Raw genomic sequence first — 115,343 nt, 5'->3', positions numbered from 1 at the left:
AGCGCCGCCCGCAAGTTCGATATTGAAGCCTGGGTGCCCACACAAGACGCCTTCCGTGAACTGACATCAACATCGAACTGCACCACTTTTCAGGCGCGCCGCCTCGACATACGGCACCGCACTCAGGGCGCCGACGGCAAACCGGGCCGCACACAACCGGTAGCAACACTCAACGGCACACTCGCCACAACCCGCTGGATCGTCGCACTGCTAGAAACGCATCAGCAGGCCGACGGCTCGGTGATCGTGCCCGAAGCTCTCCGCCCCTACCTCGGAGGGATCGACGTGTTAACGCCCACGCAGGTACCCAGCGGTGAAGGGAAAACATCGTGACGCTGCAGGCAGCATCCGGAACCACCACTCAAACAGCCCTCGAACTTGTCGCTCTCGACATCGACGGAACCATGATTCTCGCCGATGAAACACCCAGCCCGGGCGTCGCCGACGTGCTCGCCGAATATCGGGCCGCGGGTGCCGAAGTTATGCTCGCAACCGGCCGCAGTTGGGTGGCAACACAGTGGGTGGTCGAAGAGTTTTCGCTCGACCCCGAATTCGTGGTGTGCTCGAACGGTGCCGTCACACTGCGCCGAAACGGTGATGGCTATGACCGGTGGCACGTAGAAACTTTTGACCCCACGACCGTTCTCGGGCTTTTGGGAGACAGGCTTCCGGATGCCCGATACATGGTCGAGCTCGCCAGTGGCCAGCGTCTCTTCACAGAAGCGCTCGACGACTGGACACTCGACCGAGGCCAAAAAGTTTCTTTCGACCAGCTCTCCCGCCAGCCGGTCTCGCGCGTGGTTGCGGTAGCACCCGGATACGACGAAGACGACTTTCACCAGATTGTTGAAGAAGCGGGGCTCAACGAGGTCTCGTACGCCATCGGATGGACCGCATGGCTCGACATCGCACCCAAGGGCGTCGATAAAGGCACCGCGCTCGAGCGCGTCTGCGCCGAACGAGGAACAGACCGCAACCGCGTATTCGTGGCCGGAGACGGACGCAATGACATTGGCATGTTCGAATGGGCGCTGCGCGGCGGAGGCACAGCCGTCGCCATGGGACAGGCTCCCGCCGAGGTCAAGCAGGCAGCGGCAGGAACAGTCACCGACACGGTAGAAGAGGGCGGCCTCGCCCGGGCACTACGCGCGCACCTCGAAAGCAACAACTAGGCGTGTTCTCAGCATCCGGCACCCCTTTTTGCAGGAGGTGTCCAGGCGCAACCGGCACAATTTTTAGTGACCGTGGTAAAAACCATGGGCAATGGTCGGCTAGACTCTTGCCCTGATCGTTCTGTTTTGCAGAACGAGGAGGGTTGTCCGAGCGGCCGAAGGATCTGGTCTTGAAAACCAGTGGGCAGCAATGTCCCGTGGGTTCGAATCCCACACCCTCCGCAGAATGAAAGGCAGCGAGTGAGCGCACCCTCTTCTCGACGCACTGTCGCCCGGCACTCCCGGGGAAACAGCCCCGGAGTGTGGGGTCGGATCATGCGACTCCTCGGGGTCGCGATGGCTGTTGTGCTCGTGAGCGGAGCCACCGTTGCTGCCTACGTGGCACACGATCTCTCTTCGGCCTTTGCCGAAGGTGCTGTGGCGCTCGATGGCCAAGACGACCTGCCGCCCGATATTGGTGCCTTTGAAGGCGGCGTCAACATCATGCTGATCGGAAGCGATGAGTGTGAAGAGGGTTACATCGAACTTTTCGGTGATCGCTGTGAAGACGACGATGGTGGGGCCCGCAACGACGTCAACATGCTCGTGCATATCTCTGACGAGCCGCGCAAAGTGACCGTGGTTACTTTTCCCCGCGACCTTATGGTGCCGATCCCCGAATGTACGGATGAAAACGGCGAAGCCACCTGGCCGCAAGAGCGCGCTCAAATCAACACGGCCCTCGAAACCGGCGGCATTAACTGTGTCGTCAACACCATCAGCGAACTCTCGGGCGAAGACATTCAGTTCGCCGCCAAACTCACCTGGCTGGGTGTGATTGAAATCACCAACGCCATCGGGGGAGTAGAAGTATGTGTTGCCAACGGCATCACCGACGAACACACCGAGCTCAACCTGACCGCGGGTACACACCAGCTGCAGGGTTGGGAAGCGCTGCAGTTTATGCGCACGCGCTACGGCGTGGGCGACGGCAGTGACCTTGGGCGAGTGAGCAACCAGCAGGTATATATGTCGGCCCTGGCCCGCAAAATGGTGAGCAAAGAAGTGCTCACCAACCCCGCAACACTGTTGAAACTCGCACGTACGACGCTCGAAAACGTGACACCCAGCCAGAGCCTCACCAACCCCATGACGCTCGCACAAATCGGCCTGGCTGTGAAAGACGTGCCGTTTAGCGACATGGTCTTCGTGCAGTATCCGGTGTTCGACGACCCCTATGACGAAAACCGTGTCGTGCCCGACTATGAGAGCGCCGAAGCACTGTGGAATGCTCTCAATGAAAACCAGTCACTCGAAGTGACCGGCAAGAGTGACAGCGTTATCGTGGCCGACGACGACGGCACTGTGCCCGAACCACCCGGCGACGGCCTCGAAATCGACGAGAGCGAAAGCCCCTCGCCCGCACCGAGCCCGAGCGACAAACCCGGCGTTGCCGTGCTGCCCGACACCATCAAGGGCACCAACGCCGACGAAGTCACCTGCTCGAACGGTGTTGGATTCTGGGAGTAAAACCCGCACCCATTGCCGATGGCGCGCGCGGCGAAACGCTGGTTCGCATCTACTCCGTTGAGCAGTTACCATAGGGGAACGCGTCCGTTTACGGATGTCGGGAGACGTCGCATAGTCAGGCCTAGTGCACCACCCTGCTAAGGTGGAGTCCCCTTTAAGGGGACCGAGGGTTCAAATCCCTCCGTCTCCGCCAGTATTTTCAAGGGCTGAAGTGTTTTTGGCGCTCAGCGAGTTGGTGGCTCTGGTGCCGGGCGACCGGTGAACGCGTCCATCGACGAATAGACGTTGAAAACGCGGTCGGCGACGAAGTCCCATGCGCGAGTCGGCAAAATACCGCGCAGCGCCATGGCGAGTTTGACGGTCCACGGGCGCAGCACGAACGGGGTTCCGCGGCGCATGCCGCGCCAGGCCGCTGCGGTCGCAGCATCCGGTTTCATAATCGGTGTAAACAGCGGGCCGCGTGCCCCTTCGAACATGCCAGTCGAAATATAACTGGGACAGAACGTAGTCACAGCGATGTGCCGATAGCCGTCGCGCCGCAGTTCGAGACGTAACGAGTCGCTCCAACCGATCATGGCCCACTTCGACGCCGCATAGACACTCATATTGGGGTTCGCGAGAGTGCCGGCCGCAGAAGCAATATTGAGAATGCGTTTCGCGCGGGCAGTGTCGGCCATCATGTCGGGCAAAAACTCGCGCGTCAACCACATTGCAGCCAACGTGTTCACACGCATCGTGGCCTCAATATCGCGTTCCGGATCGTGCTGCCAGAACGGCACGCCGCGCACAATCCCCGCATTGTTGATCACAATATCGGGCGCACCCACATCGGCACGCACCCGCTGCGCTGCCGTACGTATCTCGTCCAGCCGCGAAATATCCACACAGTATGCACGAACATCGACACCGGATGCCGACAACAGTGCCGCCGTATGATGCACGGCCGCCTCATCGACATCCCACAACACGACAGCCCTTGCACGAGCCGCTATCGCGCGCCGAGCATACAACTCACCCATTCCACGAGCCCCACCCGTAATGAGCACCACCGCGCCCGCAACCGGATTACCGCGTGTCTGTGCAGTCATGCGTCGATACTACGTGCTTGCGGACGAAAGCCGGAAGACGGAAGCCGAAAGCCGGATGCCGCTCGCCGAGCACACAAAAAGGCCGCAGCACACCGCTGTGACTCGGGTAGAGGCGGTGTGCTGCGGCCTGTAGGGGGTGCTGCACTTACACAGTGGGGGTCGCGGATGACCGAATGAGTGGGGGACTCATCGGCCGCGCTACTGTGTCACCCTTGTAAGGGCTTGCCTGGGGCCTGGCGCGTGCAGCGGGGGAGGCTTAGGCGACGACGTCGGCCGTGGCAACGCCGGGCTCTTCAGCCCAGGTGGCAAACGAACCGTCGGAGCGCTCGTTGTTGAGCACACTCATGGTCGCGGTAGCGGTGACAGGGCCGCTGTTGGCGGCGACTGCATCGAACGTGAGTCCGGCGCCAAAAGAGCTCGGCGAGTAGTAGAACGTGAAGCTCGTGGCCGGGCCAGGGTCTGACTGAAGCTCAAAAGACGAGCCAACGTTCGATACCGTGACCGGCTCACTGAATACGACAGTGACGGCAAGAATGCCCGCTGCGGGTGGGTTCACCCACGGAGCTGATTGGTAAGAGATCTGTGTTGAGAACTGAGCACGGTTACCGCCCTCTGCGGCGTGCAGAGTAATAAACCCTGCTTCGGCCGACGAGTCCCAGTAGTAGTTGGCGCCATCGTTCGGGGTGGGGCCGCCTTCTTCATCGCTCGCTGCTGCAAGAGGCATAGCAACGGATGCAGCAATAACGGGTGCAGCCCAGGCGACACCCTTGACGAAGGAACGACGGGTGGGCTCGAAAAATCGGGTGTTTTCAGTCATCAGTTGTTTCACTACTCAGTCAGTAAATAAGAGATCACGCCGCGGCGTGGGGGATTCTGGCGGCGCTCGGGTTGCGCGGCTCACTGGAACAGTAATCGAGTGATTACGGGCGAGTCTGAGAGTTTACTGAGTGTAAATGTCGCTGAAGTTGAATGAGAGTGACGCAATATGAGCGATTATCTCCCAAGTCGCGCCGCAACCCTGCCAACACGCGCATCTCAGTATTTATGAACATTCATTGAGCGACACGCTTCTGTCGTAATTAGCGCTACCGTCCCAACAAACTCGTCGATCAGCGCGCACAGTTTGACCTATTTTCGTGGTCGTAGTCGCACATTCGGTAGCGGCGGCGCAGGTAGCGGGGGTCGTTGCCCGGCCGGAAAATCACCAAACAACGGCGGTTTACCTGCGTCATCCGGATGCCGCGGCTCAAACCCCAGCTCGGCCTGATACCGCCGCCGATACTCAACCACTTCGTCGTGACTGCGGCCGATAAAGTTCCACCACATCACAATCTGTTCACCCAGCGGAACGCCCCCGAGCAGAATGATGCGCGCTCCCTCGGAGCCAGCCTGCAACTGCAGAGTGTCGGCGCCGGTAGGCGTATAGGCAAGGGAACGGTGGGGAGTGTGCGTGCTGTTTACACTTACGTCTCCGGTTTCGGCGAGCACCGCATATTCGCAATCCGGTCGAACCTCCAGAGACAGCTGTGCGTGCGGTTCGAAGACAATCTCGGCACCGATCAGATCCGGCGTACGGGTGTCGACCGGCGCCACGTGACCGAGCAGCTCGCCAATAAACACGCGAGCCACATAGCCGGGGCCCTCAATCGGGCCGGGAACATAGTGCACAAAATGGTTGTCGGTGAATCGCGTGGCATCCGGCAGCGCATACCAGAGCTGCACGCCATGCAGAGAAGTGGTGCGATCGGTGCTGATCTCGGAGTGCGTAATGCCACGCCCAGAAATCATGAGGTTGAGTTCTCCGGGCACAACCGTTGCCGCATGCCCGCCCGAATCGAGGTGATCGATCTCGCCCGTAAACAGCCACGACACGGTAGCCAACCCTGTGTGCGGATGCCGCGGAACCACCATGCCACCCGTGTTCGCTACGTCGTCGGGGCCATAGTGGTCAAGAAAACACCACGCGCCCACAAAAGAACGATCACGTGCGGGCAGTGTTCGATACACGGTCATTGCCCGAGGCCCGCCGAGAGGAACCTCGCGCGGCTCGATCAGCTCAACGCCCACGCACGGCTGCCCCGGTTCGAGAACAGTAAGGTGTGGATGCTGCTCGGGGTTCGTCACAGCCGTGCTCTTTCCCTTACTGCTCGCGGCGCGGACGCACCGGATGACCACTCAGAATAGATACTCGGTTGAACATGTTGATGGTCACGGCAACCCATTCGGCCGCAGCGAACGCTTCATCGCCCAGCACCTGGCGTGCACCACTCAGGTCGGCGCGGGCCTCTTCGCTCAGCGGCATGCGCGTTGCCGCCTCGGCCACGGCAAGCACAGCGCACATGCGCTCATCAAAAATCTCGGTCTCACGCCAGGCGGGCAGCAGGTCGAGCATCTGCTGCGTGACGCCAGCCTCACGCGCCTGCCGCGAATGCATATCGAGACAGTAAGCGCAGCCATTGATCTGCGACGCCCGCACATCAATCAGTTCGACCTCTGTGCGGCTGAGGCCGTGCTTTTCTGCCGCGGCCGAAACGGCGACCGAGTGTGCCTCGGCGCTCTTCCATGCCTCGGGAACAGCTTTATCGATAAACAAACGCATACGGTCTCCTTAGGTCACGGGTTCTTGTGGTCACAGCCGTTCAATAATCGTGGCGTTGGCCATCCCAGCGCCCTCGCACATGGTCTGCAAACCGTATCGGCCACCGGTGTCTTCCAAGTGGTTCACCATGGTGGCCAGCAGTCGCGTGCCCGACGACCCGAGGGCGTGCCCGAGCGCGATCGCCCCACCACGCGGGTTGAGTTTTGCTGCGTCGGCACCCGTCTCGTGCAGCCACGCCAGCGGAACCGACGCAAAGGCCTCATTCACCTCGAACACATCCATGTCGTTAATCGTCAGACCCGCACGGTCGAGCACCCGGGCGGTTGCCGGTATAGGCCCGGTGAGCATCATCATCGGGTCGTCGCCCACAACAGAAAACGACACAAAACGGGCGCGGGGCCGCAGCCCCCACTGTCGGGCACGCTCGGCCGACATGATGAGTGCCGCCGAAGCCCCATCGGTCAGCGGTGAAGAGTTACCGGGCGTGATCATCCACTCAATCTGCTCAAAGCGCTGCGCATACTCGTCGGTACGAAACGACGGCTGCAACTGCGCCAGGCCCTCGCGGGTTGTTTGCGGGCGCACAGTTTCGTCAACCGTGTGCGGTCGCTGGCCCGCGGCATCCGGAACATTTATCGGCACAATCTCTTGCCGAAATACCCCGGATGCTGCCGCCTCAGCCGCACGCTCATGTGACAGGGCCGCGAAGTCGTCGAGCTGTGCGCGGCTAAACTGCCACTTCGCAGCAATAAGTTCGGCCGATATTCCCTGGTGTACAAGCCCTTCGGGGTAGCGGTCGCGCATGCGCTGCCCCAGGTGATCACGCCCCATACTGGCGGTGCCTAGCGGAATGCGGCTCATCGATTCAACACCGCACGCAATAACCACATCGGCCATGCCCGCCATCACCGCCTGCGCAGCAAAAGCGGTTGCCTGCTGGCTCGACCCGCACTGGCGGTCAATAGTGACGCCGGGAACAGACTCGGGAAGCCCCGCGGCCAACAGGGCGCTGCGGGCAACGTTCCACGACTGATCAGCAACCTGCTGTACACAACCCGCCATGACGTCGTCAACATCGCCGCCGTCAACACCCGTGCGCTCGAGCAGCTGGCTGATCGTCGCCGCCAGCAGATCAACCGGATGCACCTCGGCCAGCGCACCACCCGGCTTACCTCGACCCGATGCCGTGCGTACAACATCAACAATGACTGCCTCGTGCATGCGCGCCCCTCTCATAGCTGCGGTGCCCGTTCACTTCGCGTGCTGACAGTCTAGGTGCGGCGTACGACACGGGCGTCAGAGAGGGCACGTAGCATGGCAGCACAGGCCCCGGCGCCAGCCCCGACCAACTCATAGGAGAGCACATGTCATCGGCACTCATCGACGTTTCTCGCGCACACGGCGTCGCAACGATCACCATCAACAACCCCGAGCGGCTCAACTCGGTCAACGGGCCCATGCTGCATGCCATGGCAGAGGCGGTGGAGCAGCGGCATCCGGAAGACCGCGTTATTGTTCTGCGCGGTGCCGGGCGCGGGTTTTGTTCCGGTGCTGATCTTGACCTTTCGTCGTGGGACGAAGCAGCCGGCACCGACACCCTGGAGGGCGGCAACCGTTTTGTCTCGGCGCTTGTCAGCTCGCCGCTGCCCTCAGTCGCTGCCGTGCATGGTCCGTGTGCAGGTTTGGGAATGTCGCTGGCATTAGCCGCCGATATGACGATCGCGGCCGAGAGCGCATTTTTTCAACTCGCGTTCACCCGCATTGGATTGATGCCGGATGCCGGAGCCACAGCGCTCGTTGCCGCTGCCGTGGGGCGTGCGCGTGCCCTACGCCTCGCCCTGCTGGCAGAAAGAATTGGTGCACGTGACGCCGCCGACATGGGACTCATCGCCGAGGCAGTGCCCGATAACGACTATGAAGCGCGCGTAGAAGCAGTCGTCACGCAGCTGCAGACCGGGCCCGCTGCAGCCTGGGCAGAAACAAAACACGCCGTCAATGCCGCAGCACTACCGCCCCTCGACGACGCCTTCGACCGGGAAGGGCGCGGGCAAATGCGACTATTGCACTCGCGCGATTTTGTTGAAGGCGTTACCGCTTTCGCCGAAAAACGTGCGCCGCAGTTTACTGATGCGCCACCGCAGTAGCACCAGATGCACACAGTGTGACAGATGGGCATTCAGCGCGACGCAGAACAGGTAATCTCGAAGGAGGGAGGTTGCCTGTGGGACGCAACGCAGACGCGATCAAAGAGGGTGTTGCCATAGCGACGTCGGCGGCGCGTCTGGTCGTCAAAAACCAGATCTTGGTGAACACCATCGCGCAGGGCGGCACGTTCGACAATGAACGGTACGCTGCCGACGCACGGGCAGCACTATTTGCCCTTGCCGAAGAACAAGACGACGCGGCAGAACTCACTCGACAGTTGCGCAAACGTGCACACGGCCGCCACTCCGACCCGATCGGAACCCACGACTACCGCGACCGCGACGTGCGCAACCTGCGCCGACGCGCAAAACAATACAGCGGCGTCGCCCAACGGTTGCGGGCCCTGACCGAAAACCACGAAGCTGTGAGCACACTCGTCGAAGAAGCCCGCGAAGCAGCCTGGGCCGACGTCGCCAACAATCTGCAACGCCGCCTGCACGTAGAAGGCATGCGCGCCGACCAAGACCCCGACTACGAAACCATGCGTGAAGCCCGCATGCAGGCCCTCAAACTCGTCGACCTGCAAGCCCTTGCGTCCGACCAGCGCGCCCGCCAAAAAAAGAATCCCGCAGCCAACGACTAGACACCGGATGCGACACGCCCGGCGCTGCGCGGTTTATCGTTCGGAATTCGCATCCACCCGGTTCCTGGGGTATTCTTATCGACGGCCCAGCTAATGGGCCGTGCGCCTCTAGCTCAATGGATAGAGCATCTGACTACGGATCAGAAGGTTGGGGGTTCGAGTCCCTCGAGGCGCGCTCTGTGTTGAGACAGACTCTGCGTGATGCAGCCAAAGGCCCCGATAACGTCGGGGCCTTTGTTGTTGGTGCCTTTGTTGTTGGTGCCGGGGCGTGCTTCGGGTCGACGCGATTTCCCGCCACCGGGCGCAACACGCCGTTACGTGTGCTGTTGTAGCGGCGTGTTGTGCCCGGTCGTGGTGGGGTCGTCGCCGGCGCCTTGCGCGGCCGGTCACGACATGCCGCATCCGGATGCTGCGACACGGCGTGTTGTGCCCGGCGGCGAACATCGTGCGCGCCCGCTCCCTCGAAAACGCGCACGATCCCGACTGCGAGTGCCATAAGCGCCCACCCCACATCACGAAGTGGCGGGTAGCCTGGTGGTGTGTCGGCATATGTGTCGGTGTTCGATTTGTTCTCCATCGGTGTAGGACCCTCAAGCTCTCACACCGTGGGGCCGCTTCGGGCATCACGTGATTTTGTGCAGCGGTTAGAAAGCGGCGGGCTTCTTTTGCAGGTCAGCCGTGTTTCTTGTGAGCTTTTTGGTTCTCTGGGTGCGACTGGCCTTGGCCATGGCACTCCGGATGCTGTGGTTGCGGGGCTGCGAGGGCTCGAACCCGAAACGTGTGATCCGGATGACGTGCGTCGGGCGTGGAGCGCGTGGCGGGATGGTGAAAAGTTGTGGCTGGGTGGCCAGCATCCGGTGCCTTTTGCCCGTGACGATATTTCGTTGGTGCCGCGAACACGGCTGCCCGGGCATCCGAACGCTATGACCCTGCAGGCATGGAACGCGAACGGTGAACCGGTAACCAGCGAAACATATTATTCGATCGGTGGCGGGTTTATTCGCCGCGACGGCGACGACCCGGTTGCGGCGACCAGCACACCACACCCGTACCCGTACCGCACGGCCGACGAACTGTTGGCCGTATGCGAAGAACACAATCTGACAATCGCCGAACTGGCGCGCAACAACGAGACAGCATGGCGCACACCCGAAGAGGTCGCCACCCGGCTCGACGCCATTTGGCAGGCGATGGCATCGTGCGTTGACACGGGCCTGCACACAGAAGGAACACTGCCCGGTGTATTGCAGGTGCGGCGGCGGGCAGCCAGCATCCGGATGCAACTCGACGACCGCGAATCGGGCGGCCACCGCGAACTACCCGGCGAATGGCTGGGTGCTTTTGCGCTCGCCGTCAATGAAGAAAATGCGGCCGGAGGTCGGGTAGTGACCGCACCGACCAACGGTGCTGCAGGAATCTTGCCGGCGGTGGCCATGTACTGGTGGCGGTTTATGGCCGACTCTGGCCTTGGCGCCGGAAACGCCGTCACACCGCAGGGCGAAGTGGTCGACAGCGCACTGTTGGGTTGGGAAGCCGAACAGTTGAACCTTGACGAGCAGCAGCGGGTAGAAGCGAATCGTCGTCGCGGTATTCGCCGATTCTTGTTGACCGCGGGCGCGCTCGGGTCGCTGTTTAAAGCCAATGCCTCCATTTCGGGCGCCGAGGGTGGGTGCCAGGCCGAGGTGGGTTCGGCCTGCGCGATGGCGGCGGGTGGGCTGACCGCGGTGATGGGCGGCACGAACCGGCAGATTGAGAACGCTGCCGAAATCGCGATGGAACACCATTTGGGGTTGACGTGTGACCCGATTGGTGGGCTTGTGCAGATTCCGTGTATTGAACGTAATGCGATCGCGGCGTCGACAGCGGTAACTGCGGCGCGACTTGCTCTGCGCGGCGACGGCGAACATTATGTGTCGCTCGACCAGGTTGTCGAAACGATGCGGCAGACGGGGCTCGACATGTCGACGAAATATAAAGAAACCAGTGAGGGCGGGCTGGCGGTCAACGTTATTGAATGTTGAGCGGCGCGTGGCGCTGCACGGCTCGTCGTTCGCTCCGATAGTTGCTGGTCAACACGCCGATGCCGAGAGGCGATGGTTCGCGCTCTCGGCATCGGCGTTGCTACGGCTGGGTGCCGAGCGTTTAGTTGTTGTTTGAGTTGTTTCCGGATGCCGCGGGCGGTGGCGGGGGCGTGGCGGCCCCTGTTGCCGAGCCTGCGCCGGTGCTTGCGCGGCGACGGGCAGGCTTTTCGGTCTGCTCTGCCGATGCGACGCCCGCCCCAAAACCGCGGCCAACGGCTTGGCCCTGGATGATTGCTGCCAGGTCGAGACCTGTTGCGGCGCCGACGCTGTCGAATACGGCACGCATGGCTTTGGCGTTGTCGGCTCCGACCACATTGGAGGCGCCTTCTTCGCCACTGCCTCCGATGATCGAGACGTTGCCGATGGCGCCGTATCCCTTGGCGAACTCCGACATGATCGACGGCAGCACTTCGAGCACACGCTGCGAGAGGAACGCTTCTTGGTTGGAGGCGATAGCTTTTGCTTCGGCTTCGACGGCGGCAGCGCGTGCTTCACCTTCTGCGCGGATGGCTTCGGCTTCGGCGTTGGCGCGCAGGCGGCGTGCTTCGGCTTCGGCTTCGGCAATGGCTCGCAGGGCAGCGGCTTCACCGGAGGCCTTCGACTGGGCAGCGGCTGCTTCACCGTCGGCCCGGGCGCGGTCGGCCTCAGCTTGCTGTTCGGCGATACGGGTGCGTGCTTCGGCCTGTTTTACCTGTTCGATAGCTGCAGCCTCGGCCGACTTCTCACGGGTAAATAGGTCGGCCTGGGCACGGGTTTCTGCCTCGTAGCGCTGTGCGTCGGCGACGCGCTTCACATCGGCGTCGAGCTGTGCCTGCTTGTTTTCTGCTTGCTGTTGCAGAACGCCTTGCTCAGCTTTGGCGCGGGCGAGGTGTTCTGCCTGCTCGGCTTCGGCACGGGCACGGCCAACTCCGGCGGCCGCGTTGGCCGTGTTGGTGTCGAGCGCGGTTTGCTCGACCAGGTTTGCTTCCTGGTTGGCGATAATTTTCTGGTTGATGGCGCGGTCGGCGTTGGTTTCAGAAATTTCTGCCGATTGGCGTTTTGCCTGAATTTCGGGGGCACCCAGCGACTGGATGTAGCCGACGTGGTCGATGATGCCCTTGATCTGGAACGAGTCGAGAATCAGACCCTGGTCGGCCAGTTCGCTCGAGACGTCGGCGGCGATCTGGTCGGAGAACTTCTTACGCTCACGCATAAGCTCAACCACTGAAAGGGTGGCGACGATACCGCGTAGGGCACCTTCGAGCTGTTCGGTGGTGAACTGTTCGATCGCTTTATCCTGTGAAGCAAAACGCTCGGCAGCGCGCCGCACATACAGCGGGTCGGAGCCGATCTTCACGATCGCGACGCCATCAACGGTCAGGGTCACGCTGTCGAGCGACTGTGCTTCTGCGTTGAGTGACACCTGCCGTGAACGCAGCGAGATGATCTCGTGACGCTGCGTAATGGGGTTGACGAGCGATTTACCGTTGACGATGACGGTAACGGGCGACTCAGTAATCTCAGAGGTGGTTTCGGGCGTGCCGTCGGCACCCACCGAGATGACAGCGCGTTGGATCTTTTGTTTGCGGCCCGAGATAACCAGGGCCTCGTCGGCGCGCGCGACCTTGATCCAGCTGCGGGCAAACAGCAGCAGAATGAGGCCGATGATGACAACAGCAACGATGCCGATACCGACAAGTATGAGGATGCCGCCGATCGCAGCGATCTCCATGAGTACCTTCTTTCCGGCCCCGATCGGAGCGCTCGTGGTGAACTATGCCAGATGCGTCACGGCGTGGCATCCGCCTGTGGATGGATTTTTGCCGCGGTTCGCAGTTTACGGGTCAGAGTTAACAGTGTTCGCTGCTCGTCGGCGGTGAGTTTCGACATTCGCTGCGCGATTGTCGCCGCGTGCACAGCGGCGATAGCTCGAAAAGAGTGAACGCCTTCGGGGGTTGCCGTCACCAGCGATCCTCTGCCGTCTTCAGGGTCCGGATGCTTCGTGACCAGGCCGCGCGTCACCATGCGGTCAACAAGCCGCGAAACACTCGGCTGACTAATCAGCATGTTCGCGGTAACGTCACGCAGTCGTGCCGTTGCTTGCGGTGCACGCACCACCGTGAGCAGAACATCGTATTCGGCGAGACTCAGGTCAGCGTCGTCGAAGTCTGTCGCTTTCATGGCAACAAAAAGCTCGTGCTGCGCACGAAAAAGACTCTCCCAGGCTTGAACAGCCAGTTGCCGGTCGCTCATAGCATTCAGCGTAGCGCGAGGCTGTGACAACGCTTCGGGCACCGAGTCATGAGGGGTCACAGTAGTTGGGTGGCGTGCGGCAAAAGTGAGGGCCGGTCGGAGAGGCTTCCGACCGGCCCTTGTCCCTTGCACCAAGAGTGTCCTGCAATCACATGCGGTGGATGCCACAGCAAACATTCACCGTGCTCACACTGTATAACGGCGAGGTAACGAATGCAACAGTCAGGTAACGGAGTGTCGCTTCGAGGGCGCGGTGACGGCACTCGCGGACCTGGCTCGTCTTGCTGAAAACAGGAAATTTGCCGTAAACAGCATGATTGAGGCGAAATCGTCCGGCATTCGGCAATTATGAAGTTTTCGGCAACTCCGGGCGGGCGCACCACGCGGCAGGCAGTGCGCAGGGTAACCGGGGGCGAGAACGGCTCGTCCATCACCGCCACCGGCCGCGGTGCACGATGTCGTCGAGTGGGCGGCGCGCTCGCCGCGAGGGTGATCCGCCGGGGGTAGCATCCGGTGCCGCATGACCGATGGTGATGGCGCCGACGGGCTGGTAGTTGTCGGGCACGTTAAAGGTTTCGCGAAAGGTGCTGAGTTGTTCGATGGGAATACCGAAGAAGCATGCTCCGAGGCCTTCGTCGACGGCGGTTTGCAGAATGTGTAGTGCAGCCATCCCTGCGTCAACGTGCCAGTAGGGTACTCCCCAGCGGGGTTCTTCTTCGGCCGACCATCCTTTATCGGCTTCGGCGTAGCGGCGCACATATGCGTTCTTTGACGACATCGGCACGATAACTACCGGCGCCGTCTGCATGCCAACCAGCCACGAACTCGGTGACGACGAACGATCCGGGGGAGTGGTCGACGCCCAAAATCGAGCGACAGATTCGGCATCGTCGAGCACGAGAAAAGCCCAGCCCTGCGTAAACCCGGCATTGGGTGCGCGCACCGCATTGCGCAGCATCCGGTCGACAGAATCCCGAGACACAGCCTGGTTGGTATACGAGCGAACCATGCGGCGGCGGTCAACGACCTGTTGAAAGAGCATGGCTTCATGCTCGCTCATTTCGCGAGAAAGGCCCACTGTTGCGGCATCCGGCGGCAAAGAAGATTCCGGATGCTACACCCAGCCAATCTCCTGCCAGAATAGAAAGCCCGCGCATGACGCGCGTGAGCGATCTGAGGAGTCACCCGTGCAGTTCATCTCAACCCGTGGCGGCATGCAGCCCCTTCCCTACTGCGACACACTGCTGGAAGGTCTGGCGACCGACGGGGGACTCGCGGTGCCGGAGCAGCTGCCGCAGGTGAGCGCCGAGGTGCTCGAATCGTGGCGCGAGCTCACCTACCCACAACTGGCTACCGAAGTGCTCGGTCTGTACGCCACCGACATCGCCCGCGATGACTTAGAGCGCATGTGTCAGGCTGCTTACTCCAACGAGAACTTTCCCACCGAAGGTGTGGTGCCGTTGCGGCCGATCGACGGCGGGCTCACCCTGGTGGGGCTGTCAGAAGGACCCACCCTGGCGTTCAAAGACATGGCAATGCAGTTTCTTGGCCAGGTCCTCGAATACGCATTAGCCCAACGCGGCAGTGTGCTCAACGTGCTCGGTGCCACATCGGGCGACACCGGCTCGGCCGCCGAATACGCACTGCGCGGTAAAGACCGCATCTCGGTGTTTATGCTCTCGCCGCAAGGCCGTATGAGTGCCTTCCAGCGGGCGCAGATGTATTCACTCACCGACGACAACGTGTTTAATATCGCCGTCGACGGGGTGTTCGACGACTGCCAGACGCTGGTAAAAAACCTTGCAGGCGACCTCGACTTTAAAAAGACGCACCATCTGGGCGCCGTCAACTCGATCAACCTTGCCCGCATCACTGCACAGAGCGTGTACTACTTTTGGGCATGGCTGCGCGCCACTGACGCCGTCGACACCGCGAGCCGCGCCGGTTTCGAAGTATCGTTCACCGTGCCGTCAGGAAACTTCGGCAACATTCTCTCGGGCTACTTCGCCAAGAACATGGGGCTGCCGGTGCGGCGCCTCGTGCTCGCAGCCAACGAGAACAACGTGCTTGACGAATTCTTTCGCACGGGCATCTATCGTCCGCGAGCAGCAGAACAGACGCTTGCTACATCAAGCCCATCGATGGACATCTCGAAAGCCTCCAACCTCGAACGCTTCATCTACGACCTGGTCGACCGCGACCCGGCACGTGTCGTGCAGGCCTGGCGTGATCTCGACGAACAGGGCTACTTCGATTTCTCGAGCCAGCAGTCACGCTTTGCCGACGAGTTTGGAATCGTCAGTGGCACATCCACACACGCCGACCGACTCGCCACCATCCAGGCCGTGTACGAAGCATCCGGTGAAATTATTGACCCTCACACTGCGGATGGCGTGACCGTTGCCCGCCACCATGTGGAGTCGGGCGTGCCCATGCTCGTTCTCGAAACCGCGAAGCCGGAAAAGTTCCAAGAAACAATCACCGAAGCCATCGGCGTCACCGTTTCGCTGAGCGAAGAACTGCAGGCCATGCTGGAAGCGCCCCAGCACGTTGTTGACATGAACAACGACGAACAGGCCCTGCGCGGCTTTATCGAACAGCACGCGGCAACGCTCTAACACGCACGTCGCCTACGCAGGAAGCCGTAGGCGACCGCGCAACAATCAGCCTGTTAGTGCGGCGCGTGGTATTCGTCTTCGCCACGCTTCCAGTACCCCTTCACGGTGGCCTTGGCGGTGTCGACACCCCAGCGGGCAAGCAGTGCTCGGCCGGGTTTGACCACCTGCTGTTCTGCGGCAATAAAGCAGAAGGGGTCGTTGCTGAGCCTGTCGGTTTCGGCGAGGGAGTCAAGAAAACTGCACACGGCCGAACCTGCTGGGTTCTCACCCCGGTGCAGCCATTCGACCGCAACGGGGGCGTCGATATCGACGTGGTCGGCAGCAGACGCTACTTCGATGGCGATGCGCGCGGGAGTGGCATCCGGAATCATCGCGGCAAAGCGACGGATGGCAGGAATCGCCGTTTCATCCCCCACGAGTAGCCAGGCATCGGGCGTGCCCGAGACAACAGCCGAGCCACGCGGACCGCCGACGCCGATGGCCGACCCAATAGCAGCGCTTGCCGCCCACGTCGATGCGACACCGGCACCTGAGTGCAGAGCGAACTCGACGTCTAGCCAGTCGTCGCCCCACGCCAGTGGTGTGTATTCGCGGCTGGGAAACGCGCGGAGTTCTTCGGTATCGAGGGCGCGCATATCGGCCTCGGTGGTTCCGGACGCCGGAAAAAATAGCCTCATGTGGTCGTCGGCGCCGAGCGAAGAAAACCCGGCAAGATCGGCTCCCTGCAGGCGAATGCGCACATAGTCGGGTGCAAGTAATTCGCGTGCCGCAAGCGTGACGATACGGAACGTGAGGTCGAGGGGAACACGGTCGAGGGTGAAAGAAGATTTCGCATTCGGCATAAAGTAAGGCTAACCTATCTTCCGTGAGGATAGGTGAGCCTAACCTCATGAGTTTCGGTCTCGCCGATGCTCGTCTCCCCTTGATAATCACATCTAGACAGGAGTCTCTCCATGTCCGTCCCCAAGCTCTTCACCGCCACCGGTGTTGGACTCGCTGCGCTACTCGCACTCACCGGCTGTGGCAGCGCACAAGCCCAACCCGAAGAGACAGCACAACCCGCTGCCACGACCGTCACGGTAGAAGACAACAACGGCACGCACGAGATCGTTACGCCGCCCACCTCGGTTGTTGCCACCGACAACCGCACGTTTCAAACGCTCGACGACTGGGGAATCGAACTGAGCGCAGGGGCCGTGTCACTCATGCCCGAATCGGTGTCGTACAAGACCAACGACTCGATTATCGATCTCGGCTCGCACCGCGAACCCGACCTCGAATCGGTTGTTGCCGTGCAGCCCGATCTCATCATTAACGGACAACGCTTCGCCCAGCACCATGAGGCACTGGCCTCGCTCGTGCCCGACGCCACGATTCTCGAACTCGACCCGCGCGACGGCGAACCCTTCGACGCCGAGTTGAAGCGGCAGGTCACCGTACTGGGCGAAGTCTTCGGTAAACAAACCGAAGCACAAAAACTCGTCGACGACTTTGATGCCGCGGTAGAACGGGCACGCGCAGCGTACAACGGCACTGACCCCGTCATGGCGGTGATCACTTCTGGTGGCGAGATCGGTTACGTCGCACCCACCACCGGACGCACGCTCGGACCCATCTTCGACATTCTCGGCCTCCAGCCATCACTAGAGATCGACAATGCGTCAGAAGACCACCAGGGCGACGACATCTCGGTCGAAGCGATCGCCAAATCGAACCCCGCCTGGATTCTTGTGATGGACCGCGACGCCGTATTCGCCGCCGAAGACCCCAGTTATCAGCAGGCAGCCACCATCCTCGAAGACACCGAAGCACTGGCGCCGGTAACAGCGGTGAGCAAGGGCCAAATCATCTACATGCCCACCGAAACCTACCTCAACGAGGGGATCCAGACCTACACGAAGTTCCTCAACGACTTCGCTGAGGCGCTGGAAAACTCTAAGGCTCTCGAAAACGACGCCCAGTAGTATTACCCCCGGCATGCCCGGCGGCACCACACTCCTGCGCGCCGCCGGGCACCGGCATCCGGAACCCCCACACTATGTCGACACTTACGCATTCCACTGCCCTCGACGCGACAGCACGCACGCGCGGGCGGCTCTTTGACCCCGCGCTCATCATCGGCATTGTTGTTGTCGGTGCACTGCTGGTGGCGAGCCTTTTTACGGGCGTTTACGACATTTTTGGCGGCGAACATGGCAGTGAAATGTTCGCCATCACGCGTATACCGCGCACGATCGCTCTCGTGCTGTCGGGCGCGGCGATGGCCATGTGCGGGCTCATCATGCAGCTGCTCACCCAAAACCGGTTTGTAGAACCAACCACGACGGGCACCACCGAATGGGCGGGATTAGGGCTGCTGACCATCATGGTCATCGCCCCCAACGCACCCATACCCGTGCGCATGGCAGTCGCTGTTGGCGCCGCATTTATCGGCACCATGGTGTTTTTCTTGTTTTTGCGCCGCGTATCACTGCGCTCTTCGCTCATTGTGCCGATCGTAGGAATAATGCTCGGGGCCGTGGTGAGCTCGGTATCCACATTCTTCGCCCTGCAAACCAACACACTGCAGAGCCTGGGCATATGGTTCGCCGGCAGTTTTACTTCGGTGCTGCGCGGCCACTACGAAATGCTGTGGATAGTGGCGATCGTAGGCGTCGCCGTATTTATCGCCGCCGACCGTTTTACCGTGGCGGGCCTGGGCGAATCGATGGCCACCAGCGTGGGAGTCAACTACAACCGCGTTGTACTTTTTGGCACGATACTTATCGCTGTAGCCACCGGAGTCGTCACAGTGGTGGTCGGCAACCTACCATTCCTCGGACTCATCGTGCCCAACGTCGTATCGATGGTGCGTGGCGATGACCTGCGCAGCAACCTGCCCTGGGTGTGCCTGCTCGGCATCGGTATTGTCACAGTGTGTGACCTGATTGGCCGCATCATCATCATGCCGTTCGAGGTTCCTGTCTCACTCATTCTTGGAGTGGTCGGAGCCATCGTGTTCATCCTTCTTCTGCTAAGGCAGCGCCGCCGTGGTTAACGTTCTCGATACGTCCAGCATCCGGATGCCGCGCAGCAGCGAGCGCTCGGCAGCCCCCTTGCCCTCCGCGCGGGCCCGTCGCCGCTACTTCATTGTTCTCGGCATTCTGGGTGTGCTCGCGGCCGGTTTCACCTTTGGTCTTCTCGCCTACGGCAACCCGATGCCTGTCGGCACCGATGGGTTCTGGCGCATCGCTGAACTGCGCGTCACGAGCGTTATCGTCATGCTGATCGTCGCCGTATGTCAGGCCGTGGCCACCGTGAGCTTCCAAACCGTATCGAACAACCGCATCATCACGCCGTCGATCATGGGTTTTGAGTCGCTGTACACGGCCGTGCACACCGCATCCGTGTATTTCTTGGGCGCGGCAGGTGTTGTGGCACTTACCGGCAGGGCAAACTTTATTCTCACGATCGCGATCATGGTGGGCCTAGCCATGGCGCTCTACGGCTGGTTGCTCACCGGCCGCTACGGCAATCTGCAAATAATGCTGCTCGTCGGCATCATTATCGGCGGAGGCCTCGGCGCCGTGTCAACGTTTATGCAGCGACTGCTCACGCCCAGTGAATTCGATGTGCTCACTGCGCGCCTGTTCGGCAGCGTCTCCAACGCCGAGCCCGAAACAATCCCCATCGCAATCGCACTGTGCTTGGCCGCCAGCACACTGCTCTGGGCACGCGCTCGCCGCCTCAACGTGATGTCACTGGGTGAAGAAACCGCTCGCTCACTCGGAGTGGATCACCGTCGCGAACTGCTTACCGTACTGTTTCTTGTTGCCGTGCTCATGGCCACCTCGACAGCGCTGGTAGGGCCCATGACCTTCCTCGGTTTTCTTGTTGCCACTCTCGCCTACCAGTTTGCCGACAGCTTTGATCACCGCCTCATTTTGCCCATGGCGGTACTGACCGCCTATGTCATTTTGTCGGGCGCATATTTTTTGATGAAGCACGTCTTCTACGCGCAGGGAGTGGTGTCGATCATTATCGAGTTCGTAGGTGGCATTACTTTCCTCATCGTCATTCTTAGAAAGGGCCGACTGTGATCACCCTCGACGGTGTGCGCCGTAACTACAGCAACGAGGTGGCCATTGGGCCGCTTGACCTCACAATCCCTGCCGGAGGAGTCACCGCGCTTATTGGCCCGAACGGTGCCGGTAAGTCGACGCTGTTGACGATGATCGGCAGGCTCATGGGAATGGATTCTGGCGCTATCGCTATTGCCGGAAACGACGTAGCCCGCACGCCCTCCAAACACTTGGCCCGCATTGTGTCGATCCTGCGGCAGGAAAACCACTTCATCACCCGGCTCACGGTGCGACAACTGGTGGGCTTCGGTCGTTTTCCATACTCAAAAGGGCGCTTGACGGTCGACGACGAAAAGATCATCAGCCAGGCCATCGACTTCCTTCACCTGCAAGACCTCGAGGGCCGCTACCTCGACGAGCTCTCCGGTGGGCAGCGACAGCGCGCCTACGTTGCCATGGTGCTCGCACAAGACACCGAATATGTGCTGCTCGACGAACCCCTCAACAACCTCGATATGCGTCACGGCGTTCAAATGATGCAGCATCTGCGTCGCGCGGCCGAAGAACTGGGCCGCACGATCGTGATTGTGCTGCACGATATCAATTTTGCTGCCCGCTACGCCGACCGCATCTGCGCCATGAAAAACGGCGCGATCGTCGAGTTCGGTACGCCTCAAGAAATCATGCAAGACGACGTACTCACCCGCGTGTTCGACACTCCCGTGCAGGTGATCGACGGCCCACACGGACCGCTCGCTGTCTACTACTGAGTGCTGTCTGCCACCGGCACATACATCACCACGTGCAGGTCAACGGCGTCGCTGGGTACGAGGCGGTGGTGCTCAAAAACGCACAGTCCAGCATCCGGATGCTGAAAGTGGCGTCGTCGTGACGTAAAGCGTTCGATCGTGTGTTCGGCCCACTGCTCACGAAAGTCGGCGCTTTCTTTCAGCAGTCGGTCAACAATCGCACGGTGGCGGGGTGACGTGAGGCGTACACCCGATTCGATGCGGAACTCCGAGAGAAAACTGCGGCTATCGCGCTGCCAGTCAGGGAGGAGTCGGCGCAGCTCGGGGTCGGTGTAGATGAGCCACAGCAGGTTGCGATCGGTCGACGACAGTGACGCGATGGGTGGATACAGCCACTGGTAGGCTGCGTTCCATCCGGCAATACTCCAGTCTGTCGCCACAATAAACGCGGGAAAAGTCAGCTGATCAATCAGGTGCTGCAAATGATCGGGAGCGGAATCGTGTTCGATCTCGACGGGGGCCGGTTGCGGTTCGGCGAGGGCGAGAACGTAGTCGGTTTCGGCTGCGGTCAACTGCAAGACCCGTGCGACCGAGGTGAGCACCTGCCGGGAGGCGTTGATGTCGCGCCCCTGTTCCAGCCACGTGTACCAGCTGGCGCTCACACCGGCGAGCGTCGCAACTTCTTCACGACTCAGCCCAGTGGTGCTGCGGCGTTTATTGGCCGGGAGGCCCAGGGGAGTGCGCGCGAGCACCCGCCGCCGCGACGATAAAAAATCGCCCAGCTGTTCACGTTCAGGAGTGCGCGGGCGGATCATGTTTCGATAGTACTCCCACTACTAGTAGTAGCGGAATCTTGTGCTGTGCCAAGAACAGGGCAAGATAAGGAAGCATGGCAGTCCTTCGTTCTCGCACCATCACCCACGGCCGTAATATGGCGGGCGCCCGTGCGCTGCTTCGTGCAGCGGGGGTTCCCGGCGCCGACATTGGCCGTAAGCCCATTATCGCGGTGTCGAACTCGTTCACTGAGTTCGTGCCGGGCCACACCCACCTTGCCCCCGTCGGACGCATTGTGAGCGATGCTATTACGGCAGCCGGTGGAGTGCCGCGCGAGTTCAACACGATCGCTGTCGATGATGGCATCGCGATGGGTCACAGCGGAATGCTCTACTCGCTACCCTCGCGCGACATCATTGCCGACTCGGTCGAATACATGGTCAACGCGCACTGTGCCGACGCTCTCGTGTGCATCTCGAACTGCGACAAAATCACGCCCGGCATGCTCTTGGCAGCCCTGCGGTTGAACATCCCGACTGTTTTCGTTTCGGGCGGACCCATGGAGTCGGGTCGGGCAACACTGGTCGACGGCACCGTGCGCACACTCGACCTGGTCGACGCCATTTCGGAGGCCGTCAATGAAAACGTCTCCGATGCCGACATTCTGCGCATTGAAGAATCCGCGTGTCCCACGTGCGGTTCATGCTCGGGCATGTTCACCGCCAACTCGATGAACTGTCTCACCGAGGCGATTGGCCTCTCGCTGCCCGGCAACGGATCGGTGCTGGCAACGCACACTGCCCGCCGTGCCCTGTATGAAAAGGCCGGCGAGCTGGTCGTTGACATTACGCGTCGCTACTACGACGAAGACGACGAAACCGTGCTGCCGCGCAACATTGCCACACCCGCCGCTTTCGAAAACGCCATGGCGCTCGACATCGCCATGGGCGGCTCAACCAACACGATCCTGCACCTGTTGGCTGCCGCACACGAGGCAGGCGTGGATTTTGGGCTCGAAGAAATCAACGAGGTTTCGCGTCGCGTACCCTGCCTGGCCAAGGTTGCCCCCAACATTGCTGGCGACCGCACGTACTACATGGAAGACGTGCACCGTGCCGGAGGTATTCCGGCGCTGCTGGGCGAACTGCGTCGCGGTGGAATGCTCGACGAAAACGTGCACACGGTGCACGCCCAAACCCTCGGCGAATGGCTCGACGAGTGGGACATCCGGGGTGGTAAGGCGACACCAGAAGCCGAAGACCTCTGGTATGCCGCGCCGGGTGGTGTGCGCTCATCGAGTGCGTTCTCGCAGTCGGAGCGCTGGGCTGCGCTCGACAAAGACTCCGAGGGCGGTTGCATCCGGTCGGTGGAACACGCCTACTCGGCCGATGGTGGCCTTGCCGTGCTGCGCGGAAACATTGCCGTCGACGGTGCCGTCGTAAAAACGGCCGGCGTCGATGAATCGATCTGGACCTTCTCGGGTCCCGCCGTCGTCTGCGAGTCGCAAGACGAAGCAGTCGAGAAAATTCTTAACAAGAAGGTCGCCGAGGGTGACGTTGTTGTCATCCGCTACGAGGGCCCCCGTGGTGGCCCCGGTATGCAAGAGATGCTGTACCCGACGTCGTTCTTGAAGGGCCGCGGGTTGGGTAAGGCGTGCGCTCTTATCACCGATGGCCGTTTCTCGGGTGGTACGTCGGGGCTGTCGATCGGACACATTTCGCCCGAGGCCGCAGCCGGTGGTCTCATTGCGCTCGTGGAAGATGGCGACATCATTTCTATCGATATTCCTTCACGGTCGATCTCGCTCGATGTCGATGACGCCGAGCTTGAGCGCCGTCGCACAGAACTCGAAGCCAATGGCGGGTACCGCCCGCGCAACCGCGAGCGCGAGGTAACGGCGGCGCTGCGGGCCTATGCCCACTTTGCGCAGTCGGCCGATAAGGGCGCGGTGCGCCTGGTGCCCGAACTGTAGTCGCAGACGTTTGCTGTACGACCGGCGCTGCTGAGGATTCTCAGTGGCGCCGGTGGTCTTGTGGGGCAAGCCGCGCACCGCGACGCTCCTGCCGCGGACCACTGAGTCTGAGCAGCCGAATAACACGCTGCCGGTGCCCGGCCCACGGTGCCAGAAGCTCGCGCATGCCGTCGTCATCTGTGCGACAACCGGTGAGTGCATAACCAATTTCATGCGCCAGGTGGTAGTCGCCAAAGCTCACCGCGTCGGCGTCTCCGTGTGCTCGGATGCGGGTTTCTGCCGCCGTCCATACGCCGACGCCGACCGTGCCCCGCAGGATGCGCTCGGCTTCGTGGCCGCCGTCTGCTGCGCGCAGTGCTTCGGCTATGCGCGTGCCGCGGGCCATCACGCGCATGATGGTGCGTGACTGTGGTGGTTCGACTCCGGCGCGGTGCCACTCCCACGAAGGCACGCTGCGCCACTGGGCTACCCCCGGCGGCGCAAACAGTGGTCGTGGGGTGGGCCCGGGCGCAGGGCTTCCGTAGCGCGACACCACATAGCGCCATGCACGATACGCCTGCAGCGTCGTCACCTTTTGTTCGAGAATGGCTGCCACCAGGGGCTCCAGTGGTTCGCTCACCGACGATAACCGCAAACCGGGGTTCTTGTGTGCGGCGGCGGCGACAACCGGATGCTGGCGAGCAGCAAACCCCTCGTCGTTGTCGCCGGCCCCGCACAGGTCGGGTACCGCATCCAGCGCCTGCTCGATGTCCTCGGTGGCCGTACCTGGCGCGGCCCACGCGTCGACGATAATCTCATCGTCTTGCGTGCGCAACGCGAGGGTAACGGCACCATTGTCTGTGGCCAGCGCGCGCCATACGGTGCCGCCGTCGATCACCATGACCGGGTCAAACAGGCCGCGGCGGTGGATAGCAAGGGTGTCGGTGAGGTGAACATACCGACCCGGGCGATAGTGCATGCAGACATGCTGCTCGGTTCGGGTCATGGCTCCGATACTAGATCGCACCGCTGACGTCGCAGCACCGGACACCGCGCCGCTAGTTTAGAAGCGGTCGGGCGACGGGGTGCCGTGGCCGTACCGAATAACGACATCGGCGTGGCGGTCAAAACGGTACCCGACGCCGCGCACCGTGCGAACGATTTCGTCGTAACGGCCCAGCTTGGCGCGCAGGCGACGCACATGCACGTCGATGGTGCGCTCATTGGGCACCTCGGTGTCGGAGGTCTGCCACAGGGCTTCCACGAGCTCCGAACGCTCGATCGTGCGGCCCTCGCGCAGCACCAGGTACTGCAAAAGTTCAAACTCTTTGTAGGTGAGCGCAGCCGATTCGGCGTCGATCACAACGCGCTTGCGCGAAATATCTACGACAACACCGGCTTCGTCGGTGGCATCCGGTTCTGTTGTGGCCTTCGACCGGGCAACGGCACCGGGCTCGTGCAGTGCAAGACGCACAACGTCGATGTCGCGGCCGCCCGTGCCGTGCGGGGCAAGAGCAACGGTTGCGTGAGACTCGGCACCGGGTGCCAGCTCGGCCAGCGTGCGGCGCAGGGCCTCGACCAGCGTCGGAAGGCTCACACCTGCCTCGGCTGCCTTATGTTCGTCGAGCCCCACATACAGCGCGAAACCGCGCGGTGCACGCGTTGTCGACACATCCGCAGGGACTGCCGGGTTTGCTGCTGGGGCGCTGGGTGCGTCAGAAATCTGCTGAATAGGTGCGGGAGTGATAACTCGCTCCGGAGTGCGGGGTGATACAGACGGGCGAAGAGCGGTGAGGTGACGAGCCGGGCGGGGGCGGGTAAGCAGGGCGGTGTTCGACATGATGATGATCCTTGACGGTTGCGAGCCGGATGCGGCTCAAAAAGCGTGTTGTTGTTGCCTCGCAGAGCGAGGGGTGTGGCTCGAACAGAGGAGCCGGGGCTGGCATACAGCCGGGGTGTTCACACGAGCGTGTGAAGCCAACGAGAACGGGGCTAACTATTAGCGACACATTCGACAACACATGCCAACGTTGTCGGCCATCATCATGCCGACAGTCCCGTTCGCCTCCAGGGCGGACAAAGAACGTTCGTTGGTAGTCATGTGGCTGATTATGTCGAATAATCACGGGTGATGTCAAAAGATGACGAATTGTGTCGTTTTCGTCGTAGCGTGGAGTCATGAGTGAAACGGATGAAAACGCAGAGTTTGTTGTCACGAACAACACCGAACAATCGCGTTATGAGCTGCATCGCGGCACCACCCTCACGGGCGTGGCCGACTATCGTGACGACGGCACAACAGTGGCAATAACCCGGGTCTTCACTGTTCCCACCTTTCGTAAGCAGGGCATGGCGGCCCGCGTCATGGACGGCGCGGTCGCCGATATCACAGCGCGCGGAGGCCGCAACGTAGACGCCGTGTGCTGGTATGCAGCCGAGTGGTTTGAGAAGCATCCGGAACACAGCGGTCTTTTACGACAGCGCTGAGGAAGGTTCCATCATGACGATGACCATGCAAGAGCAGATAGCCCACGATCTGGGCGTGCACCCTCACATCCACCCCGAAGACGAGGTCGCACACCGCGTGGCATTTTTGAGCGACTATCTCAAAAAAACAGGCGCACGCGGTTATGTGCTGGGAATTTCGGGCGGACAAGACTCGACACTGGCCGGCAAACTAGCCCAGCTTGCGGTCGAAAAATGCCGGGCCGAAGGGCATGACGCCACGTTTTTGGCCGTCACACTGCCCTACCGGGTGCAGGGCGACGCCGACGACGCACAGGCAGCCGTCGACTTTATTGCTGCTGATCAGGCCGTTGACGTCAATATTGCCGCCGCTGTCGACGTGATCGACAGCGATATGGCCGCTGCCATCGACGAACAGCTCAGCGACTTTAATCGCGGCAATATTAAAGCCCGTATGCGAATGGTCGTGCAGTTTGCGCTGGGCGCTCACCGCGGCTTCCTTGTGGTCGGTAGTGACCACGCCGCCGAAGCAGTAACGGGGTTCTTTACGAAATTTGGTGACGGCGCAGCCGACATCATGCCGCTTTCTGGGCTCACCAAACGGCAAGGACGCTCACTGCTCGAACACCTCGGTGCGCCCGAACAGTTGATCACCAAGGTGCCCACCGCCGATCTGCTCGACGACGAACCCGGCCGTGCCGATGAAGACGAACTGGGCGTCAGCTACCAGCACATCGACGACTACCTCGAAGGTCACGAAGTGCCCGATGAGGTCGCCGCAGCAATCGAAGCAAAATACCGCACGAGCGCCCACAAGCGGCACCTGCCGGTGACACCGGGTGACATTTGGTGGCGCTAGCGGATGCCTAGCTGAGCCCGGCCAGGGCCATAACCTTCACCAAGTCGCCGACCAGCTGTGCCGGTGCGGTACGCCCATCGTCAATAACGATGAGCGAATCGACACCGGCCTTGCGATGAGCAAGCAGAGCATGCGCCGCGTCATCCGGGGTGCCCGAAACCGTGACGGCAGAAACCGTTGCGTCATCGACGAGGTCGCTCGCATCGCGCCCGGAAAGCAGGCGTTCCCGCCACTGGTGCGCGAGGGTTTGATCGAGCCCCGCGTATTCGGTAATGGCCGAGGCTCCATGCATACCCAAAAACCGTGCTGTGTGCCCACGCAGGCTTTCGCGCGCGGCAGCGGGGTCGGCATCCACACGAAACGACGCATAGGCGGTGATGTGTGCCGGGGCATACTGCTGGCGCACCCAGCGTACGTAACCGGGCGATGACAGCACCGACAGCATGAGCCCATCGGCTTCATCCGCGCCTAGTTGCAGTGCCCGGGGGCCTTTTACTCCCCACACAATAGGAATATCGCGTGCCGGTGTGGCATCAAGCTGGGCATCCAGCAGCAGCCCCGCAACCTCTTCTGCTACGCGTTCGCCCGCCAAGAGGCGCCGTAGTGCCTGCGAATATTCCTGCAGCAGAGCGATAGGGCGCCGAAAAGGAATCCCCAAGCGCCCCGACATCCACCCCTCGTTGCTGGCGCCCAAGCCCACAATGCTGCGGCCCTGCGCGATTTCATCAAGGGCATGTGCTTCCATTGCAGCGAGGGCCACGTGCCGGGTCCACGGATTTATAACGCCCAGACCCACCGATACGGATGAGGTCGCGGCAGCAATGGCTCCGGCAACGGCAAAGGCACCGCGCTCCAGATAGTCTTCGCTCACCCATACCTCGGCGAGCCCTTCGCCCTCGGCAATGCGTGCCAGTTCGACCGCGTCGGCGGCGCTGCGGCGGCCCGACGGCGCAACACCGATTTTCATGCGGCACCAATCGCGTTAAACAGCTCGGGCAGCGAAGCGGCAATGACCGGCACCTCGGGCAGGCGTGCGGCCGTTGTAGGCACATCTTTCAGCCCCGTCGATGTGCCGATGAGTACTACCTTCTCGTCGGCGGCGATATCTTTTCGCGCCAACAGCTCGGGCAAGACCGCGGCAGTAATTGTCGAGGATGCCTCTAAGAAAACACCATCGCGCGAAGCTAGCGCCTGCTGAGCCTGCATCGTCTGTTCATCAGACGCCGTCGCCGCGGTGCCTCCGGTGGCGGTAAGCGCGTTCCATCCCTGCCACGTTGCCATCGGAGTCGCGATAGAGAATGCCACCGAAGACCCTGCAGCAACTGAGTCGGAGGGGCGATAGCCTTCGCGCACAGCCTTGCCATAGGGGCCAAAGGGCTCAGCAGCAATGAGGCGGGGAGTTTTCGTAGTGAGTCCGAGAGTGACCAGTTCCGAAAAACCACGCTGCAAACCCGCAATGGCATCGCCATAAGCGACCGGGGCGACAATAGCATCCGGTACATCACCCAGTTGGGCATGCAGTTCGTAAGCCATGGTCTTGTAGCCCTCGCACCCGAAAGGATTCGAACCCGAGGGTGGCGTGACAAAGCCCGACATAGGGGCCCAGCCATAGTCGTCGACCAGCTGGCGCATGAGAACCCAGCGGTCGGTGGGCTCGTGAACAGCAATAACTTCGGCCCCATAGCTCTGCATAAGTGTCGTCATCGCCAGCGGTGCCGACGCGAGAGTAAGCACAACACACCGGATGCCTGCGCGTGCCGCATAGGCTGCCACTGCAGCGCCGTGGTTGCCGGTGCTCGATACAACGACCGTGTCGCGTCCTTCTTGCACGGCCTTCGTTACGGCGACCGCTGCTAGACGGTCTTTATACGACCATGTGGGGTTGCGTGACTCGTCTTTGACATACAGGGCGCTCATGCCCAACTGTTCACCGAGTCCGGTGAGAGGAATCGTGGGGGTGGCTCCCTCGCCCAGTGAAACCACCGGGCCGTCATTGACCGGTAGGAGCGGCCGATAGCGGAAGAGTCCCGGATCATTCGTTGTTTCCAGCCCCCGAACTCGGTCGAGGTCGTAGGCAGGAACAGGGTAGACGTGCCCACCATCATCGGTAATTGCAGGAATGTAAGCCTGTGACTCTTCGACGCGCTCACCAGAGATGGGGTGAACGAGGTAACCCAGATAGGCGCTCATGCTGCCACCACCGTCAGGTCGCGGCCGCGATCCGACAACAGTCGAATGCCGTTCTCGGTCACCACCAGGGTGTCTTCAACCATCATTCCGCCCCAGCCCAGTTCGTAATAGGGGGTTTCGAAACAGAACGTCATCCCGGCCTCAAGCGGTGTGGGGCTGTCGGGCCGGATGATGGGTGACTCATACACTTCGAGGCCGATACCGTGGCCGCAGTGCTGACGTCGATAGGGCCGGGGGCCGCCGGATGCCTCGACAACATCGACCGCACGGGTAAAGAGGTCCTGCGCGAGCACGCCGGGGCGCGCCATATCGAACTGGGCCTGCTCTGCCACCAGAATCGCTTCGTAAAAAGACTTCTGCTTGGCCGAGGGCTCGCCGATGACAGCCGTGCGGCCGAGGTCACTCCAATAGCCCTCATACATTCCGCCCACGTCAAAACGCAGCAGGTCTCCGGGTTGCAGCGCCCGATTGGTGGCGTAGGCGTCGGCTAGTGCGGATCGTGGGCCGGATGTCACGACGACAAACCGTGGCTCGGTGTCGGCCGTGACCATCGCGCTGGTAACAACACGGGCGATCTCGGCCTCCGTGACGCCGACGCCCGCGGCCGCAATTCCTGCGAGAATGGCCGACTCAACAATGCGGGCCGACTGTTCGAGCAGCGCCACTTCGCCCGGCAGCTTGATGGCACGTACTCCGGCAAGCCAGTCGCTGGCGTCAACGAACTGCACCAGCGGAAGCAGCTCGGCAAGCTGATGACGCAGCGGCATCGGGCACGCTCGCTCGTCGATGCCGATGCGGCCGTGCTGCAGCTGCAGTCTGGTGACTGCTGCAGCGAGAGCCTGGGCATAGTCAGCGTGCTCGTCGACGAGCTGTGAGGCGCGAGCGCTGCCATTGTCGGACTCAAAGTAGAAGCGCCCGTATGCCAGGTAGTCGTCGGGGTTTAACCCTGCATCAAAGCCCGGGGCACTGTCGGCTACGGGGCCAATCACGAGAAGTTCGTCAGCGCTGACCAGAGCGGCGAGAGGAGAAATGCCGTGCACCGTCGCCGACACACTGCGGTACCCGGTGGCGTAGTCGAAGTTGGCTGCACTCAGCGTCAGCACGCTGTCAAAAGGCGCCTGCTCTAGCTGGCTGCGGAGTCGGTCTTGGCGGGCAGAAATGAGGTGGGGATCAATGAGGCGGGCGCTCATGAGTGTGCTCCTTCGGTCTCGCGACGGTAGGGGGTCATGACGTTTTCGGCGAAGTCGGCCATGTGGTCGAGGGTTTCTTCTACGGTGTTGCAGGCAAAAAGCAGCCCCGACATAGTGGTTACACCGGCTTCGGCATAGGCGTGGATACGGTCGATCATCTGCGCGGGCGTGCCAACCAGGTTGCGGGCTGCCCAGTCGTCGTTGCGCTGGTCTTTTAGCGTGCTCTTCGATAGCGAGCGCATGTGCTGAAAAAGTTGGGTCTGTTCGAAGGTGTCGAGCGCTGCTGCGGTCGACTTTCCGGGCACGACCGAGAACTGCGGAGCAATATCGAAAGTGTCGGGAAGTTGGCGGCCGTGTTCGGTAGCAATGCGCGCGATATGGGCGATTCCTTCACGGATCTCATCCGGGGTGAGCAGCGCGGGTATCCAGCCGTGACCGTATTTGGCTGCGCGCTCCCGCGAGCCAATAGCGTTACCGCCCGACAGAATCGGCAGCGGACTCTGGCGCGGCTTGGGATAGCTTTCAATGTCGTCGAACGCGATGTATTTGCCGCTGTAGCTGGCGCGGCGCTCCGTAAAGAGCAGTTCGAGTGCCTGCAAATATTCTTCTGCGTGTTTGCCGCGGTGCAGGGTGCGTTGCGTGTCCATGAGTTCGGCTTCTTCGCGATAAGCGCCAATGCCCACGCCAAGAATGAAGCGTCCGCCCGAAAGCTGGTCAAGGGTTGCGGCCTGCTTAGCGAGCACAACAGGGTTACGGAACGCAAAGACTGTGATTGCCGTGGCGAGAGTCAGCGTCGTGGTCGAAGCGGCCACATACGACAGGTAAAGGTAAGGATCATAAAAGCGGGGCGCTTCATCAAACTCTGCGCGCACATAGCGCTGCGTGGTGACGTGGTCGTTGCCCCACACCCCATCGAAGCCCAGGCGTTCTGCTTCGACGGCAAGACGTACGGCCTGTTCGGGGTCGGCAAACGGCACCGGGTACATGAGGCCTTCTGTGCCCGTGGGCACACCGAGTCCGAAACGCATTACTTCTCCTTGCTGATGTGAGAGACCGCAGCCTCGGTCGAGGGGGAGGTCGGGCGGGAGTGATAAGGGCGACGCCGCTGGCGAGGATCCATATTCGGAACAGCGGCAAGCAGAGCCTGGGTATACGGATGCTGCGGGTTATCGAGCACCTGGCTGCGGGAGCCCGCCTCAACAACCTGTCCGCGCTGCATGACGGCTGCATCGTGAGCGATGGCGCGGGCGACGTCGATATCGTGCGTGATAAATATGTAGGCCGCGCCCTGCTCGTCTTGCAGCTGCCGCAGGAGCTCGACCACGTGAGAGCGCACCGACTGATCAAGACCCGAAGTGGGTTCGTCGAGAACTATGAGGTCGGGGTCGGGTGCGAGGGCACGCGCGATGGCAACGCGCTGCTGTTGCCCACCCGATAGTTCTCCGGGGTAGCGACGGCGAAGCTCTTCGGGCAACTGCACCATGTCCAGCAGTTCTGTTACGCGTTTGCTCGCAGCCGAGCCTCGCAGACCTGTCAGTAACGAAAGTGGTTCGAGCAGTGTTTGTTCGACGCGATATTTCGGGTTCAGTGACTGCAGTGGATTTTGAAACACCATTTGGATGCGGCGGCGCAGCGTGCCCCGCAGTGCTCGGTCGCCGATGGAATTGCCGTCAAAAGTTATGGCGCCTTCGCTGTAGTTTTGCAGGCCGGCGATGATCGAACCGAGGGTTGACTTTCCTGATCCCGATTCGCCGACAACCGCCAGGGTCTTTCCCGCCTGCACAGATATCGAAACGCCGGCGAGTGCGTTCACGGTTCGTGTGCCGACGGTGAAAGTCTTGTGCACTCCGGATGCCTCAAGCAGCGCCATCTCGCACCCCCAAAGCTCGTCCAGATTCGAGTAGGTACCGTGTGTATTCGTGCTGTGGAGCCGTGAAGATTGCCTCGGTTGTGCCCTGTTCAACAAGATCGCCACGATAGAGCACGTTCACGCGATCACAGGTTTCTGCGACCACGCCCAGGTCGTGGGTGACGAGCAATACGCCGCATCCGGTTTCGTCGGTGAGTTCGGTGATGAGGTCAAGAATCTGGGCTTGTACCGTGACATCCAGCGCTGTCGTCGGCTCATCGGCTATGAGAAGGCGCGGGCGGCAGGCCAGTGCCATGGCGGCCATAACACGCTGACACATGCCACCGGATAGCTGGTGCGGATACGAACGCGCCGTCTGCTCGGGGTCATGAATATGTACGCGTTCGAGCAGGCCGATGGCGGTCTTCACTGCTTCGTCACGGCGGCGACCCTGGTGCAGTGCCACCATGCGCGCAATCTGATGCCCGATGCGCATGAGTGGGTTGAGCGAATCGCGCGGGTTCTGAAAGATCATGGCAAAACGGCTCTGCACAGAACGCTGTTTTTGCGCGGTCACATCGACCCCGTCGACCAAGAAGCGTCCATTCGTCTGACGAATGCCATACGGAAGAATTCCCATGGTGGCGAGCGAGGTCATCGACTTTCCTGATCCCGATTCGCCGACGAGCCCCACAATCTCACCCGCGTCGATATCGAGTGAAATATCGCGAAGCAGGCTCGTGCCGGATGCTGCTACCTCAACCGACAGGCCGTCTATGTGCAGGCGGCTCATGCGCGGTCTCCTGCCAGTTCGTCACCAATAAAATGCAGAGCCATGACCGTGATGGCGATCATGAGGCCCGGGAAGAATGCGGTCCACCACTGGCCCGTGAGCATGTTCGATGCGCCCTCGGCGACCATGACGCCCCATTCGGCTGTGGGGGCATGAATACCCAACCCCAGATAAGCGAGGCCGGACACGTTGATAATCGAGTATCCGCACACGAGAGTCAGTTGCACGGCTGCCGGGCGAATGGAGTTGGGGAGCACGTGACGAAATGCTGTGCGCAGCCATCCCGATCCCGAAACCCGTGCCGCTGCAACGTATTCCAGTTCGCGCTCGCTGAGAGCCTTGGCTCGCACCAGCCGAACAAATGGGGCGATCTGGGCAACGGCCAGAGCAATGGCAAGGTTCGGGATGGTGTCGCCAATGGAGACCAGCAGAATCATGGCGAGAATGAAGCCCGGAAAAGCCATGAGCACGTCGACCATGCGCATGATGACGTCGTCAACCTTGCCACCCAAGTAGCCTGAGAGTACACCCACGGCAGAACCCACGATCATCGCAAGAATGGCAACCGAGACACCGATAGCGAGGTCGATCCAGATGGCGTGTATGGAACGCGCAAAAATATCGCGGCCATAACTGTCTGTGCCAAACCAGTATTCGGCAGAGGGAGGCTGAAACGCTGGCGCTACCATGGCCGCGGGATGGGCGACAAACAGGGGACCAACGCTGCCGAGGACGAGCAGTGTTGCGATGATGGCCACGCCCACCCACAGCAGCGGTCGGCGACGCCGGGCCCGGGGTGAACGCACGCTGTGTGTGAGAGCGACAGCTGAGGCTTGCTCGGTCATGATGCCTTCCCTCCGAGTCGTATACGGGGGTCGATGAGTCCGTAGAGCAGATCGACGGCGAAGTTCAGCACGATATAGATCGTGCCGATGATAAGAGCAAAGCCCTGAAGCAGTTCGAGGTCATTACTGCCGAGTGCGTCATACGCGAGTCGGCCCACGCCCGGCCAACTAAACATGCGCTCGACAACCACGTTGCCGCCGAGCAAAAACCCGAAGACAAGACCGATAGCGGTCAGCACCTGCAGCATGGCGTTGCGGAGTTGATCGCGCCACAGGATTTCGCGTGAGGCGACACCGTAGGCGCGAGCGGTGCGCACGAAGCCGCTTTCTGAGGTTGCGATCATGGCCGAGCGCACCATTTTGAGAACAGCGGCCGAGGCTCCTAGACCGAGCGTGATGGCGGGCAGGGCAAGGTACCGCAGTGCCTCGGTTACGGCAGAGAAATTTCCGGTGAGTAGACCATCGAATACATAAAGCCCGGTGATGGACTGTGGGGGCGGAGTGCCGATGGAGAGCCGCCCAACGGGCCCGGGAAAGAGCTGGGCTACGGAGTACAACCCATAAATCAGCATGAGGCCGAGCCACACAGGCGCGAGGCTCGAGCCGAGTACAGCGAAGATGCGCGCGAATGCGTCGGGTAGACGGCCGTGGTACGCGGCCGCAAGCATGCCCAGAGGAAAACCGATGATGAGTGCCACGAGAAGGCCAGCGATAGCCAGCTCGATTGTTGCCGGTAGTCGCATGAACATCTCGTCGGCAACCGACCTGCCCGTCGAGACCGCTGTGCCCAGATCACCCTGCACGAGCCCGAGCAGGTAGTCGCCCAGCTGCACGATGATCGGCTGATCAAGACCATAGGCCCGCCGGAGCGCCTCGATGTCTTCCGCGCTGGCTTCGGGACCGAGTCGGGCTGCAGCAGCGTCACCGGGCAGGATGCGCACCACGAGGAAGACGACAAGCGCCAAACCCACCACGGTGAGCAGCGATATGCCGAGTCGGCGGAGGATGTATCTAAACACGAGGCGTCATTTCACAAAGAAGAGGGTGCCGGCCAGAGGGAGGCTGGCCGGCACCGGTGTTACTGCTTGGCCAGGTACTGCAGCCGCAACTGTTCGGTGTTGTCTTTCGTGAGACCCGTCACGCCGTCGCGCACGACGAACGTCCAGTTCGGATTCCAGACGGGAATGATGGGCATCTCATCGAAGATGATGTGCTGTGCCTGCGATGAAATGTCATCGCGGTCAGCGGCGTCGTCGGTTTGGAATCCGGTTTGCAGTAGCTCATCGAGTGTGGCGTTTCCGTAGTCACCGAAGTTATTGCCGGATCCGGTGCCCAGAAGGCCGCTCATGACATAGAAGGGGTCATTACCCCAGCCGAGGAAGCTGTTGAGGAACATGGGTAGTTCGCGAGCATTCGCGCGCTGAGTGAACTCTGCATCCGGAAGCGGACGCACATCGACCGTGATCCCGATTTCTTTCAGTGCCGACTGAATGAATACGGCGGCACGTGACTCCACCGCCGACGACTGCTTAAACGACAGCGTGGTTGAGAAGGGTTCTACGCCGGCGTCGTCGAGAATCTTCTGGGCGGCTGCGAGGTCTTGTTCAAAGTTGTTGATGGCATCGTCGTGCGTAACCATGCCCTCGGGGACCACCCCGGATGCAGTGCGCGCATAGCCGTACATGACATCCGAGACGAATGTGTCATACGGCAGGGCGGTGGCTACCGCGCGGCGTACCTCGGGGTCGTCGAACGGGGCGGTGTTGACGTTGAATCCCATGTACTGCAGCAGGTGCGACTCTTCTGAGACAACGTGGAGGCCGTCTACCGACTCGAGCTCTTTCACCTGGTCGAGGGGGAGCCCCTGGGCGAGGTCAATTTCGCCGCTCTGCAAGAGCAGTGCGCGCTGGGCAGGGTCGCTCACAAACTGGATCGTGATTCCGGCGTTCGCAATGCGGTCGGGGTCGTAATAGTTCGGGTTGGGTGCGAGGGTGATGCTCGTGGTGGGGTCGTAGGCGGTGACCGTGTACGGGCCCGATGAGTTGTCGTTTTCACGGAACCATTCGGCGGCCCACGGGTCGTCATCGCTCTTGTGCTCGTCGCCACTGGTCTTCGACAGAATGCCGAAGGGCTGCATTGCCAGCATTTTATCGAGCAGAGGAGTGGCAAATTCGGCGGTGATCTGCACGGTCTTTTCGTCGAGTGCAACGAATTGGTCGGCGCTGGTCAGACCCACCATGGGGTACAGCACCTTGATGTAGCCGGGGCCTTCGAGCCCGCGCACCATACTCCACACGACATCGTCGGCGGTGAGGGGTGAACCATCCGTAAAGGTGAGGTCGTCTTTCAGCGTGATCGTCAAGACGGTGCGGTCGTCGGAGTACTCGTAGCTTTCGGCAAGAGCATTCTCAAACTCGTCGGTACCCACCTGTGTGCCGTCGACCGTGTCGTATTTCTGCTCGATGAGCTGTTCAACCAGCGATGCCGTGGTCACCATGGCAGCGCGGCTGCGGTACTGCTGCGGGTCAAGAATGTCGACAGAGCTGTCGAGGCTAATAACGAGCGGCTTCTTGTCTCCGCCATCGGTCGATGATGACGGGTCAGAAGGGTTCGATGCAGAGCAGGCAGTGATCGCCAAGGCTCCGGTGAGTACGAGGGCGGAAGAAAGAAGTAGTCGACTGCGCCGACGACGGCTGAAAGACACGGTGTGATGCCTCCGAAGGAGAACACAACATGGCAGTGCCCAGGGGTGGTGGGTGGCAGGCCATGTCGCTAACGAGCTGTGGTGGCGGTTTCTCCATTCTTCCCCTGCGTTTGCTGGCGTTCATCAGACGAGAAGACAAAGATTTGCGCTGCGGAGTTGTTGTTTTGTACGAGAAGCATCCGGATGCTACTGCTACAGCGACCGCGAGCTGGCGTCGAGCGCATCAGAAGCCTCGATGGCTAATACCGCCCGTGTGATGTCGCGAGCGTGCCGCAAATTGAGGCCCGTGAGCTCTTCGATACGGCGCAGTCGGTACACAACCGTGTTTTTGTGAACGTGCAGCGCTTTGGCTGTTTCACCCATCGATAGTTCGTGAGCGGTGTATGCACGCAGGGTTTCTTCAAGATCACCACCGCCCAGCGGTTCAAGGTAGCGACTGCGTAGAGCGCGTGCGAACCCCAGGTCTCGGTGGGTAAAGACCTCCATGAGCCGGTCAACGTAGCGCAGCACTCCGGGCGTGTGAGTGCCCTGTTCTGTTGCCGCGAGAGCCGCCAGCGCTTGCCGGGCAGACACCCCGATCTGGCTGAGGCCCGTGCGAGGTTCGCCAATGGCTGCTCGCACAGATGTCACGAGACTGGCCTCGGTCAGCGCCTGCTGTACGATCGACAAAAATTCGTCGGATGGGCTCGTGCACGGCAGTGCGAATAATGCCTGTGTTGCGGTGCTCGCCGATGATGGCACCGGATGCTGCTGTCGCACAATACCGGAAAGCGTGGGCGTTCCCGTGATAGTGCTGAGCGCTGCGACAAGTCGCAGGCGCATGCGGTCGACACTGAACTGCTCGGCATCGTCGATGATTGTTGCCGCAAACGCGATGAACTCCGACTCTTCGGCATCTTCGAGTTCGAGAACACGGGCAAGCTGTTCGACCTCATCGGGGTGAATAGTGTCGCCCTCGGCAAGCCTTCGAAAAAGTGTTGGCTCCGTGAGGGCATTGCTCACAGTGATCTGGTGCTGCATGGCCGAGTATGCGCTGAGCATGGCCGCTTCGAGGCTGTCGAGAGCTGCAACCATGCTGTCACGCCCAGCGCGAGCGCTTTCGTCGCGCACCTGCATCCTGGCACACCAGCTGTGATATTCATCATTGAGCACGCGTTCGGCAGTGCGGAACGACTGCACTATGGAAATATGGCTGATGCCCTGCAGCGCGCGCCGCTCACCGGCGCGCGCAGCCCGCTCTAATTCGTCGGGCACCGGTGGGCGATCCTCGAACATGCACATGATGACGTTGTGCACGTTGTCGCGAATACGATCAGTAAGGTCAACGCGTTCGAGAAGCTGGGCCGAATAGGCCGGTACGGTCTGCCAGACGCGGTTTGTGATGGTAGACATGAGCGCGTCGAAGTGCTTCAGCAGTGCGCGCGCAACCCGCTGAATCTCGGCGCTCATCGCAACCATTCACCCCCCGATGGCACGGCGCGCCTACACCGTGCCGTACAGGCGGTCGCCGGCGTCGCCGAGGCCGGGAACGATATAGCCGTGTTCGTCGAGGCGTTCGTCGATAGCGCCCAGCACGAGGGTGACGTCACGGTCGCCCACGATTTTTTCGATGGCACTCACACCTTCGGGGGTACCAAGAAGACAGATGGCGGTCACGTCTTGTGCGCCACGGGCAAAGAGAAATTCAATGGCAGCGCCGAGGGATCCACCCGTCGCCAGCATCGGGTCGATGGCAAAGCACTGGCGGTCGCTGAGGTCGGCGGGCAAGCGCTCGGCATAGGTGACAGGCTCAAACGTTTCTTCGTCACGCACCATCCCTAAAAACCCGACCTCGGCCGTAGGGAGCAGCTTGACGAGGCCTTCGAGCATGCCGAGCCCTGCGCGCAGGATGGGAACCACGATGGGGCGTGGCTCCGAAATTTTTACACCCGTCGTCGTTGTTACCGGAGTTGTGATGGTGATGGGAGAAACGCGGACGTTCCGGGTCGCCTCATACGCCAGCAGGGTGACGAGCTCTTCGGTCAACTGCCGAAAAACGGGCGATGGGGTGCGCTCATCACGCAGCACAGAAAGCTTGTGGGTGACGAGGGGGTGGTCGGCGACGTGAACACGCATAGGTACAGGCTACTTGCCGTCGGTTCTTTCGTGGGAGGACTCACGAGGTTTATTCGGTTAGCATTCCGGATGCTGCGCATCAGCGCCACCCCGCCGTAGGCTAAACGGTGTGAGCGATGCAGATGTGCGGGCTATGGCACGGGCCTTGGAGCTAGCGCGTGATGCGGCGGCAGCGCAGGAGGTTCCTGTGGGTGCTGTGGTGCTCGACGGGGCGGGGCGCATGCTGGCAGAGGGTCGAAACAATCGCGAAGAAACCGGTGACCCAACCGGGCACGCCGAGATTGTAGCGTTGCGGGCCGCCGCGCGTGCTGTGGGTTCGTGGAATCTGGAGGGTCACACGCTGGTGGTCACTCTCGAACCATGCATTATGTGCGCCGGTGCCATTGTGCAGTCGCGGGTGAGTCGCGTGGTTTTTGGTGCTTGGGATGACAAAGCCGGTGCGGCAGGGTCAATGTATGACGTTATTCGTGATCGCCGCTTGCCCTACCGTGCCGAAGTGGTGGGTGGGGTAGAACGTGACGCATCGATCGCGCTCTTGCAGCAGTTTTTTACGGAGCGACGTTAGTCCGACGACCGCAGCACAATCGCGTCGGTGGACGGTTCGGGGTCGCGGCTTGGGCGATAGATATCGGGTTCGAGGTAGATGACGCGGGCCGCGGGCACTGCTGCCCGAATACGCGCCTCAATAACGTCGATGTCGTGGGCTGCTTCTCGCACGGACTTGTCTGATTTGAGCGCGATTTTTGCGGCGACAAGCATTTCGTCGGGGCCGAGGTACAGCGTTTTCATGTGAATGAGCTTTTGTACCTCTTCGCCCTTCTCGATCGATTCGACAATGCGAGCGTGGTCATCGGGGTTGGCGCCCTCGCCGACCAGAAGGCTCTTGGTTTCAATACCGAGCACCACGGCAACAACCACGAGCAGTGCACCGATGGCGAGGGTACCGAGGGCGTCCCACATGGGATTTCCGGTGATTGCGGCAAGGCCGACACCAGCGAGCGCGAGTACGAGCCCGATGAGCGCTGCGATGTCTTCGAGCAGCACGACAGGAAGCTCGGGTGCTTTCGCGCGGCGAACGAACTGCACCCAGCTGTGCCCCGGTTCTTTTACACGGGCGCTTTCTTTCACTGCCGTGCGCAGCGAGAGCGACTCCAACACGATCGCGATGGCAAGCACGACAAGGGGAATCCATAGATTGCCCAGTTCATGCGGGTCGCGCAGTTTTTGAATGCCCTCATAGATTGAAAACACGCCACCGATAGAGAAGAGAATGATGGCGACAACGAACGCCGCAACAAAGCGTTCGCGCCCATAACCAAAGGGGTGCTCTTTGTCGGCGCGGCGCCGCGCGAGTCGGCCACCCAGTAGCAGGAGTAGCTGGTTGCCCGAGTCGGCGACCGAGTGGATCGCTTCGGCGAGCATCGAGGCAGAGCCCGACAGCAGCCACGCCACAAACTTGGCGATGGCAATACCGAGATTGGCGAGAAAAGCCGCGAGGATCGCTTTGACTCCACCGGATGCACTCATGCAGCCAGTCTAGAGTGCAGGGCGCATTGCCTTCTAGGATTCTTTACATGACTACTTCGCTTCCTTCGCTTGCTTTTCTCGGTGCCGGATCGATGGGTGGCGCGATTGTGCGCGGAGTCGTCGCCTCGGGCGCACCTCGCGACGGTGACATCACGGTGACCAACCGCACTCGCGCGCGTGCGGCGACACTCGCGGACTGTGATGGTGTGGTCTCGGTGGCGTTAGAAGACGACGCCGATGCCAACCGTGAAGCAGCAGCACACGCCCGCATCATTGTGGTCGGGGTGAAGCCCGCGATGGTGCCCGCACTGCTGGCCGAGATCGCCCCCGTGCTGCGGGATGACGCCATTGTTGTCAGCATTGCTGCGGGCGTGACACTGGCCACTTTCACCTCGGTGCTGGGTGATCAGGTGCGCACGGTTCGCGCGATGCCCAATACGCCGGCTACGGTGCGGCAGGCAGTCACGGGGCTGTCGGCCGGCGCCGCTACCGATGCTGAAGACATGGCTCTTGTGCATGCCCTGTTTGCGACGGTGGGCGCGGTGATTGAGGTTGCCGAAGACAAGATCGATGCGCTGTCCACTATTTCTGGGTCGGGTCCGGCCTACGTATATCTGCTCATAGAAGAGTTCACGCGGGCAGCAGAAGGAAAAGGATTCAGCGCCGCCGATGCGCGGCTGATGGTAGAGCAAACGTTTATGGGTGCGATCGCGCTGCTCGAGGCATCCGGAGACACACCCCGCGAACTACGGCGTGCAGTGACAAGCCCCAAGGGCACAACCGAGCAGGCGATCGCTGTGCTGCAGCAGGCCAAACTACACCGCACGTTTACCGAGGCGACGGATGCTGCGCTGGCACGGGCGCGCGAGCTTGCCGCGGGCGCTTAGCGGTCGAGCCCTGCGAAGCGCTCGATATCGCCGTTAGTGCCCGACACAATGATGAGGTCGTGGTTGGTGACCACCGTGTCGGCTTCGGCGTAGCGGAAGGGCTTACCGGGGCTTTTTACGCCTACGACGGTCACGTTGTATTTGGTGCGCACACCCGACTGGTTTAGACCAATACCGCGAATAAATTTGGGTGGGTACATCTTTGCCAGCACAAAGTCGTCGTCGAAACGGATGAAGTCGAGCATGCGCCCACTCACCAGGTGCGCCACCCGTTCACCGGCTTCGCGCTCGGGGTAAATAACGTGGTTGGCACCCACACGCGCAAGAATTTTGCCGTGCGACTGCGAGACGGCTTTGGCCCAGATCTGCGGCACTTTGAGGTCGACGAGGTTAGCGGTAATGAGCACCGATGCCTCGATGAGCGACCCCACTGCCACGACCGCGACGGAAAAGTCTTGCGCACCTATTTGTCGTAGCGCATCGAGGTTGCGGGCATCGGCCTGCACCGTGTGGGTAACACGCTCCGACCACTTTTGCACCAGTTCCAGGTTTTCATCGATCGCAAGCACTTCGCGGTCGAGTCGATCGAGTTCTCCGGCGCACGCGGCACCAAAACGGCCCAGGCCAATAACGAGTACGGGGGCATCAGAGCGCAGTGCTTCAACCAACGATCGGCCTTTCGACGGGCAGCGAGTAGCGCTGCGAACGAGACGTCGCAGCGACCGCCGCGGCGAGAGTTACTGTACCAACGCGACCCATAAAAATCGTGGCCGCAAGAACATACGTGGCAGAGTCGGGCAACTGTGCTGTGAGCCCGGTCGACAGACCCACGGTGCCAAAAGCTGAGATGACATCGAAAAGAACATCGATGATGGGTGCCTTGGTGATTTGCGCGATCGTAATGGTCGAGACCGCAACGAGTGTTGATCCCCATGCAACAACGCTCAGCGCAACGCGCTGAACATCCGAGGGGATGCGGCGGCCAAACACCTCAACTGTTTGGCGCCCCTTGGCCTCGGACCACACGGCCAGGGCCAGCACAGCGAGCGTTGTGACCTTGATGCCCCCGGCGGTGGAAGCCGAGCCTCCACCGACAAACATGAGCATGCAGGCCGCGAGAAGTGACGAGCCGTTGAGGGCAGAAATATCGATGACCGAAAAACCGCCCGACCGCGTCATCATCGATAAAAAGAACGCCTGGAATGTGGTGTCGACCGCGTCCATGCTGCCGAAAGTCTTGGGGTTGTTGTATTCCAGCAGCAGGATGACAACGGCGCCGACAAAGAACAGCAGCACGGTGGTGATGACCGTGAGCTTTGTGTGCAGGGGCCACCGCTTGACGCGGAACCGATGACGGCTCAGCGCGTAAATCACGGGAAAACCGAGACTGCCGAGAAAAACACCGAGCATCAGCAGACCGAGCACCGCATAGTTGTGCGTAAACGCATCGAGTCCGCCGGGGTTGGGAGAAAACCCGGTGTTCGTAAACGACATGGCGGCGTAGTACGGGGCCTCCCACAGGGCAGCCACCGGATGAATACCAGCGAAGATCAGTGCTGGGTAGAGCAGCACGGCCAAAGCGCCCTCGATAACGAGCGCCGAGATCGCGACCGTCGCGAGCAGCTGACGCACTTCACCCAGCCGCACAGTTTGTCCCTCGTTGATCGGGCCACCGTGTGCGCGGAGAGGGTTGGTGTCACCGGCGGCCAGCAAGCGGGCACGCAGACCTAACCGTTTTGAAATCACCATGCCCAGCAGTGACGCGAGCGTAAGAACACCGAGGCCACCGATATTGACGCCGAGAAATATGATGGCGTGGCCGAATGGCGACCAGTGGGTGGCCATATCGACAGTGGCGAGACCCGTGACACAAATGGTCGAAACTGCTGTGAAGAGCGCATCGGCGAGCGGCGTCACGGTGCGGTCTGTCGCAGCGATAGGCAGCGACAGTAGTGCAGTGAAAACCAGCACCAGCAGGGCGAAGACTGCCAGCGCAAAGCGCGAGGGTGACGAGGTCGTGAGGGTTTTGATTCCCCGCACTACACGCCGCATGCCACCCGCGGGCAGGATCGCCCGGGCACGTGCCATATTCACTCCTGTCCACACCTCTTCGGTGCTTCGTCATGGTACTCCGCACGAGGGCCGACTACCCTGAAGGCATGACCGACATCTTCGATGTGATCGCAGACGGCACCAGGCGCGACATCCTGCAATTGCTGCTGCGTCGTTCGACCGATGGTGAACTGGGCACGAGCGTGACAGAAATCGTTGCAGAGTTGGGCGTGAGCCAGCCCACTGTTTCTAAACATTTGAAAGTGCTGCGCGATCACGATCTTGTGACGGTTCGCGAAGACGGACAGCGGCGTTTTTACAGTCTTTCTGTCGAGCCTCTCGAGCAGGTTGATGACTGGCTGGTGCCCTTCCTCGTTGACGCCTATGGCGATTCTGTGGCAGACCTGGTGACGGGTGCGACAGCGCTGCCGGGGCAGGCAGCGCACGCCGCCGAAGTCGTGGGGCGTGCTGCAGCCTCGGCCAAACACGTGGTTTCTTCGGCGTTCCGACGCCTGGGCGGTTGAGTCCGCAACGGACGTTTCGTACGCGACTATTAATGTGGTGCGCTAGAATGCTCTGAGGCATTTTCGTGCCCGACCTAGGGCGCCGCGATATTCGGCGTCCGACCCTAAAACGTAGCGAGGTTTCCGTGGGTTCAGTCATCAAGAAGCGCCGCAAGCGCATGGCGAAAAAGAAGCACCGTAAATTGCTTCGTAAGACTCGCCACCAGCGCCGTAACAAAAAGTAAACGGCATTGTGCACTGAGCGCCCCTGAATGGTTTCATCGACCCGAGGGGCGCTTCGTGTCTACCCGCAACACGCAGCCTCTCAGCATCCGGAAGCGCAGTGCCGCACTACGCGGCCGTGTGCCACGCCTAGTTGGAGCCCCCGGGGCTGATCAGATCGGAGCAGCATGAAGACGATCACCGTCTCAGAACGCGCGCAGCGCACCCAGATTCCTCTCATCGATGTTCGTGAGCGTGACGAATACGCCGCCGGCCACGTGCCCGGTGCCGTTAACATTCCGCTGTCTGAGCTCGGCAACCGTCTACACGAACTGCCGGCCGAACCGTTCGACGTCATCTGCGAGCGGGGTGGTCGCTCCGCCCGAGTGGCCGAGAAACTCGAGGCGCGCGGACACGACGTCACCAATGTCGACGGCGGTACCTCCGACTGGCGCGACCACGGCTACGAGATCGTGGTGCCGGGCCGGTGAGCATCCGCGTCTCGCTGATCGCTAAACCCGACTGCCATCTGTGTGATGTCGCCGAAGACATCGTTGACCAGGTGCTTGCCGAGCTTCCCGAGAGCATCGCCGACCGCATCGACGTCGAACACCTGTCGATACTCGACGACGCAGCACTGTATGAACAGTGGTGGGAGAAAATCCCTGTCGTTCTGATCAACGACACCCTGCACGCGCACTGGCGGCTCTCCGCCGACCGCTTGCGCACCGCACTAGAGAAAGCAGCACAATGACTCTGCGCCACGTTGTTATGTGGAAAATGGCGGCCCCGGATGCCCCGACCAGGCGTGAGCACGCGCAAGAATGCGCCCGTCGCCTTCAAGCACTCGAGGGCGTCGTGCCGCAGCTGCTGAGCATTTCGGCCGGTGCCAACACCGAATACGCCGATGTGAACTGGGACATCACGCTTATCGCCGACTTCGCCGACCTGGCGGCACTCGAGGCCTACCAGATGCATCCGGCTCACGAAGAGGCTGCCACATACATTCGCAGTGTCGCTGGAGGGCGAGCAGCGGTCGACTACACGGTGTAGGTCGCGCTCTCTGCAATGCAACCGTGACCTCGAGATTGCCCACGCAGCGTGCGCGCATGCCAAGATGAAGAACACACCACGTGTACCCGGACGACGTAGTCCTTAGCAATCAGGAGAAGTGGATATGCAACGACGCCCTGCACTCAGCCTTGGTCTTGCAGCGATTGCCGCTGTTACTCTCACACTCGCCGGATGCGGCTCGGGGGAGTCAGCACCCGCCGGCGATACGCCGGGCGCCGATGACGGTTATGCGCTCATCAAAGACGGCACATTGACGGTGTGCTCCGATATTCCCTACCCTCCATTCGAATTCGAAGACCCCAGCAGTGAACTGGGATATTCCGGGTTTGATATTGACCTGCTGAGCGCCATTGCCGCCGAACTCGATCTCGATATTGCCGTGCAAGTGTCGGGATTTGACGGACTGCAGTCGGGCACCGTGCTTGTGGCCGGGCAGTGCGATATGGCCGCGTCTGCCATGACCATCACCGACAAACGTAAGGCGAACCTCGACTTCTCTGACCCGTACTACGACTCGCTGCAGTCGCTGCTGGTGCGGGCCGACTCAGGAATTACGGGTATTGGTGACCTCGCCGGAAAGAACGTTGGCGTGCAGCAGGGCACAACGGGTGAGATTTATGCCACCGAGCACGCCGAGGGCGCAAACCTCACGCAATATCCCTCCGACGGCGAACTGTGGCCAGCCATCCAGGCGGGTCAAATCGACGCGATTCTGCAAGACCAGCCTGTGAACATCGAGCACGAGCGGGCCGACTCCGACTACACGATCGTTGAAGAGTACGACACCGACGAACAGTATGGTTTTGCCTTTGCCAAGGGCGAAAAAGACGCCCTGCGCGAAGCCATCAACAAGGCCCTCGCTCAGCTGCGCGACAGTGGCGAGTATCAAAAAATTTACGACAAGTACTTCTCGGCCGAGTGATCGCGTAGAGCAGCATGGCTTTACAGCGTAAAACACGCAGCCGTCTGTACCAGGCGACGATGTATGTGGTTCTCATCGGCATCGTCGCCTGGGTGGCATTGATTACCGACTGGGAGAGACTGGGCAAACAGTTTTTCGACCCGCAGGTTGCCGCCGAACTTTTTCCGAACATCATCGTCGTTGCGCTGAAAAACACGGTGCTTTTTACCCTGATAGCTTTTGTCGGCGGGCTCGTGCTGGGCATCATCTTCGCCCTCATGAAGCTATCGAGCGTCACGCTATACCGCTGGTTCGCTACCGCATGGATCGAGCTTTTTCGCGGCCTGCCAGCTCTGCTGACGATCTTTGCTACCGCGTTTATGGTGCCGATCGGGCTAGGAATCAAAGTGCCCGGCGGCCCGATTGGCGCGGGTCTTCTTGGCCTTATTCTTGTGGCCTCCGCCTATATGGCCGAGGTGATCCGAGCAGGCATTCAGGCGGTACCCAAGGGGCAGGCAGAGGCCGCGCGCTCGCTGGGTATGTCGCCCATGAAAACCATGTTCTGGATTATTTTGCCGCAGGGTTTTCGCATTATTATCCCGCCGCTCACCAACGAGTTTGTGCTGCTGCTCAAAGACACCTCGCTGCTGTTTATTGCCGGCTCAACACTCATGACAAAAGAGCTCACCACGTTTGCGCGTGACGCAACGACCATGAACTCCAATGCGACCCCGCTCGTTATGGCAGCAATTTTGTACCTGCTCGTAACGATTCCGCTGACCCGCATGGTGGCGTGGCTCGAGAGAAAGATGGAGAGGTCGCGATGAGCACCGATCTGATTGATCTGGCTGCTCCTGCCATCGACGTGCAGGATTTAGTCAAGAGTTTTGGCGACAACGAAGTGCTGCGCGGAATCAATCTCACGGTCAAGCGCGGCGAAGTGGTGTGTGTGATTGGCCCGAGTGGTTCGGGTAAGTCGACGCTGCTGCGGTCGATGAACCTTTTAGAGGCACCGACGGGTGGTCGCGTGCTGATTGAGGGTATCGACATTACGGATCCGGATGCCGATATTGACCGCGTACGCACCCGCATCGGCATGGTGTTTCAGAGCTTCAACCTCTTTCCGCACATGAACGTGCTCGGAAACCTCACGATTGCCCAGCGCCGTGTGAAACGCCGCTCGCGGGCAGAGTCGGTGCGTGTTGCCGAAGCGATGCTTGAGCGGGTAGGGCTGTCAGAAAAGGCCGAGGCCTATCCGAGTGAACTCTCTGGTGGCCAGCAGCAGCGAGTAGCCATTGCGCGGGCCCTGTGCATGAACCCCGACATGATGCTCTTTGACGAGCCGACCTCGGCGCTTGACCCCGAGCTGGTGGGCGAGGTGCTTACCGTTATGCGCTCGCTGGCCGAAGAGGGCATGACGATGGTGGTTGTCACTCACGAGATGGGGTTCGCGCGCGAAGTGGGTTCGCGGCTGATCTTTATGGACGGCGGCGTGGTCGTTGAAGAGGGCGAACCGCACAGGGTGTTGTCTGAGCCGCAGCATCCGCGCACACAAGATTTTCTTTCTCGCGTGCTGTAGCCGCAGAAGCTACGAATGCCCCCGAAATCAGAAGGTTCGGGGGCATCCGGATGCTACGCAATGGCAGCGAGCTTATTCGGCGTCGGCCTTGTCGTCGGAGTCGGCCTCGTAGTCGACGCCCGCCTCTGCACGCTGTTCGGGTGTGATCGGTGCGGGTGCTTCGGTGAGCGGATCAAACCCGCCACCCGACTTCGGAAACGCGATAACCTCGCGAATCGAATCGGTCTTTGTCAGGTGCTGCATAACGCGGTCGAGTCCCAGCGCAATACCCCCGTGGGGCGGCGCACCAAACCGGAATGCGTCGAGCAAGAACCCGAACTTCTCTTGTGCTTCTTCTTCGGAGATTCCCATGACACCAAAGACGCGTTTTTGTACGTCTTCGCGGTGAATACGAATCGAACCGCCACCCAGCTCCGAACCGTTGCACACGATGTCGTAGGCGTAGGCGAGGGCCGAACCCGGGTCGGTGTCGAAGGTGTCGGCGAACTCGGGTTTGGGTCCGGTAAATGCGTGGTGCACAGCCGTCCACGCACCGGCACCGACCGCGACGTCACCGGATGCCACGGCTTCGGACGCCGGCTCAAACATGGGGGCGTCAACAACCCAGGTAAATGCGAAAACGTTCGGGTCGAGCAGGCCGAGACGGTTGCCGATTTCGACGCGTGCAGCTCCGAGGAGGGCACGGCTGGCTTTGGTTTCACCCGCGGCGAAGAAGGCGCAGTCTCCTGGTTTCGCACCAACAAGTTCGGCGAGCCCTGCCTGCTCGGCCTCCGAGAGGTTTTTGGCGACGGGGCCGCCGAGCGTGCCATCGTCGTTAAAGAGCACATAGGCGAGCCCGCGAGCTCCGCGCTGTTTTGCCCACTCCTGCCAGGCATCGAGTGCCTTGCGCGGCTGGCTGGCCCCACCCGGCATAACAACGGCGCCCACATACTCGGCCTGGAATACCCGGAAGGGGGTGTCAGCAAAGTAGTCGGTGGCCTCAACAAGTTCGAGCCCAAAACGCAGATCGGGTTTGTCGGAGCCGTACTTGGCCATCGCATCGGCGTACGTGATGCGCGGCAGCGGTGTTGCCACCTCGACTCCGATGGTTACCCACATCGCGCGGATGAGCGACTCCATCATTTCGATGACGTCTTCTTGGTCGACAAAAGCCATTTCAATGTCGAGCTGCGTGAACTCGGGCTGGCGGTCGGCACGGAAGTCTTCGTCGCGATAGCAGCGGGCGATCTGGTAATACTTCTCGACCCCACCGACCATGAGCAGCTGTTTAAAAAGCTGCGGGCTCTGCGGCAGCGCATACCAGCTGCCCGGATGCAGCCGTGCAGGCACGAGAAAGTCGCGGGCGCCCTCGGGGGTTGACCGGGTGAGCGTGGGGGTTTCGACCTCGGTGAACCCGCGGCCGTGCAGTTCATCACGAATAGCCTTGTTGACCTCGGAACGCAACCGCAGCGCTGCCGCGGGGCCGGAGCGACGCAGATCGAGATAGCGGTGCTTGAGCCGCACCTCTTCGCCCGCAGCATCGCCTTCGCCCGGTGCAGAAGACACGGCAAAGGGGAGGGCAGCCGACTCGTTGAGCACCGTCACCTCGGTGGCAATAAGCTCAATTTCTCCCGTGGGAAGGTGGTCGTTTTCGTTGCCTTCGGGGCGTCGGGAAACCTCGCCCGTCACCTGCAGCACAAACTCGCTGCGCAGCGGGTGGGCAACCTCTTCGTCACGAATAACGACCTGAGCGATGCCCGAAGCATCGCGCAGATCAATAAATGCGACTCCTCCGTGGTCACGACGACGATCAACCCACCCAGCCAGGGTGACGGTGTGACCGATGTGTTCGGCTCGCAGTGAGCCTGCCGTGTGAGTGCGGAGCACGAAAATTCCTCCTGATCGGGAGACAGATAACCCCGCTATTCTACGGGGCCTGTTGCAAGGATGCCCACACCGATAGAGTCATGGACAACGAACACTGTTGTCCGCCCCTGTCAGAAGGAATACTATGCTCTCGGCCATTACGCTTATGCCTCGCTTCGACTCCACGACACTGCCTGACATGACCGACATCTATGCGCAGGTGTTCTCGGGAACAACAAGCATCTTCATGCTGATTTTCTACGTGCTGCTGGTCATTGCCCTGTGGCGGGTCTTCACCAAGGCCGGTTACGCAGGAATCCTTGCGCTCATCCCCATCGTGAACGTCATCTTTCTGGTGAAGATCGCAGGAATGTCGGGGTGGTTCGCGCTGCTGTACCTCATTCCGATTGTCGGATGGGTGTTCAGCATCGTCGTCGCTATCAAACTGGGCGGTCGCTTTGGGAAGGGCGGAGTGTTCTCGTTCTTCCTGCTGTGGCTTCTGCCGATCATCGGATACTTCATCATCGGCTATGGCTCGGCTCGCTACAGCAAGGCTGCATAGTTCGGCCCTAGGCTAGACGGCATGCCTGCCGACCGACCTCACGCCGATCGACTGCACCTCGTTCGCCACGGAGAAGTGCACAATCCCGAACACATTCTCTATGGTCGTCTCCCCGACTATCACCTGAGCGTTGCCGGTCGTGCCATGGCACAGGCCGCCGCCGACCACCTCGCCGAACAGGGCCGCATCGTTACGGCACTGCGGTGTTCACCGCTGGAGCGCACACAGGAATCGGCCGAACCCTTCGCCGAGAAGTGGGGTCTGACACCCGTGCTCGATGAGCGCATTATCGAACCGTGGAATGCATTTGAAGGGCGCCGGATGTCACGTGCCCTGCGTAATCCTGTCAACTGGTGGCAGCTACGCAACCCACGCAAACCCAGCTGGGGTGAGCCCTATGTTGATATGGCGCAGCGCGTGCGCGAAGCTATGAACGAGGCGTGGGATGCGGCATCCGGCGGAGACATTGTTTTTGTTTCGCACCAGGCACCTATCTGGATTCAGCACCTGTATACGGCGGGTCTCAGGCTTCAGCACGATCCGCGCACGCGGCGCTGTGCGCTCTCGAGCATCACCTCGTTGGAGCGCGTCGGCGACAGCTGGCACGAAGTGGACTATGCCGAGCCCGCGGCATCCGGAATTGACCTGGGTGCCGTATAGCGCCCCAACCCTGATTGCAGACAAGACACAGAGCGCGCATAGGAAACCCGCGTACGATTCCCAGCGTGTTGTCACTTCATCGTCGCGTTCGTGCTGCCCTGGCCGTGGCGCTCGCTGCCGTACTGACCGTGGGAATTGCTGCGTGCACGCAAGACCCCGCAACGCAGCAGTATCTGGAGGGCGATAACAAGGGGTATATCGGCGCCAGCGGGCTGCGCGTTGAAGAAATTGCGGAGGCCGACCGCGGTAGCACGGTCGATTTTGGTGGCGTTCTCGAAGACGGCAGTGACTTTCGCAGCGAAGAGCACGCGGGCAATGTGCTTGTGGTGAACTTTTGGTACGCGGCCTGTGGCCCCTGTCGGGTTGAGGCGAAAGATCTCGAAGCCGTGTGGCAGGAGTACAGCGACGACGACGTCACATTCGTGGGTATTAACACCTATGACCAGGCTGATACGGCGCGTGCTTTTGCGGATGAATACGGCGTGACCTATCCAAGCATCATCGACGTCAACACGGGCGATGCCAAGCTGGCCTTCGCCGCGGCAACGCCTATTCAGGCCACCCCGACCACACTTGTGCTTGACCGTGACGGCCGCGTGGCAGCCCGCATTATTGGGCAGCTGCAAGAGGCATCGATTCTTTCGACCCTGGTGAAAGACCTGCTTGCGGAGACCACGTGAACGTTGATGCGCTCGTGGGCGCCGGCACACTGTGGCTGGCTGTTCCCGTCGCGGTGCTGGCGGGGCTGATCTCTTTTCTTTCCCCCTGCGTGCTGCCGCTTGTTCCCGGCTACCTCGGTTATTTAGGCGGTTCAGTTTCGGCTCGTTCCCACCCGGATGCTGCGGGCGCTGCGCCGTCGCAGAAGGGCGACCGTGGGCGGCTGGTCGGCGCAGTTTTGCTGTTTATCGCCGGTTTTGCGGCCGTGTTCATCGCGCTAACCATCGTGGGCGGCACGGCAGGCATGTTTTTCTTGCGGTGGGGTGACCTCATCACCCGTATTCTGGGCGCAGTAATTATTGTTATGGGCCTGGCGTTTATTGGGCTTTTCGGTTTTGCTCAGCGCACGATTCGGTGGAATGCCTCGGGCAGAACAGGTCTGGCGGGCGCAGCACTGTTGGGTGTGGCGTTGGGTATTGGGTGGACGCCGTGTATCGGACCGACGCTGACCGCGATTGTGGGCGTAGCATGGAATTTGGGTGACCCGTGGCGGGCCGGACTCCTCGGCGCTGCATACTCACTGGGGTTAGGTTTGCCCTTTTTGTTCCTCGCATTCGGGTTCGGCTGGGCTACGCGCTCGGTCGGATTCTTGCGCCGCCACATTCGCACCATCAACGTGATCGGTGGCGTGCTGCTTATTCTCTTGGGAGTTTTGATGGTGACCGGGGTATGGACCGATGTGATGTCTCGCCTGGGGGCGGTGATGAGCAGTGTCGAACTCCCGCTCTAAAAACCCACAGCGCTCGGTAGTGGCCGATGATACGCAGGGGGCAGACCCACGCCGCCCGGCTGACTATGTTGACCGTGGTGGTTCGGCACCAGCGGAGGCCGTATCGCCCGCTCTGGGCTTCGTAGGCTGGCTGCGATGGGGGTGGCGTCAGCTGACCTCGATGCGGACGGCACTTGTTCTGCTGCTCATTCTTGCGATTGCTGCGATTCCTGGTTCGCTTTTTCCTCAGCGGATGGCCGACCCCAACGGTGTGACGCAGTGGAAGACCGATAATCCCGATCTTTTCCCGATTCTCGACGCCCTGCAACTATTCGACGTGTACCTGTCGGTCTGGTTCTCGGCGATCTACCTGCTGCTGTTTTTGTCGCTGATCGGCTGCGTGCTTCCGCGTGTGAAGCACCACCTGAAGGCACTGCGTACGCAGCCACCACGCACGCCTGTTCGCCTCCAGCGGCTGGCCGATAGCGCCGCCGTTACCCACGATGTTGCTGCATCGCCCGCTCAGGCAGCCGAGCGCTCGGTCGAGCTCGCCCAGGGCCAGCTGCGCAAGCTCGGCTACCGTGTGCACCGCTACGACGGCCGCGGCCAGTGGTCGGTATCGGCCGAGCGCGGTTATGCACGCGAGACGGGAAACCTGATGTTTCACCTCGCTCTGCTAGGAATCCTCGTGACGGTGGCAGCCGGTGGCGGCTATGCCTATACCGGTCAGCGGGTGATGACCGAGGGCGAGACTTTTGTGAATACGCTGCTTGATTACTCTTCGATGAACAAGGGGCGTTTTGTGGGCGAGGGATCGCTGGCTCCGTACGCCATGACGCTCGACAAGTTCGATGTGACCTATGAACCCTTTGGTGAGGCAGGGTCGGGGCAGGCCGGAAACTTCGAAGCCCATGTCACACTCAAAGAACCGGATGGTTCTTCGCGGCAAGAATCGGTGCGCGTCAACCATCCACTGAGTGTTGATGGTGACCGCGTGTATTTGCTCGGCAACGGCTATGCCCCCACCATTACGGTGCGCAATGCGGCCGATGATGTCGTGTTTACCGGGCCCGTGCCGTTCTTGCCGCAGGACGCCAATATGACCTCGCTCGGTGTGCTCAAAATCACCGACGGAATGCCTGAACAGTTGGGCATGGTCGGGTTCTTCTACCCGACGCAGGTGCAGCGTCAAGATGGTGCCTATGCCTCGTTGTATGGCGACCTCATTAACCCTGTGCTGACGCTCGATGTCTACGAAGGCGATCTGGGCATTGATGACGGCACGCCCCGCTCGGTGTATGTGCTCGACACGACAGAGATGACCAAGCTCACGGGGCGCGACACCGATGGCGAGTCGATCGAACTGGCACCGGGAGAAACCACCGAGCTACCCCATGGCCTCGGCACGATCACGTTTGACGACACCTCGCCAGAGGGCGCAACAGACCTTAGTCAGTCGGTGAAGCGGTTCGCCTCGCTGCAGATTCACCACGACGCATCGGCTGTATGGGTACTTGTTTTTTCTGTGCTCGCTGTCGCGGGCTTGTTGCTGGCCCTGTTTGTTCCGCGCCGCCGTATGTGGGTAAAAGCACAGGAAGAAGACGGCCGGATGCGGGTGGAATACGCCGGTCTTGCCCGCGGCGACGACCCGACACTCGCCGGTGCCGTGCAGTCGCTGCTCGACGCCCATACGCGCGAAATGGCAGCTGCCGGAATTCTCGCGACACAGGCCGACGACGACAGCGCAACCACCCCCACTCTTTCTTCGCAAGCATCACGAAAGTAGGCTGAAATCATGGATCTTGATTCGCTCTCGGTACTGATGATCTGGACCGCTATTGCGATCTATGTGGGTGCCTTTATCTGCTTTGCCTTCGACCTTGCGCGGCGCTCACAAGTGGCATCCGATGAAAAGCTTGCGCAGCCCGAGCTCGTTCTGGCCGGGGCTGGCGCTGGTGCGGCGGCCAGCGCCAGCGCAGGTACGGGCGTTGGGGCGGTATCTCCCACGCAGGGCGCTGCGGCACGTTTTGTGATGGCGCGCGTGGGTATGGCGCTGACGGTGCTGGGTTTTGCTTTTCACCTGGGCGCCACGATTTTGCGCGGTATTGCGGCCGAGCGAGTGCCGTGGTCGAATAACTACGAGTTTGCGATGACGGGCACCGTGCTCATCATTGCCGTTTATGTTGCCGTCAACATCAAGCTTGATCTGCGCTATCTCGGCACGTTCATCATGGGCCTCATGGTGGTGCTGCTGGGCGGAGCGACGCTGACTTTCTATGTTGAGGTGGCGCCGCTGTCTGATCCGCTCAAGAGCGCATGGCTCGTTATCCACGTTTTTGTGGCATCGCTCAGCACCGCATTCTTTGCCCTCTCGTGCGCGCTATCGGCCCTGCAGCTCATGCAATCGCGTCGCGAGCGTTTTGTGGCCGAGGGCAGCGGAAAAAACCGGATGCGGTTCTTGACGACTCTGCCCGATGCCGAACGGCTCGAGGCTCTGGCCTACCGTTTCGCGACGATCGGGTTTATTCTTTGGACCTTCACCTTGATCGCCGGGTCGATTTGGGCGCAAGACGCCTGGGGGCGCTACTGGGGCTTCGACGTAAAAGAAACCTGGACGTTTATTATCTGGGTGCTGTATGCCGGATACATTCACGCGCGCGCGACGCGGGGCTGGCGAGGCAACCGCGCCGCCTGGCTGTCGATCGTGGGCTTTAGTGCCGTGATCTTCAACTTCTCGATAGTCAACATTTTCTTTAAAGGGCTGCACGCCTACTCAGGCCTCAACTGACGCGGCACGCGCCAACCCGCGAGCGGAGGTGGTGCGTTGCAGCGCTGTCGCGATGATCGTGACGATGAGCGATAGCACCGCCCACACCATTAGACCCACGAGGGCGCGCGAGGCCCCGGTTTCTCCCAGCAGTGCCGTGAGCGCTGGCGCAGTCGGCAGGGCCTGTGCCACACCAACCAGCCATGCAGGAACGGTCGAGAGAATGCCGGTGCCGGTTGCCACGGTGGCAGCCAGCGCGGCAATCCATCGCCCTGCACCCCCAAAGACGGCGACGAGCGCCTGGTGCACGGCAGCAAAAGCGATGCCGGTGACAGCGGCGATGCCGGCAAATGTCCACCAGTGAGCGGCCGAGTAGTCGGCAACAAACTGCACGACAAGAGCAACCAGCACGCCCTGTGCTGCGCCGAGGACGGCGGCCGGTGCAAAGGAGCGCAGTGCGAGCGCGGTAGAAGAGCGGCGTGACGTGAGAGTGTGGGCGCTCACTGCACGCAGGGCAATAAACGAGGCCAAGCCGCCCAGCCACAGGGCAACAGCGGCAAGCAGCGGAATAGTTGTGGCACTAAACATCGACTCATCGCCGCTCGTGGCCTCAACAGGAGACGCTACGGCCGAGGCGATGCTCTGTGACTGGTCGTCGGTGAAGCGGGGGAGCTTGCTGGCCGCCTCACCGAGCCCTGCGGCTAGCTCGCTCGTGCCGGTGGAAAGTTCGTCAAGGCCCGCACTCAGTTCGGTGGCGCCTTCTGCTAGTTCACCGGCGCCGCTGCTGAGCTGGCTGGCACCGGAGCCCAGTGCGCGGGCACCGGTGGCGCTCTGGTCTACACCATCGCCGAGCTGTGAAATACCGCTGGACAAACTGCTGGCCGCTTCTGCAGCCGTCTCCATCTGGCCGGCAAGGGTCGCCGAGGCCTCGGTGTCGAAGGTGCCCAGGCCGCTAGCCACGCCGTCGGCGGTGCCCGCGGCGATATATGCCGGTTCGACAATGCCGCCGGTGGTTTCGGCGACACCGGCAAGTTGCATGCAGAACTCCATCGCATCCGGGCCCAGGGCAAAGCACTGCTCGGCCAGTTCTCCCAAGCTCGTGGCAGCACCCGCCAACGACTCGGCCACGGAGGCCGAAGTGGTTGCGGCGGCACTGGCGGCACCGCTCAACTCGGCCGGAACCAGCCCGTTTTCACGCAGCGCGGTGGCTCCTTCGGCCAGGCCGGTACCGAGTTGGCTGGCACCGTCTGCGGCATCCGAAGCCCCCGTACTGATCTGATCTAGGCCCTCTGCCAGCGCGCCTGCCCCCGAGGCTACTTCGGCCGCGCCATCAGAAAGCTGCGTAGCGCCCTCGGGTAACTGACCGGCACCGTCGGCAGCATCGCGGCTGCCGGATGCAAGCTGATCAGCACCGTCAGCGGCCTCATCGATGCTGTCGCCCAGGGTTGTAAAGTTCACCAGCACGTTGTCGATGGTGGCCTCGGCCAGTTCGCTGTTGAGCGCACTGGTCGCTGCCTGCGCAATCTGCGAGGTGAGCAGCGAGTCGGCGATGCGCCCATCGGGGGCGGAATCGACCGTGATAGTAGCTGTCGTGGGGCTCTTTTCGGGTTCGCTGATGGCCTGGGAACCGGAGGTAGCGGCAGCCGAGAAGTTTTCGGGAATCGTCACAATCGCCTGGTAGGTGCCATCAGAGAGGCCCTCGGCGGCGTCATCGGCATTGGAGATCACCCAGTCGAGGTTTGAGTCGATATCGTCGGAACCTTCAACGAGGCCCGCTGCCAGTTGGCGACCCAGCGGCACAAGCTGGTCATCAAGGGTGACCGGTTCATCGAGATTGACGATCGCGGCCGACATCGAGTCGAGGCGCTGGTCGGGTGATTGCAGAGCGAACACGAGAATGCCGCCAATGAGTGCCGGCAAAAGCAGCACTCCCAGCAGCGTCAGCCAGGTGACGGGTCGGTGTGAACGGGCGCGTTCCATAGTCATACGGTTACCTTTGCCGGGTGGTGAGACGAGGCGTCGTCGGGGGATGAAAAAGAGCTGGTGCGGCGGCGGTGCAGCGCGGTGAGATCGAGCAGTTCGCTGTCGTGCCAGCCGGCCTGCGCAAGCGCTGCGCGCGCCTGGTCGGCGTTTTGTGCAGTGGCAATAATGGTGAGCGGGCCGCGTTCGCTGCTACCCGTACGGGCATCACGCAGACGAGCACAATGCTGGTCGCGGGCTGCCGACGCAGGGATATCGATGTCGGTGACGACCACCACGCGCGGATTGCCGCGTAATGCTTCGCGCAGTTGGGCTGCAGCGTCGCTAGAAGCCAGTGCGGCAAAACCGACGGTGCGACGAACGGTCGATGCGCGCGTGGGCACAATGTGCGAGTCCACACGAAGGTCTCCGGACGTGGGGCGTGAGCGCCCCGCGACCGTAAGTGCCAACAGGGATCGTTCGTGCTCCGAGCCGGTAATCACCAGTGCCCGACCGGGTGCTACCCGCAGGTGCGGCACAACAATATCGCGGGCCGTGGTAGCAACCACCAGGTTGTCGGCGGCCACCGCCGATCCATCACCGGGCCATCCGCTGAGCGAACGCTCATGCTCCACGGCTTCCCCTTCAATATCCACGTGTGGTAGCAGGCGTGACAGCCAGGCGGGGAGCCACCAGGCGTGGCGGCCCAGAATGGTCATGAGCGCAGGAATAAGCGTCATACGCACAAGGAAGGCATCGATCGCGATTCCTGTCGCCAAGCCCAGCGCGATCGGTTTCAGCGACGAATCACCCTCGGGCACGAACGCTACAAACACCGCGAACATGATGAGCGCGGCCGCCGTAACAACACGGGCGGTGCTGGCAAAGCCGGTGCGCACGGCGCGGCGAGCGGCACGATGAGCAGCATCCGGGCCCTGTAAGCGTTCGTTGTCGTGCACGAAATCTTCACGCATGCGCGAGACCAAAAACACCTGGTAGTCCATGGCGAGACCAAACAGCACACCCATGAGCACAATCGGCATAAAGCTGATGACAGGACCTACCCGAGTCACCTGCAGGGCATCGGCAAACCAGCCCCATTCGAATACCGCCGCAACAACACCAAAGGCCGCGACAATCGACAGCAGATAACCGAGCGCCGCAGTGACAGGAACCCATATCGAGCGGAACACGATGGCCAAAAGAATGAGCGAGAGCCCGATCACGAAGGCGCCGAATGGAAAGAGCGCGGCACCCAACTGATCAGAAATATCGATCGCGACAGCTGTGTATCCGGTCACACTCAGATCAATGCCGTAGTCATTCAGCCACGCGTCGTGGTGGGAGCGCAGTTCGCGCACGAGATCGGCTGTTTCTGGGGCATCCGGGGCCGTGGTCGGAATGATCTGAACAATGCCGGTGTCTGCGTTTTCATTGGGCGTGGCAAGAGCAACCCGGTCAACCCCCGGAATAGCTTCGACCTCGCGTTGCAGATCGGCCATCAAGCCGAGCGGATCGGTGGAGGTGACAATGGTGCCGGTCAGAATCAGCGGACCATTAAAACCTGGGCCAAACTGTTCGGCAGTGAGGTCGTAGCTGATGCGGGCCTCAGAGTCGGCGGGCAGCATGCCCGCATTGGGGAGCGCCAGTTGCAGGCTCGCTGCGGGGATGGCCAGCGCGCCCAGGCCCGCAATAACTGCGGCAGCAGCCAGAACCGGATGCTTGGTAACACCGCGCACCCAGCGGGCTGAAGCGCTCATACGTGGCTCAGTTTCTGGTTGCGTTTGTGCCTGCGCGCCGGTGTTCTTCGTGTTCTTTGCGTTCTTTGCGTGACGCTTTTTACCCGCCACTCGATGGCCCAAGAACCCAAGAAATGCTGGCGTGAGGGTGACGGCAATTGCCACGGCAATGGCGACGGCAACCGAAGCTGCGATACCCATCGTGGTGAGGAAGGGAATACCAGCAAAACCCAAACCGATCAGCGCAATGAGTACCGTAACACCGGCAAAAACGACGGCCGAGCCCGCCGTGCCCGTAGCCTGTGCTGCCGACTCCTCGGGGTCGGTGCCGGAGCGCACCTGGTCTTGATGACGCGAAACAATGAACAGCGCATAATCGATCCCGACCGCGAGCCCCAGCATGAGTGCGAGAAGCGGGGTCGTCGACGACACGGTGGCGAAGGCGGTGGCAATAAAGATGGCGGCCATCGATATCCCCACGCCAATGATGGCGGTGATTAGCGGCAGCCCGGCAACAACAAACGACCGGAACGTGACGATCAGCACGATGAGGGCAATGATGAGCCCAACCGCTTCGATGAGGCTCACGCCAGGAATAGAGGTGGCAAACAGGTCGCCCCCCAGGGCTGTTTGTGCGCCGGCGGGGAGTTGATCGCGCAGGGCTTCGCTGATGGAGTGCAGTGCGTCGGTGCTCTCTTCGGGAACATCAAAGCCCTGGCCGTCGAACTGCAGGCGAATGATGGCAGCGGTTTCGGCATCGTTGAGCATGCCGTCGACCATTTCGTCGAAGGGCGAAGTGGCCGAGAGTACTCCGTCGAGCGCGCCCAGTTCATCAACAACACTGTCGATCGGTGCGCGATAGGCGGCGTCGGTGATGGTGTCTCCCTCGGCGGCAACAACAAGAATTTGTGCGCTTGTGCCGCTCACCTGCGGAAACGTACGACTGAGCTGTTCGAGGCCCGCCTGCGACTCGGTGCCGGGAATCGAGAAGGTGTTGTCGGTTCCCTTATTGAACGCTAGGGCTCCGCCCCCGGCAATGCCCAGCACGAGCAGCCACGCGATGAGAACGCGCCACGGGTGCCGGTACGACCAGCGGCCAAGGGAATACAGGAGTGCAGACAAAGGGGTTCCTCCGAGAGCGGTTGGATACACAGATGTATCCGATACACCTCTGTATCGTAATGGTTACACGACAGCCGACTCTGTGTGCCGGGTGAGAGTTCCTTGCCGCGCCGTGGCAGAGTTAGCGCAGGAGGTGACAGTAGTGTCGACATCAACACGCAGCCGTGAAAATACGCGGGCGCGGCTTTTGGAGGCCGCAGCGCTCGTATTCGCCGAGGTCGGACTCGACGGCGCGAGTGTCGAGGCAGTCTGCGAACGGGCTGGTTTTACCCGCGGTGCGTTCTATTCCAACTTTGCATCGAAAGACCAACTTTTTCTCGAACTTGCCACGAGCGTGGCAGAAGCGCGGCTTGCATCCGTGGCCGCACGGGTGACCGAACTGGCCTCACAGGGCGTGCTCGACACCAGCGACCCGGTCACGCTCGTGCAACAGGTGATGGACTCGGCCGGTGACGACCGGCTCAGCATCATGCTGCTCAGTGAAATCCGCATTCGTGCTCTGCGTGATCCTGCATTCGGCAATGCGTATCTGGCGCAAGAGTCGGCTTTGATCGACAGCATCGCGGCGATCATCGGTCGCGTCACGGATGGCGGCACCATCGGCATCGGAATGGATGCACGAACCGCCGCGCGACTACTCAGCATTATTTGGGAGGGCACCACGGTGCGCGGAGCCATGGCGGGCCTCGACGACGATCAGCTTCGCCAGGCAGGCAGCCGCGAACTCGGCCGCATGGTCGAACTACTCGTTACCCGCGCTGACTGAGCACCGCGTAGCAGCGGCGCACACGATCAAGCCACCACTGCCGCCGATCGGCCGGGGCAGCAAGACGGCGCAGGGCGGCGGCATCCGGAATCACCCGCTGGGTCGAAACATAACCGGCAATGGGCCGTGCCGGGGCAAGGTCGTCGGCCATGAGCGCGGCCGTACCTAAACCGCAGTCGCCCGCCAACTGCGGCAGTGAGGCAGCCAGGCCCGCACCCAAAGAGAGCCCGACCGCCGTGTCGAGAGCACTAGAAACCACCACGGGCAGCCCTGCCTCAGCAACAATGCGCAGCGCAGCATCGATTCCGCCGAGCGGCTGCGCCTTAATCACAAGCAGATCGGCGGCTTCGGCCCGGGCAACTGCCAGTGGGTCTGCCGCTTTACGCACGCTCTCATCTGCGGCAATCAGAATGCCCGTGGGGTGAATACGCGCCCGCACTGCGGCCAGTTCGGGCACCGAAGCACACGGCTGCTCCACATATTCCAGGTCATACTCGACCAGCCGCGAAATGGCTCGCTCGGCCTCATCGACCGACCACCCGCCATTCGCGTCGATGCGAATACGACCCGCGGGGCCCATCACCTCGCGCACGGCAGCCACCCGCGCGATATCGTCATCGAGGTTCTGACCGCGCTCGGCTACCTTGACTTTCGCGGTGCGACAGCCGTCAAAACGTGCGAGCACGTCGGGTACCGACTGCGCTGCAACTGCCGGAACCGTGGCGTTGACCCGGATGCTGTCGCGAAAACTGTGTGGTCGTGGCTGTGTGGCATCGCTCATCGCTGCCTGTAGCCACACAGCTGCCTCACGGTCGTCGTATTCCACAAAAGGTGAGAACTCTGCCCAGCCATAGGGTCCCTCAAAGACAACAGCTTCGCGCACTGTCACGCCGCGAAACCGCGTGTTCATGGGCAGGGCAACCACGTGTGCCGCGGACACCAGGTCGTCGAGTGTCATGGTCGGCGGGGTGGCGGGCGAGAAGGCAGGCATGTACCCATCTTGCTCTGGCTCGCACAAGAACGCCCGTATACAGGCGGTGCCGCTTAGGGTGGATGCTGTGAGTGACGCATCCGTTTCTGAACTGTTCGATCCTGCGCAGTGGGTTCTTGCGCCCGGCGCCGAGGCGTTTACCGATATCACGGCGCATGTTTCGCAGGATGGCCGTATTGCCCGTATTGCTTTTGATCGCCCCGAGGTGCGCAATGCCTTTCGGCCGCACACGGTCGACGAACTGTACCGTGCACTGGATGCAGCCCGGCAAGACCCGCGCATTGGCGTGGTGCTGCTGACCGGTAATGGTCCAAGCCCCAAAGACGGCGGCTGGGCGTTTTGTTCGGGTGGTGACCAGCGTATTCGCGGGCGCGATGGCTATAAATACAGCGACGACGAGACGCAGGTTCACGACACGGCGCGCGCGGGTCGCCTGCACATTCTTGAGGTGCAGCGGCTGATCCGGTTTATGCCGAAGGTGGTTATTGCGGTTGTGCCGGGGTGGGCTGCCGGAGGAGGCCACTCTTTGCATGTGGTGTGCGATTTGACGATTGCGAGCGCCGAGCATGCCCGGTTTAAGCAGACCGATGCCGATGTGGGCAGTTTTGATGCCGGCTATGGCTCGGCTTATATGGCGCGGCAGACGGGGCAGAAGTTTGCGCGCGAAGTGTTTTTTCTCGCCGAAGAGTATTCGGCGCAGCGTGCCTACGAGGCAGGGGCTGTGAACCGTGTGGTGCCGCATGCCGACCTCGAGACCGAGGCGATTGCGATGGCAGAGACAGTGCTGGGTAAGTCGCCGACGGCTATTCGCATGCTCAAATTTGCTTTTAACGCCGTCGATGATGGGCTCGTGGGGCAGCAGGTTTTTGCCGGTGAGGCTACGCGTCTGGCCTACGGAACCGATGAGGCCGTAGAGGGCCGCGACTCTTTTCTGCAAAAACGCGACCCCGACTGGTCGGCTTTTCCGTACCACTTTTAATGTGATGAAGTTCCGGATGCTGCACCACCCCGCCCGCTCTCTGTGTTCGGCCGCTACCCGCCCGGGTGGTCGGCGATGACCCGGTGGGCGCGCAGCGAAACGACCGACGACCCGGTTGCGTTGACGCGCCGCATTCGGGAAGCGATGGATGGCGGCGACCCGGTGCTGCTGGGCGGAGCGCCGGATGACCGGCTGCGGGTGGCTCATGATGTTGCCGCGGTGGTGGCGACTTCGGGTTCGACGGGTGTGCCCAAAAAGGTGGCGCTCAGTGCTCGGGCGCTGCAGGCCAGTGCTGCGGCCACGGCGGCCACGATCGGTGCCGGGCAATGGATGCTGGCGCTGCCCACCCAGTATGTGGCGGGGCTTCAGGTAGTGGTGCGGTCGCTGTTGACCAACAAAATTCCGGTACCCCTTGAGGGGCCGCTGCGTCCCGATAGCTTTGTGACCGCCACGCAGCGTGCGGTTCGTGAGGCTTTCGGTGCGCCCACTTTCACGTCGCTCGTGCCAGCGCAGTTGGGACTGCTGGTCGACGCCGCAGAAGACGCCGATACCGGAGAACCTGTTCGCCAGGCACTGCACGCGTATCAGGCGATTCTTGTTGGCGGACAGTCGACTCCGGCGAGCCTTGCTGAGCGTGCCCACAGGCTGGGCGCCCGGATTGTGCGCACCTATGGTTCGAGCGAAACCGCGGGTGGCTGTGTTTACGATGGGCAGCCGCTACCGGGTGTATCGGTGCGGGTGGTCGATGGCGAACTGCAGTTGAGTGGCCCCATGCTCGCCGAAGGCTACGTCGATGACCCCCAGCAGACGGCAGAGCATTTTGTGCGCGACGCTGGCCGACGCTGGTACCGCACGGGCGACAGCGGCGACTATGAGGCAGGCACGGTGCGGGTGACCGGACGCCGTGATCGAGTATTTATTACCGGCGGCACGAACGTGTCTCTTGACCGAGTAGAAAACGTGGTGCGTAGCATCCGGCATGGTGCTGATGCCGTTGTTGTGGCGCTACCGCATGAGCGGTGGGGGCAGTGCTGCGTGATCGTTACCGACCGCCATGGTGACGCCGCGGCCGGGCTCTTTCAGCAGGCGCGCGAGGCCGTTGCCGAACAGCTCGGCAAACCTGCCCGCCCCACCCGGCTGCTGACTCTCGACCCGTTACCGCGCCTGGTTTCGGGTAAACCCGACCGCGAGGCCATCACCGAATGGGCCCTGCGAGTGAGCACACATACATCGCAAGAACGATGACTCCGCACACTTGTGCGCGTAGCGTGACAGTGTGAACATTCCTCCTCGTCCGCGATATTTCGCGATCGAAGTGGCCGCCGGCGCCGTAGCACTCGTGCTGTCGGTCGCGGTTGATCTGGTGTTCCTTAGCGACATGGGCGGCTGGGTGCCGCCATCGGTGGCGCTGACCGCATCGATCATTGTTGCCGTCATTATGTGGGCGAGTGCCACTATTGCGCGCTGGATGCCGCATGTTGCTCTTACCGCAGCCTGGGGCGGTGCCGTGCTGCAAATGGGTGTGGGGCTGTGGCCCATGGTGAGCAATCTCGCCGTCTTGGGGGTGCTGTTTGCTACGGCCGCGTGGGGAAGCCGCCGCGTCATGACCCTGGGTGGTATTTCGGCCCTGGTGGGTGGGCTCATCGCCGGTATGTATTCGGCACTGCGGCCCGGAGCCCTCATCGACGACGACCTGTGGCATGTGCGCGTTGTTGTTTTGGGCGGGTTTTTGTCGGCCCTGTTTATTGCGGCGCTGATTATTTCATGGGGTAGCGGTCTGCTGTGGCGCCTCGTGCGACACGGGCGGGCAACACGCGAAGCCCAGGTGCGGGCCGAAGCGCTCGCGGCATCTGAGGCAGAAAGGTCGCGCATCGCCCGCGATATGCACGACGTTGTTGCGCACTCTCTCGCCGTGGTTATTGCGCAGGCCGACGGTGCACGGTATGTGGCCACACAGAATCCGGATGCCGCGACAGCGGCCCTCACGACGATTGCCACGACCGCGCGCAGCGCACTTGCCGATGTGCGCACCCTGCTTACACAGCTGCGGCATCGTCAGGCGGTGGGTCCTCAACCGATGCTCGTTGATCTTGACGAACTGTTTCAGCAGGTGACCGACAGCGGCCGTGAGCTGGCCGTCACAGTCGAGCCCGAAGCGCCCGGCGAACCCGCCGCTGCGCTCCAGATGGCCGTATACCGCATCGTGCAAGAGGCGCTTACCAATGCGCTGCGTCACGGTAGCGATACCGCTCCCATCACTGTTCGGCTTGCGTGGTGGGCTGATGCGGTCGACATTGTCGTCGCTAACCCTGTGGCCGCGAACTCTGGTGTATCGCGCGGCCGTGGTGCAGACAGCGATGCAGTGGGGCATGGAATCATTGGAATGACAGAGCGCGCACAGTTGGTGGGCGGAACACTGACGACCGAACGCCGCGACAATACTTTTGTCGTGACGGCCCGAATACCCGTGGGGAGCAGCGAATGATTCGAGTGGTGCTCGTCGATGACCAGGCACTGTTTCGCGCAGGCATCCGGATGCTTGTCGACTCCCAATCCGATATGCAGGTGGTCGGTGAAGCCGACAACGGTCAGGAAGCCCTCGCTGTCGTTGCAGAGGTGCGTCCCGACGTGGCCATGATGGACATTCGGATGCCGGTCATGGACGGAATCGCCGCGACAACGGCACTACTCAGTAGGCCCAACCCGCCACGCATCATCATGCTCACCACGTTTGACCTCGACGAGGCAGCCGCCCGTGCCATTCGTGGGGGAGCGAGCGGCTTTGTGCTCAAGGATGCCGACCCAGAATTTGTGCTCGCCGCTATCCGTACCGTGCATGCGGGCTCGGCCGTGATCGCCGCCGCCGCCACGCACGACCTATTTGGGCACTTCGCTGAACCCGAAACAGCTGTTCCGGAAGCATTCCACGACCTCACCGAGCGGGAACGAGAAATCTTCGCGCTCGCCGCACGAGGTTTGTCGAATACAGAGATCGCTGACAAGGAATTTTTGTCGGAGGCGACGGTAAAAACGCACATCAGCAGGATTCTCAATAAGCTCGGCTTGCGCGACAGGGTGCAACTGGTTGTGTTTGCTTTTGACCATGGGCTCACCACAAACCCTTAGGCTCGCAGTATGAGACTCGTGCCAGCTTTTGTGATCGATGCGGTTCTGGTGATCATTTTTGCTGTGCTGGGCCGAGCCTCGCATAACGAAGAGCCGTGGATGTTTTGGCTGACGGCATGGCCGTTCTTGGTGGCGCTTGTTCTCGCCTATGCGGTTGCGCTGCTGCTGGTGCGCGGCCGGAAACAGCCGTGGACGCTCACCTGGGGTGCGGTGACATGGTTTGTGACGGTCGTGGGCGGCATGCTGGTGCGCATTGCCTCGGGCGACACCGCCCAGCTTCCGTTTGTGCTGGTGGCCACAGCAACCTTGGCGCTTTTCTTGGTGGGCTGGCGGTTGATCGTATTCGGCATTCGCGCGTCACGCCGCCGCCAAGCCGCTCAGCGCGGAGACTGAGCGGCCAACCGCATGGCGGGAGTAATCTCGCGCCGCACCCATGTGAAGGCAAAGCGGCGATCGTAGCCGCGCGAACACGTGGCACACGAGGTATCACGGGTGGGGCGGCGGTGCCGAAAAACCGTGTGCCCGTCGGGGCATGTTCCTACCCACGGCGCGAGTTCGGTGGCTGTCTCGCCATGGTGTGTCGTGCCACCGATATAGCCGATCTCGGCGGCAATGCGCTTCCACGTCGGGCCGTGACCGGCGGCATGGCCTGCCAGGGCGTGAGCCACCTCATGCAGAAGCACCTGGTGAATCTCGTCGTCACTAAAACGTGCCGCGAGATAGCGCGATACGGTGATGCGGCGGTCCACGTAGTTGCACAGTCCCGCACGCCGTTTAGCGTGGTCGAAGTCGAAGCTCCAGGTGTCGTCGAGATATAACCGGAGCAGGGCGTCGGCCCAGGTGCGCACACGGTCAAGATCGGCCATAGTGACGAAGCTAGCTCATAAGCGACGAGGCTAGCCCAAAAGAACCGAGTCGAGCGCTGCGGAACCCTCGTCGGAGCGTCGTCGCTCCACTGCTTCTATGGCCAGCAGCACCGATTCGAGCGCTGCGGAGTCGGCACCCGTTTCTTGTCGCAAAAACAGTGTGCGTTTAAAGCTTTCGCGCGCCTGTTCCCAGTCACCCGCTTCATAGGCGTTCTTTCCGTGGTGCTGGTGCGCAAAAGCCGCGATACCGAGCCAGCCCTGGCCCTCTGCCTCCTCGGCTACGTGGAACAGAATCTGGTCGGCGTGCTCGTGTCGACCCTGAAACTGCAGCACGGTGGCGTGCAGCACCCGCGCCCGCAGAAGGTCTTTTCGGGTGCCGGCCATGCGGGCTAACCGCACCGTTTCTTCCGACAGTGCCTGGGCCTCGTCCAGACGCTGGAGCACCTTCAAGAGCCATACGCGTTCGAGCAGGGCGGGCAGGCTGCGCTGCGAAGAAATTTCATCCAAACGCGACTGACATGCTTCGGGGTCGACGATCTCTCGCAGAGTTGTACTGTCGTATCCCAGAATCTCGCTCACGCCTGCTCCTTCTGTGCTTGCCTATCCAGTGTGCCCCCTCTAGCTCAGAACAGGCGACGGCACGCCCTGCGCCACGGTCGTGATGCTCGCGCCACGGATCAGCAGCATCCGGATGCATGTGAATATATACGTGTTTTCCACATACCTGACGTATTCGTTTACCGAACGAACAAAGTCTTGCGACTCTTTGTTAGAGCCGAACGCGCCCCCCGACGGAATCCCTCTGGAGTCCGTGCGTTCGGCATCAAACCTCACCGCGGAGTGTGCAAAAGCTGCGCACTCCTTTGCTCTTGCACACTCCGCGGATCGCACGGAACAAAGGAGTCATCGTGTCCGAATCCCCCCAGGTGTCGCGTACCGCGCGCCGCGTGCTCCCGGCAGTTGTCGCCGCCGGAGCACTCGCCGTATCGGGAGCCCTCATTCCCGCCACGGCCGCACAGGCACAACAGGACGACGAAACAACGACGCTCAACGGGTACCGCAACGTTGGCTACTGGGGTCAGTGGAGCGCCGGAAGCGACGACCTCACCCTCGGCGCACTCTTCGCCGACGGCACACTCGGGGCCTCACTCACACACCTGAACTACTCATTCGGCAACGTTGCAGGAAGCCAAGAAGACCTCGACATCGCCCGTGATGCCGGAGCCCAAGGCCTCGACAATGTCGACCCCTACACCTGCTTCATCTCGGACGCACCGAATGACGGCCCCGCAGGCACCCGTGCCGGAGGCGATGCAGAACAAGACTTCTTGCGGGCGTACTCCGCCGAAGAATCGGTGCTGGGTATCGCCGACACCGCTGACCAGCCGCTGGCGGGCGCCATGAACCAGGTTGCCCAGCTCAAACGCCTCAACCCCGACCTCAAGGTGCTCGTATCGCTCGGCGGATGGACCTGGTCACACTCCTTCTCGACCGCCGTCTCGACACCCGAAAACCGTACGGCACTCGTGCAGTCGTGCATCGACCTGTACATCGACGGAAACCTGCCGGAGATCGACGGGCGCGGCGGCGATGGCGCAGCATCCGGCATCTTTGACGGCTTCGACCTCGACTGGGAGTGGCCGGGAGCCCCCGATTGGTCACAAGAGGTCGGCAACGTGGTCGACGAAGAAAATGACCGCGCCAACTTCTTGGCATTCGTGAAAGAACTGCGCGAAGCGCTCGACGCGAAGGGCGCAGCCAACGACAAGCTCTACGAGCTGTCGGCATTCCTTCCAGCCAGCCCCGGAGTCATCACCGCCGGTGGCTGGAACGACCCCGAACTGTGGGAGTACCTCGACTTCGGCAACCTGCAGGGCTACGACCTGTGGGGCACGTGGGACCCGATGACCGGACACCAGGGCAACATCGTCGGTGACCCCGACCACAACTGGGGGCTGGGCCTGGAATCGATCGTCGCCTCGTACACGAACGAAGGAATCGACCCCGCACGGTTGAACCTGGGCCTCGCCGCCTACGGTCAAGGCTGGAAAGACGCAGAACTCGAACCCTGGCAGCCCTCCGGCGGCGGAGTCGACGGCGGCACACGCCCCTGGCATGAACTGAAAGACGCCGGCTTTGACTTTCACTACGACTACGTCGGCGACCAGTTCAACGCCGCATACGCTTACAACCCCTCCACTCGCGAATGGTTCTCGGTCGACGACCCGGTAGCGGTTGAAGAAAAAACCAAGTGGGCCATCGAACAGGGCCTGGGCGGCATCGACTTCTGGCAGCTGGCCGATGACCGCGATGGTGATCTGCCCCTCGTAAGCGCTGCCGCACTGCGCGACGCACAAACCGGGCCACTGGCAGGTAACGAGCTGACTGACTGCTCTGCAGCATCCGGCTGGAATGCTCTGACCACCTACAGTTCGGGTGACCGCGTCACGATCGATGGTGCCGTGTTCGAAGCACTGTGGTGGACACGCGGAGCAATGCCCGGCGAATCAGCCAACAGTGTATGGCAAACCGTCGCAGCATGTGGCGTCGACGAGGGCGTAGTGCAGCCCTGGTTCGCCGACCGTGTCTATACCAGCGGTGACACGGTGCTGCATGACGGCAACGTCTACGTCGCGGGTTGGTGGACTCGCGGCGAGGTACCGGGAACACCCGGTTCCGCCTGGACAACACGCTAGGCGGCAAAACCGAAGCGGGCGACGGCAGTGGTGTGACGTCGCCCGCTTCGTCATTCGTGACGCAATTGTTTATCGCAAAAACAGTGATGAGTCTGGCTTAGGCGACGCCACCGCATCGGCATCGGTAATGATCGTGGCACCCTGAGTAAGTGCTGCCACCTCGCGATCCTGGGCAACCTTCGCCGGATGCGGCCCGGCAGCCATCAACCGTGGAAGCCACTGCGTCGGTAGCGGCGCGAGTGAAGCCACGACTACCAGGTTGCCGAAACGACGGCCCTTCAGAATCTGTGCGTCGGCCAGCACGGCTATGTCGCGAAAAACCGTGCGGATGGTGGCGATTTGGCGGCGAGCGAACTGCAGGCCCGGGCCGTCGGCCACATTCACAACCACGACGCCCTCCGGCGTGAGTAGCTGTGAAATCTCGCGGTAGAACTCCAGAGTTGTCAAATGAGCGGGCGTCTGTGCACCGGCAAACACATCAGAGACCAATAGGTCGACCTTGCCCGTGATGGCCGGGGGTAATTTGCGAAGACCCGCGCGAGCATCGGCAATGCGAATCCGAATCGCGGCGTCACGAGGCAGCGGCAGGCGGTCGCGCACGAGTTGAATAAGCGGCGCTTCCAGCTCAATCACCTGTTGGCGAGAACCGGGCCGCGTAGCAGCAACATAGCGCGGAAGAGTTAGCGCACCGGCGCCCAAATGCACCGCCGTTAAAGGGCCCGCCGGTAATTGGTCGATAACGGCTCCGATGCGAGCGACGTACTCAAAATGCAGGTGCGTCGGGTCATCAAGATCCACGTGCGACTGCGGGGTGTCGTCGACAAAAAGCTCGTAACCAGAAGTGAAAGCCGATTCGACGACCTGCGCGTAAACGCCGGAATCGAGCTGAACTGCCGGTGAGTTGAGATGACGAGAGCGGTTTCTGCCCATGGTGTGAGCGTAGCCGAGCGGCCAGTAACAGTGCCCTCATACCCCAGTGCGCAGCGAAGGTCAAGGAGCGTACTAGACATGTCGGAAATTCACCAGTATAGTGGGAAGTTGCGCTTCGCTTCTCCCTGCCCTCATATGGTGGTCGGCAGTTCCCGGCAATGCCTGTTCGTGATGAACGGCTCGCTCTTTCCGGGTCTGAGATGAGCGACGCACTCCACCTGACTACTGAGGAATCAACAAGCCCCTGGGGGCTTACGGAGGTTATTCCCTTGGCTGCTGCTCGCAACGCATCCACCACCACCCCCAAGAATGGCCGCGAAGCTTCGCGCCTTTCGTTCGCAAAGATCTCCGACACGCTGACGGTCCCCGACCTTCTTGCACTGCAGACCGAGTCCTTCGACTGGCTCGTAGGCAGTGAGGCCTGGAAAGCACGTGTCACCGAGGCAAAAAAGGCTGGTCGTAAAGACGTCGCCGAGGTTAGCGGACTGGAAGAAATCTTTGAAGAGATTTCTCCCATCGAAGACCTCAGCGAAACGATGCAGCTGAGCTTTACCAACCCGTACCTCGAGCCCGAGAAATACTCGATCGACGAGTGCAAGGAGCGTGGCAAAACCTACGCTGCGCCGCTGTACGTCGAAGCCGAGTTCATGAACCACCAGACCGGTGAGATCAAAACTCAGACCGTGTTCATGGGTGACTTCCCGCTACAGACGGGCAAGGGCACGTTCATCATTAACGGCACCGAGCGTGTTGTTGTCTCGCAGCTGGTGCGTTCACCCGGTGTCTACTTCGACAAGACGCCCGACAAGACCAGTGACAAAGACATTGTTACTGCGCGTGTGATTCCTAGCCGCGGCGCCTGGCTCGAGTTCGAAATCGACAAGCGTGACCAGGTTGGTGTGCGCATCGATCGCAAACGTAAGCAGTCGGTGACGGTGTTCTTGAAGGCACTGGGCCTGACCAGCGAAGAGATTTTGGCCGAGTTTGCTGGCTTCCCTTCGATTGAAGAGACACTGGCGAAAGACACCATCCTCACAAAAGAAGACGCACTGCGCGACATTTACCGCAAGCTGCGTCCGGGTGAGCAGGTAGCTGCAGAAGCCGCTCGTGCGCTGCTCGACAACTTCTACTTCAACCCCAAGCGCTACGACCTGGCCAAGGTTGGTCGTTACAAGATCAACCAGAAGCTCGGACTCGACCAGCCTCTCACCGACTCGGTGCTGACGGTCGAAGACATTGTTGCCACCATCAAGTACCTTGTGCGCCTGCACGCCGGCGTTGACACCTTTGAGGGTATTCGCGGTGGTAAGAAAACCGAGATGCACCTCAACATCGACGACATCGATAACTTCGGTAACCGTCGTATCCGTGCCGTCGGCGAACTGATTCAGAACCAGGTTCGTACCGGTCTTTCGCGTATGGAACGTGTTGTGCGTGAGCGCATGACAACGCAAGACATCGAAGCCATCACACCGCAGACGCTGATCAACGTGCGTCCGGTCGTTGCTGCCATTAAAGAGTTCTTCGGTACCTCGCAGCTGTCGCAGTTCATGGACCAGAACAACCCTCTGGCCGGCCTCACTCACAAGCGTCGTCTGTCAGCACTGGGCCCCGGCGGTCTTTCGCGTGATCGCGCCGGTGTTGAGGTTCGTGACGTTCACCCCTCGCACTACGGCCGTATGTGCCCGATTGAGACTCCGGAAGGCCCCAACATTGGTCTGATCGGTTCGCTCGCATCGTTCGCGCGCATCAACTCCTTCGGTTTCATTGAAACCCCGTACCGCAAGGTCGTAAACGGTAAGGTCACCGACCAGATCGACTACCTCACGGCGACAGAAGAAGACGAATACGTTATCGCTCAGGCCAACGCGCCGTTGAACGACGATGGCTCGTTTGCTGAAGAGCGTGTGCTGGCTCGTGAGCAGGCCGGCGAGGTCGACCTCTTCCTGCCGGAAGAGATTGGCTACATGGACGTCTCGCCGCGCCAGATGGTGTCGGTGGCAACCTCGCTCGTGCCGTTCCTTGAGCACGACGACGCACAGCGCGCTCTGATGGGTGCGAACATGCAGCGCCAGGCTGTTCCGCTGCTGCGCAGCGAATCACCCATCGTTGGTACCGGTATGGAAGGCTACGCGGCCGTCGACGCTGGCGATGTCATCACCGCTGAGCGCTCCGGTGTCGTGAGCGAAGTGTCTGCCGATCGCGTCGTGCTGCTGCTCGACGACGGGGGCACACAGGAGTACTACCTGCGTAAGTTTGACCGTTCGAACCAGGGCACCAGCTACAACCAGCGTGTCATTGTGTCGGAGGGCGAGCGCATCGAGGTCGGAGAGGTCATCGCAGATGGTCCCGCGACCGAGAATGGCGAACTGGCGCTGGGTAAGAACCTGCTCGTGGCATTCATGCCGTGGGAGGGCCACAACTTCGAGGACGCCATCATTCTCAGCCAGGAGCTGGTGAAAGACGACACACTTTCTTCGATCCACATCGAAGAATACGAAGTCGACGCCCGCGACACCAAGCTGGGTAAAGAAGAGATCACTCGTGACCTGCCCAACGTCAGCCCCGAACTGCTGAAAGACCTCGACGAGCGCGGCATTATCCGCATCGGTGCCGAGGTTCGCCCCGGCGACATCCTGGTAGGAAAGGTAACACCGAAGGGTGAAACCGAGCTTTCCGCCGAGGAGCGCCTGCTTCGCGCGATCTTTAACGAGAAGAGCCGTGAAGTTCGTGACACCTCGCTGAAGGTTCCGCACGGTGAGCAGGGGACCGTTATTGCGGTCAAGGAGTTCGACGCAGAAGAGGGCGACGACGAGCTTGGCTCGGGCGTCAACCGTCGCGTTGTGGTCTACATTGCCCAGAAGCGCAAGATCACCGAGGGTGACAAACTCGCTGGCCGTCACGGCAACAAGGGTGTTATCGCCAAGATTCTTCCGGTCGAAGACATGCCGTTCCTCGCCGATGGAACACCGGTCGACATTCTGCTGAACCCGCTGGGTATCCCCGGCCGAATGAACTTCGGTCAGGTGCTCGAAACCCACCTCGGCTGGATTGCCCAGCAGGGTTGGAAGATCGAAGGAAACCCCGAGTGGGCCATCGACCTGCCAGAAGAAGCACGCGATGTTGCACCAGGAACGAAGGTGGCAACACCCGTGTTCGACGGTGCGAGCGAGCGTGAAATCTCAGGCCTGCTCGATGCAACCCTGCCGACGCGTGATGGTGAACGACTCATCGGTGCTAGCGGTAAGACCACGCTGTTTGATGGTCGTAGCGGTGAGCCCTTCCCCTCACCGATCGCCGTGGGATACATGTACATCCTCAAGCTCCACCACCTGGTCGACGACAAGATTCACGCTCGTTCGACAGGCCCCTACTCGATGATTACGCAGCAGCCGCTGGGTGGTAAAGCCCAGTTTGGTGGCCAGCGTTTCGGAGAGATGGAAGTGTGGGCGCTGGAGGCATACGGTGCCGCTTACGCGCTGCAGGAACTCCTCACCATCAAGTCGGACGACATCCTCGGGCGCGTCAAGGTCTACGAGGCCATCGTCAAGGGCGAGAACATTCAGGAGCCCGGTATTCCTGAGTCGTTCAAGGTGCTCATGAAGGAAATGCAGTCGCTGTGCTTGAACGTCGAGGTGCTCTCGGCCGACGGCACCACGCTCAACCTGCGTGACACCGACGATGAAGCCTTCCGCGCGGCCGAAGAACTAGGAATCAACATTTCTAGCCGTTTCGAATCCGCCTCGATCGACGAGATCTGAGCCAGCCCACGATAAAGCTCCGGGTAGCAGCGGTGCTCAACTGCAACCGCACCCCGAAATTTTTAGAACACAGGAGAATAAGTGCTCGACGCAACCACGTTCGATGAGCTTCGCATCGGTCTGGCCACCGCAGACGACATCCGCGGATGGTCGTTCGGTGAGGTCAAGAAGCCCGAAACCATTAACTACCGCACCCTGAAGCCCGAGAAGGACGGTCTGTTCGGTGAGCAGATCTTCGGCCCGAGCCGTGACTGGGAATGTGCGTGCGGTAAGTACAAGCGCGTGCGTTTCAAGGGAATTGTCTGCGAACGCTGTGGTGTAGAGGTCACCAAGAGCTCGGTGCGCCGTGAGCGCATGGGGCACATTGAGTTGGCCGCACCAGTCACCCACATCTGGTACTTCAAGGGTGTGCCATCACGCCTCGGATACCTGCTGGACATGGCACCGAAAGACCTCGAAAAGGTCATCTACTTCGCTGCCTACATGGTCATCTCGGTCGACGAAGAAGCTCGCCACCGCGACCTGGCAACCCAGGAAAACAACATCCGTCTCGAGTTGAAGACCCTCGGTGACCGTCGTGACGCGAAGATTGCTTCGCGCATGGCCAAGCTCGAGGAAGACCTCGCAGCTCTCGAGGCTGAAGGCGCAAAGGCCGACGCCAAGAAGAAGACAAAAGACGCTGCAGAAAAAGAGATGGCGCAGATCCGCAAGGGCGCCGATGAGCAGATCGCTCGTCTCGAGCGAGTGTGGGAAGACTTCCGCACCCTCGAGGTTGGCGCGCTCCGCCCCGAAGATGAAGTGTTCTTCGAAATGCAAGACCGCTTCGGTCAGTACTTCGAGGCGCACATGGGTGCCGAGTCGATCCAGCGTCGCCTGGCCACCTTCGATCTGAAGGGTGAGGCAGAAAAGCTGCACCAGCAGATTTCTGAGGGTAAGGGTCAGCGCAAGATCCGTGCGATTAAGCGTCTGAAGGTTGTCAACTCGTTCCTGGAGACGGGTATGAGCCCGGCCTCGATGGTGCTCGATGTTGTTCCGGTCATCCCGCCGGAGCTGCGTCCCATGGTGCAGCTGGACGGCGGCCGCTTTGCCACTTCCGACCTCAACGACCTGTACCGTCGTGTGATCAACCGCAACAACCGTCTGCGTCGCCTCATGGACCTCGGGGCTCCCGAGATCATCGTGAACAACGAGAAGCGGATGCTGCAGGAAGCCGTCGACGCACTGTTTGACAACGGTCGCCGCGGCCGCCCCGTTACCGGTACCGGTAACCGTGCCCTTAAGTCGCTCAGTGACATGCTCAAGGGTAAGCAGGGTCGTTTCCGTCAGAACCTGCTGGGTAAGCGTGTGGACTACTCGGGCCGTTCGGTCATCGTGGTGGGTCCGCAGCTGAAACTGCACGAGTGTGGCCTGCCCAAGCAGATGGCTCTTGAGCTGTTCAAGCCCTTCGTGATCAAGCGTCTGATCGACCTGGGTCACTCGCAGAACATCAAGGCAGCAAAGCGCGCCGTGGAGCGTACCCGCCCCGAGGTGTGGGATGTTCTCGAAGAAATCATTCGTGAGCGCCCCGTGCTGCTCAACCGTGCACCTACCCTGCACCGTCTGGGTATTCAGGCCTTTGAGCCGCAGCTGGTTGAAGGTAAAGCCATTCAGCTTCACCCGCTCGTCTGTGCAGCGTTTAACGCTGACTTCGACGGCGACCAGATGGCTGTTCACCTGCCGCTGTCGGTAGAAGCACAGGCGGAAGCCCGCGTGCTCATGCTCGCGTCGAACAACATCCTGAAGCCCTCGGACGGCCGTCCGGTCACCCTGCCCTCGCAGGATATGATCATCGGTCTGCACCACCTGACCACGGTCAAGGAAGGCGCCAAGGGTGAGGGTCGTGCATTCGGATCCGTCGCCGAAGCGATCCTTGCTCGCGACGAGGGCACGCTCGACATGCAGGCCAAGGTACGTATTCGTATCCGTGGGCTCAGCTTCCTCGAAGGGGAAGCACCCGAAGGTTACGAAAACCACGGCCTCGTTGACGCATCGCTCGGACAAGCCATCTTTAACGACGCACTGCCCAAGGGATACCCCTTTGTGCGTGGCGTTGCCGATAAGGGCAAGCTCTCGCAGATCGTCAACAAGCTGGCCGAGGAATACCCCAAGGTCGAAACCGCAGCCACCCTGGATCGCATCAAGGACGCAGGTTTCTACTGGGCTACCCGTTCGGGAGTGACCGTTGCGCTCAGCGACATTCTGACGCCCCCGAACAAGGCCGAGATTGTTGCCAGCTACGAGAAGCAGGCCGCCAAGGTTCAGTCGCAGTACGAGAAGGGTCTCACGACCGACGCCGAGCGTCGCCAGGAGCTCATCAAGATCTGGACCGAAGCGACCGACGAAGTTCAGACCGCTATGCGCGAGAACTTCCCCGAAGACAACACCATCAACCGCATGGTGTCGTCGGGTGCCCGTGGTAACTGGCTGCAGATTCGTAACATTGCCGGTATGCGAGGCCTGGTGAACAACCCGAAGGGTGAGATCATCCCTCGCCCGATCATCTCGTCGTACCGCGAAGGCCTCTCGGTTGCCGAGTACTTCATCGCTACGCACGGTACCCGTAAGGGTCTGGCCGACACGGCTCTGCGTACCGCCGACTCGGGTTACCTGACACGTCGACTCGTCGACGTGTCGCAGGATGTCATCATCCGCGAGCAAGACTGTGCCACCACCAAGGGTCTCGAACTGCCCATCGCAGCTCCCGACAGCACCGGCACGCTCATCCGCGACGCCAACGTTGAAAACTCGGTGTTTGCCCGTACGCTCGCCTCCGACGTCGTCAGCGAGGCTGGCGAGGTGCTGGCGGCTGCTGGCGACGACGTCGGCGACGTGCTGATCGACAAGCTCGTGGCATCCGGAATCGAATCAATCAAGGTTCGTTCGGTACTCACGTGTGACTCGGCAGTGGGCGTGTGTGCACAGTGCTACGGCCGTTCGCTGGCTACGGGCAAGACCGTCGACATCGGTGAAGCGGTAGGTATTATCGCGGCCCAGTCGATCGGTGAGCCCGGAACCCAGCTGACGATGCGTACCTTCCACACCGGTGGTTCGGCTTCGGCAGAAGACATCACGCAGGGTCTGCCCCGTGTGCAAGAACTCTTCGAAGCACGTACCCCCAAGGGCGCCTCGCCGATCGCTGAGGCCGATGGCCGCATCACGATCGAAGAGACCGAGAAGCAGAAGAAGGTTATTCTCACCCCCGACAGCGGCGACGAGCCCGTAGTTTACCCCGTGCTCAAGCGTGCAACGCTGCTGGTAGAAGACGGCGACCACGTTGCCGTTGGCCAGCCGTTGCAGGTGGGTACTCTCGACCCGAAGGAAATCATGCGCGTGCAGGGTGCCCGCGAGGTGCAGAAGTATCTCGTTGGCGGCGTGCAGGGCGTGTACCGTTCGCAGGGTGTGCCGATTCACGACAAGCACATCGAGGTTATTGTTCGCCAGATGCTGCGCAAGGTGACGGTGGTTGACCACGGTGACACCACGCTGCTGCCCGGTGAAATGGTCGACTCGCGTCGCTACCAGGACATCAACCGCGAAGCTGTCACCACCGGCAAGCGTCCCGCCTCGGGCCGCCCGGAGCTCATGGGTATTACCAAGGCTTCGCTGGCAACCGAGTCGTGGCTGTCGGCCGCATCGTTCCAGGAGACCACACGCGTTCTGACCCAGGCCGCGATGGAAGGCAAGCGTGACCCGCTTGTTGGTCTCAAGGAGAACGTCATCATCGGTAAGCTCATCCCGGCCGGTACCGGCCTGGCGCGCTACCGCAACATTCAGGTTGAAGCAACAGAAGAAGCCAAGAGCGAGCGCTACCCGAACCGGATCTTTGCATCCGACGGCGCGTACGCCGACGGCGACTTCGGTTACGTCGACTTCGATGCGTTCTCAACAGACGACATCACCCCCGGCACTTACAACTAAGCGCCACACATAACAACAATCCCGGGCAGGGCCACTTGCCCGGGATTGTTGTTTCTGCACCCAGCAGGCAAACACGCACCCTGCCGGGTAGTCTCGAACAATGACCCAGCCCGCGCCCGTCGTCGTTATTGGTGATGCACTGATCGACGAGATCCGCACCGAACAGAGCGTTGTCGAACTAGTAGGCGGTGCAGCACTCAACGTGGCCGTCGGTGTACGGCGGCTCGGCCACCCCACAATACTTATCGCGATGGTCGGCGACGACGAAGCAGGCGACCATATTCGCCAGTATCTGCGTGACCACGACGTCATCCTCATCGACAGCCCCTCCGAGCGAGGAACATCACGCGCGGTAGTGCAGCGCGACGCCGACGGCGAACCCACCTATACGTTCAACGATGCGGCATGGAACCGCAGCATCCGGTTTGGTGACGCCGCCCGCGCAGCCATCGCTCAGGCACCCCTGGTGGCCGTGAGCTGTTTTCCTTTCGACGTTGCCGCCGAACAGGCAGCTCTTGCCGAAGTGGTCGGCGACACACCCCTGGTGATTGACCCCAACCCGAGGGCCGGAATGCTGCACGACCGCGCCGACTTTGTTGCCGGTTTCGAACAGCTAGCAGCACGCGCGACAGCCGTAAAAATAGGCGCCGACGACGCCGCACTGCTCTATGACGGCGACCTCGAAGCGCTCGGTAAGAAACTGCGACTGCAGGGCGCGCGTGCCGTCATGATGACAGCGGGTGCCGACGGGGCCGCGGTGCTCACCGACGCTGGGCGTATACAGAAGCCGATATCACGCCTGCCGGGTGCGGTGGTTGACACGGTGGGGGCGGGCGACGCGACCCTCGCAGCACTCGCGGCGGGGCTGGTAGAGCGGCATCCGGAAACAGAAGACGACTGGTCGGCGATCGTGCAGCGTGCCATGGATGTTGCCGCAGCGACCGTGCGAGGAGAAGGCGGACTCTTGCGCACACCCGAACAGTTGGCGCGTTCTGTAGCGGGAGAAAACGGCAGTTAGCCGGATGCTACCCAGCGTGGCGCGCCCGCGAGAATCTTCGATTTCGCGAGCGGCTCGACTATGGGTAATATTGGTCATCGCGCACCCGCTCGCCTGTATAAGCCGGACGGGCGTGCACTGGCGAGTTACCCAAGCGGCCAAAGGGATCTGACTGTAAATCAGCTGTCTACGACTTCGGGGGTTCGAATCCCTCACTCGCCACCACGTGTCCTGAGCAGATAATCCGCGTACAGCGGGGTAATGCTCAGGACTTTTTGGTTTACCGGTGGCGCGCTGGGCCTGTGCTTGTGCTTGTGCTCGTACTCGTGCTCGGATCTTTTCGCGTTTGTGAGCGTTCCGCTTCGCGACCGGTCACGACTCGCCGCTCGGTGTACGGGTGCTGCGGCGTGTTGTGTCCTGTCGCGGAGAGAGTGTTGTGTCGTGTCGCCGAGAGAGGTACACGAGGTGACGGCGGAGAACTGCACTGTGCTGCAGTGCGACGCTTGCTAGCCTGGGGCGGATCCGCGTACGTGAAGATGCTCAGGAGGACACCGTGGAATTCAGTATCGATAAGGGCGAAGAATTTATTGCTGCAACGCAGTCGCCCGAGGGGGCTGCTTCGTGGAAGAAGCAGCTCGACGAATTTGCTCCGGGTGCTTCGGATTGGGTGGTGGGTGCTGTTTTTGGCGGCACGTACCAGCGGGAGGGGCTTGAGCTGCGTGATCGCCAGATGCTCAATATGGCGGCGCTGGCCGCAATGGGTGGTACAGAACCGCAGCTGACCGGCCACATTAAAACGGCGGTTGAGGTGGCGGGGATGACTCCGAATGAGGTTGCCGAATGTTTCGTGCACCTCATGCCCTACATTGGTGTGCCTAAGACTCTTGCGGCGATGCGCTGTATGCAAGCGGCTTTGCAGCAGTAGCACGCAGCACGCAGCACGTCATAGTCCATAAGGGCCCCCGATCGCAGGAGCATGCGGCGGGGGCCCTTGGCATAGGTGGCGCGAGCAGACGTTAGGCAACGTTGCGCACAAGAATGCGCCAGCGTTCGGGGCCCTGGTCGATGTAGCGAGTGTTGTAGGCGTCGCCGTGGCGTGCTTTGAGCTGGGTGAGCAGCGGCACAGGATCGTGGGTTGCCGAAATGATCATGGCGAAGCCGGGACGCAGCGACTCGATCGCACCGAAGATAGCGGCGTGGCGTACGGCGTGAGGGATGGTCTGCACGTCGAGTTCAGGAAGCTCTTCGTCGACTTCTCCGCAGGTGCAACCCGCTGTCGGGTTCTGCTCGACCACTTCGTCACGCGAGCGATGGATCTCGATGTGAGACATATTCCTTACCTTTCCGGTGTCCGGGACACAAAACATTTTATTACACTGTATCCCGTGGAAAAGATTCCGGATGCATCGGGGGCCCGCCGCCGCTCTCGCGACGGACGCATCTATTCGTCAGCGCGGGAGTCTGTGCTGCGCACGGTCGAAAACGCGCAGCACGCGGTGGACACGGCGCAGCTTGTTGCCGCCACGGGGTTGCACGAGAACACGGTGCGGGGGCACCTCGATCAGCTGCTTGCCGACGGCTATCTGCAACGCCGCAAAAAAGCGTCGAGCGGTAGGGGGAGGCCTTCGTGGGTGTGGACTCTGGCTGCGGCTCCGGATGCTGCTGCCACCTACGCCAATCTCGCTGCGGCCCTGGCCAGTGCCCTGGTGAATGGGGGGAGTTCTCCCCACGACGCCGCGTACCAGGCCGGGCTCGAATGGGGTACGCGGATGGCGCATGAGCAACCGGCCGACAGTGACGACGCGGCCCACAGCGAGCAAGGGGCCCACAGTGAGCAAAGGGCCCACAGTGACAATGGGGATAGCGCCGTGGCATCCGGTGTGGCTTTTCGCGATCTGATGAACATGATGCGTGCGCAGGGGTTTGCGCCGGAATGTGTACACGATGCGGCGGCAGAGAACGCAAAGCCTGTCGGTGATGAGTCGGACGTGGAAGAGATTCTGTTGCGTCGCTGCCCGCTCCTACCCGCCGTGCGCGGAAATGAACAGGTGGCCTGTGCTGTGCACGCGGGCATGATTGAAGGTTTTCTGCGTGAGCGCTCGCCGCGCAGTGGATCGACACGGCTCGTGCCCTTTGTGGCCGCGGGTACGTGTGCTGTGCGCATCGGGGCGGCGTCATGACACTGCCAGCACCGGCTGCACGGAGCACAGCACAGCGTGTTCGAGGCACAGCACAGGGTGTTCGAGGCGCGGCACAGGGTGTTCGAGGCACCACACAGGGCCGAACGCCGTCGTGGCGACTCGTGTGGATGCTTCCGGCAGGGCTCGCGCTTCTTGCCGGTCTTGACGCCGGTTTGCTGTTGTTGGGTCTTCCTGCGCCGATTGACGGTTCGCGGCTGCCGCGCGTGCACGGAATGCTGCTCGTGCTCGGCTTTGTAGCGACGCTAATTTCGCTCGAGCGGGCGACGGCGCTGCGACGCTGGTACGGTTTTTCGGCCCCCGCGCTACTCGGAGCCGGCGGGGTGCTCATCGCAGTCTCTGCCGTGCCTCTGGTCGTTGGGCAGTCGGTGCTGATTGCCGGGGCAGCTGCGTTTACCCTCATATATATTCCGCTGTGGCAACGTCAATATGATGCCGCGCTGTTGACGCAGATGCTCGCTGCCGGGCTCGCAACGGTGGGCGCCATTATTTGGCTGGGACACGACGGCATGGACCGCGTGCTGCCGTGGCTGATCGGGTTTATTGTGCTGACGATTGCCGCCGAAAGGGTGGAGCTTGCGCGTATAACGCTCGGCCCGACGGCCGGGCCTCGGCTGCTTATGCGCGCCTGGGCGATGACCGCGGCGCTGCTGCTCGGGCTTGTGCTGCCCGACCTGGGTGCGATTGCGCTCGGCCTGACTCTGCTGTCGCTGGCAGGCTGGCTGATAGTGCACGATGTGGCCCGCAAAACTGTGCGTGCCCAGGGTGTCACCCGCTTTATGGCGGCCTGCATTCTGGCCGGATACGTGTGGCTTGTCGTTGCCGCCATCATTTTGCTATTCGGCAGCGCCAGCGACCAGCGCTCGTATGACGCCGTCGTGCACGCCGTATTTCTCGGATACACCTTCTCGATGATCATGGCGCATGCCACCACCATCTTGCCGGCCGTTCTCGGCATCCGGTTGCCCTATCGCGCAGCGTTCTGGGTACCTGCTGTTGTGCTGCAAATCGCGCTGATCATTCGCCTGTGGGTGGGGGATGGTTTTGCTCTTGCGTGGGGATGGCAACTGGGCGGGTTCATGGGTGTTGTTGCACTGCTGCTTTTTGTTGCAACCGCTCTGGTGTGCGCGATCATCGAGGCGCGATCGCCTTCTCGTACAAGTTCGCTCGATAAAGCTCTCTCCGGCAAGGGCGCCGGCGCAGCCCCGCACAAGGAGACAGCATGAAACCCCCTACGATCGGTGCCCCGGGGTCGGCAGGCACCCCGGGATCACTCGGCTCGCCTGGCTCACCCGGCACACCCGGTTCTCGTGCCACTACTCGCGCTCCCGGCCGCGGGTTCTGGCCCATGCGCGACATTCCCACGATCGTCTGGCTGATACTCACCGTGGTCTCGACCGTGCTGCACCGCGAACTGCCAGCACCACGCTGGCTCATGATTCACCTGCTGCTGCTCGGTGCCATCACCCACGCGATTTTGGTGTGGAGCCAGTATTTCTCCTTCGCTCTACTGCGCAGCTCAGCCACCATGGCCGACCGCACAGCGCAGTCGTGGCGCCTGATCCTTGCCAACGCAGGGGCCGCCGCCGTTTTCGTCGGCGTTCCCCTGGCCATCTGGCCCGTGACTCTGGCGGGGGCCGCCGCGCTCATCGCAGCGGTGCTGTGGCACGGCATAAGCCTGTACCGACGGCTGCGAAAAAGCATGCCGGGCCGGTTCGGCCGCACCATTCGTTACTATCTGGCCGCCGCCGCCATGCTGGTTGTCGGGGCCGGTCTAGGGGCATGGATGGCGCGGGGTGGTGAGCATCCGGGGCTTATTTTTGCGCATGCGCTGCTGAACGTTCTCGGGTGGATCGGGCTCACCGTTGCCGGAACCGTCGTTACCCTGTGGCCCACAATTCTGCGCACCCGCGCCGATGACTATGCCCCCGTGGGCGCCGTACGGGCCCTGCCTGTTTTGGCGGGCGGCATCGTGGTGGCCGCAGCGGGCGCAGCATTTATGCTGTTGCCGGCCATAGCCGTGGGACTCATCGCCTACCTCGTTGGGCTTGTGATCGTTGGTGTTTCGCTCTGGCGCGCAGCACGACAGGCCGCACCACGCAGCTTTGCCGCCATGTCGGTGGGAATGGCGCTGCTGTGGTGGGCAGGATGCGTGGCCGTGATACTGATCGGCACCATTCGCGCATATATCTCGGGTGATGGTTTTGGTGCCGTCACGAGCCTCGTCAACCAGGTAGTGCCGTATCTGGCCGCCGGATTCGCCGCGCAGGTGCTGATCGGTGCGCTCAGCTACCTGATCCCCGTCGTTCTCGGTGGTGGACCCACACCCGTGCGCACAGGCACGGCAGGATTTGACCGCGGCGCACCGTGGCGCATCACCGTCGCCAACCTTGCGCTCGCCATTTGCGCACTACCCGTCTCGAGCCTCATGCGTGTTGTCGCCTCGATCATGTACATCATCGCGATGGCTTCGTTCTTGGTACTCATGGTGGTGGCCATGCGGGCGCAGCGAAAAGCCAAAGCCGCCGGAGCCACCCTGCAAGAACCACGCCGCGGGCCCATCACCCCCGAAGGCGAACAACCACCCGGGCGCCGAGCCGGGCAGGCCGTTGCCGGACTGCTGGCAGTGGTGCTGGCCATGGCCGTGTGTGTAGCGATTGACCCGTATTCGCTTGGCTGGCGCGCACCCGCCGCCGCCGACGATGCCGACGCGCCCGTACAGACCGTGCAGATCGAAGCGGCCAATATGCGGTACAGCACGGACGTGATCGAAGTGCCCGTCGGCACCCGGCTCGTCGTCGAACTCACCAACACCGATGACTCGCAAATGCACGACCTCGTATTCAGCAACGGAGTAGCCGGAAAACGTCTCGCACCCGGCGAGAGCGAAACAATCGACGTGGGAGTCATCACAGCAAACCTCGACGGATGGTGCTCCATCGTCGGCCACCGCCAGATGGGGATGGTGTTGACGGTGGTTGCGGTGGGGGCCGACAACGATGCAGGCGCTGGGCAGCAGCATCCGGAAACAGAAAGCGACACCGGCGGCACCGGAGACCATCATGCCCCGGGAGGAATCGATCTCGAGGGTGAACCAGGGCCCAGCTTTGCACCCTTTGATGCCGTGCTCGCACCGCTCCCGCCCGCCAATGGTCCGCAAACCCACGAGGTGACGCTCACGGTCGAAGACACACTCGTCGAAGTTGCACCTGGCGTGCAACAAACACTGTGGACCTATAACGGCACCGCACCCGGGCCAACCCTGCACGGGCGAGTAGGCGACACCTTTGTGATTACGCTCGTCAACGATGCGTCGATGGGCCACTCGATCGATTTTCATGCCGGAGCCCTCGCCCCCGACGAACCCATGCGCACGATCGCGCCCGGCGAAAGCCTCACCTACACCTTTACCGCAACGCGCTCGGGCATTTGGATGTACCACTGCTCTACCATGCCGATGACCGCACACATCGCCAACGGCATGTACGGGGCCGTGATTATTGAGCCCGACGACCTGCCCGCTGTTGACCGATCGTATGTGCTGGTGCAGGGCGAATACTATTTGGGCGCGCATGACGGGGGAGAAGTCGACATGGACTCCCTGCAGCAAGAAAAACCCGACCTCGTCGTGTTCAACGGCTACGCCAACCAGTACGACCACGAGCCGCTGCCCGCACGGGTCGGTGAACGCGTCCGCATCTGGGTGCTCGACGCCGGGCCCAACCGGGCCTCGAGTTTTCATATCGTGGGCGGCCAGTTCGACACCGTGTGGTCGGAGGGCCGCTACCTCATCAACCGCGCCATCGATACCGGGGCACAGGTGCTGCCACTACTGCCCGCACAGGGAGGTTTTGTTGAGCTCACATTCCCCGAAGCCGGGCACTACCCCTTTGTTTCGCACCTCATGATCGACGCAGAAAGGGGAGCACACGGAACAGTGGCCGTTTCTGAATAGCTCACGAATGAGCACCCGGATGCCACACACAACCACCTTCTCTAGACTTGTTTACCGTGAGCACACCCAACGAACTACGACTTTTTGCGGCAGAACTGGCACGCGAGGCCGGTGAACTAGCGCGCCGCCGCCAATCGGAGGGAGTAGCGCTCGCCGCAACAAAGTCGACCATGGCCGATATTGTTACCGAGGCCGATCGCGAGGTCGAAGCGTTTATTCGGCAGCGGCTGCGCGAAGTGCGCCCCGACGACGGCTTTTTGGGCGAAGAGTCGGGCGACGCCACGGGCACCAGTGGCCTGACGTGGGTGGTCGACCCGATCGATGGCACCGTAAACTATGCCAGCGGAATCGCTTTTTATAGCACCAGCATTGCTGTGGTGCAGGGAAGTGATCCCGACACGTGGCAGAACGTGGCCGGCGCCGTGTGCGCACCGGCTCTCGACGAGCTTTTCACCGCAGCCGTGGGTGAAGGCGCATGGCTGGGAGACGAGCGACTGCAGGTTGTAGAAAGTTGGCCCGCCGGGGCACTGCTGGCAACAGGGTTTGGCTATGACCCCGCCACGCACGCCGGTGACCTCGCCACCGTCGCCCGCGTCATGCCTCTTGCCCGCGACTTGCGCCGCTGCGGCTCGGCCGCGATCGACCTGGCCTATGTGGCAGCGGGCCGCATGGACGGCTTTTTTGAACGCGGACTCAACCCGTGGGACTACGCCGGCGGAGCAGCGCTTATCGCTGAAGCCGGGGGCGAATTTATTGTGCTGGGAGAACCGACCGAGGCACGCCGCATGTACATTGGCGGGCCTTCGGCGCTGGTGAGCAGCATCCGGGAGCGCATAGAAAACGAATCGTGACGGGTCACATGGTATTTTCAGCCCGATCGGGCTAGTGTTTACACGTTCGTTATCTTCGGCTCGCCCGAACCGCAGATAGCGGTGGCCCGTATCGTCCTCCCCCGGACCAAGAAAGTTCGACTGTGCCCTTCGACACATCCCCGAGCGAGCCTGCCCTCACCCGGCGCGAGCTACGCATGAAGGCTCTGTCAGCGGCGACCCTCCACGCCGCCGCGGCCGCAGCTTCGCAGGTGACCACGGCCCACAGCACAGAGACTTTTACGCAGCATCCGGATGCCATAGCCCAGCCGCTCACCCGACGCGAAGCCCGCGAACGTGCCGCAGCGGTGCAGCACGAAACCCCGGCGGTAGAGAGCGTCGCCGTTGCTGCTGTGCCAGAGGTCGATGCAGCGCCAGAGCCGGAAGAAGTCGCATCGGTCACTGCTGTCACGGCCGTTGCCGCCGAATCGAACGAGAGTGCTTTCGACGCCCTCCTGGCGCTGCCCGAGCTCGCTATCGACGACGAGACTCCCGCGCGACCGGCCGTTGTGCGGGTCGAAGCGCCACATACACCGCGCACACCTGCTGTGCCGCACCACACCTTGCCCACACCATCGCGACACAGAGATGTTCCGGATGCCGGTGTTTCTCGTGCCCGCATCCCTGGCACTGCTCGTCGCGCACGCCGTGGCCCACTGCGGCGTCTTGCGGCGGCCGGTGTGACCGCCAGCATGATGGGGTTAGCGGGTGCACTGGCTGTTGGGATGACTCTGCCATCGCAAGCCGTGCTTGCTGCGAAGGGCGGATCAGCGGCAACAATGGCGTTTGCGCCCGGTGGTGCTCCTGTGTCGGCCGATGGCGAGATTCAGGCGTTTGTGGCCCCCAGCGACGTAGAAAATGCGCAGTTGCACCGCACTGAAGACTATTCGACGATTTCGCGGGCCGACCTCGCGGCGGAGCAGGGCATCCGCTACTCCGATTCGCTGTATACCAACGACCCGACCGCATCCATCCAGTGGCCGTACATTGTTGGTGTGGCGATGAGTTCGCCCTTCGGTATGCGCGACGGTGTTATGCATCAGGGTATCGACCTGATTCCCGGCGACGGAGCACCCATCCAGTCGATCGCCGATGGTGTTGTCACTCTCGCATCGGAGTCCGACGGCGGTTACGGCGTGGGTGTATATATCGACCACATGATCGACGGAGACGTCGTGACGAGCCACTACGGACACATGCAGTATGGCTCGCTGCGCGTCGCAACCGGAGACACCGTGAAGGTGGGCGACATCATCGGACTGACCGGTGACACGGGCCGATCTTTTGGTGCCCATTTGCACATCGAAATCATGGTAAATGGCACGATTGTCGACCCGCTGCCGTGGTTTTTAGAGCACGCTGGTCGCAAGTAAACTCGATTTAGAGAACAGCGCAAAAAGGTGCTATTCTCGTGTGGTTGCCTGCTGAAGGCAGCGCGCCCCGATAGCTCAGTGGCAGAGCACTTCCATGGTAAGGAAGGGGTCGTCAGTTCAATCCTGACTCGGGGCTCAGAGCATCTGTTTCACCGCAGATGCCGAGCGGCAGGGTAGCTCAGTTGGTGAGAGCGCACGACTCATAATCGTGAGGTCGCGGGTTCGAACCCCGCTCCTGCTACAGATAAAATCCTCGATTCTTCGAGGATTTTTTGTTTCCCCCGCGCCCGCCGCGCGCCCTCGCGCGCCCCAGCGCTCGCCCGCCCGCGCGTGGCCGTACAGCCCGGCCCTCCCGTTCACGCGCTTTCTCATCACCGCCGGACGCAACACGCCGTTATGTGCATTGTCGTAACGGCGTGTTGTGCCCGGTGGTGAAGGTGTGCCGGGCACAGCCGTGTGCGACCGGTCGTGACATGCCGTTTCGGGGTGTTGGGGTGCGGCGTGTTGTGCCCGGTGGTGGAGGTGTGTCGGGCGGGGCTGTGTGCGACCGGTCGTGACATGCCGTTTCGGGGTGTTGGGGTGCGGCGTGTTGTGCCCGGTGGTGAAGGTGTGTCGGGCGGGGCTGTGCGCGACCGGTCGCGACATGCCGTTCCCGAGTGCTGCGGTGCGGCGGCGTCCATCATCTAACGGAACTTGTTGGCCATTTTTCTGGCCCGGTCGAACCAGCCGCGTATTCTTCGAGCGGCACGTGGCCACCGGCCCAGGCGTCACGGACGGGCTGCACAATACGCCAGCATTCTTCTGCCTCGTCGGCACGCACCGAGAGCGCAACGTTGCCGTCGAGCAGTTCTTCGATCACTTCTTCGTACGAGCGCTGTTGCCCCACGCCGAGGTCGGTAACAAGGTCTTCTTCGCGGAGGGCGAAGGGGTTGTCTCCGCCGGTAACGTGCAGGCTCAGTTGCAGGCGGTCGGGCCCAAGGGAGAACCGTAGGCGCCCGCCGTCGGTGGGTGTGCCGATGAGTCCGGGCGGCAGGTGGCGTACGGGCCGAAAAGTGATAACGACTTCTGAGCATTTTGCGTGGAGTCCTTTGCCGGAGCGCAGCACGAACGGCACTCCTGCCCAGCGGTCGTTGGCGACTTCGAAGGTTACTTCGGCGAGTGTTTCGGTATTGAGTTCGGCGTCGACGCCGGGTTCGTCAACATATGCGGGCAGCATCCGTTCACCTACGCGGCCAGCGGTGTAGCGGGCCCGGCGTGAGTACTTGACGGGGTCGTCATTGAAGACATGGGTGGCACGCAGCACTTCGGCTTTTTCGTCGCGCAGGTCGCGCTCGTTGAGGGTGGCGGGCCGGTCCATCGCGAGCAGTCCGAGCACTTGTAAGAGGTGGCTTTGGATCATGTCGACCATGGCGCCCGCGTGGTCGTAGTAGCGGGCACGGTTTTCTAGCCCGAGGCTCTCATCAAAGCGAATGAGTACGTGCTCGATGTGGTCTGCCGACCATACGGGTTGCCAGATGCGGTTGGCTAGCCGCACTCCGAGCAGGTTGAGTAGTGTCGAGCGGCCCAAGAAATGGTCGATACGAAAAATCTGTTCCTCGGGCACGAGGGCGGTCAATTTGTCGTTGAGTGACTGCGCGCTGGCGGCATCCGCCCCGAATGGTTTTTCCATGGCCAGTACGGTTCCGGTGGGGAGCGTCACGGCGGCCATGGCAGTGATCGCCGCCTCGGTAACAGCGGGTGGCAGCGCAAAGTACAGCACTGTTTCGTGCTCGACTGTGCCGACGAGCGATGTCACAGCCGCAGCATCCGTCACATCTGCCTGCATATAGTCGCCGATAGTGACGTTTTTTAGGGCACCGGATGCTTCACTAAACGCTTTTTCTACGGTTGTCTGCCACGTTGTTTGATCCCACGGTTCGGTGCCAGCGCCGCGCAGAATAACGTTTCGTGGGCGCCGCTGCAGCAGAGCAGCGAGGGCCGGAAGAAGTAGCCGCGAGGTGAGGTCTCCGGATGCTCCGAGAATGAAGAGTGTCGTTGTCGGCATGTCGCAGACGATAGTCTTCTTGACCGAAAAAACAAGAGGGTAGCGGGGCGGCCCGAGAGTCTGCGCCACGGTTTCGGGAGCATGAGTGGCATGGTTGCGACGACGGAATTACGCTCTCCATCTATGCGTCTGCTGACGACAGAAAACACGGGATGCAACTTACCGGTTAAGCGCCTCAATAAGATCGGCTCCCCAGTGTTCGATGACACTTTGTTCCACTCGGTACCGTACGATTCTTCCCTCGCGCGAAGCGCTCACGATTCCAGCGTCTCGGAGCACACGTAAGTGGCGGGATATCTGTGGCTCAGTCATGCGCAACTCCAAACCCAGATCGACTGTTGGCCGTGGTTGCCGGAGAAGTTCACGGATGATGAGGCGACGAGTCGGGTCATGCAACGCTTTTAGACGCTGAGTGATCATTGCATACGGAACGGCGTTTTCATTGCGAGGCGGATAATGCACGAGAGCTGGATAACCGTCGCCGCCCTTCACAACGATGTGCGGGTGCAGATGATGAGAAGGTAAGAGCAAAAGACCATCTGTCGAGCGGGTCACACTGTACGACTGTTTGTCGAATACGACGCGCGAACCGTCCGCAGACAGCGTTGCCATCGGTGAGGTGGACGTGATTGCGGCAAGGCCTCTGTTGCGTAATTCGCTTGTCATTGCATGACTGCGGGCCCGAAGTACGCGTGACACACGACTGAACTCGCGGTCAATGACACTTCCAGCCCGTACGCGCGTCAAAAGTTCGACTAATTGTTTCCTTGCGGCGGCGGGATCGGCGCGAACGTATGCCGCAAGCTTTCCGCGTACGGGTGACATGCGCTCCGCACGAGCGAGGAACTGCTCGTCATAGGTGCCTCTCGACGAAGCGTTTGACGGTGTTCGTACGCCAGCGACAATCGCGCGCATCGTGAAATCAACGAAGGTCTCTACGGGCAACTTGTTGATCGCCTCGATCTCGGCTTCGAATGACATTCCGGGATCCATACTGAGCGGCAGCATGTAGCGAGCCCGATAGGGGCCCCACACGGGTTCCCACTCCCGGATAAGAGTCATTAGCGATGTATCCACTTCGCTGAACCATGAGGCGACGAGCTCATGAGAGTTGGGATGGTGGCTAGAGAAACAAGCCGCATGCAGCATCGCCCCGAGCTCGGCAAGCTCGGAATATCGAGCGACACAGTCGTCAGATCGAGCAGGCAACAGAAGCGTCCAAGTCATAGGCCAACGATATAGCTATTGACTCCGATGCATCAATCTTCGTGTCACGCTAGTCAGGCGTTGCGACACGTAATATCAAGGGAGAGCTGTGGCATAACGAAGTCATATATTGATGATTAGTAGTCAAACTACTGGGCAAGTTCGAATGCCTCTTCTAGCGTAGAGTTCGCGCTTGCAAGGGGGGCTTTCAGCGCAAACGAAGTCGTACCCGATCAACGGAGATGGAGTAAAGGATGGGTAAGTTTTCTAAGACAGTGGGCACACTTGCGCTGGCTAGCTTGCTGCTGACTGGGTGTTCAAGCCCGTCAAACAACGGCAGTAATACAAATACCACTGGCGATGGTGCGTCCACACTGACGATGGCGGTTGCTGGCACGCCGCCAATGCTGGATACGGTGCTGACTACATACACGCCGACCGGCTGGATGATGCGAAACGTCGTTGAAGGACTCGTTACGAGTGACTCGAACTACAATATTCAGCCGATGCTCGCGGAAGACTGGACTGTATCGGATGACGGTCTGGCGATTACATTTACACTTCGCGATGGTGTTACCTTCCACAATGGCGAAACGATGGATGCGGACGACGTTGTTGCATCGATGCAGAGGTGGACTGATTTATCTGCCTCAGGGCAAAGCGCTATCCCGGGTGCTGTGTGGAGCAAAGATGACGATCGTACGGTGACGGTCACGTTGCAGCAACGTAATCCCCTTCTTCTCCTCGTGATGGCTTCTGGTGGCAACAACGTTTCTGCCATTTACCCAGCAGAGATCGTCGAAAAATATGGGTCGGAGCCGATCGATGAGTTCATTGGCACCGGGCCCTATGAGTTGGCTGAATATAAGCCGGACGAAATTGTCAAACTGACACGTTTCGCAGACTATGCCAACAGATCTGAAGCCCCAGATGGCCTGGCAGGAGACCGTACACCGACGTATGACGAGATTGAGTTCGTCAACGTGTCTGACAGCCAAGCTCGACTTGGTGGTGCAATTACCGGACAGTATGACGTTTCTATCGTCGAACGAGACCATTTCGAACAGGTCGACTCTGACCCCAACCTGGCCGCAGTGCTCAACTGGTCGGGATCTCTGTACCTGAACTACAACAAAAAAGCGGGGCCACTAGCTGATGTAGCAGTCAGGCAAGCCGCCAACGCAGCGTTGGGCTCTGAAGAGATTATGCAGGCTGTTACATCGAGCCCTGATCTGTACGACATTCGGGCAGGTATTATGCTGCGCGAACAGGAAGGTCTCTGGAAGTCTGACGCTGATGCCGACAGCTTTAATGTCGACGACTCTGACCTCGCTCAGCAGATGCTTGCTGACACTGGTTACGCTGACGAGCCTGTACGAATTCTCGCCCAGCAGGGGGATGCCGGGGCAAAAGCCGCCGTCGTCGTTCAGCAACAGCTTGAGCGCGCCGGTTTTACGACCGATTTAAGTGTCATCGATTCGACCTCGTACCTCACAACGCGTGATATCCCCGAAGACTGGGAAATCCTTGTCGCCGGGATGAATAGCAAGCTCGAACCGGCGGCGATGGCCTACTTCACCCCGCAGTTCGCGGGATGGACCGACGACAGCAAACTCACTTCTGTTATCAACGATTATCGAGACTCTGTATCCCTCGATGAAGCCGCAGAAAAGTACGGCGACATTCTCTCTGCATACGCGGACTATCGAGTGGCGTCAAAGGTAGCCGACTGGGCAGAAGTGTTAGCAGTGCGTAATGGTCTGGAATCGGCTCCGATCCATGACTCTCAGATCGTTTTCTGGTCGGTACCGCTGATCAACGAATAGTTCGTCTTGGGGGCAGACGGTCACGTTTGCCCCCAATCGCGCTGACGAAGGAAGTGAATCGTGTTGAGAGCGCTTGCGACGCGTGTTGCAGGACTGTTTGTCGTGCTATTCATTGTGTCGATAATGGTGTTTCTACTTCTTTACCTAGCGGGTGGCGATATTGCGCATGTCCTGCTGGGCGATGGTGCTACGGCACAACAGGTGCAGGCGCTAAGGGAAAGCATGGGGCTGGATCGCCCTATAGTCACCCGATATGGCGAATGGATTATCGGCGTGCTACAGGGAGACCTGGGTGACTCCCTGTATCGTCGTGCGGGGGTCTCGGAAGTGATTTTTCAGAGACTTGAACCAACAGTGTCGATTGCCGTTCTGGCACAGATAATTGCCATTATTATTGCGATCCCTTTGGGGATTGCATCAGCTCGTCGAGTGAACTCGCCTCTTGACGGTGCTGTCACGACGTACACAATGATCGGGATGGCTACACCCGGGTTTGTCTTTGCATTATTGCTCGCCATGCTTTTTGCTCTCAAACTGCGAATATTGCCGATCGCAGGATATGTGCCGATTTCAGGAGGCCTGGGAGAGTGGTTGCATTACATACTGCTTCCTTCATTATCGCTCGGCATAATCCATTCAGCATTCCTGACTCGCATGACACGATCGTCGATGCTTGATGTGCTCTCTCAAGATTTCATTCGCACGGCTCTGGCAAAAGGTGCTTCCATGATGAGAGTGGTCTATGGGCATGCGCTCAAAAATGCAGCTATTCCTATCATCACAGTTATTGGCATGGGGTTTGCTGGCCTGGTTACGGGTGCGCTGGTTACTGAGACGATATTTAATGTTCCCGGCTTGGGAAAACTGATGGTTGAGTCAATCGATAGGCGAGATATTCCTGTTATCCAAGGCGTTGTCCTTCTTGTGACTGCCACTTTTATTTTGATTAACTTTCTTGTCGACGTGTTGTATATGGTCATTGACCCGCGGGTTAGGCAGAGTGCATGATGACAACTTCACTTCCTGAAACGGTCGTCATTCAACAACAGGCCTCGGCATCGAAGAAAATGACCACTTGGCGCCGCTTTATCGGTCGTCCTGCTTTCAAAGCTGGGGCGGTAATCGGGGCAGTGGTAATTCTGGTTGCGGTAGTAGGGCCTTTGGTTCTGGGCTCTGATCCTTACTCAGTTCACACGAGCATTCGTCTCAGCGCGCCCAGCCGTGATTACTTTTACGGCACTGATGAGTACGGTCGCGACCTGTTTTCACGCGTGAACGTCGGCTTCCGGGTGTCAGCGATGATCGGCGTTGCGGTTGCTGTTGCCTCTGCGCTCGTAGGGACAGTACTCGGCGCATTAGCGGGGTTCTACCGTGGACTCGACCCAGTGATTATGCGGATTTGCGATGGGCTCATGGCATTTCCGGGAATCCTCCTCGCGATGGCACTCGTGGCATCACTTGGCCCGAGTTTGACAAACGTCATTATTGCTTTGACGATCGTTCTTTCTCCCGGGGTCGCTCGACTGATTCGGTCACGTGTGCTCGCGGTTAAGGAAGAACTGTTCGTTGAGGCGATGCGCAGTCAGGGCGCCACAGCAGCCCGAATTTTGATACGCCATATCCTACCGAACACCGTGAACGTTCTGCTCGTGCAGATGGCATACATTTTTGCTGATTCAATCATGGTTGAAGCAGCGTTGAGTTTTCTTGGTGCTGGCGTTGCGCCACCTACGCCGAGCCTGGGAAACATTCTCTACGACGGTAAACAGGTTTTTCTCACCTCTCCTTGGATGGTCATTTTCCCGGCAGTGACATTGATCGCGACGGTTATGACCGTGAACCTCATCGGGGATGCCGTGCGTGAGGCTCTCGACCCGAAAGCCTCACGCACGAAGTGGAATCGTCGGACACGGCAGCAGTGGCTCGGGAGGGTTGAACATGCGTGACACACAGGATGGGGAACGGTCACCGGTGATCACGGCCACGGGGTTGTGGACGTCGTTTATGACCGAGACCGGATACCAAGACGCCGTTCGCGGTGTTTCCTTCCAGGTATCCAAGGGAGAAATCGTCGGCATCGTGGGGGAATCTGGTTCGGGCAAGAGCACAATCGCGATGTCTCTCATGCAACTGCATGAGAAAGGTGCCGCTGCTTACTCCGGCACGGTGGAATACTCCGGCCGAAACCTCGTTGCGTGCTCGGCCACCGAAATCCGGCAGGTGCGAGGCGCCGGAATTGGCATGATCTTTCAAGACCCGCAGAGCTCGCTTAATCCTGTTTACAAGGTGGGGCGCCAAATTCGCGAGGCGGTGCAGTTACATCGTCGAATGTCACGGACGCTCGCATCGCAACGTGCTCTTGAGCTGCTCGATGCGGTGGGTATTCCGGATCCGGTGTCGTGCTTTAGCAGATACCCACATGAGCTATCGGGCGGGATGAAGCAGCGCGTCATGATAGCGATTGCCATTGCATCAGATCCGGAGGTTCTTATCGCAGACGAACCAACGACCGCACTTGATGTCACTGTTCAAGACCAGATTCTCGAGCTCATTCGTTCTCTCAGCCGCAGCCGAGAGATGAGCGTAATCTTCATTAGCCATGACCTCGCGGTGGTTTCACAATTGTGTGACTCCGTGCTGGTGATGTATCAGGGGGAAATAGTAGAGCGCGGGCCGACAGCGGAACTTTTTCGTTCGCCCCGCCACCCCTACACAAAGAAGCTCCTTTCGGCGGCTCTCTTACCGAGTCGAGATGAGCTTGTGCTGGCGAGACGGTCAGCACAGGTCATTGACGGGGGTGACGATTCACGTGGTTGAGCAAGGGACTCATGCACTATTGCAGGTGACAAACCTCGTTAAGACGTATACAGCGAGGGCCGGCGGCCGTCGCTCACAGCACGTTGCGGTCGATAACGTGAGCTTTTCGATAGCGGCCGGACAAACGTTCGGTCTTGTTGGCGAATCCGGCTCCGGAAAGAGCACGGTTGGTCGAGCAGTGTTGCGGCTGGTCGAGCCAGACTCTGGAACAGTTCTCCTCGATGGCGCCAATATTGGTGAGATGCCTGCACGAGAGTTACGAGAGTCGCGCGGTGACATGCAGATGGTATTTCAAGACCCATACTCTTCCTTGAACCCACGGATTCGTGTAGGAGAAACTATCCGTGAGGCTATGGAAATCACTGGGCGGGTGCCGCGGTCGGGCAGTCGGGCGGCTCGTGATGTCTTGCTCGAAAAGGTCGGCTTGGGCAAAGAATTTGCCGGGCGGTTTCCCCACGAACTGTCTGGAGGCCAGCGTCAGCGTATTGCGATCGCACGGGCACTTGCGGTCGAACCGGCTCTTATCGTGCTCGATGAGCCGACCTCGGCTTTGGACGTTTCTGTGCAGAGCGGGATCTTGAGGCTGCTCACGGATCTCCAATTAGAACGTGATCTTGGTTACCTGTTTATTTCGCATGATATGGCGGTCGTGCGCGCTATGGCTGATGTCGTCGGGGTGATGCAGCGGGGCAGGCTCGTGGAAGTGGGATCTGCTGAGCAAGTTTTTGACGACCCCCAGCATCCCTACACAAGGAGCCTCCTGGGTGCTGTCCCGCGTTTGCCGGACGACATTAGGACTCCCTATTCGCAGTGAGCCGCGCTGGTGCGAGCGATACCTATTTTCACCGTTGGTGCGGTCTGGGCATAGTCCGGCCGCCACTGAAAGAAAGAACATGTCTATGCCTACGAGATTCAGCGGCCACCTCACCGAAGACATTCGCGCCATACATCTTGAGGCGGATCCACGGTTCAGCTACTCGCTGATCATGCCGCGAGAACTGGATGATCAAACGCGGTTGGTCGTTGTGGTACATGGATCTGAACGTGATCCTATTGCGGCGATGACGCGGTTCCGCGAACTCGCTCTCTGGTGCAATGCCGTGATCTTGGCGCCAATGTTTCCTCGTTTCCCGAATGACGCGGGTGATTTGGTGGGCTACAAAATCTTGCGGTGGGACGGAATCAATTACGACGAAATTTTGTTCGCAATGGTGCAGGAAGCGCATGAGCGTTACGGTGTCCCGCTAGGGCGGTTTGCGCTTAGTGGCTATTCCGGCGGGGGGCAGTTCGTGGAGCGTTTCGCGTTGTTTCATGCTCAGCATTTGCTCTGTGCCGCTATTGGAGCGCCCGGCCGCGTGACGCTACCGACCTCAGAACACACGTGGTGGGTGGGGGTCGGAAACACCCAGGAGCAAATCGGCATGAGCGCGGATCTGGAGGCGCTTCGGATGCTGCCTATTCAGCTTGTGGTGGGTGCTCTCGACATCGGCGAAGGATATCCAGTGCCCCGCGAGAGCGGTATTTGGAGGGATGATCTTGAGCTGGCGGGCAGTACGCGGCTGGAGCGGGCCACAACTCTATACCAAGCATTTCGCGATATTGGAGCAGCGGAAGTGAGACTCGACGTAGTCGACGACCAAGCTCATGAGTGTCCGGGTGCTTTTGAGGTGATGAAGACATTCATCGCGCAGCATCTGGTGACGAGCCGCAGGAAATAGTACGCGGCTGTGTTGTTGGTGTCTTCGCTGGCCGCGGACGCGGTCGGAGCACCTCGAGCCGTTCGCCTGCAAGAATCGACGTATGACCCAGCGTTATCCCCATCGTGTTTTTGGTCGCGGTGAAGAGCCGGATCCTCGGTTTAGTCTCGCTAATGAGCGCACGTTTTTGGCGTGGATTCGTACGTCGCTGGCGCTCGTTGCCGGGGGAGTGGCGTTGCAGGCGCTGGTTGTCGATATGCACAGTGGTTTGCGTGCTGTAGCGGCGGGCATCTTTATTTTGTTGGGGCTGGTTGCCGCTGTTCATGCGTGGCTGGGGTGGGCACGCACAGAAGGGGCTTTGCGGGCGGGTAAGGCGCTGCCGGGCGCGGCTGTCGGCGCGATTATTGCCGCAGGGCTGGGTATTGCTGTGGTGCTGGTTGTTCTTGGGCTGATTGTGCCGTGGTAAAAAAGCGATATCCGGGTGCCGAGGCGCCGTTCGATGCGGGTTTGCAGCCGGAGCGCACTCTTTTGGCGTGGCGGCGCACAGCACTTGCGCTCGGGCTGGGTGGCGTCGCGGCGACACGATTCACAGCGCATGAGTTGGGTATTGCGGCTGTGGGTGCGGGTATTGCCGGGCTTGTCATGGCGGTTGTTGCGTATCTTTTGGCGTCTGCGCGGTACAGCAGGGTGCATCGACACCTGAGTGGCGGCAGCATGTATCCCAGTGGTGGCCGTTCGATTATTGCGCTGGCTGCCGCGGCGTTTTTCGTCGGGTTAGCGGGGCTGAGCTATGTTGTGGGGTCGGTTCTTGGCAGCATCGGTTTGTGACCGGTCACCGCTCGAGGCGTAGGCTACAGGGGTTGCATTACCGTCACCGGCCAGAAAGGACCACATGACCGAAGAAACCCCCGTGCGTCGGGGCCCCCGCGCCGTGTTCGGTTTCATCGCTATTGGGTTGTCGGCAGGTTTGCTGTCGGGCCTTTTTGGTGTTGGTGGCGGAACAGTGATTGTGCCTCTTCTGGTGCTGATGATGCGTTTTGATCAGCGTCTTGCCGCGGGCACGTCGTTGGCGGCGATTGTTCCCACCGCTGCGGTCGGAGTCATTTCGTATGCTCTGTCGGGCTCGGTCGCGTGGATTCCTGCGCTCATCCTCGCCGCGGCAGCGGTGGTGGGTGCGCAAATAGGTACGCGCCTGTTGCCGCGTATTCCGCAGTGGGTGCTGCTGTGGCTGTTTGCAGGTTTCATTGCGGTGGTTATCGTGAGCCTGTTCGTGATCGTTCCTTCGCGTGATGCATCGCTCGAGCTCACGGTGGTTACGGTGTTGGCGCTCATTGGTATTGGGCTGTTTACGGGGCTGTTGGCAGGTCTTATTGGTGTGGGCGGTGGCGTGATTATTGTGCCGGCGCTCATGCTCGGTATGGGAACAAGCGACCTCATTGCCAAGGGAACATCGTTGCTGATGATGATTCCGACGGCGCTGTCGGGCACGATCGGTAACCTGCGTCACCGCAATGTTGACCTTGCCGCTGCCGCCATGATCGGCGTTTCCGCCTGCACGATGACGGCGTTGGGTGCATGGATTGCCACGATGATTGATCCGCTACTCGGCAATATTTTGTTTGCCGTATACCTGGTTGTTATCGGCACGCAGATGGCCATTAAGGCTCTTCGCGCGACGCCGCGTCGAGGCTAGTCCACTCACGGCGCGCGGTGCTCGGGCGGGTAGGATCAAAGGGTGCCAGTGAACCCCGATCTCGTCGGTCGCGCTTTTGCTCCGACGCCCCCGTATCTTGTCGGCCGCGAAAAGGTGCGCGAGTTTGCCCGTGCCGTTTTCGCCGATGCCCCTCAGCATCATGACCCGGATGCTGCGCGCCAGCTGGGTTTCTCTGATGTTGTGGCGCCGCCCACGTTTGCCATGGTCATTCAAGACCTGACCCTGCAGCAGTTGCTGTCTGATCCCGATTCGGGCATTGTTTTGGCTCGCACGATTCATGCCGAGCAGCGGTTTGAGTATTCGCGGCCGATTGTGGCCGGAGACGAATTAACGGCGCAGTTGCAGGTGACCGGAATTCGGCCGATGCGAGGGTCAGCGATGATTACGAGCGAGGCGGCGATGACCGATGCATCCGGAGCGCATGTTGTCACAGCCATTTCGACTCTTCTGGTGGGGGATGACGCATCATGACGATGACCGTGGGTGATGTGATTGCCGAACGTGCCGTGCAGGTAACCCGGGAATCGCTTGTACGCTATGCCGGGGCATCCGGAGACTTTAACCCCATTCACTACCGTGACGATATTGCTGCCGAGGTGGGTTTGCCCGGTGTGCTCGCCCACGGCATGCTCACCATGGGAATCGCTGCGTCGGTTGTGACCGAGGCGCTGCCCGGCACTGCGCGGCTGCTGGATTACGGTGTGCGGTTTGCCCGCCCCGTGGTGGTTGACCCACAGTCGGGCGCACAGCTAACCGTGACCGCGACGGTGGGTGCCGTCGATGATAACGAGGTGCGCATCGATCTGGCTGTCAAACACGACACCACAACGGTGCTGGTAAAAGCCCAGTTGCTGTACGCCGCCGATTCACTGTGACCCCAACAGAAAGAACCTGATGCCTGAGGTTGCTCCTATCTCGCTGTCACAGCTCACAACGCTTCGCACGGGTGCTGCCCCGCTCCGGATGCTGGAATCCCGGACCTCCGCCGAACTCGTCGCTGATCTGCAGTCGGTGTGGCACACCGGTGATGACTGGTTCGTGCTCGGTGGCGGTTCGAACCTGTTTGCGGGCGATGAGCCTTTTGACGGCACGGTGATTCGTATTCTCACCGAGGGCATCGATGAACTGCCCTCCCCGCACGAGGGGCGCATTCGCGTGCGCGTGCAGGCGGGGCACAACTGGGACGACCTGGTTGCCTATGCCGTGTCGCACGGCTATGCCGGTATTGAAGCGATGTCGGGTATTCCCGGCACGGTGGGTGCGGCACCCGTGCAGAACGTCGGTGCTTATGGTCAAGAGATTCAAGAGACCCTGGTCGAGGTCGAGCTGATTGACGAGGGAGCCACCGAACCCGTGGTTGTGCCGGCGGCAGAGCTGGGCCTAGGTTTTCGCACATCGGTGCTGAAACACCACTATGGTGAGGTGCCGCCGCGCCGCGCCGTGATTATTAGTGTCACGCTCGATCTTGCCGTGACCGATGGGCACCGGTTTGTGCGCGGCGATCAGCTGCGCCGGGCCCTGCAGATCGAGCACGATAACCCGGTCGAGCTTGCCTGGGTGCGCGAGCAAATTCTGGCTACGCGCGCCGCAAAGGGCATGATACTGGCAGAGCCCGATGTCGACACGCACAGTGCCGGATCATTCTTTCAAAACGCGGTCGTCTCAGCATCGTTTGCTCGCACACTGCCCGCAGAGTGCCCGCGCTGGCCGGTCACGCCCGATCTCGACGCCGTCACTGTTATTCCCCTCGACGCCTATGCCGGGGTTGTTCCGACACCGCGGCCGCACAGCACCGACATTAAAGTGAGCGCGGCCTGGCTGATCGAGGCATCCGGAATCACCAAGGGTTTTCGATTGCCGCGCTCACGAGCAGGTATTTCTAGCAAGCATGCTCTCGCGCTCACCAACCGCGGCAACGCGACAGCGGCCGAACTGGCCGAACTCGCGCGGTTTATTCAAGGGCGCGTACACGCCGACTTTGGCTTGCTGCTGCAACCCGAACCTGTGCTGATTGGTGTTGACCTGTAACACCGCCAGGCAGAATGAGTGAGGGGCCGGATGCTGCGCAGCATCCGGCCCCTCAAGCTTTGTTCTATTCGCTAAACAGGCGTTGCATGCGCTGCACGCCCTCGAGAATATTCTCGTCGCTCAGCGCGTACGCCATGCGGATGTAGCCGGAAGGACCAAAAGCTTCGCCGGGAACAACCGCAACCTGAGCGCGCTCAAGAATGAGGTCGGCCAACTCTAGCGAGGTCGTCGGAGTCACTCCGCCCCAGGAACGCCCGAGCAGCCCGCGAACATCGGGATACACATAGAACGCACCCTGCGGGGTGGGCACATGCATGCCGGTAATCTTCGATAGCTCCGACACAATCAGTTGGCGGCGGCGGTCAAAAGCTGCACGCATCTTCTCAGCATCGTCTTGCGGACCAGTCAGTGCCGCAGCGGCAGCCTTTTGCGCAACGTTATTGACGTTGCTCGACAGGTGCGACTGCAGGTTGCCGGCAATCTTGATGGCATCGGCGGGCCCGATCATCCAGCCCACGCGCCACCCGGTCATCGCATAGGTTTTTGCGACACCGTTCACCAGCAGCGTCTGGTTCGCGACCTCGGGAACAGCCTCCACAATCGATGTGGCCTGCACACCGTCGTAGGTCAGGTTCTGGTAAATCTCATCGCTGATCACCCAGATTCCGTGCTCCAGAGCCCACTCGCCGATCGCCCGCACTTCGTCGGCGGTATAGACGGCGCCGGTGGGGTTCGACGGAGAAACAAACACGAGTGCCGTGGTCTTCGCGGTGCGAGCAGCTTCTAACTGTTCGACCGTGACCTTGTACTCTTGGTCGGCCCCGGCAAACACCTCAACAGGAACACCATCGGCCAGGCGGATCGCCTCGGGGTATGTGGTCCAGTACGGGGCCGGAAGCAGTACCTCATCGCCGGGGTTTACTACCGTCTGAAAAGCCTGATACACCGCCTGCTTGCCACCATTGGTCACAATAACCTGGCTCGGCGAAATCTCTAACCGTGAGTCACGCAGCGTCTTTGCAGCAACGGCCTCGCGCAACACCGGCAGACCCGCCGCAGGTGTGTAACGGTAACTGGCCGGGTCGGCGAGGGCCTCTTGCGCGGCCTGCACAATGTAGTCCGGCGTCGTGAAATCGGGTTCACCGGCGGCATAAGAAATAACAGGCTCACCGGCGGCCTGCAGGGCCTTGGCTTTGGCGTCGACCTTAAGAGTGGCCGACTCGGCGATGGCAGAAAGTTTGCGAGAAAGAGGGGCGCGTTCAGTCACAGTCTCGATGCTACCGCGCTGTGCGGCATCCGGTGAGAAAACGGCAGGGGCAAGGTCTTGCCGACAAAAGCGCGGTGCTGACAACAAGCACGGTGCCGACTCTGCGAGAGAGTCGGCACCGTGAGTGTTTTGCGCAGTATTAGGCGTTGCTTGCGCGTAGGCGACGCAGCAGCAGGCCGGCTGCCAGCAATCCTGCGGCCAGAACCAGGCCGCCACCGATCGTGCCACCGGTGATGGCAAGGCCTCCGCCGTTGTCGGGCTCAGGGGCTTCGGGAGAAGGGAGGGGTTCGGGACTGTCGGTGGGGGCAGGCTCGACGGGCGCGCCCTCTTCTACCTCAAACGTGGCTGTGAGCACTGTGCCTGTCTGCTCACCCGTCACCGTCAGCTCGTAGGTGCCCGGCTCAGAAGGAGCAGTCAGCGTGGCTGACACGGCACCGTTAATGACGTCGGTGCGTGAAAGAATACCGGCATCCGGGGCATCGGTGATCGCGCCACTGAGTTGACGGTCACCGTGCAGGCCAGCAACCGAAACATTCAGAGTGCCGCCGGGAGCAATCGTCTCGGCCACCGACAGTGTGGCATCGGCCGACAGAGCAGCCAGGTCGCGCTCGAGCTCAAGAGCACCGGCAATCGTAAAGAAGGTGTCGGTCTGGTCGGTCAGGCCAATAACGTTCGCCGCTCCCGGACCAAAGCCCGCGATACGCACCTGCGAACCGGTGTGCTGCTGAGAACTGCCTGCAGCAGACGTGCCATACGACACCTTCATGGTCGAACCCTCGGTGGTTTCCAGAGCGATCGACAGTGCTGTCGGAGGCGTCGAGTCAACAATCTGCGAGGTGTGGGCGTGGTCGGCGGTCACAATAACGAGCGTGTCGCCGCGTTCACGAGCAAACTCCAGAGCAACCTGCACGGCCTCGTCAAGGTCGATCGTCTCACCGATCTGGCCACAGGCGTTCGCAGCGTGGTTTTCTTTGTCGATCGACGCACCCTCTACCTGCAAGAAGAAGCCCCCGTCGCCCGCGCTCAGCAGGTCAATTGACTTCTGCGTCAGAGCTGCCAGCGACAGGTCGGTCGCAAGACGTTCGGGGTTCTCGACGCACGAAATCGCGGCAGCATCCGCACCGCCCACCGTGGCGTAGGCAGAAGAAAAACGGGTGGGGAAGTTGCCCGAAGTGAAGGTACCCAGCACCGGGCTTACCTGGTCGGCAGCCTCGACGGCGGCAAGGTCTTCGGCATTGCGCAGCACCTGGTAACCGCGTTGCTCGGCCTGCTCAAACAGCGTGATGCCGGGCCATGCGCCGGCCTGCGCTGTCTGCTCAAACGATGCCGAACCGCCACCGAGGGTCACGTCGGCACGGGTGTCAAGAATCTGCTCGCTAATCGAGCCGAGACCACCGTTTTCGAGCAGGTCATCGCCACAGGCCGAAACCGACTCTGGGCCATAGCATTTACGGGCAGCAACGTGCGCTGCCTGCACAGCAGGAGTGGCGTCTTGAATTTCGGCCGTCGACACATTGCCCGTGCGCATGCCGTTAGCCTTCGCCAGTTCAATCATCGTGTCTTGCGGTGTCCCAAAAATATCGACACCGATAGCACCGTCATACGATTTCGTGCCGGTCGCCCACGCGGTTCCGGTTGCGGCCGAGTCGGGCACGTAATCGACTGCGCCGTCTCGCGTCAAAGAATAGGTCGTGTACGAACCGGTGAGCGGAAGCGCATCAATGCCCGGAAAAGCGCCACCGGCACCATAGGCATAGTTGCGGGCCACGGTGATCTCAGAATCACCCATGCCATCACCGATCAGCAGAATCACGTTCTTGGCGGGGCCATCAACAATCGCCTCGCGAATGAGTGATGTTCTGTCACCGTCGTTACGGGCCGCGCCACCGTTATCCGAAGGATCACCGGCGGCAGACGCTGCCGGAGCAAAAAGGAGCGTGCTGGCTGCAAGGCAACCGGCAGTGAAGGCCATCGCTGAACGGCGAAGACCGGGGGAGATGCTCATCTGCTGTCTTCCTCTTTCTTTCCTGTGCTGTGACAACCCGGCTATTGCGGATCGTGTGCACAGCACAGCAGGCCGAAAAGAATCAGCGGCAACTCGTTTATGACGTCTTTATGAACCCTGCGTGCCCGAACCCTGCATGCCCGAACCCTGCGCGACGGGGCCCGGTCCCGCATCGCTGGGCGATAACTGCAGCGCCGCCCACACTTCAGCGCGGTGTGAGAATAGCGTCAGGTCGCGCCCGAGCAGCTCTCCCGTCCGGCGAATGCGCGCTCGCAGCGTATGCCGATGTATGTGTAACGTCCGCGCTGCGTCTTCAAAGTGGGCGTCGTGTATAAACCAGGCGCGTACACTCTGCTCGAGTAGCGCTGCGTCGTCGGCCGCGCGCAAACGGGCAAGATAGGCCTGCGCCGCCTGCTTCACACTGTTACCCGCGCCGTCACCGTTACCGGCACCGCCACCGTTACCGGCACCGTCACCTGCGCCACTGCCCGCGCCGAGCCGCAGAAAAGGTGCCACACGGTTCTGATAAAACGTAATTCCGGTGTCGGCACTGTCGTGCACGGCCGTACGCGCCTGCGCATAAGCGCCAGAGAAGTTCGCGTAGCGAACGGCATCCGATACCCCTATGCGCGCCGCTGTGTGCGCGGTCAGCTCGTGCAGCAGGTCTGTTTGCGTATCGGCAAGGCACAGCACAGCGCGCCCGTCATACTCGCCAACAAAAATGGCGGGCGTAATTTCGCGGGGCAGGCGTTCTGCCCATTCGAACACTGTCGTCCACGGCGCACCGTCAACGATCGCTACGCGCAGGGGCGGCTCGGGCAGGTGAGCTACAGCGCCCATCGCGCGAATGGTGGTTTCGTTACCGCTGAGCAAACCGCGGGTCAGTTGGGCGTGCAGCATCCGGATGCTGCGGTGAACCCGCGCACCCTGTTCTAACGCCAGTGCTGCCATAGCAAGAGCGCTTGTCACGACCGTGCGCGATTGTTCATCGAGGGGCCCGGATGCCACGGCTACCGCACCGCGCAGGTGACCGCTGCGTCCGAGCGTAAAAGTGTGTACGGGTACGTCGTCGATCACCCGCGTCTGGCCGGATTCGGTTCCCCGCGCGAGTACGTCACGAATATGGTGGCGCAACTGCTGCCAGGTGTGCGGTGCAAGCACGCTGTTGTTCTGCGGGGCGAGGGGCGTGGCTGCGGCGTCAAAGAGTATTGCCGGGGCGTCAAGCTGATGCGAGAGTTCGGTCATAAGCTGCTCGAGAGGCCGGGCACGCAGCGCCGCGAGCGCCAGGGCCCGCTGCGCGCTCAAAGCCCAGGCCCGCCGTGCAAAGAGCGCCTCAGCCGTGGCGTCGGAGTGAGCGCGGGCAACAGCGATGAACGGTACCCGGTAGGGCACTTCAAAAAGCGGCACTCCGTAGTCGGCGCAGGCGGTGATGAGTGCTGCCGGAATCCCCGCCCGGTGCACTTCGGTACCAAAACCCAGGCCCACCACGCCGCGTGAATGTAGTCGCTGCACATATTCGCGCACGATCGTGGCGTGCGCCGTGTGGGCTGCTGCCGAACCATCGTCATCGACATCATGAAATTGTGAACCGGTTGTGAGTAGCACGAGGTTATCGGCAAGAAACGGTGTGGGGTCACGAAGGTCGGTGCTGTGCACCCACTGCACAGGGCGGTCAAGCGTGCCGGATGCCGGTGTTCCCACAAGACGCAGTTGCAGGGTGGGGTTACGCAGCAGCGTGTGCAGCGTGGGGTGGGTGGGCACGGCTGACTCCTTCGACAGCAGCGGGCGGGTATACCAATTGTACGATCCGGCGAAACAGTGAGCGCATATTCGCCTGGATGTCTATCGACGTGGAGTGGCTGTCGGCATAGCCTCGGCATATGAGCCGCCCCGACACCGCACTCACCGACACAGCACTCACTGACGCCGCCTTCACCGATGCCGTGCAGCAGCATCCGGAATCATCTGCGCGCTCGCAGCCCCCGCGGGGAGGGCCGAGCCTGCCGCAGCGCCGAGTTCTTCACACTTCTCTTCCTGGCCCGCGGTCGGCCGAGATTCTGCAGCGGCAATGGGCCGCCGTGCCTGCGGGGGTGGCCAGCAGCATGCCCATCGCTGTCGTTGCTGCCGGTGGCGGAGTAGTTGTTGATGCCGATGGCAATTCGCTGATCGACCTGGGTAGCGGCATCGCCGTAACGACGGTCGGAAACTCTCACCCGGCTGTCGTCGATGCTGTGAGCGCCCAGGCGGCACAGTTCACCCACACCTGCTTTATGGTGTCGCCCTATGAGTCGTATATTGGCGTGGCTGAGGCCCTCAACCGGCTTACACCGGGCGCTTTTGATAAGTGCACAATACTGCTCAACTCGGGTGCCGAGGCGGTCGAAAACGCCATAAAAATTGCCCGCCACTACACCGGGCGTTCGGCGGTCGTTGCTTTCGATCACGGCTATCACGGCAGAACTAACCTCACCATGGCACTCACCGCAAAAGCAATGCCGTACAAACACGGTTTCGGCCCCTTCGCGCCCGAAATCTATCGGGTACCCGGCTCGTACCCTTTCCGCGACGGGCTCACAGGAGAACAGGCTGCTGCCCGCGCCATTACGCAGCTCGAAAAACAGATCGGCAGCGACGAGATTGCCGCCGTCATCATCGAACCGATCCAGGGCGAGGGCGGGTTTATTGTGCCCGCCGATGGCTTTCTGCCACGCATTGCCGAATGGTGCCGCAGCACCGGCATCGTCTTTATCGCCGACGAAATCCAAACCGGTTTTGCCCGCACCGGCACCATGTTTGCCAGCGAACAGTTCGGTATTGAACCCGACCTGATCACAACAGCCAAGGGTATTGCGGCTGGTCTGCCGCTCGCCGCCGTCACGGGTCGCTCCGAGATCATGAACGCCGTGCACGCCGGTGGCCTCGGCGGCACGTATGGCGGCAACCCCGTCGCCTGTGTCGCCGCGCTCGCAGCCATCAATGCCTACGAAACAGAAGGGCTCTGCGAACGCGCACGCCACCTTGGCGACATTATGACCAGCCGTCTTCGCACCGCCGGCGCGGGCGATGATCGCATCGGTGATATTCGCGGCCGTGGTGCCATGGTTGCTGTCGAATTCATCGACCCCGACACGGGGAATGCCGACGCTGCGCTGGCCGGCGCAGTTGCCCGCGCCGCCATCGCCGAGGGCGTGATTGTGTTGACCTGCGGCACCGACGGCAACATTATTCGCTTCTTGCCACCCCTCACGATCAGTGATGAACTGCTTCATGAAGGACTCGACGTTGTGCTCAAGGCACTTGCTGCGCAGGAGCATCCGGATGCCACACACAGCGCTGCTTCTTCTGACACCGCCGTCGACCGCAGAAAGGACCCCTCTGCATGACCACGTCACTGGCACCCCACGAACAGGCGCTGCTTCATCGCGTACCCACCCGGCTGCACATAGCGGGGCAGTGGGTTGAGGCCGAGAGCGGAGGAACCTTTGCGGTCACCGACCCTGCCACCGGTATGACACTGGCGCACGTGGCCGATGCCACCGCCGACGACGGCATGCGGGCCCTTGACGCAGCGGCAGGAGCCCAAAAGCAGTGGGCGCAAACCTCGCCGAGGCAGCGCAGCGAGATTCTTCGCCGAGCATTTGATCTCGTGCAGCAGCATGCCGACGACCTAGCGCTGCTGATGACGCTAGAGATGGGCAAGCCGCTCGCTGAGTCACGCGGCGAAGTCACGTACGGTGGCGAATTTTTGCGGTGGTTTAGCGAAGAAGCTGTGCGCGTTTCGGGCCGCTATGCCAGTAACCCCGAAGGCACCGGAACGATGATCGTGTCGCAGCGACCGGTCGGGCCGTGCCTGCTGATTACGCCGTGGAATTTTCCCTTTGCCATGGCAACTCGCAAGGTGGGACCCGCTTTGGCTGCCGGATGCACCGTGATACTCAAGCCCGCCAGTCTCACGCCGTTGACAACCCTGTTTTTCACTGAACTTTTGCGTGAAGCAGGTGTGCCCGCCGGGGTCGTTAACGTGGTCACAACCTCGAAGTCGAGCGCACTGTCACGGCCGCTTCTTGCCGACCCGCGGCTGCGGAAACTCTCATTCACCGGGTCAACGCCAGTGGGTAAAGCACTCACGGCGCAGGCGGCAGAGGGCGTGCTACGCGTATCCATGGAACTGGGTGGTAATGCTCCCTTCGTGGTGTTCGACGACGCCAATATCGACCGCGCCGTCGAAGGGGCCATGATCGCCAAGTTCCGCAATATTGGGCAGGCATGCACGGCAGCAAACCGGTTTATTGTGCACGAATCTGTTGTCGAAGAATTCGCTGCCCGCCTCACCGAGCGCGTCACGCGTATGCGTATCGGTCGCGGCACCGACGATGGCGTCGATATTGGTCCGCTCATTGACGACGACGCCGTAGAGAAGGCGGCACAGCTCGTCGATGACGCCGTTTCGCGCGGCGCGCAGATTCACACCGGCGGCAGCCGCATCGACGGACCGGGCACATTTTTTGCACCGACCGTGATTACCAATGTGGCATCCGGCAGCGAAATTTTGCGCGAAGAAATATTTGGCCCCGTGCTGGCAATCGCAACCTTCGACACAGAAGACGAAGCCGTGCAGCTGGCCAACAACACCGAATATGGTCTCGTCTCGTACGTGTTTACCGAGAACCTTGCGCGCGGCCACCGCATGATCGACGCACTCGACAGCGGCATGATGGGGCTCAACGTGGGCGTCGTCTCCAACGCCGCTGCACCGTTTGGTGGCGTCAAACAGTCGGGCGTAGGCCGTGAGGGAGGGGCCGAAGGAATACACGAATACCTCGAAACCAAATACACGCTTGTGCCCACGGGCGTATAGCTGCGTGCGATGTGAGTGCAAAGGAAACCACCATGACCGAATACAGCGTTGTTAATCCGGCCACCGGCGAAAAAATTGCCAGCTACGACACCTTCACCGACGATCAGATGGCGGCAGCTATCGAACGGGCGGCTGATGCCGCAAGCGTCTGGGCGCGCACTCCCGTTGACGAGCGGGCACGCACTGTTCGGCGCGTTGCCGAACTGCATCGTGAGCGGCGTGACGACCTCGCGCAGCTGATCGTTACCGAAATGGGTAAGCCTCTCGCGGCTGCGCGTGAAGAGGTCGACTTCGCCGCCGACATCATCGAGTATTACGCCGATAATGCCCAGCGCATTACCGGTGATGAGCCACTTGATATTCTCGGCGAAGGCACCGGTGTTATTCGCCGCGTACCGCTGGGAGCACTCATCGGCATCATGCCGTGGAACTTTCCCGCCTACCAAGTGGCACGCTTCGCGGCACCCAACCTCATGATCGGCAACACCATCGTGCTCAAGCATGCACCGCAGTGCCCATCATCGGCCGCGGCGTTAGAAAACATCTATCGCGATGCGGGGCTGCCCGACGGTGCCTATGTCAACGTGTACGCCACGCACGAGCAGATTGCTACGGCGATCGCTGACCCCCGCATCCGGGGAGTATCGGTCACAGGATCGGAGCGGGCCGGTGCCGCGGTGGCAGAACTTGCCGGCAGGCACCTGAAAAAGGTTGCTCTTGAACTGGGCGGCTCCGACCCCTTTATTGTGCTGTCAGCCGACGACATGGATGCCGTGGTGCAGGCAGCAGTCGATGCCCGCATCGACAACAACGGCCAGTCGTGCAACGGTGCCAAAAGGTTCATCATCGTCGACGAGCTCTACGACGATTTCGTTACCCAGTTTGTGCAAACACTCACCGCGATTGAGCCCTCCGACCCGGCAGCCGAAGACACCGTACTGGGCCCGCTGTCGTCGGATGCCGCAGCAGAACGCCTGCAAGAGCAGATCGACCGTGCCATCGAGCAGGGAGCGCGGCTGATGCTGGGCGGCCGACGCAAGGGAACACAGTTCTGGCCGACGGTGCTTGCCGAGGTAACCCCCGAGATGGACGTCTACCGCCAAGAACTGTTCGGCCCCGCCGCTGTCGTGTATCGCGTTGCCGACGAAGACGCCGCTGTCGATCTTGCCAACGACACTCCCTTTGGCCTCGGCTCCTACGTTTTCACCACTGACCCCGAGCAGGCCGACCGCGTCGCCAACAGCCTCGATGTCGGCATGGTCTATATCAACCTGGTGGGCGCCGACAGCCCCGAACTGCCCTTCGGCGGGGTCAAACGCAGCGGCACCTCCCGCGAACTCGGATTGCTTGCCGCCACGGAGTTCGTCAACCACAAACTGGTGCGCAGCGCGTGAGCGACGCGCCCGGGTGTCGGGGTGAGTCGGGGCGAGTTCGCGGGCGGCCGGAATGATGCCGTACACTGGTGCAGCAGTTGTCTTCTGCATTCTTTTACCGTGCCCATCGCCTCGGTGGTTGGTGAGGTGAGAGAGTAGAGGTAGCTGCAGAGCCTTCCGGGGTTCTAGGGCGGTAGCTCAATTGGCAGAGCAGCGGTCTCCAAAACCGCAGGTTGCAGGTTCGATTCCTGTCCGCCCTGCGCGTCAGCGCTCAGCTGACACACGAAAGGTATATTCACGATGTCTCAAGACGCAGCGGTTCCCTCGTCGCGAGGGTCAGAGAGCGGGAAGAAGCTGGGCTTCTTCGCGCGAATTGCGCTGTTCTTGCGCCAGGTGATCGATGAGATGCGTAAGGTGGTTACCCCCACCCGCAAAGAACTCATCACATTCACGTCAGTTGTGCTCGTTTTTGTGCTCATCGTGATGGGGCTCGTGTATGGCTTTGACACCATTTTTGCGTGGCTGACGTCGCAAGTATTCGGGGTGCCGGGTCGCCCGACCCTATAACCCCTGCGGCGTAAGCCGCACGGAAGGAAGAGATCCAAGTGTCTGAACGAATCTCCGACGACTCCGACTGGGCAACAGCGGCCGAGCAGTCCAGCGAGGAAGACGAAGCGCAGGAGGGCTCGGTTCTTGCCGAGCAAGAGCGTTCCGTGACCGCCGCCGAAGAGGTTGCCGTGCATGTTGAAGGCGATGCAGCATTCGGCGACGAAGACATTGAAATTCAAGACCCGGAGGCAGATGCTGTCGTGAACGACGCGCTCAACATAGACGAAACGGCAGAGGTCGAAGCCGCTGCCGAAGTAATCAACGACTCCGTCGCTGACGAAGAAGCAGAACGCATCGCGGCAGAAGAAGACGAAGTCACCCCTTACGACGGGCCCGATCCTGCCGAGGGTGACGAAGAGGTCGCAGAAGAAGACCCCTACGAAACTTTCCGTCAAGAGCTCCGGATGCTACCCGGCAAGTGGTACGTCATCCACTCCTACGCCGGTTTCGAACGCAAGGTGAAAGCCAACATCGAGCAGCGTAAATCGACGCTCGAGGTCGAAGAAGACATCTACCAAATCGAAGTACCGATGGAAGATGTCGTCGAAATCAAAAACGGTCAGCGCAAAATGGTGACCCGTGTGCGCATGCCCGGATATGTGCTCGTACGCATGGAGCTCAACGAAGAAACCTGGTCGGTTGTTCGCCACACGCCGGGTGTTACCGGCTTTGTGGGCAACGCACACAACCCCATGCCGCTGCGCTTCGAAGAGGCCTTCAACATGCTGAAGGCTCTCGTCGAAGTGAAAGATGCGCCGACCGCTAAGGCCGTCGCCGACAAGGGTGGCACCGCGGTGGCTCGCCCGCTGCCCGCCGAGGTCGACTTCGAGATCGGCGAAACCATCACCATCAAGGAAGGTTCCTTCGCGGGCCTTCCCGGTTCCATCAGCGAAATCAAGCCCGAAAGTGGCAAGCTCACCGTACTGGTGTCGCTGTTCGAACGTGAAACCCCGGTCGAGCTGTCATTCGACCAGGTCACCAAGATGGCGTAACAAAAACTCTTCTCAGTGGGGCCGGTGCACATCAGCACCGGCCCCACTTATATTCCCGGAATATAAGCGCTAGTGTTATCGCGTGATAGTAGCTGTTATTGCCGACATTGTTGGCTCACGTCGCCTGCCTGACCGAGCCGCCTCGCAGCGTGTGTTCGAAGACACCATCGCTCAGGTAGAGAGCGATCTGGCGACCTGCGGTTTTCAGCAACCTATCGAACCGCTCACCGCCACCGTCGGCGACGAGTTTCAAACCGTTTACGCCACTCTCGAAGGCGCGCTCACCGCAACACTGCTTATCCAGTTAGCACTCCCCGAAGGCCATCAGCTGCGGTTCGGGGTGGGAGTTGGCGGCGGCACCATCGTCGATACCCCCGACCATCCGCTGCATGATGGACCCGCCTGGTGGGCGGCGCGCACGGCGATCGACACGACGCACCGCCAGGCCGAACGGGCTATCCCCACCACCCGCATCCGGGTTACTGCCGGCAATGATCAGGATGCCGGCATGCTCGAAGTGATTCATCACGCCAACGCCTATCTTCTGGTGCGTGACCACCTGATTGCGGCCATGAGTAACCGCGAACGACGCCTTACGTATGGACGCTGCCTCGGACACACCCAGAGCACCCTGGCCGAAGCAGAAGGCATCACCCAGCCGGGCGTTTCGCAGGCCCTTGCCGTAGCCGGTGCGGCAGCGATCATCGAGGGCTTGCGTCCCTGGAAAGAAAAAGCATGATCTACGCAGGGCTGCTGCTGTCAGCTATTGGCCTGGTCGACCTGATCGGGGCCACAGCGCCGCGACGCTTGCACGCTGTGCTGTGGTCGGTTGTGGCGATCATCGTGGTGGCACTGGCCGTGATCAGCGGTGCTGCTGTGGGCGGAGTCATCGCCGCGGCCGCGGCTGTGGCATGGCTACTGGTGTATCCGCCACAGCGGCCCGCGCGCGCAGGAATCTGGCCGGCGCTCGTGCTCGCTCTCGGCAGCGGTGCGCTGGTTGCGATTGGCGGCGAAGGCGCAGCATCCGGTGTCGTCACCGAGCATTGGAGTCTTGTCGCACCCTTCGGTCCTGTCAGTATTGACGTCGCGATACTCACGATCGGTGTTGGCTGCTTTTTGCTGGAGAGCAGCAACAAAGTGGTGCGGGCTGCTCTGGCAAGTGAAAATATTGCTCCGGATGCTGCAGACCCCACACCAACCCCTTCGGTATCGCTGCGCGGCGGTCGCATGATTGGCCCGCTCGAGCGGATTCTTGTTATGGTGCTCACCCTTGCGGGGGCCTATGGGTTTATCGCTGCCGTGCTGGCTGCGAAGGGAATTGTGCGTTTTCCCGAGATATCGCACGATCGCGCCGGTGGTTCGCAGGCTGAATATTTTCTTGTCGGAAGCCTTGTGAGCTGGTCGCAGGCACTTGCCGGTGCGCTGCTGATCTGGTGGGCGTACGGGGCATGACAACGCGCTGATAATCTAAAGGGCGTGTCTACTGAAGAGCTGACGACAGCGACCCCGGCACTCGACCCCAGTTTTGACAACGTGTGGGACGAATTGCAGTGGCGCGGACTCGTGCATGTGTCCACCGATCCTGAGGCGCTGCGCGCCGTTCTTGGCGGAGAACCCATCACGTACTATTGCGGCTTCGACCCGACTGCTCCCAGCCTTCACCTCGGTAACCTTGTGCAGCTGTTGACGCTGCGTCGCATTCAGCTGGCGGGGCATCGTCCGCTCGGACTCGTGGGTGGTTCGACGGGTCTCATCGGCGACCCGCGGCCGACTGCCGAGCGCACTCTCAATACGCCGGAAACCGTAGCCGACTGGGTGCGTCGCCTGCAGTCACAGGTAGAACGCTTCTTAAGCTTTGACGGCGACAACGCCGCCCGCATGGTAAACAACCTCGACTGGACGGCACCGCTGTCGGCGATCGATTTTCTGCGCGAAATCGGTAAGCACTACCGGGTCGGCACGATGCTCAAAAAAGATGCGGTTGCCGCACGCCTGAATTCGGATGCCGGTATTAGCTACACCGAGTTCAGCTACCAGATTCTGCAGGGCATGGACTACCTCGAGCTGTACCGCAACTACGGCTGCGTCTTGCAGACCGGCGGCAGCGACCAGTGGGGTAACCTCACCAGCGGCACCGACCTCATCCATCGGGTCGAAGGCGTTTCGGTGCATGCCATCGGTACTCCGCTGATCACCAATAGCGACGGAACCAAGTTTGGTAAGAGCGAGGGCAATGCGATCTGGCTCGACCCCAGCATGTGCAGCCCTTACCGCATGTACCAGTTTTGGTTGGGGACCACGGATGCCGATGTTATCGACCGGCTCAAGGTCTTTACGTTCTTGACGCGCGACGAAATCGCCGACTACGAAAAGCTTGTCGAATCAGAACCCTTCCGCCGTGCTGCGCAGAAGCGTTTGGCGAGTGAGGTGTGTGCGACCGTTCACGGTGCCGAGGCGACGGCGGCTGTTATCGCGGCATCCGAGGCTCTCTTTGGTCAGGGCGACCTGCACTCTCTCGATGCAGCCACCCTGCGGTCAGCGATCGATGAACTGCCCCACGTCGAACGCGACGGTGCAGTCACTGTGGTGGATGCCCTGGTTGAAACAGGGCTGGTTGCCAGTAAGTCGGATGCCCGAAGAGCGATCGACCAGGGTGGTGTGAGTGTTGACGGTGAGCGGGTTTCGGATGCCGAAGCCCTTGTGAACGGCACATTGCCCGGCGGGGTTTCGATCGTGCGCCGCGGTAAAAAAACCCTCGCGGGCGTCGTTTTTCACTAGTTCGTTATGCCGTTTACGCCCAGTCACGCCATCGTCGCGTTGCCGTGGGTGAAGAGTCGAGTGCCGACGGCAGCCATAGCCGTCGGCGCTATGACTCCCGATCTGCCGCTGTTTACTCTGCACTGGCCCGTGTCGTATGGGGTGACTCATGATGTGCGGTGGTTGCCGGTGACGCTTGTGCTCGCGGCTGTTTTGTTGTGCGTGTGGTGGGGTGTTATTCGGCCTGCGGTTCGCGGGCTTGTGCCGCGGTGGGTTGCCGTGCGGCTGCCGCGGGAGTGGGATGCCTCAGCGCGCGCGAGTTTACGCAGCAATTGGCGGGGGCCTCGCCGCGTGGTGGCGGTGTTGTTGGCTGCGCTGGCCGGAATCCTCAGCCATATTGTGTGGGATTCCTTTACGCATGTTGGTCGCGCGGCAACGCACATCTTTCCGGCGCTGGCGGAGCCATGGGGTCTGCTGCCCGGGTACAAGTGGCTGCAGCATAGTTCGAGTGTGCTCGGCCTCGTGGTTCTCATCATCTTTGTTGCTGGGTGGTTGCGGCGGCGGCCACAGCAGCCCACCGTGTGGACTCCGTCGACCCTGCGCATCATGGTTCTGCCGGCCGTGCTGGCAATTCTGCTGGTGAGCGCATTCTCCCTGGGAATCGCGATTTATGGTCCGCTACGAACCGACTTCGGTGTTGAACACGTGGCTTACCGGATGCTGCCCCCTGCCTGCGCACTCTGGGGCTGTGTTGTCGTTGTCGTCTGCGTGTGGTTGTCGTCTCGCCGCCACCCGATTCCGGGGCGACACTCCCGGCGGTAGAGGTGGATTTGCCCGCTCGCTGGAATGTGCGTAAGTTATTACTTGTTCGCCCCAAAGGGTTGAGCGAGAGTCCGAAAGGCCTAGCTCCCCTCAAGCAGTGAACAAGTCCCGATCACATACTTTTCAAGTAGGTCATAAGACCGTGTGGTCGGAACTCGTCTGTCTGGAGTGACTTTCAGCGGCAATGATCTTCGGATCGCGACACGCCGATTTGACAAGCTGCGCCCGACAGATAAGATAGAGAAGTTGCCCTTCAGGGAAAGCCGCGAGGCTGGAAGGAAGGAGCATCCGATCCTTGAGAACTCAACAGCGTGCACTTGTCAAATGCCAATTTTTCTCGGCCATTTTGTGGTTGGGGTTTTTGGATCAATTTCATGGATTGTCAGTGATGGCATTCTGTTTTTGG

108 protein-coding genes and 7 tRNA genes (1 of these 115 running past the window's edge) are annotated in these 115,343 nt (G+C 61.0%); 76 read left to right on the top strand and 39 right to left on the bottom strand.

The window, feature by feature from the left end; translation table 11 throughout:
* From serS to ACQUSW_RS06105, 5 genes are all read left to right on the top strand, one after another.
* Positions 1–333, top strand: the final stretch of a protein-coding gene (gene serS, locus ACQUSW_RS06125) for a serine--tRNA ligase (protein WP_428931407.1). Its footprint begins 975 nt before the window's first position; 333 of the gene's 1,308 nt are visible here — the last part of the coding sequence; its start codon lies off the left edge, out of view; it ends in the stop codon at positions 331–333.
* The gene (locus ACQUSW_RS06120) at positions 330–1,172 is read left to right on the top strand and encodes an HAD family hydrolase (RefSeq protein WP_428931406.1); all 843 of its coding nucleotides are present in this window, start codon (positions 330–332) and stop codon (positions 1,170–1,172) included. The genes serS and ACQUSW_RS06120 overlap by 4 nt, the downstream gene beginning before the upstream one ends.
* A gap of 137 nt (positions 1,173–1,309) precedes the next feature.
* A tRNA-Ser gene (locus tag ACQUSW_RS06115) sits at positions 1,310–1,394 on the top strand.
* Between the two features lie 93 nt (positions 1,395–1,487).
* Entirely contained in the window at positions 1,488–2,681 is a 1,194-nt protein-coding gene (locus ACQUSW_RS06110) for an LCP family protein (RefSeq protein ID WP_428931405.1), read from the top strand.
* A 100-nt stretch (positions 2,682–2,781) separates the two neighbouring features.
* Positions 2,782–2,874 (top strand) — tRNA-Ser (locus ACQUSW_RS06105).
* Positions 2,875–2,905: 31 nt separating this feature from the next.
* Here the strand turns inward: ACQUSW_RS06105 and ACQUSW_RS06100 are convergent.
* The 5 genes from ACQUSW_RS06100 to ACQUSW_RS06080 all read right to left on the bottom strand — a co-directional run bounded on the left by ACQUSW_RS06100 (position 2,906) and on the right by ACQUSW_RS06080 (position 7,589).
* Complete coding sequence (locus ACQUSW_RS06100; RefSeq protein WP_428931404.1) at positions 2,906–3,769, bottom strand: SDR family NAD(P)-dependent oxidoreductase; 864 nt, start codon at positions 3,767–3,769, stop codon at positions 2,906–2,908.
* A 256-nt stretch (positions 3,770–4,025) separates the two neighbouring features.
* Entirely contained in the window at positions 4,026–4,586 is a 561-nt protein-coding gene (locus tag ACQUSW_RS06095; protein WP_428931403.1) for a hypothetical protein, read from the bottom strand.
* Positions 4,587–4,897: 311 nt separating this feature from the next.
* The gene (locus ACQUSW_RS06090; protein ID WP_428931402.1) at positions 4,898–5,893 is read right to left on the bottom strand and encodes a pirin family protein; all 996 of its coding nucleotides are present in this window, start codon (positions 5,891–5,893) and stop codon (positions 4,898–4,900) included.
* Between the two features lie 16 nt (positions 5,894–5,909).
* Complete coding sequence (locus tag ACQUSW_RS06085; RefSeq protein ID WP_428931401.1) at positions 5,910–6,368, bottom strand: carboxymuconolactone decarboxylase family protein; 459 nt, start codon at positions 6,366–6,368, stop codon at positions 5,910–5,912.
* Positions 6,369–6,398: 30 nt separating this feature from the next.
* A complete protein-coding gene (locus ACQUSW_RS06080) occupies positions 6,399–7,589 on the bottom strand; it encodes a thiolase family protein (protein WP_428931400.1) in 1,191 nt (396 codons plus the stop codon).
* Between the two features lie 143 nt (positions 7,590–7,732).
* Between ACQUSW_RS06080 and ACQUSW_RS06075 the strand changes: the two genes are divergently transcribed.
* The 5 genes from ACQUSW_RS06075 to ACQUSW_RS06055 all read left to right on the top strand — a co-directional run bounded on the left by ACQUSW_RS06075 (position 7,733) and on the right by ACQUSW_RS06055 (position 11,177).
* Positions 7,733–8,512, top strand: coding sequence for an enoyl-CoA hydratase-related protein (locus ACQUSW_RS06075; RefSeq protein WP_428931399.1), 780 nt, complete (start codon positions 7,733–7,735; stop codon positions 8,510–8,512).
* Positions 8,513–8,589: 77 nt separating this feature from the next.
* Positions 8,590–9,156 carry an asparagine synthase gene (locus ACQUSW_RS06070; RefSeq protein WP_428931398.1) on the top strand — a complete coding sequence of 189 codons (567 nt, stop codon included), beginning with the start codon at positions 8,590–8,592 and terminating at the stop codon, positions 9,154–9,156.
* Positions 9,157–9,258: 102 nt separating this feature from the next.
* Positions 9,259–9,331: transfer RNA gene (locus tag ACQUSW_RS06065), tRNA-Arg, on the top strand.
* 4 nt (positions 9,332–9,335) lie between these two features.
* Entirely contained in the window at positions 9,336–9,488 is a 153-nt protein-coding gene (locus ACQUSW_RS06060; RefSeq protein ID WP_428931397.1) for a hypothetical protein, read from the top strand.
* A gap of 207 nt (positions 9,489–9,695) precedes the next feature.
* The gene (locus ACQUSW_RS06055; RefSeq protein WP_428931396.1) at positions 9,696–11,177 is read left to right on the top strand and encodes an L-serine ammonia-lyase, iron-sulfur-dependent, subunit alpha; all 1,482 of its coding nucleotides are present in this window, start codon (positions 9,696–9,698) and stop codon (positions 11,175–11,177) included.
* Positions 11,178–11,298: 121 nt separating this feature from the next.
* Here the strand turns inward: ACQUSW_RS06055 and ACQUSW_RS06050 are convergent, their stop codons facing one another.
* The 3 genes from ACQUSW_RS06050 to ACQUSW_RS06040 all read right to left on the bottom strand — a co-directional run bounded on the left by ACQUSW_RS06050 (position 11,299) and on the right by ACQUSW_RS06040 (position 14,511).
* Positions 11,299–12,948: an SPFH domain-containing protein gene (locus ACQUSW_RS06050; RefSeq protein WP_428931395.1), complete on the bottom strand. Its 1,650-nt coding sequence runs from the start codon at positions 12,946–12,948 to the stop codon at positions 11,299–11,301.
* 56 nt (positions 12,949–13,004) lie between these two features.
* On the bottom strand, positions 13,005–13,469 hold the full coding sequence (locus ACQUSW_RS06045; protein WP_428931394.1) for a MarR family winged helix-turn-helix transcriptional regulator: 465 nt from the start codon (positions 13,467–13,469) through the stop codon (positions 13,005–13,007).
* Between the two features lie 430 nt (positions 13,470–13,899).
* The gene (locus ACQUSW_RS06040; protein WP_428931393.1) at positions 13,900–14,511 is read right to left on the bottom strand and encodes a nitroreductase family protein; all 612 of its coding nucleotides are present in this window, start codon (positions 14,509–14,511) and stop codon (positions 13,900–13,902) included.
* A gap of 145 nt (positions 14,512–14,656) precedes the next feature.
* Between ACQUSW_RS06040 and thrC the strand changes: the two genes are divergently transcribed.
* Positions 14,657–16,087, top strand: coding sequence for a threonine synthase (gene thrC / locus ACQUSW_RS06035; protein WP_428931392.1), 1,431 nt, complete (start codon positions 14,657–14,659; stop codon positions 16,085–16,087).
* Between the two features lie 53 nt (positions 16,088–16,140).
* On the opposite strand, the gene ACQUSW_RS06030 is transcribed toward thrC, so the two are convergent.
* Positions 16,141–16,929 carry a siderophore-interacting protein gene (locus ACQUSW_RS06030; protein WP_428931391.1) on the bottom strand — a complete coding sequence of 263 codons (789 nt, stop codon included), beginning with the start codon at positions 16,927–16,929 and terminating at the stop codon, positions 16,141–16,143.
* Positions 16,930–17,040: 111 nt separating this feature from the next.
* On the opposite strand from ACQUSW_RS06030, the gene ACQUSW_RS06025 reads away from it, so the two are divergent.
* The 4 genes from ACQUSW_RS06025 to ACQUSW_RS06010 all read left to right on the top strand — a co-directional run bounded on the left by ACQUSW_RS06025 (position 17,041) and on the right by ACQUSW_RS06010 (position 20,918).
* Positions 17,041–18,051 carry a siderophore ABC transporter substrate-binding protein gene (locus ACQUSW_RS06025; protein ID WP_428931390.1) on the top strand — a complete coding sequence of 337 codons (1,011 nt, stop codon included), beginning with the start codon at positions 17,041–17,043 and terminating at the stop codon, positions 18,049–18,051.
* A gap of 74 nt (positions 18,052–18,125) precedes the next feature.
* Positions 18,126–19,124 carry an ABC transporter permease gene (locus tag ACQUSW_RS06020; protein WP_428931389.1) on the top strand — a complete coding sequence of 333 codons (999 nt, stop codon included), beginning with the start codon at positions 18,126–18,128 and terminating at the stop codon, positions 19,122–19,124.
* Positions 19,125–19,149: 25 nt separating this feature from the next.
* Entirely contained in the window at positions 19,150–20,166 is a 1,017-nt protein-coding gene (locus ACQUSW_RS06015) for an iron chelate uptake ABC transporter family permease subunit (protein WP_428931877.1), read from the top strand.
* Positions 20,163–20,918 carry an iron ABC transporter ATP-binding protein gene (locus tag ACQUSW_RS06010; protein WP_428931388.1) on the top strand — a complete coding sequence of 252 codons (756 nt, stop codon included), beginning with the start codon at positions 20,163–20,165 and terminating at the stop codon, positions 20,916–20,918. The genes ACQUSW_RS06015 and ACQUSW_RS06010 overlap by 4 nt, the downstream gene beginning before the upstream one ends.
* Here ACQUSW_RS06010 and ACQUSW_RS06005 read toward each other — a convergent pair.
* Positions 20,912–21,712 carry a helix-turn-helix transcriptional regulator gene (locus tag ACQUSW_RS06005; RefSeq protein ID WP_428931387.1) on the bottom strand — a complete coding sequence of 267 codons (801 nt, stop codon included), beginning with the start codon at positions 21,710–21,712 and terminating at the stop codon, positions 20,912–20,914. The genes ACQUSW_RS06010 and ACQUSW_RS06005 overlap by 7 nt on opposite strands.
* Positions 21,713–21,786: 74 nt before the next feature.
* On the opposite strand from ACQUSW_RS06005, the gene ilvD reads away from it, so the two are divergent.
* Positions 21,787–23,643, top strand: coding sequence for a dihydroxy-acid dehydratase (gene ilvD, locus ACQUSW_RS06000; protein WP_428931386.1), 1,857 nt, complete (start codon positions 21,787–21,789; stop codon positions 23,641–23,643).
* A gap of 40 nt (positions 23,644–23,683) precedes the next feature.
* Here the strand turns inward: ilvD and ACQUSW_RS05995 are convergent, their stop codons facing one another.
* Both ACQUSW_RS05995 and ACQUSW_RS05990 read right to left on the bottom strand, forming a co-directional pair.
* Positions 23,684–24,628 (bottom strand): DNA-3-methyladenine glycosylase family protein, encoded by a 945-nt coding sequence (locus tag ACQUSW_RS05995; protein ID WP_428931385.1) that lies wholly within the window; start codon positions 24,626–24,628, stop codon positions 23,684–23,686.
* Positions 24,629–24,685: 57 nt separating this feature from the next.
* On the bottom strand, positions 24,686–25,462 hold the full coding sequence (locus tag ACQUSW_RS05990) for a winged helix-turn-helix domain-containing protein (protein WP_428931384.1): 777 nt from the start codon (positions 25,460–25,462) through the stop codon (positions 24,686–24,688).
* A 338-nt stretch (positions 25,463–25,800) separates the two neighbouring features.
* Here ACQUSW_RS05990 and ACQUSW_RS05985 point away from each other — a divergent pair, with 338 nt between their 5' ends.
* Positions 25,801–26,109, top strand: a complete 309-nt coding sequence (locus tag ACQUSW_RS05985) for a GNAT family N-acetyltransferase (protein WP_428931383.1) — start codon at positions 25,801–25,803, stop codon at positions 26,107–26,109.
* A gap of 19 nt (positions 26,110–26,128) precedes the next feature.
* A complete protein-coding gene (nadE, locus tag ACQUSW_RS05980) occupies positions 26,129–26,947 on the top strand; it encodes an NAD(+) synthase (RefSeq protein ID WP_428931876.1) in 819 nt (272 codons plus the stop codon).
* A 7-nt stretch (positions 26,948–26,954) separates the two neighbouring features.
* Here nadE and ACQUSW_RS05975 read toward each other — a convergent pair whose 3' ends face one another.
* From ACQUSW_RS05975 to upp, 11 genes are all read right to left on the bottom strand, one after another.
* Entirely contained in the window at positions 26,955–27,914 is a 960-nt protein-coding gene (locus tag ACQUSW_RS05975) for an LLM class flavin-dependent oxidoreductase (protein ID WP_428931382.1), read from the bottom strand.
* Entirely contained in the window at positions 27,911–29,137 is a 1,227-nt protein-coding gene (locus tag ACQUSW_RS05970; RefSeq protein ID WP_428931381.1) for a pyridoxal-phosphate dependent enzyme, read from the bottom strand. Before ACQUSW_RS05970 ends, ACQUSW_RS05975 begins: the two co-directional genes overlap by 4 nt.
* On the bottom strand, positions 29,134–30,327 hold the full coding sequence (locus tag ACQUSW_RS05965; RefSeq protein ID WP_428931380.1) for a M24 family metallopeptidase: 1,194 nt from the start codon (positions 30,325–30,327) through the stop codon (positions 29,134–29,136). Before ACQUSW_RS05965 ends, ACQUSW_RS05970 begins: the two co-directional genes overlap by 4 nt.
* On the bottom strand, positions 30,324–31,355 hold the full coding sequence (locus tag ACQUSW_RS05960; protein WP_428931379.1) for an LLM class flavin-dependent oxidoreductase: 1,032 nt from the start codon (positions 31,353–31,355) through the stop codon (positions 30,324–30,326). Before ACQUSW_RS05960 ends, ACQUSW_RS05965 begins: the two co-directional genes overlap by 4 nt.
* Positions 31,355–32,197: an ABC transporter ATP-binding protein gene (locus ACQUSW_RS05955; protein WP_428931378.1), complete on the bottom strand. Its 843-nt coding sequence runs from the start codon at positions 32,195–32,197 to the stop codon at positions 31,355–31,357. Before ACQUSW_RS05955 ends, ACQUSW_RS05960 begins: the two co-directional genes overlap by 1 nt.
* Positions 32,184–32,969 (bottom strand): ABC transporter ATP-binding protein, encoded by a 786-nt coding sequence (locus ACQUSW_RS05950; protein WP_428931377.1) that lies wholly within the window; start codon positions 32,967–32,969, stop codon positions 32,184–32,186. The genes ACQUSW_RS05955 and ACQUSW_RS05950 overlap by 14 nt, the downstream gene beginning before the upstream one ends.
* The gene (locus ACQUSW_RS05945; RefSeq protein WP_428931376.1) at positions 32,966–33,814 is read right to left on the bottom strand and encodes an ABC transporter permease; all 849 of its coding nucleotides are present in this window, start codon (positions 33,812–33,814) and stop codon (positions 32,966–32,968) included. Before ACQUSW_RS05945 ends, ACQUSW_RS05950 begins: the two co-directional genes overlap by 4 nt.
* A complete protein-coding gene (locus ACQUSW_RS05940; protein WP_428931375.1) occupies positions 33,811–34,833 on the bottom strand; it encodes an ABC transporter permease in 1,023 nt (340 codons plus the stop codon). The genes ACQUSW_RS05945 and ACQUSW_RS05940 overlap by 4 nt, the downstream gene beginning before the upstream one ends.
* Before the next feature lie 59 nt (positions 34,834–34,892).
* Positions 34,893–36,518 (bottom strand): ABC transporter substrate-binding protein, encoded by a 1,626-nt coding sequence (locus ACQUSW_RS05935; RefSeq protein ID WP_428931374.1) that lies wholly within the window; start codon positions 36,516–36,518, stop codon positions 34,893–34,895.
* A 192-nt stretch (positions 36,519–36,710) separates the two neighbouring features.
* The gene (locus tag ACQUSW_RS05930) at positions 36,711–37,967 is read right to left on the bottom strand and encodes a PucR family transcriptional regulator (RefSeq protein WP_428931373.1); all 1,257 of its coding nucleotides are present in this window, start codon (positions 37,965–37,967) and stop codon (positions 36,711–36,713) included.
* A 33-nt stretch (positions 37,968–38,000) separates the two neighbouring features.
* Positions 38,001–38,633, bottom strand: coding sequence for a uracil phosphoribosyltransferase (gene upp, locus ACQUSW_RS05925; protein WP_428931372.1), 633 nt, complete (start codon positions 38,631–38,633; stop codon positions 38,001–38,003).
* Positions 38,634–38,766: 133 nt separating this feature from the next.
* Between upp and ACQUSW_RS05920 the strand changes: the two genes are divergently transcribed.
* Entirely contained in the window at positions 38,767–39,198 is a 432-nt protein-coding gene (locus ACQUSW_RS05920) for a nucleoside deaminase (protein ID WP_428931875.1), read from the top strand.
* Here the strand turns inward: ACQUSW_RS05920 and ACQUSW_RS05915 are convergent.
* Complete coding sequence (locus tag ACQUSW_RS05915) at positions 39,195–40,160, bottom strand: cation diffusion facilitator family transporter (RefSeq protein WP_428931371.1); 966 nt, start codon at positions 40,158–40,160, stop codon at positions 39,195–39,197. The two genes, ACQUSW_RS05920 and ACQUSW_RS05915, sit on opposite strands and share 4 nt — an antisense overlap.
* A gap of 47 nt (positions 40,161–40,207) precedes the next feature.
* On the opposite strand from ACQUSW_RS05915, the gene proC reads away from it, so the two are divergent.
* Positions 40,208–41,047, top strand: a complete 840-nt coding sequence (proC, locus tag ACQUSW_RS05910; protein WP_428931370.1) for a pyrroline-5-carboxylate reductase — start codon at positions 40,208–40,210, stop codon at positions 41,045–41,047.
* On the opposite strand, the gene ACQUSW_RS05905 is transcribed toward proC, so the two are convergent.
* Together ACQUSW_RS05905 and ACQUSW_RS05900 are read right to left on the bottom strand one after the other, a co-directional pair.
* Complete coding sequence (locus ACQUSW_RS05905) at positions 41,044–41,715, bottom strand: potassium channel family protein (RefSeq protein WP_428931369.1); 672 nt, start codon at positions 41,713–41,715, stop codon at positions 41,044–41,046. The genes proC and ACQUSW_RS05905 overlap by 4 nt on opposite strands.
* Positions 41,708–43,135 carry a TrkH family potassium uptake protein gene (locus ACQUSW_RS05900; RefSeq protein WP_428931368.1) on the bottom strand — a complete coding sequence of 476 codons (1,428 nt, stop codon included), beginning with the start codon at positions 43,133–43,135 and terminating at the stop codon, positions 41,708–41,710. Before ACQUSW_RS05900 ends, ACQUSW_RS05905 begins: the two co-directional genes overlap by 8 nt.
* Positions 43,136–43,206: 71 nt before the next feature.
* On the opposite strand from ACQUSW_RS05900, the gene ACQUSW_RS05895 reads away from it, so the two are divergent.
* The 8 genes from ACQUSW_RS05895 to ACQUSW_RS05860 all read left to right on the top strand — a co-directional run bounded on the left by ACQUSW_RS05895 (position 43,207) and on the right by ACQUSW_RS05860 (position 47,378).
* Positions 43,207–43,623: an ArsR/SmtB family transcription factor gene (locus tag ACQUSW_RS05895; RefSeq protein ID WP_428931367.1), complete on the top strand. Its 417-nt coding sequence runs from the start codon at positions 43,207–43,209 to the stop codon at positions 43,621–43,623.
* A gap of 125 nt (positions 43,624–43,748) precedes the next feature.
* Complete coding sequence (locus tag ACQUSW_RS05890; protein ID WP_003792170.1) at positions 43,749–43,847, top strand: 30S ribosomal protein bS22; 99 nt, start codon at positions 43,749–43,751, stop codon at positions 43,845–43,847.
* Between the two features lie 165 nt (positions 43,848–44,012).
* Positions 44,013–44,315: a rhodanese-like domain-containing protein gene (locus tag ACQUSW_RS05885; RefSeq protein WP_428931366.1), complete on the top strand. Its 303-nt coding sequence runs from the start codon at positions 44,013–44,015 to the stop codon at positions 44,313–44,315.
* Positions 44,312–44,578 (top strand): glutaredoxin family protein, encoded by a 267-nt coding sequence (locus ACQUSW_RS05880; protein ID WP_428931365.1) that lies wholly within the window; start codon positions 44,312–44,314, stop codon positions 44,576–44,578. The genes ACQUSW_RS05885 and ACQUSW_RS05880 overlap by 4 nt, the downstream gene beginning before the upstream one ends.
* Positions 44,575–44,877, top strand: a complete 303-nt coding sequence (locus tag ACQUSW_RS05875; RefSeq protein ID WP_428931364.1) for a Dabb family protein — start codon at positions 44,575–44,577, stop codon at positions 44,875–44,877. Before ACQUSW_RS05880 ends, ACQUSW_RS05875 begins: the two co-directional genes overlap by 4 nt.
* A gap of 124 nt (positions 44,878–45,001) precedes the next feature.
* Complete coding sequence (locus ACQUSW_RS05870) at positions 45,002–45,820, top strand: basic amino acid ABC transporter substrate-binding protein (RefSeq protein ID WP_428931363.1); 819 nt, start codon at positions 45,002–45,004, stop codon at positions 45,818–45,820.
* A 14-nt stretch (positions 45,821–45,834) separates the two neighbouring features.
* A complete protein-coding gene (locus ACQUSW_RS05865) occupies positions 45,835–46,626 on the top strand; it encodes an amino acid ABC transporter permease (RefSeq protein WP_428931362.1) in 792 nt (263 codons plus the stop codon).
* Entirely contained in the window at positions 46,623–47,378 is a 756-nt protein-coding gene (locus ACQUSW_RS05860) for an amino acid ABC transporter ATP-binding protein (RefSeq protein WP_428931361.1), read from the top strand. Before ACQUSW_RS05865 ends, ACQUSW_RS05860 begins: the two co-directional genes overlap by 4 nt.
* A 72-nt stretch (positions 47,379–47,450) precedes the next feature.
* Here the strand turns inward: ACQUSW_RS05860 and aspS are convergent, their stop codons facing one another.
* Complete coding sequence (gene aspS / locus ACQUSW_RS05855) at positions 47,451–49,244, bottom strand: aspartate--tRNA ligase (protein WP_428931360.1); 1,794 nt, start codon at positions 49,242–49,244, stop codon at positions 47,451–47,453.
* Positions 49,245–49,368: 124 nt separating this feature from the next.
* On the opposite strand from aspS, the gene ACQUSW_RS05850 reads away from it, so the two are divergent.
* The 6 genes from ACQUSW_RS05850 to ccsB all read left to right on the top strand — a co-directional run bounded on the left by ACQUSW_RS05850 (position 49,369) and on the right by ccsB (position 54,659).
* Positions 49,369–49,785, top strand: coding sequence for a DUF5684 domain-containing protein (locus ACQUSW_RS05850; protein ID WP_428931359.1), 417 nt, complete (start codon positions 49,369–49,371; stop codon positions 49,783–49,785).
* Between the two features lie 21 nt (positions 49,786–49,806).
* Positions 49,807–50,445: a histidine phosphatase family protein gene (locus tag ACQUSW_RS05845; RefSeq protein ID WP_428931358.1), complete on the top strand. Its 639-nt coding sequence runs from the start codon at positions 49,807–49,809 to the stop codon at positions 50,443–50,445.
* Between the two features lie 65 nt (positions 50,446–50,510).
* Positions 50,511–51,125 carry a TlpA family protein disulfide reductase gene (locus tag ACQUSW_RS05840; protein ID WP_428931357.1) on the top strand — a complete coding sequence of 205 codons (615 nt, stop codon included), beginning with the start codon at positions 50,511–50,513 and terminating at the stop codon, positions 51,123–51,125.
* Positions 51,122–51,892: a cytochrome c biogenesis CcdA family protein gene (locus ACQUSW_RS05835; RefSeq protein WP_428931356.1), complete on the top strand. Its 771-nt coding sequence runs from the start codon at positions 51,122–51,124 to the stop codon at positions 51,890–51,892. The genes ACQUSW_RS05840 and ACQUSW_RS05835 overlap by 4 nt, the downstream gene beginning before the upstream one ends.
* Before the next feature lie 19 nt (positions 51,893–51,911).
* Positions 51,912–53,657 carry a cytochrome c biogenesis protein ResB gene (gene resB / locus ACQUSW_RS05830; RefSeq protein WP_428931355.1) on the top strand — a complete coding sequence of 582 codons (1,746 nt, stop codon included), beginning with the start codon at positions 51,912–51,914 and terminating at the stop codon, positions 53,655–53,657.
* Positions 53,658–53,666: 9 nt separating this feature from the next.
* A complete protein-coding gene (gene ccsB, locus ACQUSW_RS05825) occupies positions 53,667–54,659 on the top strand; it encodes a c-type cytochrome biogenesis protein CcsB (protein ID WP_428931354.1) in 993 nt (330 codons plus the stop codon).
* Here ccsB and ACQUSW_RS05820 read toward each other — a convergent pair.
* Positions 54,645–56,624 (bottom strand): YhgE/Pip domain-containing protein, encoded by a 1,980-nt coding sequence (locus tag ACQUSW_RS05820; RefSeq protein WP_428931353.1) that lies wholly within the window; start codon positions 56,622–56,624, stop codon positions 54,645–54,647. The two genes, ccsB and ACQUSW_RS05820, sit on opposite strands and share 15 nt — an antisense overlap.
* The gene (locus tag ACQUSW_RS05815) at positions 56,621–59,458 is read right to left on the bottom strand and encodes an MMPL family transporter (protein WP_428931352.1); all 2,838 of its coding nucleotides are present in this window, start codon (positions 59,456–59,458) and stop codon (positions 56,621–56,623) included. The genes ACQUSW_RS05820 and ACQUSW_RS05815 overlap by 4 nt, the downstream gene beginning before the upstream one ends.
* A gap of 142 nt (positions 59,459–59,600) precedes the next feature.
* Here ACQUSW_RS05815 and ACQUSW_RS05810 point away from each other — a divergent pair, with 142 nt between their 5' ends.
* On the top strand, positions 59,601–60,224 hold the full coding sequence (locus ACQUSW_RS05810; RefSeq protein WP_428931351.1) for a TetR/AcrR family transcriptional regulator: 624 nt from the start codon (positions 59,601–59,603) through the stop codon (positions 60,222–60,224).
* Here the strand turns inward: ACQUSW_RS05810 and ACQUSW_RS05805 are convergent.
* Entirely contained in the window at positions 60,208–61,215 is a 1,008-nt protein-coding gene (locus ACQUSW_RS05805; protein ID WP_428931350.1) for an o-succinylbenzoate synthase, read from the bottom strand. The genes ACQUSW_RS05810 and ACQUSW_RS05805 overlap by 17 nt on opposite strands.
* A gap of 67 nt (positions 61,216–61,282) precedes the next feature.
* On the opposite strand from ACQUSW_RS05805, the gene ACQUSW_RS05800 reads away from it, so the two are divergent.
* The 5 genes from ACQUSW_RS05800 to ACQUSW_RS05780 all read left to right on the top strand — a co-directional run bounded on the left by ACQUSW_RS05800 (position 61,283) and on the right by ACQUSW_RS05780 (position 65,713).
* Positions 61,283–62,194, top strand: coding sequence for a 1,4-dihydroxy-2-naphthoyl-CoA synthase (locus ACQUSW_RS05800; protein WP_428931349.1), 912 nt, complete (start codon positions 61,283–61,285; stop codon positions 62,192–62,194).
* Between the two features lie 75 nt (positions 62,195–62,269).
* On the top strand, positions 62,270–63,439 hold the full coding sequence (locus tag ACQUSW_RS05795) for an AMP-binding protein (RefSeq protein ID WP_428931348.1): 1,170 nt from the start codon (positions 62,270–62,272) through the stop codon (positions 63,437–63,439).
* 31 nt (positions 63,440–63,470) lie between these two features.
* A complete protein-coding gene (locus tag ACQUSW_RS05790) occupies positions 63,471–64,679 on the top strand; it encodes a sensor histidine kinase (RefSeq protein ID WP_428931347.1) in 1,209 nt (402 codons plus the stop codon).
* Positions 64,676–65,320, top strand: a complete 645-nt coding sequence (locus tag ACQUSW_RS05785; protein WP_428931346.1) for a response regulator — start codon at positions 64,676–64,678, stop codon at positions 65,318–65,320. Before ACQUSW_RS05790 ends, ACQUSW_RS05785 begins: the two co-directional genes overlap by 4 nt.
* Before the next feature lie 9 nt (positions 65,321–65,329).
* Entirely contained in the window at positions 65,330–65,713 is a 384-nt protein-coding gene (locus ACQUSW_RS05780) for a DUF3054 domain-containing protein (protein WP_428931345.1), read from the top strand.
* Here the strand turns inward: ACQUSW_RS05780 and ACQUSW_RS05775 are convergent.
* Together ACQUSW_RS05775 and ACQUSW_RS05770 are read right to left on the bottom strand one after the other, a co-directional pair.
* A complete protein-coding gene (locus ACQUSW_RS05775) occupies positions 65,698–66,186 on the bottom strand; it encodes a SprT-like domain-containing protein (protein ID WP_428931344.1) in 489 nt (162 codons plus the stop codon). The genes ACQUSW_RS05780 and ACQUSW_RS05775 overlap by 16 nt on opposite strands.
* Before the next feature lie 30 nt (positions 66,187–66,216).
* Positions 66,217–66,765: a hypothetical protein gene (locus tag ACQUSW_RS05770; protein ID WP_428931343.1), complete on the bottom strand. Its 549-nt coding sequence runs from the start codon at positions 66,763–66,765 to the stop codon at positions 66,217–66,219.
* A gap of 329 nt (positions 66,766–67,094) precedes the next feature.
* Between ACQUSW_RS05770 and ACQUSW_RS05765 the strand changes: the two genes are divergently transcribed.
* Positions 67,095–68,882: a glycosyl hydrolase family 18 protein gene (locus ACQUSW_RS05765; protein ID WP_428931342.1), complete on the top strand. Its 1,788-nt coding sequence runs from the start codon at positions 67,095–67,097 to the stop codon at positions 68,880–68,882.
* A gap of 69 nt (positions 68,883–68,951) precedes the next feature.
* Here the strand turns inward: ACQUSW_RS05765 and ACQUSW_RS05760 are convergent, their stop codons facing one another.
* A complete protein-coding gene (locus ACQUSW_RS05760) occupies positions 68,952–69,812 on the bottom strand; it encodes a spermidine synthase (protein ID WP_428931341.1) in 861 nt (286 codons plus the stop codon).
* Between the two features lie 269 nt (positions 69,813–70,081).
* Between ACQUSW_RS05760 and rpoB the strand changes: the two genes are divergently transcribed.
* From rpoB to ACQUSW_RS05735, 5 genes are all read left to right on the top strand, one after another.
* A complete protein-coding gene (gene rpoB / locus ACQUSW_RS05755) occupies positions 70,082–73,573 on the top strand; it encodes a DNA-directed RNA polymerase subunit beta (protein ID WP_428931874.1) in 3,492 nt (1,163 codons plus the stop codon).
* An 81-nt stretch (positions 73,574–73,654) separates the two neighbouring features.
* Positions 73,655–77,530, top strand: a complete 3,876-nt coding sequence (rpoC, locus tag ACQUSW_RS05750; protein ID WP_428931340.1) for a DNA-directed RNA polymerase subunit beta' — start codon at positions 73,655–73,657, stop codon at positions 77,528–77,530.
* A 100-nt stretch (positions 77,531–77,630) separates the two neighbouring features.
* Complete coding sequence (locus tag ACQUSW_RS05745) at positions 77,631–78,548, top strand: carbohydrate kinase family protein (protein WP_428931339.1); 918 nt, start codon at positions 77,631–77,633, stop codon at positions 78,546–78,548.
* A 119-nt stretch (positions 78,549–78,667) separates the two neighbouring features.
* Positions 78,668–78,752, top strand: a tRNA-Tyr gene (locus tag ACQUSW_RS05740).
* A gap of 328 nt (positions 78,753–79,080) precedes the next feature.
* Entirely contained in the window at positions 79,081–79,452 is a 372-nt protein-coding gene (locus tag ACQUSW_RS05735) for a carboxymuconolactone decarboxylase family protein (RefSeq protein WP_428931338.1), read from the top strand.
* 91 nt (positions 79,453–79,543) lie between these two features.
* On the opposite strand, the gene ACQUSW_RS05730 is transcribed toward ACQUSW_RS05735, so the two are convergent.
* Positions 79,544–79,858, bottom strand: coding sequence for a DUF2249 domain-containing protein (locus ACQUSW_RS05730; protein WP_428931337.1), 315 nt, complete (start codon positions 79,856–79,858; stop codon positions 79,544–79,546).
* A 54-nt stretch (positions 79,859–79,912) separates the two neighbouring features.
* Here ACQUSW_RS05730 and ACQUSW_RS05725 point away from each other — a divergent pair, with 54 nt between their 5' ends.
* The 7 genes from ACQUSW_RS05725 (at position 79,913) to ACQUSW_RS05695 (ending at position 87,163) form a co-directional block, all read left to right on the top strand.
* The gene (locus ACQUSW_RS05725) at positions 79,913–80,707 is read left to right on the top strand and encodes a helix-turn-helix domain-containing protein (RefSeq protein ID WP_428931336.1); all 795 of its coding nucleotides are present in this window, start codon (positions 79,913–79,915) and stop codon (positions 80,705–80,707) included.
* On the top strand, positions 80,704–81,951 hold the full coding sequence (locus tag ACQUSW_RS05720) for a DUF8744 domain-containing protein (protein WP_428931335.1): 1,248 nt from the start codon (positions 80,704–80,706) through the stop codon (positions 81,949–81,951). Before ACQUSW_RS05725 ends, ACQUSW_RS05720 begins: the two co-directional genes overlap by 4 nt.
* Entirely contained in the window at positions 81,948–84,680 is a 2,733-nt protein-coding gene (locus ACQUSW_RS05715; RefSeq protein WP_428931334.1) for a multicopper oxidase domain-containing protein, read from the top strand. The genes ACQUSW_RS05720 and ACQUSW_RS05715 overlap by 4 nt, the downstream gene beginning before the upstream one ends.
* Positions 84,681–84,736: 56 nt before the next feature.
* Positions 84,737–85,531, top strand: coding sequence for an inositol monophosphatase family protein (locus ACQUSW_RS05710; RefSeq protein ID WP_428931333.1), 795 nt, complete (start codon positions 84,737–84,739; stop codon positions 85,529–85,531).
* A 122-nt stretch (positions 85,532–85,653) separates the two neighbouring features.
* Complete coding sequence (locus ACQUSW_RS05705) at positions 85,654–86,922, top strand: M23 family metallopeptidase (protein WP_428931332.1); 1,269 nt, start codon at positions 85,654–85,656, stop codon at positions 86,920–86,922.
* Between the two features lie 64 nt (positions 86,923–86,986).
* Positions 86,987–87,058: transfer RNA gene (locus ACQUSW_RS05700), tRNA-Thr, on the top strand.
* A gap of 31 nt (positions 87,059–87,089) precedes the next feature.
* Positions 87,090–87,163, top strand: a tRNA-Met gene (locus tag ACQUSW_RS05695).
* A 438-nt stretch (positions 87,164–87,601) separates the two neighbouring features.
* On the opposite strand, the gene ACQUSW_RS05690 is transcribed toward ACQUSW_RS05695, so the two are convergent.
* Together ACQUSW_RS05690 and ACQUSW_RS05685 are read right to left on the bottom strand one after the other, a co-directional pair.
* Positions 87,602–88,966, bottom strand: coding sequence for a glucose-6-phosphate dehydrogenase (locus ACQUSW_RS05690; RefSeq protein ID WP_428931331.1), 1,365 nt, complete (start codon positions 88,964–88,966; stop codon positions 87,602–87,604).
* Between the two features lie 159 nt (positions 88,967–89,125).
* Positions 89,126–90,193, bottom strand: coding sequence for an ArsR/SmtB family transcription factor (locus tag ACQUSW_RS05685; protein ID WP_428931330.1), 1,068 nt, complete (start codon positions 90,191–90,193; stop codon positions 89,126–89,128).
* A 233-nt stretch (positions 90,194–90,426) separates the two neighbouring features.
* Here ACQUSW_RS05685 and ACQUSW_RS05680 point away from each other — a divergent pair, with 233 nt between their 5' ends.
* From ACQUSW_RS05680 to ACQUSW_RS05625, 12 genes are all read left to right on the top strand, one after another.
* Complete coding sequence (locus ACQUSW_RS05680; RefSeq protein ID WP_428931329.1) at positions 90,427–91,998, top strand: ABC transporter substrate-binding protein; 1,572 nt, start codon at positions 90,427–90,429, stop codon at positions 91,996–91,998.
* A 60-nt stretch (positions 91,999–92,058) separates the two neighbouring features.
* Positions 92,059–93,006: an ABC transporter permease gene (locus ACQUSW_RS05675; protein ID WP_428931328.1), complete on the top strand. Its 948-nt coding sequence runs from the start codon at positions 92,059–92,061 to the stop codon at positions 93,004–93,006.
* Entirely contained in the window at positions 93,003–93,944 is a 942-nt protein-coding gene (locus tag ACQUSW_RS05670; RefSeq protein WP_428931327.1) for an ABC transporter permease, read from the top strand. Before ACQUSW_RS05675 ends, ACQUSW_RS05670 begins: the two co-directional genes overlap by 4 nt.
* Positions 93,937–94,815 (top strand): ABC transporter ATP-binding protein, encoded by an 879-nt coding sequence (locus ACQUSW_RS05665; RefSeq protein WP_428931326.1) that lies wholly within the window; start codon positions 93,937–93,939, stop codon positions 94,813–94,815. The genes ACQUSW_RS05670 and ACQUSW_RS05665 overlap by 8 nt, the downstream gene beginning before the upstream one ends.
* A gap of 25 nt (positions 94,816–94,840) precedes the next feature.
* Positions 94,841–95,629 carry an ATP-binding cassette domain-containing protein gene (locus ACQUSW_RS05660; RefSeq protein ID WP_428931325.1) on the top strand — a complete coding sequence of 263 codons (789 nt, stop codon included), beginning with the start codon at positions 94,841–94,843 and terminating at the stop codon, positions 95,627–95,629.
* An 85-nt stretch (positions 95,630–95,714) separates the two neighbouring features.
* Positions 95,715–96,533 carry an alpha/beta hydrolase gene (locus tag ACQUSW_RS05655; protein WP_428931324.1) on the top strand — a complete coding sequence of 273 codons (819 nt, stop codon included), beginning with the start codon at positions 95,715–95,717 and terminating at the stop codon, positions 96,531–96,533.
* Positions 96,534–96,615: 82 nt separating this feature from the next.
* Complete coding sequence (locus ACQUSW_RS05650; RefSeq protein WP_428931323.1) at positions 96,616–96,978, top strand: YidH family protein; 363 nt, start codon at positions 96,616–96,618, stop codon at positions 96,976–96,978.
* Positions 96,972–97,340, top strand: coding sequence for a DUF202 domain-containing protein (locus ACQUSW_RS05645; protein WP_428931322.1), 369 nt, complete (start codon positions 96,972–96,974; stop codon positions 97,338–97,340). The genes ACQUSW_RS05650 and ACQUSW_RS05645 overlap by 7 nt, the downstream gene beginning before the upstream one ends.
* Before the next feature lie 64 nt (positions 97,341–97,404).
* A complete protein-coding gene (locus ACQUSW_RS05640) occupies positions 97,405–98,205 on the top strand; it encodes a sulfite exporter TauE/SafE family protein (RefSeq protein ID WP_428931321.1) in 801 nt (266 codons plus the stop codon).
* 42 nt (positions 98,206–98,247) lie between these two features.
* The gene (locus ACQUSW_RS05635) at positions 98,248–98,697 is read left to right on the top strand and encodes an FAS1-like dehydratase domain-containing protein (protein ID WP_428931320.1); all 450 of its coding nucleotides are present in this window, start codon (positions 98,248–98,250) and stop codon (positions 98,695–98,697) included.
* Positions 98,694–99,101, top strand: a complete 408-nt coding sequence (locus ACQUSW_RS05630; RefSeq protein WP_428931319.1) for a MaoC/PaaZ C-terminal domain-containing protein — start codon at positions 98,694–98,696, stop codon at positions 99,099–99,101. Before ACQUSW_RS05635 ends, ACQUSW_RS05630 begins: the two co-directional genes overlap by 4 nt.
* A gap of 19 nt (positions 99,102–99,120) precedes the next feature.
* Positions 99,121–100,254 (top strand): UDP-N-acetylmuramate dehydrogenase, encoded by a 1,134-nt coding sequence (locus ACQUSW_RS05625; RefSeq protein ID WP_428931318.1) that lies wholly within the window; start codon positions 99,121–99,123, stop codon positions 100,252–100,254.
* A 64-nt stretch (positions 100,255–100,318) separates the two neighbouring features.
* On the opposite strand, the gene ACQUSW_RS05620 is transcribed toward ACQUSW_RS05625, so the two are convergent.
* The 3 genes from ACQUSW_RS05620 to ACQUSW_RS05610 all read right to left on the bottom strand — a co-directional run bounded on the left by ACQUSW_RS05620 (position 100,319) and on the right by ACQUSW_RS05610 (position 105,287).
* Positions 100,319–101,521: a pyridoxal phosphate-dependent aminotransferase gene (locus ACQUSW_RS05620; protein ID WP_428931317.1), complete on the bottom strand. Its 1,203-nt coding sequence runs from the start codon at positions 101,519–101,521 to the stop codon at positions 100,319–100,321.
* A 139-nt stretch (positions 101,522–101,660) separates the two neighbouring features.
* Complete coding sequence (gene phoA / locus ACQUSW_RS05615) at positions 101,661–103,526, bottom strand: alkaline phosphatase (protein ID WP_428931316.1); 1,866 nt, start codon at positions 103,524–103,526, stop codon at positions 101,661–101,663.
* A 108-nt stretch (positions 103,527–103,634) separates the two neighbouring features.
* Positions 103,635–105,287, bottom strand: coding sequence for a PucR family transcriptional regulator (locus ACQUSW_RS05610; protein ID WP_428931315.1), 1,653 nt, complete (start codon positions 105,285–105,287; stop codon positions 103,635–103,637).
* Between the two features lie 119 nt (positions 105,288–105,406).
* On the opposite strand from ACQUSW_RS05610, the gene gabT reads away from it, so the two are divergent.
* The 11 genes from gabT to ACQUSW_RS05555 form a co-directional block, all read left to right on the top strand.
* On the top strand, positions 105,407–106,909 hold the full coding sequence (gabT, locus tag ACQUSW_RS05605) for a 4-aminobutyrate--2-oxoglutarate transaminase (protein ID WP_428931314.1): 1,503 nt from the start codon (positions 105,407–105,409) through the stop codon (positions 106,907–106,909).
* Entirely contained in the window at positions 106,906–108,384 is a 1,479-nt protein-coding gene (locus tag ACQUSW_RS05600; protein ID WP_428931313.1) for an NAD-dependent succinate-semialdehyde dehydrogenase, read from the top strand. The genes gabT and ACQUSW_RS05600 overlap by 4 nt, the downstream gene beginning before the upstream one ends.
* A gap of 32 nt (positions 108,385–108,416) precedes the next feature.
* Complete coding sequence (locus ACQUSW_RS05595; RefSeq protein WP_428931312.1) at positions 108,417–109,778, top strand: NAD-dependent succinate-semialdehyde dehydrogenase; 1,362 nt, start codon at positions 108,417–108,419, stop codon at positions 109,776–109,778.
* A 166-nt stretch (positions 109,779–109,944) separates the two neighbouring features.
* A tRNA-Trp gene (locus ACQUSW_RS05590) sits at positions 109,945–110,017 on the top strand.
* 40 nt (positions 110,018–110,057) lie between these two features.
* The gene (secE, locus tag ACQUSW_RS05585; protein WP_428931311.1) at positions 110,058–110,324 is read left to right on the top strand and encodes a preprotein translocase subunit SecE; all 267 of its coding nucleotides are present in this window, start codon (positions 110,058–110,060) and stop codon (positions 110,322–110,324) included.
* Positions 110,325–110,362: 38 nt separating this feature from the next.
* Positions 110,363–111,358 carry a transcription termination/antitermination protein NusG gene (gene nusG, locus ACQUSW_RS05580; RefSeq protein ID WP_428931310.1) on the top strand — a complete coding sequence of 332 codons (996 nt, stop codon included), beginning with the start codon at positions 110,363–110,365 and terminating at the stop codon, positions 111,356–111,358.
* A gap of 82 nt (positions 111,359–111,440) precedes the next feature.
* Positions 111,441–112,097 carry a SatD family protein gene (locus ACQUSW_RS05575; protein ID WP_428931309.1) on the top strand — a complete coding sequence of 219 codons (657 nt, stop codon included), beginning with the start codon at positions 111,441–111,443 and terminating at the stop codon, positions 112,095–112,097.
* Positions 112,094–112,810 (top strand): hypothetical protein, encoded by a 717-nt coding sequence (locus ACQUSW_RS05570; RefSeq protein WP_428931308.1) that lies wholly within the window; start codon positions 112,094–112,096, stop codon positions 112,808–112,810. Before ACQUSW_RS05575 ends, ACQUSW_RS05570 begins: the two co-directional genes overlap by 4 nt.
* A gap of 24 nt (positions 112,811–112,834) precedes the next feature.
* Complete coding sequence (gene tyrS, locus ACQUSW_RS05565) at positions 112,835–114,136, top strand: tyrosine--tRNA ligase (protein WP_428931307.1); 1,302 nt, start codon at positions 112,835–112,837, stop codon at positions 114,134–114,136.
* A 6-nt stretch (positions 114,137–114,142) separates the two neighbouring features.
* Complete coding sequence (locus ACQUSW_RS05560) at positions 114,143–114,937, top strand: DUF4184 family protein (protein WP_428931306.1); 795 nt, start codon at positions 114,143–114,145, stop codon at positions 114,935–114,937.
* 168 nt (positions 114,938–115,105) lie between these two features.
* On the top strand, positions 115,106–115,343 hold a 238-nt coding region (locus ACQUSW_RS05555; RefSeq protein ID WP_428931305.1), incomplete at its 3' end, for a hypothetical protein.

The sequence above is a fragment of the Microbacterium luticellae genome (assembly GCF_050408645.1).
Taxonomy (GTDB): domain Bacteria; phylum Actinomycetota; class Actinomycetes; order Actinomycetales; family Microbacteriaceae; genus Microbacterium.
The sequence above is the reverse complement of the archived record's forward strand: the minus strand, read 5'-3'. Positions and strand labels throughout refer to the sequence as shown.

Excerpts from the sequence above, each read along its gene's own strand:
- ACQUSW_RS06100 (WP_428931404.1), bottom strand. The coding sequence starts at position 3,769 with ATGACTGCACAGACACGCGGTAATCCGGTTGCGGGCGCGGTGGTGCTC.
- ACQUSW_RS05720 (WP_428931335.1), top strand. The coding sequence starts at position 80,704 with ATGACACTGCCAGCACCGGCTGCACGGAGCACAGCACAGCGTGTTCGA.
- ACQUSW_RS06085 (WP_428931401.1), bottom strand. The coding sequence starts at position 6,368 with ATGCGTTTGTTTATCGATAAAGCTGTTCCCGAGGCATGGAAGAGCGCC.
- ACQUSW_RS06025 (WP_428931390.1), top strand. The coding sequence starts at position 17,041 with ATGTCCGTCCCCAAGCTCTTCACCGCCACCGGTGTTGGACTCGCTGCG.
- ACQUSW_RS05975 (WP_428931382.1), bottom strand. The coding sequence starts at position 27,914 with ATGAAAATCGGTGTTGCGCCGTCGGGCCGCCGCAGCGCCGCCGACGCG.
- ACQUSW_RS05985 (WP_428931383.1), top strand. The coding sequence starts at position 25,801 with ATGAGTGAAACGGATGAAAACGCAGAGTTTGTTGTCACGAACAACACC.
- ACQUSW_RS05900 (WP_428931368.1), bottom strand. The coding sequence starts at position 43,135 with ATGGCACGTGCCCGGGCGATCCTGCCCGCGGGTGGCATGCGGCGTGTA.
- ACQUSW_RS06080 (WP_428931400.1), bottom strand. The coding sequence starts at position 7,589 with ATGCACGAGGCAGTCATTGTTGATGTTGTACGCACGGCATCGGGTCGA.
- ilvD (WP_428931386.1), top strand. The coding sequence starts at position 21,787 with ATGGCAGTCCTTCGTTCTCGCACCATCACCCACGGCCGTAATATGGCG.
- ACQUSW_RS05930 (WP_428931373.1), bottom strand. The coding sequence starts at position 37,967 with ATGAGCGCCGAGATTCAGCGGGTTGCGCGCGCACTGCTGAAGCACTTC.
- ACQUSW_RS05670 (WP_428931327.1), top strand. The coding sequence starts at position 93,003 with ATGATGACAACTTCACTTCCTGAAACGGTCGTCATTCAACAACAGGCC.
- ACQUSW_RS05990 (WP_428931384.1), bottom strand. The coding sequence starts at position 25,462 with ATGTCGAACACCGCCCTGCTTACCCGCCCCCGCCCGGCTCGTCACCTC.
- ACQUSW_RS06075 (WP_428931399.1), top strand. The coding sequence starts at position 7,733 with ATGTCATCGGCACTCATCGACGTTTCTCGCGCACACGGCGTCGCAACG.
- ACQUSW_RS05850 (WP_428931359.1), top strand. The coding sequence starts at position 49,369 with ATGCTCTCGGCCATTACGCTTATGCCTCGCTTCGACTCCACGACACTG.
- ACQUSW_RS06015 (WP_428931877.1), top strand. The coding sequence starts at position 19,150 with ATGCCGCGCAGCAGCGAGCGCTCGGCAGCCCCCTTGCCCTCCGCGCGG.
- ACQUSW_RS05650 (WP_428931323.1), top strand. The coding sequence starts at position 96,616 with ATGACCCAGCGTTATCCCCATCGTGTTTTTGGTCGCGGTGAAGAGCCG.
- ACQUSW_RS05805 (WP_428931350.1), bottom strand. The coding sequence starts at position 61,215 with ATGCCTGCCTTCTCGCCCGCCACCCCGCCGACCATGACACTCGACGAC.
- phoA (WP_428931316.1), bottom strand. The coding sequence starts at position 103,526 with ATGAGCATCTCCCCCGGTCTTCGCCGTTCAGCGATGGCCTTCACTGCC.
- ACQUSW_RS05960 (WP_428931379.1), bottom strand. The coding sequence starts at position 31,355 with ATGCGTTTCGGACTCGGTGTGCCCACGGGCACAGAAGGCCTCATGTAC.
- ACQUSW_RS05945 (WP_428931376.1), bottom strand. The coding sequence starts at position 33,814 with ATGACCGAGCAAGCCTCAGCTGTCGCTCTCACACACAGCGTGCGTTCA.
- ACQUSW_RS05680 (WP_428931329.1), top strand. The coding sequence starts at position 90,427 with ATGGGTAAGTTTTCTAAGACAGTGGGCACACTTGCGCTGGCTAGCTTG.
- ACQUSW_RS05965 (WP_428931380.1), bottom strand. The coding sequence starts at position 30,327 with ATGAGCGCCCGCCTCATTGATCCCCACCTCATTTCTGCCCGCCAAGAC.
- ACQUSW_RS06050 (WP_428931395.1), bottom strand. The coding sequence starts at position 12,948 with ATGGAGATCGCTGCGATCGGCGGCATCCTCATACTTGTCGGTATCGGC.
- ACQUSW_RS05865 (WP_428931362.1), top strand. The coding sequence starts at position 45,835 with ATGGCTTTACAGCGTAAAACACGCAGCCGTCTGTACCAGGCGACGATG.
- ACQUSW_RS05685 (WP_428931330.1), bottom strand. The coding sequence starts at position 90,193 with ATGACTTGGACGCTTCTGTTGCCTGCTCGATCTGACGACTGTGTCGCT.
- ACQUSW_RS05625 (WP_428931318.1), top strand. The coding sequence starts at position 99,121 with ATGCCTGAGGTTGCTCCTATCTCGCTGTCACAGCTCACAACGCTTCGC.
- ACQUSW_RS05950 (WP_428931377.1), bottom strand. The coding sequence starts at position 32,969 with ATGAGCCGCCTGCACATAGACGGCCTGTCGGTTGAGGTAGCAGCATCC.
- ACQUSW_RS06005 (WP_428931387.1), bottom strand. The coding sequence starts at position 21,712 with ATGATCCGCCCGCGCACTCCTGAACGTGAACAGCTGGGCGATTTTTTA.
- gabT (WP_428931314.1), top strand. The coding sequence starts at position 105,407 with ATGAGCCGCCCCGACACCGCACTCACCGACACAGCACTCACTGACGCC.
- ACQUSW_RS05875 (WP_428931364.1), top strand. The coding sequence starts at position 44,575 with ATGACTCTGCGCCACGTTGTTATGTGGAAAATGGCGGCCCCGGATGCC.
- ACQUSW_RS05860 (WP_428931361.1), top strand. The coding sequence starts at position 46,623 with ATGAGCACCGATCTGATTGATCTGGCTGCTCCTGCCATCGACGTGCAG.
- ACQUSW_RS05640 (WP_428931321.1), top strand. The coding sequence starts at position 97,405 with ATGACCGAAGAAACCCCCGTGCGTCGGGGCCCCCGCGCCGTGTTCGGT.
- ACQUSW_RS06045 (WP_428931394.1), bottom strand. The coding sequence starts at position 13,469 with ATGAGCGACCGGCAACTGGCTGTTCAAGCCTGGGAGAGTCTTTTTCGT.
- ACQUSW_RS05870 (WP_428931363.1), top strand. The coding sequence starts at position 45,002 with ATGCAACGACGCCCTGCACTCAGCCTTGGTCTTGCAGCGATTGCCGCT.
- ACQUSW_RS05845 (WP_428931358.1), top strand. The coding sequence starts at position 49,807 with ATGCCTGCCGACCGACCTCACGCCGATCGACTGCACCTCGTTCGCCAC.
- ACQUSW_RS05630 (WP_428931319.1), top strand. The coding sequence starts at position 98,694 with ATGACGATGACCGTGGGTGATGTGATTGCCGAACGTGCCGTGCAGGTA.
- ACQUSW_RS05655 (WP_428931324.1), top strand. The coding sequence starts at position 95,715 with ATGCCTACGAGATTCAGCGGCCACCTCACCGAAGACATTCGCGCCATA.
- ACQUSW_RS05920 (WP_428931875.1), top strand. The coding sequence starts at position 38,767 with ATGGCACGGGCCTTGGAGCTAGCGCGTGATGCGGCGGCAGCGCAGGAG.
- ccsB (WP_428931354.1), top strand. The coding sequence starts at position 53,667 with ATGGATCTTGATTCGCTCTCGGTACTGATGATCTGGACCGCTATTGCG.
- ACQUSW_RS06110 (WP_428931405.1), top strand. The coding sequence starts at position 1,488 with ATGCGACTCCTCGGGGTCGCGATGGCTGTTGTGCTCGTGAGCGGAGCC.
- ACQUSW_RS05995 (WP_428931385.1), bottom strand. The coding sequence starts at position 24,628 with ATGACCCGAACCGAGCAGCATGTCTGCATGCACTATCGCCCGGGTCGG.
- ACQUSW_RS05915 (WP_428931371.1), bottom strand. The coding sequence starts at position 40,160 with ATGAGTGCATCCGGTGGAGTCAAAGCGATCCTCGCGGCTTTTCTCGCC.
- secE (WP_428931311.1), top strand. The coding sequence starts at position 110,058 with ATGTCTCAAGACGCAGCGGTTCCCTCGTCGCGAGGGTCAGAGAGCGGG.
- upp (WP_428931372.1), bottom strand. The coding sequence starts at position 38,633 with ATGCGTGTTCACGTCGCCGACCACCCCCTCGTCACCCACAAGCTTTCT.
- ACQUSW_RS05595 (WP_428931312.1), top strand. The coding sequence starts at position 108,417 with ATGACCGAATACAGCGTTGTTAATCCGGCCACCGGCGAAAAAATTGCC.
- ACQUSW_RS05775 (WP_428931344.1), bottom strand. The coding sequence starts at position 66,186 with ATGGCCGATCTTGACCGTGTGCGCACCTGGGCCGACGCCCTGCTCCGG.
- ACQUSW_RS05955 (WP_428931378.1), bottom strand. The coding sequence starts at position 32,197 with ATGGCGCTGCTTGAGGCATCCGGAGTGCACAAGACTTTCACCGTCGGC.
- nadE (WP_428931876.1), top strand. The coding sequence starts at position 26,129 with ATGACCATGCAAGAGCAGATAGCCCACGATCTGGGCGTGCACCCTCAC.
- ACQUSW_RS05560 (WP_428931306.1), top strand. The coding sequence starts at position 114,143 with ATGCCGTTTACGCCCAGTCACGCCATCGTCGCGTTGCCGTGGGTGAAG.
- ACQUSW_RS06095 (WP_428931403.1), bottom strand. The coding sequence starts at position 4,586 with ATGACTGAAAACACCCGATTTTTCGAGCCCACCCGTCGTTCCTTCGTC.
- ACQUSW_RS05665 (WP_428931326.1), top strand. The coding sequence starts at position 93,937 with ATGCGTGACACACAGGATGGGGAACGGTCACCGGTGATCACGGCCACG.
- ACQUSW_RS06040 (WP_428931393.1), bottom strand. The coding sequence starts at position 14,511 with ATGCTCTTTCAACAGGTCGTTGACCGCCGCCGCATGGTTCGCTCGTAT.
- ACQUSW_RS05795 (WP_428931348.1), top strand. The coding sequence starts at position 62,270 with ATGACCCGGTGGGCGCGCAGCGAAACGACCGACGACCCGGTTGCGTTG.
- ACQUSW_RS05690 (WP_428931331.1), bottom strand. The coding sequence starts at position 88,966 with ATGCCGACAACGACACTCTTCATTCTCGGAGCATCCGGAGACCTCACC.
- ACQUSW_RS05745 (WP_428931339.1), top strand. The coding sequence starts at position 77,631 with ATGACCCAGCCCGCGCCCGTCGTCGTTATTGGTGATGCACTGATCGAC.
- ACQUSW_RS05715 (WP_428931334.1), top strand. The coding sequence starts at position 81,948 with ATGAAACCCCCTACGATCGGTGCCCCGGGGTCGGCAGGCACCCCGGGA.
- ACQUSW_RS05760 (WP_428931341.1), bottom strand. The coding sequence starts at position 69,812 with ATGGGCAGAAACCGCTCTCGTCATCTCAACTCACCGGCAGTTCAGCTC.
- ACQUSW_RS05895 (WP_428931367.1), top strand. The coding sequence starts at position 43,207 with ATGACCGACATCTTCGATGTGATCGCAGACGGCACCAGGCGCGACATC.
- ACQUSW_RS05780 (WP_428931345.1), top strand. The coding sequence starts at position 65,330 with ATGAGACTCGTGCCAGCTTTTGTGATCGATGCGGTTCTGGTGATCATT.
- ACQUSW_RS06020 (WP_428931389.1), top strand. The coding sequence starts at position 18,126 with ATGTCGACACTTACGCATTCCACTGCCCTCGACGCGACAGCACGCACG.
- ACQUSW_RS05730 (WP_428931337.1), bottom strand. The coding sequence starts at position 79,858 with ATGTCTCACATCGAGATCCATCGCTCGCGTGACGAAGTGGTCGAGCAG.
- ACQUSW_RS05885 (WP_428931366.1), top strand. The coding sequence starts at position 44,013 with ATGAAGACGATCACCGTCTCAGAACGCGCGCAGCGCACCCAGATTCCT.
- proC (WP_428931370.1), top strand. The coding sequence starts at position 40,208 with ATGACTACTTCGCTTCCTTCGCTTGCTTTTCTCGGTGCCGGATCGATG.
- ACQUSW_RS05600 (WP_428931313.1), top strand. The coding sequence starts at position 106,906 with ATGACCACGTCACTGGCACCCCACGAACAGGCGCTGCTTCATCGCGTA.
- ACQUSW_RS05820 (WP_428931353.1), bottom strand. The coding sequence starts at position 56,624 with ATGACTATGGAACGCGCCCGTTCACACCGACCCGTCACCTGGCTGACG.
- ACQUSW_RS05570 (WP_428931308.1), top strand. The coding sequence starts at position 112,094 with ATGATCTACGCAGGGCTGCTGCTGTCAGCTATTGGCCTGGTCGACCTG.
- ACQUSW_RS05785 (WP_428931346.1), top strand. The coding sequence starts at position 64,676 with ATGATTCGAGTGGTGCTCGTCGATGACCAGGCACTGTTTCGCGCAGGC.
- ACQUSW_RS06030 (WP_428931391.1), bottom strand. The coding sequence starts at position 16,929 with ATGCCGAATGCGAAATCTTCTTTCACCCTCGACCGTGTTCCCCTCGAC.
- ACQUSW_RS05970 (WP_428931381.1), bottom strand. The coding sequence starts at position 29,137 with ATGAGCGCCTATCTGGGTTACCTCGTTCACCCCATCTCTGGTGAGCGC.